The sequence below is a fragment of the Paraburkholderia oxyphila NBRC 105797 genome (assembly GCF_000685075.1).
Taxonomy (GTDB): domain Bacteria; phylum Pseudomonadota; class Gammaproteobacteria; order Burkholderiales; family Burkholderiaceae; genus Paraburkholderia; species Paraburkholderia oxyphila.
This window is the reverse complement of record NZ_BAYD01000032.1, coordinates 1-100,489: the sequence shown is the minus strand read 5'-3', so window position 1 is coordinate 100,489 and position 100,489 is coordinate 1. Positions and strand designations below refer to the sequence as shown.

General features: G+C 62.6%; 93 protein-coding genes, 1 other RNA gene and 1 pseudogene. 34 read left to right on the top strand and 61 right to left on the bottom strand.

The features are described from left to right. Positions 1 to 432: 432 nt before the first annotated feature. The 21 genes from BO1_RS20955 to BO1_RS52000 form a co-directional block, all read right to left on the bottom strand. Positions 433 to 1,407 carry an IS5 family transposase gene (locus tag BO1_RS20955; protein WP_028219232.1) on the bottom strand — a complete coding sequence of 325 codons (975 nt, stop codon included), beginning with the start codon at positions 1,405 to 1,407 and terminating at the stop codon, positions 433 to 435. A 220-nt stretch (positions 1,408 to 1,627) separates the two neighbouring features. Beyond that, positions 1,628 to 2,209 (bottom strand): hypothetical protein, encoded by a 582-nt coding sequence (locus BO1_RS59350; protein ID WP_156992345.1) that lies wholly within the window; start codon positions 2,207 to 2,209, stop codon positions 1,628 to 1,630. Next, complete coding sequence (locus tag BO1_RS20950) at positions 2,209 to 3,405, bottom strand: tail fiber domain-containing protein (protein WP_028219231.1); 1,197 nt, start codon at positions 3,403 to 3,405, stop codon at positions 2,209 to 2,211. The genes BO1_RS59350 and BO1_RS20950 overlap by 1 nt, the downstream gene beginning before the upstream one ends. Before the next feature lie 50 nt (positions 3,406 to 3,455). Continuing rightward, on the bottom strand, positions 3,456 to 3,875 hold the full coding sequence (locus tag BO1_RS20945) for a hypothetical protein (protein WP_028219230.1): 420 nt from the start codon (positions 3,873 to 3,875) through the stop codon (positions 3,456 to 3,458). Then, the gene (locus BO1_RS20940; protein ID WP_028219229.1) at positions 3,872 to 4,093 is read right to left on the bottom strand and encodes a hypothetical protein; all 222 of its coding nucleotides are present in this window, start codon (positions 4,091 to 4,093) and stop codon (positions 3,872 to 3,874) included. The genes BO1_RS20945 and BO1_RS20940 overlap by 4 nt, the downstream gene beginning before the upstream one ends. Further along, complete coding sequence (locus BO1_RS20935) at positions 4,093 to 5,595, bottom strand: hypothetical protein (protein ID WP_156992344.1); 1,503 nt, start codon at positions 5,593 to 5,595, stop codon at positions 4,093 to 4,095. Before BO1_RS20935 ends, BO1_RS20940 begins: the two co-directional genes overlap by 1 nt. A 234-nt stretch (positions 5,596 to 5,829) precedes the next feature. Then, positions 5,830 to 6,141, bottom strand: a complete 312-nt coding sequence (locus BO1_RS20925; RefSeq protein ID WP_028219226.1) for a hypothetical protein — start codon at positions 6,139 to 6,141, stop codon at positions 5,830 to 5,832. A 55-nt stretch (positions 6,142 to 6,196) separates the two neighbouring features. Beyond that, positions 6,197 to 9,280 carry a glycosyl hydrolase family 28-related protein gene (locus BO1_RS56465; protein ID WP_084688078.1) on the bottom strand — a complete coding sequence of 1,028 codons (3,084 nt, stop codon included), beginning with the start codon at positions 9,278 to 9,280 and terminating at the stop codon, positions 6,197 to 6,199. Between the two features lie 44 nt (positions 9,281 to 9,324). Further along, a complete protein-coding gene (locus BO1_RS60255; RefSeq protein WP_043285649.1) occupies positions 9,325 to 11,076 on the bottom strand; it encodes a glycosyl hydrolase family 28-related protein in 1,752 nt (583 codons plus the stop codon). An 11-nt stretch (positions 11,077 to 11,087) separates the two neighbouring features. Next, entirely contained in the window at positions 11,088 to 11,792 is a 705-nt protein-coding gene (locus BO1_RS20910) for a hypothetical protein (RefSeq protein WP_156992343.1), read from the bottom strand. Between the two features lie 9 nt (positions 11,793 to 11,801). Next, the gene (locus BO1_RS52020) at positions 11,802 to 12,266 is read right to left on the bottom strand and encodes a tail fiber assembly protein (RefSeq protein ID WP_043285646.1); all 465 of its coding nucleotides are present in this window, start codon (positions 12,264 to 12,266) and stop codon (positions 11,802 to 11,804) included. Between the two features lie 8 nt (positions 12,267 to 12,274). Further along, the gene (locus BO1_RS20900) at positions 12,275 to 13,090 is read right to left on the bottom strand and encodes a hypothetical protein (protein WP_028219224.1); all 816 of its coding nucleotides are present in this window, start codon (positions 13,088 to 13,090) and stop codon (positions 12,275 to 12,277) included. A gap of 515 nt (positions 13,091 to 13,605) precedes the next feature. Continuing rightward, positions 13,606 to 14,001, bottom strand: coding sequence for a phage tail fiber protein (locus BO1_RS52015; protein WP_052409536.1), 396 nt, complete (start codon positions 13,999 to 14,001; stop codon positions 13,606 to 13,608). Positions 14,002 to 14,024: 23 nt separating this feature from the next. Beyond that, complete coding sequence (locus tag BO1_RS52010) at positions 14,025 to 14,684, bottom strand: phage adaptor protein (RefSeq protein ID WP_052409535.1); 660 nt, start codon at positions 14,682 to 14,684, stop codon at positions 14,025 to 14,027. A gap of 2 nt (positions 14,685 to 14,686) precedes the next feature. After that, positions 14,687 to 15,001: a hypothetical protein gene (locus BO1_RS52005; RefSeq protein ID WP_043285644.1), complete on the bottom strand. Its 315-nt coding sequence runs from the start codon at positions 14,999 to 15,001 to the stop codon at positions 14,687 to 14,689. A 65-nt stretch (positions 15,002 to 15,066) separates the two neighbouring features. After that, the gene (locus BO1_RS20880; protein WP_028219223.1) at positions 15,067 to 16,044 is read right to left on the bottom strand and encodes a DUF5309 domain-containing protein; all 978 of its coding nucleotides are present in this window, start codon (positions 16,042 to 16,044) and stop codon (positions 15,067 to 15,069) included. A 12-nt stretch (positions 16,045 to 16,056) separates the two neighbouring features. After that, positions 16,057 to 17,139 carry a hypothetical protein gene (locus tag BO1_RS20875; RefSeq protein WP_028219222.1) on the bottom strand — a complete coding sequence of 361 codons (1,083 nt, stop codon included), beginning with the start codon at positions 17,137 to 17,139 and terminating at the stop codon, positions 16,057 to 16,059. A gap of 62 nt (positions 17,140 to 17,201) precedes the next feature. Beyond that, on the bottom strand, positions 17,202 to 17,477 hold the full coding sequence (locus BO1_RS20870) for a hypothetical protein (protein WP_028219221.1): 276 nt from the start codon (positions 17,475 to 17,477) through the stop codon (positions 17,202 to 17,204). 2 nt (positions 17,478 to 17,479) lie between these two features. Then, positions 17,480 to 19,936, bottom strand: a complete 2,457-nt coding sequence (locus tag BO1_RS20865; RefSeq protein ID WP_028219220.1) for a portal protein — start codon at positions 19,934 to 19,936, stop codon at positions 17,480 to 17,482. A 69-nt stretch (positions 19,937 to 20,005) separates the two neighbouring features. Beyond that, positions 20,006 to 20,284, bottom strand: coding sequence for a hypothetical protein (locus tag BO1_RS59345; protein WP_156992342.1), 279 nt, complete (start codon positions 20,282 to 20,284; stop codon positions 20,006 to 20,008). Positions 20,285 to 20,450: 166 nt separating this feature from the next. Further along, a complete protein-coding gene (locus BO1_RS52000) occupies positions 20,451 to 21,863 on the bottom strand; it encodes a DEAD/DEAH box helicase family protein (RefSeq protein WP_052409534.1) in 1,413 nt (470 codons plus the stop codon). Positions 21,864 to 22,161: 298 nt separating this feature from the next. Here BO1_RS52000 and BO1_RS20855 point away from each other — a divergent pair, with 298 nt between their 5' ends. Continuing rightward, positions 22,162 to 22,428, top strand: coding sequence for a hypothetical protein (locus tag BO1_RS20855; protein ID WP_028219219.1), 267 nt, complete (start codon positions 22,162 to 22,164; stop codon positions 22,426 to 22,428). Between the two features lie 764 nt (positions 22,429 to 23,192). On the opposite strand, the gene BO1_RS59340 is transcribed toward BO1_RS20855, so the two are convergent. The 6 genes from BO1_RS59340 to BO1_RS20825 form a co-directional block, all read right to left on the bottom strand. Continuing rightward, positions 23,193 to 23,816 carry a terminase small subunit-like protein gene (locus BO1_RS59340; RefSeq protein WP_156992341.1) on the bottom strand — a complete coding sequence of 208 codons (624 nt, stop codon included), beginning with the start codon at positions 23,814 to 23,816 and terminating at the stop codon, positions 23,193 to 23,195. 99 nt (positions 23,817 to 23,915) lie between these two features. Next, the gene (locus tag BO1_RS56460; protein ID WP_052409533.1) at positions 23,916 to 24,773 is read right to left on the bottom strand and encodes an HNH endonuclease; all 858 of its coding nucleotides are present in this window, start codon (positions 24,771 to 24,773) and stop codon (positions 23,916 to 23,918) included. Further along, the gene (locus tag BO1_RS20840; protein ID WP_028219218.1) at positions 24,770 to 25,336 is read right to left on the bottom strand and encodes a helix-turn-helix domain-containing protein; all 567 of its coding nucleotides are present in this window, start codon (positions 25,334 to 25,336) and stop codon (positions 24,770 to 24,772) included. The genes BO1_RS56460 and BO1_RS20840 overlap by 4 nt, the downstream gene beginning before the upstream one ends. 380 nt (positions 25,337 to 25,716) lie before the next feature. Continuing rightward, the gene (locus BO1_RS60755) at positions 25,717 to 26,616 is read right to left on the bottom strand and encodes a phage antirepressor KilAC domain-containing protein (protein WP_052409532.1); all 900 of its coding nucleotides are present in this window, start codon (positions 26,614 to 26,616) and stop codon (positions 25,717 to 25,719) included. A gap of 98 nt (positions 26,617 to 26,714) precedes the next feature. Beyond that, a complete protein-coding gene (locus BO1_RS20830; protein WP_028219217.1) occupies positions 26,715 to 27,158 on the bottom strand; it encodes a hypothetical protein in 444 nt (147 codons plus the stop codon). A gap of 23 nt (positions 27,159 to 27,181) precedes the next feature. Beyond that, complete coding sequence (locus BO1_RS20825; RefSeq protein ID WP_028219216.1) at positions 27,182 to 27,373, bottom strand: hypothetical protein; 192 nt, start codon at positions 27,371 to 27,373, stop codon at positions 27,182 to 27,184. Between the two features lie 1,197 nt (positions 27,374 to 28,570). On the opposite strand from BO1_RS20825, the gene BO1_RS59325 reads away from it, so the two are divergent. After that, a complete protein-coding gene (locus BO1_RS59325) occupies positions 28,571 to 29,203 on the top strand; it encodes a hypothetical protein (RefSeq protein WP_156992340.1) in 633 nt (210 codons plus the stop codon). 90 nt (positions 29,204 to 29,293) lie between these two features. Here BO1_RS59325 and BO1_RS20815 read toward each other — a convergent pair whose 3' ends face one another. Next, entirely contained in the window at positions 29,294 to 29,671 is a 378-nt protein-coding gene (locus tag BO1_RS20815) for a hypothetical protein (protein ID WP_028219215.1), read from the bottom strand. Between the two features lie 70 nt (positions 29,672 to 29,741). Between BO1_RS20815 and BO1_RS51980 the strand changes: the two genes are divergently transcribed. Continuing rightward, positions 29,742 to 30,773 (top strand): IS1595 family transposase, encoded by a 1,032-nt coding sequence (locus BO1_RS51980; RefSeq protein WP_043285638.1) that lies wholly within the window; start codon positions 29,742 to 29,744, stop codon positions 30,771 to 30,773. Positions 30,774 to 30,860: 87 nt separating this feature from the next. Here BO1_RS51980 and BO1_RS20805 read toward each other — a convergent pair whose 3' ends face one another. The 3 genes from BO1_RS20805 to BO1_RS20795 all read right to left on the bottom strand — a co-directional run bounded on the left by BO1_RS20805 (position 30,861) and on the right by BO1_RS20795 (position 32,404). After that, positions 30,861 to 31,124: an H-NS histone family protein gene (locus BO1_RS20805; protein WP_028219214.1), complete on the bottom strand. Its 264-nt coding sequence runs from the start codon at positions 31,122 to 31,124 to the stop codon at positions 30,861 to 30,863. 151 nt (positions 31,125 to 31,275) lie between these two features. Further along, positions 31,276 to 32,010, bottom strand: a complete 735-nt coding sequence (gene stbB, locus BO1_RS20800; protein ID WP_028219213.1) for a StbB family protein — start codon at positions 32,008 to 32,010, stop codon at positions 31,276 to 31,278. A gap of 7 nt (positions 32,011 to 32,017) precedes the next feature. Further along, positions 32,018 to 32,404: a hypothetical protein gene (locus BO1_RS20795; RefSeq protein WP_028219212.1), complete on the bottom strand. Its 387-nt coding sequence runs from the start codon at positions 32,402 to 32,404 to the stop codon at positions 32,018 to 32,020. A gap of 381 nt (positions 32,405 to 32,785) precedes the next feature. Between BO1_RS20795 and BO1_RS20790 the strand changes: the two genes are divergently transcribed. The 3 genes from BO1_RS20790 to BO1_RS20780 all read left to right on the top strand — a co-directional run bounded on the left by BO1_RS20790 (position 32,786) and on the right by BO1_RS20780 (position 35,008). Next, positions 32,786 to 33,241: a hypothetical protein gene (locus tag BO1_RS20790; RefSeq protein ID WP_028219211.1), complete on the top strand. Its 456-nt coding sequence runs from the start codon at positions 32,786 to 32,788 to the stop codon at positions 33,239 to 33,241. Between the two features lie 113 nt (positions 33,242 to 33,354). Continuing rightward, the gene (locus BO1_RS20785) at positions 33,355 to 33,987 is read left to right on the top strand and encodes a DUF47 domain-containing protein (protein ID WP_028219210.1); all 633 of its coding nucleotides are present in this window, start codon (positions 33,355 to 33,357) and stop codon (positions 33,985 to 33,987) included. A gap of 10 nt (positions 33,988 to 33,997) precedes the next feature. Then, a complete protein-coding gene (locus tag BO1_RS20780; protein WP_028219209.1) occupies positions 33,998 to 35,008 on the top strand; it encodes an inorganic phosphate transporter in 1,011 nt (336 codons plus the stop codon). Positions 35,009 to 35,087: 79 nt separating this feature from the next. On the opposite strand, the gene BO1_RS20775 is transcribed toward BO1_RS20780, so the two are convergent. The 13 genes from BO1_RS20775 to BO1_RS20720 all read right to left on the bottom strand — a co-directional run bounded on the left by BO1_RS20775 (position 35,088) and on the right by BO1_RS20720 (position 48,760). Continuing rightward, a complete protein-coding gene (locus BO1_RS20775) occupies positions 35,088 to 35,894 on the bottom strand; it encodes an SDR family oxidoreductase (RefSeq protein ID WP_028219208.1) in 807 nt (268 codons plus the stop codon). Between the two features lie 163 nt (positions 35,895 to 36,057). Further along, positions 36,058 to 37,230 (bottom strand): NlpC/P60 family protein, encoded by a 1,173-nt coding sequence (locus tag BO1_RS20770; protein WP_028219207.1) that lies wholly within the window; start codon positions 37,228 to 37,230, stop codon positions 36,058 to 36,060. A gap of 253 nt (positions 37,231 to 37,483) precedes the next feature. Further along, on the bottom strand, positions 37,484 to 39,334 hold the full coding sequence (locus tag BO1_RS20765; RefSeq protein ID WP_028219206.1) for a PhoH family protein: 1,851 nt from the start codon (positions 39,332 to 39,334) through the stop codon (positions 37,484 to 37,486). A gap of 115 nt (positions 39,335 to 39,449) precedes the next feature. Then, entirely contained in the window at positions 39,450 to 39,647 is a 198-nt protein-coding gene (locus tag BO1_RS59320) for a hypothetical protein (RefSeq protein ID WP_134748438.1), read from the bottom strand. 90 nt (positions 39,648 to 39,737) lie between these two features. Next, entirely contained in the window at positions 39,738 to 40,199 is a 462-nt protein-coding gene (locus BO1_RS20760; RefSeq protein ID WP_028219205.1) for a peroxiredoxin, read from the bottom strand. Positions 40,200 to 40,311: 112 nt separating this feature from the next. Then, complete coding sequence (locus BO1_RS20755; protein WP_028219204.1) at positions 40,312 to 41,208, bottom strand: polysaccharide deacetylase family protein; 897 nt, start codon at positions 41,206 to 41,208, stop codon at positions 40,312 to 40,314. Between the two features lie 19 nt (positions 41,209 to 41,227). Next, entirely contained in the window at positions 41,228 to 42,292 is a 1,065-nt protein-coding gene (locus BO1_RS20750) for a bifunctional UDP-4-keto-pentose/UDP-xylose synthase (RefSeq protein WP_028219203.1), read from the bottom strand. Then, the gene (locus BO1_RS20745) at positions 42,289 to 43,233 is read right to left on the bottom strand and encodes a formyltransferase (protein WP_028219202.1); all 945 of its coding nucleotides are present in this window, start codon (positions 43,231 to 43,233) and stop codon (positions 42,289 to 42,291) included. Before BO1_RS20745 ends, BO1_RS20750 begins: the two co-directional genes overlap by 4 nt. Next, positions 43,230 to 44,315 carry a glycosyltransferase gene (locus BO1_RS20740; protein WP_028219201.1) on the bottom strand — a complete coding sequence of 362 codons (1,086 nt, stop codon included), beginning with the start codon at positions 44,313 to 44,315 and terminating at the stop codon, positions 43,230 to 43,232. The genes BO1_RS20745 and BO1_RS20740 overlap by 4 nt, the downstream gene beginning before the upstream one ends. Positions 44,316 to 44,438: 123 nt before the next feature. Next, on the bottom strand, positions 44,439 to 45,614 hold the full coding sequence (locus BO1_RS20735) for a DegT/DnrJ/EryC1/StrS family aminotransferase (protein WP_028219200.1): 1,176 nt from the start codon (positions 45,612 to 45,614) through the stop codon (positions 44,439 to 44,441). Between the two features lie 116 nt (positions 45,615 to 45,730). Then, positions 45,731 to 46,102 carry an SMR family transporter gene (locus BO1_RS20730; RefSeq protein WP_028219199.1) on the bottom strand — a complete coding sequence of 124 codons (372 nt, stop codon included), beginning with the start codon at positions 46,100 to 46,102 and terminating at the stop codon, positions 45,731 to 45,733. A 406-nt stretch (positions 46,103 to 46,508) separates the two neighbouring features. Next, positions 46,509 to 48,200 (bottom strand): glycosyltransferase family 39 protein, encoded by a 1,692-nt coding sequence (locus BO1_RS51975; protein ID WP_043285635.1) that lies wholly within the window; start codon positions 48,198 to 48,200, stop codon positions 46,509 to 46,511. 185 nt (positions 48,201 to 48,385) lie between these two features. Next, a complete protein-coding gene (locus BO1_RS20720; RefSeq protein ID WP_028219198.1) occupies positions 48,386 to 48,760 on the bottom strand; it encodes an Mth938-like domain-containing protein in 375 nt (124 codons plus the stop codon). Between the two features lie 562 nt (positions 48,761 to 49,322). On the opposite strand from BO1_RS20720, the gene BO1_RS20715 reads away from it, so the two are divergent. The 6 genes from BO1_RS20715 to BO1_RS20690 all read left to right on the top strand — a co-directional run bounded on the left by BO1_RS20715 (position 49,323) and on the right by BO1_RS20690 (position 55,856). Further along, positions 49,323 to 50,561, top strand: coding sequence for a pyridoxal phosphate-dependent aminotransferase (locus tag BO1_RS20715; RefSeq protein WP_028219197.1), 1,239 nt, complete (start codon positions 49,323 to 49,325; stop codon positions 50,559 to 50,561). Positions 50,562 to 50,659: 98 nt separating this feature from the next. Then, positions 50,660 to 51,991, top strand: a complete 1,332-nt coding sequence (locus BO1_RS20710) for a homoserine dehydrogenase (protein ID WP_028219196.1) — start codon at positions 50,660 to 50,662, stop codon at positions 51,989 to 51,991. A gap of 16 nt (positions 51,992 to 52,007) precedes the next feature. Further along, complete coding sequence (thrC, locus tag BO1_RS20705) at positions 52,008 to 53,459, top strand: threonine synthase (RefSeq protein WP_028219195.1); 1,452 nt, start codon at positions 52,008 to 52,010, stop codon at positions 53,457 to 53,459. 344 nt (positions 53,460 to 53,803) lie between these two features. Further along, complete coding sequence (locus BO1_RS20700; RefSeq protein ID WP_028219194.1) at positions 53,804 to 55,072, top strand: molybdopterin molybdotransferase MoeA; 1,269 nt, start codon at positions 53,804 to 53,806, stop codon at positions 55,070 to 55,072. Positions 55,073 to 55,082: 10 nt separating this feature from the next. Next, positions 55,083 to 55,340, top strand: coding sequence for a molybdopterin converting factor subunit 1 (moaD, locus tag BO1_RS20695; RefSeq protein ID WP_028219193.1), 258 nt, complete (start codon positions 55,083 to 55,085; stop codon positions 55,338 to 55,340). 36 nt (positions 55,341 to 55,376) lie between these two features. Beyond that, entirely contained in the window at positions 55,377 to 55,856 is a 480-nt protein-coding gene (locus tag BO1_RS20690) for a molybdenum cofactor biosynthesis protein MoaE (RefSeq protein WP_028219192.1), read from the top strand. Positions 55,857 to 56,025: 169 nt separating this feature from the next. On the opposite strand, the gene BO1_RS20685 is transcribed toward BO1_RS20690, so the two are convergent. Further along, positions 56,026 to 56,586 (bottom strand): group III truncated hemoglobin, encoded by a 561-nt coding sequence (locus tag BO1_RS20685; protein WP_028219191.1) that lies wholly within the window; start codon positions 56,584 to 56,586, stop codon positions 56,026 to 56,028. A 196-nt stretch (positions 56,587 to 56,782) separates the two neighbouring features. On the opposite strand from BO1_RS20685, the gene BO1_RS20680 reads away from it, so the two are divergent. Together BO1_RS20680 and clpB are read left to right on the top strand one after the other, a co-directional pair. After that, entirely contained in the window at positions 56,783 to 57,283 is a 501-nt protein-coding gene (locus BO1_RS20680; RefSeq protein ID WP_028219190.1) for an Rrf2 family transcriptional regulator, read from the top strand. Positions 57,284 to 57,542: 259 nt separating this feature from the next. Then, positions 57,543 to 60,140 (top strand): ATP-dependent chaperone ClpB, encoded by a 2,598-nt coding sequence (clpB, locus tag BO1_RS20675; protein WP_028219189.1) that lies wholly within the window; start codon positions 57,543 to 57,545, stop codon positions 60,138 to 60,140. Between the two features lie 137 nt (positions 60,141 to 60,277). On the opposite strand, the gene BO1_RS20670 is transcribed toward clpB, so the two are convergent. The 3 genes from BO1_RS20670 to BO1_RS20660 all read right to left on the bottom strand — a co-directional run bounded on the left by BO1_RS20670 (position 60,278) and on the right by BO1_RS20660 (position 63,791). Further along, positions 60,278 to 60,718 carry a YidB family protein gene (locus BO1_RS20670; protein ID WP_028219188.1) on the bottom strand — a complete coding sequence of 147 codons (441 nt, stop codon included), beginning with the start codon at positions 60,716 to 60,718 and terminating at the stop codon, positions 60,278 to 60,280. A gap of 205 nt (positions 60,719 to 60,923) precedes the next feature. Continuing rightward, a complete protein-coding gene (locus BO1_RS20665; protein WP_028219187.1) occupies positions 60,924 to 61,532 on the bottom strand; it encodes a ComEA family DNA-binding protein in 609 nt (202 codons plus the stop codon). 246 nt (positions 61,533 to 61,778) lie between these two features. After that, positions 61,779 to 63,791, bottom strand: a complete 2,013-nt coding sequence (locus tag BO1_RS20660) for a sigma-54-dependent Fis family transcriptional regulator (RefSeq protein WP_028219186.1) — start codon at positions 63,789 to 63,791, stop codon at positions 61,779 to 61,781. Positions 63,792 to 64,255: 464 nt separating this feature from the next. Here BO1_RS20660 and BO1_RS20655 point away from each other — a divergent pair, with 464 nt between their 5' ends. From BO1_RS20655 to lipA, 5 genes are all read left to right on the top strand, one after another. Next, a complete protein-coding gene (locus BO1_RS20655; protein ID WP_028219185.1) occupies positions 64,256 to 65,332 on the top strand; it encodes an ATP-NAD kinase family protein in 1,077 nt (358 codons plus the stop codon). 110 nt (positions 65,333 to 65,442) lie between these two features. Continuing rightward, the gene (locus tag BO1_RS20650) at positions 65,443 to 66,420 is read left to right on the top strand and encodes a thiamine pyrophosphate-dependent dehydrogenase E1 component subunit alpha (protein ID WP_028219184.1); all 978 of its coding nucleotides are present in this window, start codon (positions 65,443 to 65,445) and stop codon (positions 66,418 to 66,420) included. A gap of 46 nt (positions 66,421 to 66,466) precedes the next feature. Next, positions 66,467 to 67,471, top strand: a complete 1,005-nt coding sequence (locus BO1_RS20645; RefSeq protein WP_028219183.1) for an alpha-ketoacid dehydrogenase subunit beta — start codon at positions 66,467 to 66,469, stop codon at positions 67,469 to 67,471. A gap of 4 nt (positions 67,472 to 67,475) precedes the next feature. Then, the gene (locus BO1_RS20640) at positions 67,476 to 68,597 is read left to right on the top strand and encodes an acetoin dehydrogenase dihydrolipoyllysine-residue acetyltransferase subunit (protein WP_028219182.1); all 1,122 of its coding nucleotides are present in this window, start codon (positions 67,476 to 67,478) and stop codon (positions 68,595 to 68,597) included. A 2-nt stretch (positions 68,598 to 68,599) separates the two neighbouring features. Further along, the gene (gene lipA / locus BO1_RS51970; RefSeq protein ID WP_084688077.1) at positions 68,600 to 69,628 is read left to right on the top strand and encodes a lipoyl synthase; all 1,029 of its coding nucleotides are present in this window, start codon (positions 68,600 to 68,602) and stop codon (positions 69,626 to 69,628) included. A 70-nt stretch (positions 69,629 to 69,698) separates the two neighbouring features. Here lipA and BO1_RS20630 read toward each other — a convergent pair whose 3' ends face one another. From BO1_RS20630 to trxA, 8 genes and pseudogenes are all read right to left on the bottom strand, one after another. After that, on the bottom strand, positions 69,699 to 71,066 hold the full coding sequence (locus BO1_RS20630) for an MATE family efflux transporter (protein ID WP_028219181.1): 1,368 nt from the start codon (positions 71,064 to 71,066) through the stop codon (positions 69,699 to 69,701). A 7-nt stretch (positions 71,067 to 71,073) separates the two neighbouring features. Further along, on the bottom strand, positions 71,074 to 72,828 hold the full coding sequence (locus BO1_RS20625; protein ID WP_028219180.1) for an ArnT family glycosyltransferase: 1,755 nt from the start codon (positions 72,826 to 72,828) through the stop codon (positions 71,074 to 71,076). 358 nt (positions 72,829 to 73,186) lie between these two features. Further along, on the bottom strand, positions 73,187 to 73,450 hold the full coding sequence (locus tag BO1_RS20620) for a type B 50S ribosomal protein L31 (RefSeq protein WP_028219179.1): 264 nt from the start codon (positions 73,448 to 73,450) through the stop codon (positions 73,187 to 73,189). A gap of 155 nt (positions 73,451 to 73,605) precedes the next feature. Further along, on the bottom strand, positions 73,606 to 74,451 hold the full coding sequence (locus BO1_RS20615) for a M90 family metallopeptidase (RefSeq protein WP_028219178.1): 846 nt from the start codon (positions 74,449 to 74,451) through the stop codon (positions 73,606 to 73,608). 65 nt (positions 74,452 to 74,516) lie between these two features. Then, complete coding sequence (locus BO1_RS20610; RefSeq protein WP_028219177.1) at positions 74,517 to 76,073, bottom strand: MFS transporter; 1,557 nt, start codon at positions 76,071 to 76,073, stop codon at positions 74,517 to 74,519. A gap of 173 nt (positions 76,074 to 76,246) precedes the next feature. Further along, positions 76,247 to 76,726: pseudogene (locus BO1_RS51965) on the bottom strand (MerR family transcriptional regulator); the annotation flags it as partial. Positions 76,727 to 76,925: 199 nt separating this feature from the next. Continuing rightward, the gene (rho, locus tag BO1_RS20600) at positions 76,926 to 78,188 is read right to left on the bottom strand and encodes a transcription termination factor Rho (RefSeq protein WP_028219176.1); all 1,263 of its coding nucleotides are present in this window, start codon (positions 78,186 to 78,188) and stop codon (positions 76,926 to 76,928) included. A gap of 293 nt (positions 78,189 to 78,481) precedes the next feature. Then, positions 78,482 to 78,808 carry a thioredoxin TrxA gene (gene trxA / locus BO1_RS20595; protein WP_027818380.1) on the bottom strand — a complete coding sequence of 109 codons (327 nt, stop codon included), beginning with the start codon at positions 78,806 to 78,808 and terminating at the stop codon, positions 78,482 to 78,484. A 522-nt stretch (positions 78,809 to 79,330) separates the two neighbouring features. Here trxA and ffs point away from each other — a divergent pair. The 5 genes from ffs to BO1_RS20575 all read left to right on the top strand — a co-directional run bounded on the left by ffs (position 79,331) and on the right by BO1_RS20575 (position 84,792). Continuing rightward, an RNA gene (ffs, locus tag BO1_RS56835) (signal recognition particle sRNA small type) lies at positions 79,331 to 79,429 on the top strand. Positions 79,430 to 79,724: 295 nt separating this feature from the next. Beyond that, positions 79,725 to 82,223 carry a DNA polymerase III subunit gamma/tau gene (locus BO1_RS20590; protein ID WP_028219175.1) on the top strand — a complete coding sequence of 833 codons (2,499 nt, stop codon included), beginning with the start codon at positions 79,725 to 79,727 and terminating at the stop codon, positions 82,221 to 82,223. A gap of 81 nt (positions 82,224 to 82,304) precedes the next feature. Next, positions 82,305 to 82,631 carry a YbaB/EbfC family nucleoid-associated protein gene (locus BO1_RS20585; RefSeq protein ID WP_028204938.1) on the top strand — a complete coding sequence of 109 codons (327 nt, stop codon included), beginning with the start codon at positions 82,305 to 82,307 and terminating at the stop codon, positions 82,629 to 82,631. Positions 82,632 to 82,830: 199 nt separating this feature from the next. Next, positions 82,831 to 83,427, top strand: coding sequence for a recombination mediator RecR (gene recR, locus BO1_RS20580; protein ID WP_028219174.1), 597 nt, complete (start codon positions 82,831 to 82,833; stop codon positions 83,425 to 83,427). Between the two features lie 105 nt (positions 83,428 to 83,532). Next, positions 83,533 to 84,792 carry a CaiB/BaiF CoA transferase family protein gene (locus tag BO1_RS20575; protein ID WP_028219173.1) on the top strand — a complete coding sequence of 420 codons (1,260 nt, stop codon included), beginning with the start codon at positions 83,533 to 83,535 and terminating at the stop codon, positions 84,790 to 84,792. A gap of 93 nt (positions 84,793 to 84,885) precedes the next feature. On the opposite strand, the gene BO1_RS20570 is transcribed toward BO1_RS20575, so the two are convergent. Then, on the bottom strand, positions 84,886 to 85,857 hold the full coding sequence (locus BO1_RS20570) for an NADPH:quinone oxidoreductase family protein (protein WP_028219172.1): 972 nt from the start codon (positions 85,855 to 85,857) through the stop codon (positions 84,886 to 84,888). 340 nt (positions 85,858 to 86,197) lie between these two features. Here BO1_RS20570 and surE point away from each other — a divergent pair, with 340 nt between their 5' ends. From surE to BO1_RS20545, 5 genes are read left to right on the top strand one after another with little or no spacing between them, the layout of a single operon-like run. Further along, complete coding sequence (surE, locus tag BO1_RS20565) at positions 86,198 to 86,959, top strand: 5'/3'-nucleotidase SurE (protein WP_028219171.1); 762 nt, start codon at positions 86,198 to 86,200, stop codon at positions 86,957 to 86,959. Further along, a complete protein-coding gene (locus BO1_RS20560; protein ID WP_028219170.1) occupies positions 86,956 to 88,086 on the top strand; it encodes a protein-L-isoaspartate(D-aspartate) O-methyltransferase in 1,131 nt (376 codons plus the stop codon). Before surE ends, BO1_RS20560 begins: the two co-directional genes overlap by 4 nt. A gap of 5 nt (positions 88,087 to 88,091) precedes the next feature. Continuing rightward, positions 88,092 to 88,988 carry a peptidoglycan DD-metalloendopeptidase family protein gene (locus BO1_RS20555; protein ID WP_043285623.1) on the top strand — a complete coding sequence of 299 codons (897 nt, stop codon included), beginning with the start codon at positions 88,092 to 88,094 and terminating at the stop codon, positions 88,986 to 88,988. A gap of 12 nt (positions 88,989 to 89,000) precedes the next feature. Further along, complete coding sequence (gene rpoS / locus BO1_RS20550; protein WP_028219168.1) at positions 89,001 to 90,077, top strand: RNA polymerase sigma factor RpoS; 1,077 nt, start codon at positions 89,001 to 89,003, stop codon at positions 90,075 to 90,077. Between the two features lie 32 nt (positions 90,078 to 90,109). After that, positions 90,110 to 90,889, top strand: coding sequence for a 3'-5' exonuclease (locus BO1_RS20545; RefSeq protein WP_028219167.1), 780 nt, complete (start codon positions 90,110 to 90,112; stop codon positions 90,887 to 90,889). Positions 90,890 to 90,935: 46 nt separating this feature from the next. Here BO1_RS20545 and BO1_RS20540 read toward each other — a convergent pair whose 3' ends face one another. The 3 genes from BO1_RS20540 to BO1_RS20530 all read right to left on the bottom strand — a co-directional run bounded on the left by BO1_RS20540 (position 90,936) and on the right by BO1_RS20530 (position 92,647). Beyond that, the gene (locus tag BO1_RS20540; RefSeq protein ID WP_028219166.1) at positions 90,936 to 91,853 is read right to left on the bottom strand and encodes an endonuclease/exonuclease/phosphatase family protein; all 918 of its coding nucleotides are present in this window, start codon (positions 91,851 to 91,853) and stop codon (positions 90,936 to 90,938) included. Positions 91,854 to 91,935: 82 nt separating this feature from the next. Continuing rightward, on the bottom strand, positions 91,936 to 92,283 hold the full coding sequence (locus tag BO1_RS20535; protein ID WP_156992339.1) for a hypothetical protein: 348 nt from the start codon (positions 92,281 to 92,283) through the stop codon (positions 91,936 to 91,938). Positions 92,284 to 92,440: 157 nt separating this feature from the next. Beyond that, a complete protein-coding gene (locus BO1_RS20530; RefSeq protein ID WP_028219164.1) occupies positions 92,441 to 92,647 on the bottom strand; it encodes a hypothetical protein in 207 nt (68 codons plus the stop codon). Between the two features lie 384 nt (positions 92,648 to 93,031). On the opposite strand from BO1_RS20530, the gene rlmD reads away from it, so the two are divergent. Continuing rightward, positions 93,032 to 94,387 (top strand): 23S rRNA (uracil(1939)-C(5))-methyltransferase RlmD, encoded by a 1,356-nt coding sequence (gene rlmD / locus BO1_RS20525; protein WP_028219163.1) that lies wholly within the window; start codon positions 93,032 to 93,034, stop codon positions 94,385 to 94,387. Positions 94,388 to 94,506: 119 nt separating this feature from the next. Here the strand turns inward: rlmD and BO1_RS20520 are convergent, their stop codons facing one another. Further along, positions 94,507 to 95,346 carry an outer membrane protein assembly factor BamD gene (locus BO1_RS20520; RefSeq protein WP_156992338.1) on the bottom strand — a complete coding sequence of 280 codons (840 nt, stop codon included), beginning with the start codon at positions 95,344 to 95,346 and terminating at the stop codon, positions 94,507 to 94,509. 98 nt (positions 95,347 to 95,444) lie between these two features. Between BO1_RS20520 and BO1_RS20515 the strand changes: the two genes are divergently transcribed. From BO1_RS20515 to BO1_RS20495, 4 genes are all read left to right on the top strand, one after another. After that, positions 95,445 to 96,719 carry an RluA family pseudouridine synthase gene (locus BO1_RS20515; protein WP_028219161.1) on the top strand — a complete coding sequence of 425 codons (1,275 nt, stop codon included), beginning with the start codon at positions 95,445 to 95,447 and terminating at the stop codon, positions 96,717 to 96,719. After that, the gene (pgeF, locus tag BO1_RS20510) at positions 96,716 to 97,597 is read left to right on the top strand and encodes a peptidoglycan editing factor PgeF (RefSeq protein ID WP_028219160.1); all 882 of its coding nucleotides are present in this window, start codon (positions 96,716 to 96,718) and stop codon (positions 97,595 to 97,597) included. The genes BO1_RS20515 and pgeF overlap by 4 nt, the downstream gene beginning before the upstream one ends. Positions 97,598 to 98,014: 417 nt before the next feature. After that, positions 98,015 to 99,952, top strand: coding sequence for a class I poly(R)-hydroxyalkanoic acid synthase (gene phaC, locus BO1_RS20500; RefSeq protein WP_167338367.1), 1,938 nt, complete (start codon positions 98,015 to 98,017; stop codon positions 99,950 to 99,952). Positions 99,953 to 100,070: 118 nt separating this feature from the next. Beyond that, a partial coding sequence (locus BO1_RS20495) for a thiolase family protein (RefSeq protein WP_028219158.1) occupies positions 100,071 to 100,489 on the top strand: 419 nt, incomplete at its 3' end.

The window sequence follows — 100,489 nt, the reverse complement described above, 5'->3', positions numbered from 1 at the left end:
CGGCACCTACTTTTCTTTGCAGCCGCAAAGAAAAGTAGGCAAAAGAAAGCGGCTCAAACCGCCAGTGTGACGCCGTCCCCCACTGCCCTGCCCATCGGAGCGGCTCCGGAGCATCCGTCTCCTCGCACACTCCGCCTTAGTGACAAGGGGCTCATTCTTCCCGCCACGCGCTACGCGCGGGCGGAAGGGTCTGCAACGAAAACCGGGCGGGGTGGACGGCGCACGCGTTGGGGTGCCGCCCGGTAAATGCATAGGGATTCTGAATTGTTGATGCGCTGGCGTGCTAGGGCAACGCTGATCAAGCCGTGTAAACGCGTCTGATCGCGATGGCGCTTGCGTAAACTTTTTGAATGACCCATGAAGATGGCCATTCCGGTTCGTTTTGTCGCGCCTCAGGCGCTTTGTACGGGCTTTTCGCCCGTCTTTCGCCCACTACGGGCGCACCTCCGCTGTAAATCGACGTCGCGACATGTAAAGGTTCGCCAGCGCGAGAGAAACGAAGGCGCGATTGGCGTTCTTCGCCAGACCTCGATAGCGCACCTTCGTGAAACCCCACAACCGTTTGACCACGGCGAACACATGCTCGACGCGGGCGCGGATCTTCGATTTGTTGCGGTTCTTGCGGCGCGCCACTTCATCGACGCTGCCCTTGCGTCGCGTGCGTTTGTTCGTGAAGTCGCGGGCCTTCGGGGCCTTGCCATGGATCAGCGCTTTCTGGCTCGCATACGCGCTGTCGCCATAGACCCGCTGCTCCTGCCCATGCAGAAGCTGTGGCAGCGGGTGCTTATCGTGCACGTTGGCTGCCGTGACGACCGCGCTATGCGCCAGTCCGCTCTGGCTATCCACGCCGATGTGCAACTTCAGCCCGAAATGCCACTGCTGGCCCTTGCGCGTCTGATGCATTTCAGGGTCCCGTGCTTTCTCCCTGTTCTTCGTCGAAGAGGGTGCGCCGATCAGCGTGGCGTCTACAATCGTGCCACTATTGAGCTTTGCTCCGCGTGCCTGCAACACCCGACCCACCTCCGCGAAGATTCGCTCGCCCAGCTTGTGCTCTTCAAGCAGGTGCCGGAATTTGAGCAGCGTCGTCGCGTCTGGAACGGTTTCGCTGCCCAGGTCAATGCCCACAAAGCGGCGCAGGCTGAGGCTGTCGTACAGCGCCTCTTCGCACGCAAGGTCGGCAAGGTTGAACCAGTGCTGCACAAAATGAATCCGCAACATGCGCTCCAGCGCGATCGGCGGGCGACCGTTGCCGCGTTTCGGGTAGTACGGCTCGACCACCACGCACAGTTCCGCCCACGGCACGAGCCTGTTCATCTCATCGAGAAACGCCTCGCGTCGCGTAGGTTTGCGCTGCTCGCCGAATCCCGCGCATTGATCGACCGCCATCGCCAGTGTCAGTTGTTTCATCGTTTTTGCTTCTACCGTTGCATGTCTACGCTATAACGCCTGACAGCCACGAGTGGTGGACTTGTTCAGCATTGCCCTAGGCCGGATGCGCCGTTTTGCGCTGCGCCGCCCAGTGTTCCTGCGAGACCGCCAACACCACCGCTTGAACCCGCGCCGTTCCATAGGTTTTGAACGGTGCTGGGTAGGCTGCTGAAAAAACTAGAGATATCGTCAAACATAATTACTGTCCTTTACCCAGGAGTCCTGCCACCGCCCCTGGTGTTCCTGCGAATAGCGACGGTGCCGAACCGTTAGGCGCAGCAGCCGTTAGCGAGCCACCGGCGAGTAGGGAAGGGCTAGCACCGTTAGGAGCACTAGCGAATAGAGACGGATTGGCGCTCATTCCGCCCATACCAATCCCACCGCTAGGAATCGAACCAAGTCCCGCTTGCTGCGCCTGATACGACACGTTAGGCATCGAATACTGGGGCGCTTGCGGTGCTGCGGCCTGTTGCTGGAATTGCGACAGAACCGGGTTCATACCGGTAAGCGAGCCGTTGGCGTAGTTGATCGCCTGTTGTGCGTTTGGGCTGAGTCCGCCACCCAGACCCGACGCCATATAACTGAACGTCGGATTCTGTCCGTTCTGGATACTCGCCTGTACATTGCCGTATGGCGTGGTGTATTGCATGCCATCGGTAATGGTTTGCGAAGCGGGCGTTTGAGCACCAAAGGCACCGGCCAGATTCTGAACACCCGCGCTAGATTGCGGTGTCGTCCACGTTGCGGGGGCTGCTGCGGCCCCGCCAAGCATTCCGGCCATTATTTGCGCCCCCGACGTTCTAGTTTTTCTACCTTCTGGGCGAGTCCCTTGATTGCCGCAGCTTGCGAACCAATCGCGTCAACCACAGGGATTTGGTGACCGTCACCGCCAAACGCCTTGGCGAAGTCTTGCGCCATCGGGCCGATATGACGCTGGGTCCCCATGCCAATGCCTGGCTTGTATTGCCAGGTCGAGATAGGCATGGCCTTGTATTTCATAACTGCTGACTCAGGGTCGATATCCTTGATACCTTCCTTGGCGTTCTTATCCGACAGCAGAGAGAGCAGGGCGAGTGCGCCGCCACCCATACCAGACGCCATGCCACTAGCACCCATTGCAGACAACATGCCCGCCGTGGCTAGACCCGTACCGATTGCACTGGTAGCGTTGTTTCCGCCGCCTGCGGTCTGGGTAGTCGTGCCGCCTGCGCTTCCGCCGTAAGTACCCGCCATCAAATCTTGCAACTGGCGTTCGCCTGCACCTTGTGCCTGGCTATAGAGGTTCTGGTTGTAGTTATCGACGTTCTGTTGCTGGTTCTGCGCCATCGAACCGGCCATGTACATATTGTTCGCGTTCTGCGAGCCGATAGTTTGTTGGCCTTGACCGAGCGCGCCCAGGTCCACACCCGCCTGCAACGTTTGCTGATTGCCGGTAAGTCCTGCGCTTTGGTTCGCCAACGCAGCTTGGTATGCACCTTGCGCGTTCGTGTTCGCCTGCTGCTGCGCGTTCGTATACGACTGGTTGTATAGCGCCGCATCAGTATTCGCCATGTTCTGATTGGCATACTTCTGATTTAACGCTTGCTGGACTGCTTCACGCGAACCACCGAAAGCACCGGCACCAGTCGCGCTACCCGCTTCCTGTTGCTGCTGAATCTGCAACTGCTGCTGCATTTGCTGGTTCGTCGCGTCCACGACCTGTTGCGTGTACGGGTTTTGCTGCGCTTGAATCTGAGCCGCTGTAGGCGCGTTATACGAAACCTGTTGCGGGCTATATGAACCCGCCTGGTTCGCGTAGTTGACGCCCTGGTTGACTGCGCCCATACCGATGCCGGATGCGCCCTGGTTATACATGGCATTCATCCCAGACGTTTCCATATCGTTCATTGGCGCGACGCCTTCGCCTTGATATGGGGTATAGGGATTCGATGCTACCTGCTGTGCTTTCGAGTAGTTGTCCTGCACATAATTTTGCATCCAGCTAGGAATTTCCTGAGTCGTCGTATTAGTTCCACCGCCACCACTGCTCATGTGCTTCCCCCGAGTTCTTTTGTTAGTAGAATGTGGCGCGATCCATAACCGGCATCCGCCAATAGCTTTAGCCAACCGGGACGCGCGCAGATTTCAACCGCGCCGCAATCCGAGTGCTCAGCGAATTTTTCGATAAGGGCGATAATTGCTATCGCCCATTCCTTCGCGTTGTAGCCTGTACCGAACTTGATAAAGCAGACTTTGCGGCGGGGGTATTGCACGACTTGACTAACGACAATGCCTAAAGCCGTTTCCGACTCGTAAACCCAAAGCTGGGAATGGCTTTCATCAATTGACCGTTTGACATCATCGATAGAATCATTGCCGCGCATCAGGCGCGCTCCGTTGTCCTGGAGCCACTTCTCAACGCGCGGCCAAATTTGCTGGACATTGCGTCCGTCATAACAGGTGATCATAGAGTTACTTTCGTAGTACTTAGAGCGCCGGTCGTGGAGACCGTGATTTGCCAGGCCCCGCCTGACGAATCCATGAGGATCAGGCGGGGCTGACGTGCATTCGAGGGCAGGCCGCCGATAATCACATCGGCGTTTGCCTTCAGGTTTTGTTTATCGGCCTGTTCAAGCTGTTGCTTCCACGTGTTGCCGACAAGCGGTATGGGTAGATTGAGCGCCATTAGCGTTTGCCTCCTGGCTTGCCGTCGAGTCGCACGGTTCCGACTTGGAAGAGTCCGTCCTGTGTGCAGGTGACTTGCATTTGGATTTCGCGGCCCGTGATGCGGCAATCTGTGTAGCCGTCTTCGGTGCGAATCTCATAGGGTCCCCACGTGTAGAAGGGACCGCGAGGTGTCTGCTTGGTGAAGAACGTCAGGTCGTATGCGCCCGTGCCGTTGCTCGTGTCCTGAAGGATTTGATTGATCGTCAGAACCTGGTCACCCTGAAGAACATCAATGGGGCCAGTCTTCGCATACACTGCATTCAGACGAGGTGCACCGGCTGCGGTCCATCCGTTCTCATGCTCGTAAAGCTGCATATCTGAACCAGCGCCGATGGGGTAGGGCCACACCTCACGATCACTCCACGCCGTGCGACCGAGCGCGCCGAGTCCAAATCCCCAGTGGTTATCCTTGTAGTTCCAGTAACAGTAGGAATCGTTTTCTGTGCTGTTCGTGGACGGAAAGAACCACCACACCTCACTAAACGTGCTGTTGATGCCCGCGCAAATCTTGGACTTCTGCACGACGTTCAAATTGCTAAAGACAGCCTCTGACACGTCGGACGGCATGGGTTGAGTCACGCCGTTGTAGATGAAAAAGTTTTGATTCCCCATCCACACGGCAAAATTCGTTGTGGACGCTATGGCCTTGGGTGCGATGAGTCCGCAGTTGCTTGATAGCAGTTGAGTTCCGTAGATGTACGGGTAACCGACATACGACAGGGAATGAACGTCAGTGTCTGTAAAAATCAAATTGACACCTGGCATGCGAACGCCCGCCATTGGGATGCCGTTCGAGTGCAATTGAAGGTCACCGGCTGTTGTCGTTTCGTCAACAGTCCAGTTGGTGTAGTCGTTCTGATTGCACCACTGGATTTCACGCTGATTCGCACCCACACCGAGCATTACGACCATGCGTTCTGGCGTCACGAACATCGCGTTAGCACCGGTAGGCGCGTTCGTTACGAGGGTCATCGTGGGCGTTTGCGTGGTCGGACTCCACGAAAACAGCCGTCCGTCTTCGGCCTGGAGCGCCAACAGGTCTTCACCGAAGTTATCGATACTCCAGGTGGTTGCCGCTACGACCGTGGTGTTACCCGTGCGCGCGGTGCCGTATGCCTCGTCGTTATATGCGCCCGTGCCGTAGCCAACACCGATATACGCGTCAACGTATCCCTGCGCGAGTCCAGCGGGCGTCAGGTCTGTGAATACCCCGCCGTTGGTCGTATAGATATGATTGGCGGTCGCAGCCACCGCAAACGGGTTACCTGCGTTACTGCGCCAGGTGAGAAGGGCGCGCGCTGGTTCGGATAGGGGTTGCTGTGTGAAACGTTGCCAGCCGCCGATAGGGCGTAGTTTGCCGTTGTACCAGCGCATTTGCGGGGCTTCGCGCCAGCGTCCTTTTGATTCGTATTCCGAACCATTCGCCATAATTCCTGGCGGAAGTGCCACGGGGAAAAGCATAGAGCCTCCTTTATTCTTTAGGTTCTGCGAGGGCTTTTCCCGCAATGCCTACTGATGCTGCGACCAGGAATTCGCACCAAGCGCGAGCGGTGGAGGCGAAATCTAGGGCTTGGCCCAGAAACAGGGCCTTGATGCAAAGGAATAGGAGCGTCAGGAAGACCACGCCCCACATGACGCGCACGACACAGGGAGCGCCGTTGCGCGCCAGGAATAGCAGCGCAAGGCGTCTCATATCTATGCCCTGAAGTGGGCAAGCATGAAACCGGCTGCTGTAACCAATGCGCTACCGAGCGCGGCTAGCGCCGCAGTCTTTGACGGGATAGAGTCGTGCGCTTGTTTGAGTTGGTCGAAAAACTGTCTGTTGACGGCGTTTCGTAGCTCCGCAACATCGTCCCTAGTGGCAACTTTCGCCATCCCCTCGCGCAAGGAAATAATTGCCTCGTCGTGCTTAGTCAGTCGTTCGTCATGGCGCTGTAGGGTATCGGCGTGGCCGTCTACGCGCGTCTTTAGTTCCGCAATGTCGATTGCGTTATCTTGGTTGGTCATAATATGGATACCTAAGAGAGTGGGGCAGGTGCCAAAGCACGAACCCCACCTTTGATTAGCCCATCAGCGTAATCGTGTAGCGCGGAGTTGCAGACCCAGAAGTTGCCGAATACACAGACTGGATATACAGTTCTTGACCTGCGGTCACGTAGTAAGGCGTGCTCGGTGTCAGGTGGACCGAGTAATTGCCGTTCGTGATCTGGCCCGTGGCAATCTGCGTTCCATTTACCATCAGGTTGAGCGTGAATGTCTGTCCCGAGGCCGGTTGGTTATCGACCGCGACAAGCGCCGCCGTTATGTAGCTGTTGAACGGGACAGTGAAAGCCGTATAACCACTCGTGGCGTTCAGTCCGTTGCAACCGAGATACATCGTGGTGTTCTGCGATTGCGGACCTGTAGCGCAGCCAGACATACCGTAGATCGTTCCCAACGGCGTATAGCCAGGGAATCCTATTGCGTAGCTTCCGGAACCAGTGAGGCCGAACGGCGTGCTAAACGACGTAACATTGAGGACCTGACCACCCCGGAAGCAGTTGCTACTTGACCCGTCGATTTCACGCATGGCGCTAATCGATGGCGAACCGCTCGTGCCGCTAGACGAAAACGACGTAACCGAGAACATGCAGTTATTGGAGTTATCCAACACGATACCGCTGTATCCCGTGGGGATTGCTTCGAAATAGCAGTTGGTGAAACGATGGCGCGCGCTGTTCAGGAGATAGAACAAATCCTGGTTAGCGTTGTCGATCGTACAGGCGTCCCAGCCGAAGTCATTGTTATTCCCGTTGCACTTCACGACGTTGACCAGCGCGTTGTATGGGTGCGAATTCGAAATAACGGTCGTTTGCGCGTTCGAATCTGCCAACAGACAGTAATTGACCACGAAATTACCGTTCATGATGAAACGGTCAATGGTCGAGTCTGAGCAATACGAACCTAGCTCGATCCCTGCGTTACCCGCTGTATTTGAGTAAATCTTGACATCGGATACGCGCATGTCGTGCATGTACACGGCTGCGGTCGGGTTTCCGTCCAGCTTGATCGAAGCGAACCCAACAGGGACATTGTTAAACGAGAGCGCGCGTAGGTCTGAGTTAGACACGGTTGTCGTGTCGATTGTGTGCCCCGTGCCGTTCGTGCCGTCGAATTGAAGGTCGCGAATCGTATGGAAGTAGGGCGCTGTCCCCGTGCCGTTCGCCGGCCATTTGATGCCCGTTCCATGCTGCACCAGGAGACTACCCCGACCCTCACCGTAGATCGTGATACCCGCACTGCTTGGCATCGTCAGCGCCGTGAAATAGTAGGTGCCCGCAGGCACGTACACATTGAGCGCGCCCGAATTAATCGCCGCCTGGATTGCTGCGGTGTCGTCGGTCGTGCCGTTACCTGTTGCGCCGAAGTCTCGGATGCTTACCGTCCAGCCGTTCTGCTTCGCCCACACGCTACCTGTCCACGCCCAAATACACTTGTTCGTGGTGTCGAATACGACGGGTGCCCAACCAGTCGCCATTGAAGGCGTTCCTGTGGGTTGGGCCGTCACCGTCGGGAGCCCCGCGAAGCCGTTGCTAGTGCCCGTGGTGAGCAATCCACCACCCAGCATTACGTCACCGCCGCTAGGATTCAGTCCGAGCGGCTTTTTCGAGTTGCCCGCGTACACTGACTGAATAACGCTCAGGTCGTTTACCGGGTCATAGCCCATAGCCAGGCGCTTGTTAGGCGTCGCGTTATCCTCAACGAACAGCGTCCCGTTGTTACCGAAGTCCCCGAAAACTGCTGTCTTATAGCTGCTGTTCGGAACAGACGCGGTCGAGCGCACACGGCCATACACGTCAAACTCGAAACTGGGACTGGTGCGGTTCACTCCGATCATGTTCGAGTTTTGCGAACCTGTGATACTCGCTACGTTGGCGTTTGTCTTCGAAGAAATCAGGCCGTTCGTGCCGTTGAAGTTACAGCCCATGACCGTAAGCGTCGCGGTGTTGGTCGGGGTGTTGAAGTCGATACCGAACGCGTGTGTCGTGCCGTCCGTGTAGCAGCCAATCAGCGAGATATTCGAGAGCGCCTGAATGGTCGAGTCAAACAGCCACGCTGACGTGACACCGGCACCGCGCGTGCTCGCATTCTTCACACGGCAGTTCGTGAACGACAGTTGGTCACCCTTCACGAAAAAGCCCATGTCGTAGGACGTTTCTACGGCGCAGTTCGTGAAGCTAGTGTTGTACGCGTAGGAGTCAATCCACCACCCACGATAGGCTGAACTGTAAACGGCACAATTCACGAACTGGCTATCACCCGCGCCAACGTAAAAGCCATATCCCGAACCGTTAGTCGGATAGGTGTTGTCGAGTTGTGGGAACCACGAAATACAGTTCGAGAAGTTGGCGTTGGCTCCAGCGCCGATATCAAGGATGAACCCGATATAGCTGTTGAAGTCGGTACAGTTGCTTACGTTACATGCTGCGCCGGATGCAACGTCGATACCTGCACCAATCTTGCCGCCGTTGCTTGGGTGCTGGCCGACACCGCAGCCATAGGTGCGAATGTCGGAGAGCGTGACGTAATGGGGGCTTCCTGCTACGGCAACGTTCGTGCTCGTGTTGATCTGCACCACGGCAATACCGTTATCCCACGCATTCTTAACCGAAACGCCTGAGAGTCGCGAGCTATCGCCCTGAACCAGGATGGCCGAACCGGCGATAATGTTTGTCCCGTACAGGGTAGGCGCACCGTAGTTACCTACGTTCGCCTGCGCGTCCACCGTGAATGAACCCGTCATAGTCGCGGTTGCCACGAAGTTGATAACAGGCGCAGCGGCAGAACCGCTTGCAGCCTTGTTAAAGATGGTCACGGGACCTTCAGCGAACCAGGCTTGCGCAACGTTACCTGTGATAGTCGCGGACACGTTGTATGTGCCCGTAGGCCAGTAGAGCGCGAGTCCACTATTCACTGCAGCCTGAATAGCTGCGGTGTCATCGGTCACGCCGTCACCCTTTGCCCCGAAGTCCATAACCGAGACAGATTCGCCCAGCTTTGCAGCGATAGTGCGTGCGACCGCTCCAGTTCCGCTCGCCTGAAAATTGATAGAAGGGTTAGGACTATTAACCGTTAGCCCGTCGAAAATCGGTGTTGGATAAGCCATCTTTTAATTCTCTTTTTGAGGGGGCATTGCACCCCCGTGTGCTGTTATGCAGCCTCGAATAGCTCGTAAGCCACTACGCCACTATCAGAGCCGTTACTTGACGTGATCGTGAATGACGCCCCAGCAGTACGCGCGGATACGCGGAGCGCGCCCGTAGAGTTGTTATCCTGTGCCGTAAGGAAAATACGGCTGTTTGCAGTTACGGACGTATTGCCTACAATTGCCGTCCCGCCTGAAAGCGTCGCGATACCTTGCTTTGCGTTCGAACCTTCCTTCACGTTCAAACCGATTGACGAGACCGCCCCTGTTGCACCTACGCCCCCAGTTACCAGGAGAGTTCCGGTAGTGGTTGAGGTGCTCGCAATGTTGCCCGGTAACTGAAGCTGTCCAGCATCGGTCAGGGTTAGAATGTTTGCGCTATATGCGTTATTGAGAACCTGAAACTGGCCGTTCCAAACGCGAATGGTCTTGTTCGGGGTGGTAGCCCCGTTACCGTTTAGCTTGAGGTTCGCGCCATTGCTCGCCGTGTTGGTGATCTGGACGGTGCTTGTGCCGTTGGACGGTTCGGTAAAGTTACCGTAGGCCGCCGCTACCGTTCCGGTTGCTGTGAGGTTGGCTACTGTGACCGTTGCGCCTGACACCTTGAACGTATTAACGATGTTTCCGTTAATGTCGCCGGAAGGGTTTCCGCCAAAGTAGCATGGAGCCACTACCGGAGTATTGGCGAAATCGGCTTCAATCCCGTAAGTGCCGTTATTGACGATGTTTGTATGGGTCGCGATAAGCACCTGCGCGGATGCGTCTTCAATGAAGATGCCCGACTTATGGTTACCTGTAATCTGCGGGCTTGCGACGTTCACATAGCAGTTTGGCCACGTCTTAACATGAATACCGTAGCCAGCATGCGCACCCGTGACCGGACCATAGATGTTGATTTGGCCGTAGTTAGTTGTGTTCGCAAGCGTGTCATTGATGTAGTAGTTATCTCCGGTTAGCGCCTGATCGGTCACGAACTGCGGACCAAAGCCAATTTCCTGATTCTTGAAATTCTGAATGGCGTTATCGATAAGGACGTTGGTTCCATTGCTGGTTACCATCATCTTGTCGAAATAGCAGTTATCCCAACCCCCGCCAATGTGAATGCCGTTCGTGCAGGATGCTACCTTGCCATCGTGTACCCAAAGGTCATATTGGGGTCCAGGATTTCCCGCACCGCCTCCCGACACGCGGATACCATCGTTGATGGTCTGGACTTCAAAGTCGTACAGAATCTGAAAGTCCGTTGAGTAATACTCGATACCGTTCCACAGGTTGTGGTTTGGATCGTATTGGGCACCCGCTGCAATGTCTGACGTGGTGATGTGTCCGGCCCATTGAATGAGTAGGGCGCTGCCACCTGTCATCACTGTGTTACTGCGGATACCAAACCCACGAAGGACGCCGGGACCGAGTATGGAAGAGTTTGAAGAACCTACGACTGAAACAAGGTTAGCTGTTGTATTCGTGCCCCCATACATGAGCACGGTAGCGTATTTGCCGTCACCCTTGAGAGAACAAAACTTAACCGGAATGGTGAGAGGTGACGTGAACAGATAGCGACCGCCCGGAATATAACCTGCTGTATGCGGCCCCAGCGCATTCAAAAACGCCTGAAGAGCCGCTGTATCGTCAGTAACCCCATCACCCTTGGCTCCAAAGTCTTTAACGCTGACTGTGTCGCCAAGTCTGCTTTGTACATTGCGATATGTAGTACTGCTTACCTGATAGTCGATAAGCGCCGCGCTTGAATTTGACATCTTGTTATCCTTTACGCTTGCGCAAGCGTCTTGCCGTTATTCCAGAAAGTGCCCGCCGCGCCTGGCGTCGTAGGCAATTGGTTGAACCAGACACCGAACGAGAGCGCGAAATCGCTAGGCGAAATAGTGTTGGTTCCGGTTGCCGAAGTAGCGCCGATAATCGTGACCGTGCGAACGCCGACAGGAACGCCATTCGGAATCGAAAGGGTGTAGCCGGACATTACGAGGTCCGCTTGCATTTCCCCATCGAAGAAAACCAGGGTTCCGGGGTCGCTCAGAAACTCCACGCCAAGCGTCAGAGTGAGCGCGATTCCGGGCGCAAACTGCGTTGCGTTAGCGGATGCGATAGCTTCCACGGCAACCGCTTGCGACTGGCTCACGGTCCACGTGCCAACGCCCGTTGAATCGGTCGAGATAGCACCCGTGAGCGTCGTTCCACCGGCCACGCCTGCGCCGTAGAGGGTTTGCCCCACAGCCGGAAGTCCGGAATTAACCTGCGTGATAGTGAGCGTCGTTCCGCTGATTGAACCTACGAAGCTAGCGCCCTGAGTGAAGGAAATGCGGTTGGCAACATAGGGTTGAACGGAGTTCTGAACTGCATTAAGCGCGCTATCGATGGCGTTAAGGTCGGCATTGAGGATATTCCCCCACACGTCCTGATCGCCCCCGACAGTCGGAAGGGTGAAGCCATAATTAGGTGTTGTCGGATCTGCCATGACACCCCCTTAGAATGGCGCTTTGGGCCACACGATGTTGTGTGGGAAACCAATCTGCAATGGGAGGTCACGCAAGTTCTGGCGGTAGGCCGTCACATTGCGTTGCTTCGCGGTGTCGCCTTCCTCCATCGCGCGCGTGGCGTGACCGTCCGATTCCTTCAGGAGGTGATCACGTTCAGCGCGGGCATATCGCGCCTTCACCGCTGTTCGTGCGGTTGCGGCGTGGGGCTTCACTTGGGCGTGCAGTGCTTCAGGAGTCGGTTCCGGGTCCGGGAGATTCCACTTAACGATTAGCGCGCTCGTGGTCTGATGCCCCCGATCTGGACAAAGCATCATGCCAACGGTGTAATCCTTGCCGTGCTGAGTACCCGGATAGAGCCGCTGTAGCGCTTCGATCATTTCATCGTGCGTGAGCCAATCCGCGTTAGGAATGAGCGCGGATGCGTCCAGCTTCTGTTTTAGTTTTGCATCCATAGATATCCTTAGTTATTTCGCAGATAGACGACACGCATGTAAATCCATCCGTAGGTCTGAACCGTGCGCAAACCTTCGAGAACCCAGGGGGAACCGGCGTCAATCGTTCCGACACCACCAGGGCCAATCGCGCCGATTTCCATAATTCCGGAATTCCACGGGCACGTAGCGCCGATGTTGGCGTACGCGCCGGGGTTGAGATTCGCAGTCGTCCAAAGCTGGCCTTGGTCGGTGCCATCGACATAGCCGTGCAGGCGCGAACCATCCCAATTGATCTTTACGGCGTTATTCGAGTCCGTATAGACGAAGCCGCTATTTGGGTTATTGTTTCGCTTCGCTACTACGTAGGAATTGAGCCAGCCATTGCCGATGCCGTTATTCCACGCGGACCCGTAGACGTTGCCGTCACCCTGGAACACGGTCCCCACGTTGTTACGTAGGCTGTTGTCGCCAGTGTTGATATACATGTTGCTGGCTTGCCAGCGACCGTAATTCGTCAACGTACCGTTGACGGTAAGGTTATTTGTGATCGTGCCGCCTGCTACCGGGAGGTAGTTACCGGGCGTGAAGTTGCCTGTGTGCCAGATGGTGCCAACGTCCGTACTGTCGATAGTCACGTCAACCGAGTTACCGTTAGCCGTGAGCTTGAGCGCATGCGTTCCGTTCGATGCGTTGACAACCGCTGCGTTGGCGGTCGTCTGAGCCGTGTTAACGCCCGCGTCGATAGCGTCCATATTGCCATTCAGCAACGTGCCCCACGTGTTAACATCGCCCCCGATATCGGGCTTTACGAGGTTCAGATTGGCTGTGTATGTATCTGCCATTTTTTATCCTTGTTTATGGTCCTACGACCGTTGGCGTGATCACAGTCCAAATGTCGCCCGGTTCCGGTTGCGGGTTCCATAAGCTGCCCCCGTTGGCGGTCGAATTCCATGTCCACGCAGTGGCCATGTTGGCTTGCAGGATGTGCGTTCCCTGTGCCGTGCTGGACCAATTCCAGTTAGCACTACGAACCGCATGCGCCGCGCGATAGTTGCCCCGGATGCTGCTGCTTGAACTCCACGCTGAATTCATGACCGGCATAAATTCATGCCCACCCGTCGCGAGACTCGACCAAACGCCATTGCTGCGCACCGCGCCGCCGCGTGTGTATAGGCCCGTCTTAGAGGAAGTCCAGACCCATGCACTACGGTTGTTTGACGCGTATTCGTAGCGCGCACCGCGTATCGTGCTGGAAGCGGTCCACGTGGAAGTAACCGCGTTATTCGTGTCTGCTTGCTGGCCGTATACGCTACTGCCATACAGCGAACCACCATAGCCAGTAGCCATACTTCACCTCTTACATTTGCGATACGGTGTAGGTCGCCGGTTGGAATGCGAAAACGTCACCTGTACCGATAACCTTGGAGACCTGGAGCGGGCCGCCGTCAATCAGATTGCCGCCTGTCGCCGCGTCGTAAATGCCCGCGCCCGTCACCGTGCCCCACGATGCCGTAGCAGTCGGGAACTGCACCAGTGCCGTGTTCGATGCGACAGCGGGGCCGCTACCCGATACCGTCCAGGTGATCGGCTGACGCACGTATGAGCCGCCCGTCACCTCAACGCCACCCGTACCAGCGGGCATCGTCGGGTTAGTCGTGAACAGCGCGACATACACCGTGGTTGGCATCGTCCACGGCGCAACGCCCAGGAAATGCTTCAAAATTGCTTGTTCGATGGTTGTCGAAAGAGCCATGATTTATCCTTGTGCCTTAGCACTTATCGATAGCTGCGACGCACGCGGATTTTCATCGTTGAACCGCTGAATTGGGCGCGCCCGTCAGCTTCAGTGATCTTTTCAGCGAGGTCGTTATAAAGTGAATTCCAGACCTGAATTCGTTCGTCATCCTTCAGATACGGCGCAGAATGAAGCAACGCCCCGTAGAGGTAGACATTCGGATTCATGTTCAGAAGCCAGTTACTTTGCTGGGTTGCTGACAGGGGAGGGAGCTTGCCGAAATACACCATCTGAAGCGTGTATTGCGTACCCGTTGGGGGAGGGGGCAAGATTTCCATCGTTCCGCCCGCCACGGCGTAATAGCGCGGAACACCGCACTGTGTGATCTGCCGGTAATCATCCATCTGGGTCTGAGTCAGCATCTCCAGGCGCGATGGGGGAGGTAGCTCCATTACGCGCAGGTTCTGCATGCTGATGTAGTCTCGTGGAACCGGCACAAAATATTGGCCCCATTGGTCCGTCTGGCTTCCGTCGATAGTCGCCTGACTGCGCACTATGCCCTGCTGAATCCTGAATCGGTCATCCGCATTAATCGATGCTTCTGCAAGCTGAATAAAAGTGGGAATTTGGTCCGTCAAGTCTTGACGGTTCAGGAAATCGGCAACAGTCGCGCATAGGTCGTTATATGTCGCGATTGTCATAGTTAGACCTTGCCAGGGCGGGTGCGGAAAAATCGGTTTTCCGGATCATTCAGCCACTTCTTGAACGCCACAGGGTCATCAATGATTCCCTTCATCTTTAGCTCTTGATAAATGATGATCGGGATGGACGCTACCTTGTGCATACCATCGCCCCAGCGTGCGCGCTCATCGACGGCGTTGTATTGGCCTTTCGTGTGCTCTAGCAGGGGGTCGTGATTCTGGCGGTTCTCGATGGTTGCCGTATCGTTGGTCTCGTCGTAATGCCAAATGCGTTCAATACCGAACTCCGGCACCGATTCAAAGTGTTTCGTAATCATTCGTACTCCATACGAAAAAGGGGGCTCGTGCAAGCGCACTGCCCCCTTTCCTAGCGACCTACGGATTAATGCGTAAGGTCTGCGATGATGCCGTGTGCCAGCGGGTTTTGAACCTTGAGGCCGTATTCCACGACGAGTTGGCGCTTCTCGCTGTCACCAGTCTTGGCAAGCTGGTTCATCTGGAAGTTGCGCAGATATGCGACCGCCGCGTATTCCACATCGATACCCAGTGCCGTTTGCGGGCGCATGAATCGGTTCGGAACAATCGAAACCGTGCCGAAGTCCGACACGTACACGTCAGCAGCGCCGATGATTTCGGCTTGCTGGCCTGCTTCCACGTCGCGAAAGCGGGTAGCGATACCCGTGAAACCGGAGATGGTCTGCTTGTTCGTCGCGCCCACCATGACCATGTCAGCACGGCCGCCGTTGGTCCATTGTTGCGACAGCATTTCCTTAAGCATGGGTTCCGTGAGCGGAACCTGTGTGCCGTCAACCGGAGCCGTATTGACGAAGCCAGACGGCAGACCGTTCGCGCCAATGCCACCGCTGTAGACCGATGCCGAACCGCCTGCACCGCGTTGCGAGTTGGCAGCAACCATGAACGACTCGAAACCAGCCGTTGTGCGCGCCGTGCTATCCGATCCCGGCGTAGCGGCCTGGTTACTCGTCAGGATGGCTTCGAGGTCGCGCTTCAGTTCGCCACCGCGCTTGGCAAGCTGGTATGCAAGTTCCGATTTGCGACCGGCCTTGTCCACGCTTTCGAGCGAACCCGAAACCTGCACGACCTTGGTCGAGATCTGCGTGTAGTTGCCGATACGACTGGTCGGCGTGCTCGTGTCGCTACCGGCGTCAGCACCTTCGAGTGCGGCGTTGGCCGTATTCGGAGCGGCCAGGCTATCCGCCTGCCATTCGAAATAGGTGTTGCTCGCGGTCGTTTTGCCGATGTTCGAGATAAAGGGCGTGTCCGTCGGGCTGATATTGACGATAATGTCTGCGAGATCCTCGCGAATGCCCCGGGCATCGTATGTATTGTAAGTTGCCATGTTGAAACCTAATTAGAGAAGCTTTTCGAGCAATGACGCCGCGTCCTGAACCTTTCCGGTTTGTCGTAGCGTCTTGCGCGCGTCTGTTACCGCTGCGCGGCGCGTATTTGGGACTTGGCCCGCGTTTCCAGGTCGGACGACCTTTGTTTTGTTTTGCGGTTGCTGCGGTTGTGGTTTGCCCTTGGCAACCATGCGGTCGTACATCATGGCTTTATGGGCCAGTACGAAAATGCGGTGGTCTGCGGTGGTGTCCACTTCTTCAGGCGAATAACCCAGGCTATACGCGTAGTCGCGAATCGCCTGCTTGCCAGCTTGCGCTTTAGCCTTGTCTTTCCATTCGGGGAAAGCGGCTGCGAGCTTTTCACCTTCTGCTGCCATATGCGCCGTTAGTTGGCGCTGTTGGTCCGCGTTCTGGCGCTGCGTGAGTGCCTGATATTCCGCTTGAATGGCGCTCATCTTGTCTTTATGTTCGCGCCATTGTTCCTTCTGCTGAAGGTATGCAACCGGGTCGTATTGCTGGAGCGCTTGCCACTGTTCCGGAGTCGGTTCCTGGGGTTGCAGTTGTGCAATTGCCTGTTGAACCTGCGCCAGCCCAGCGCGGTACTTTTCGCGCTCACCTTGCGCTGTTGCTACGTCCTGCGTGAGCGTCTTTCGCTCATCGGCAAGGGTTTGCATCTTGCGCGTGTAATCAGCCTGGCGCGTGTAACCCTTTTTCAGTTCCGCCAACGTCACATTCACATCTTTATCGCCGTCGCGAATTGAGAACGTTGTGTCGTCAGCTACCGAATCGTGGTCATGCTCTTCCGGGCTGTTTGACTCGTCTTCCTCGTGCTCTTCCTCGTGGTGACCGTCGTCACTTTCGGGGTTGTGCTCGTGCTCGGATTCGTCGGGGTGCTCGGTTTCTTCCTCATGTTCGGGGGAATCCGTTTCCGGGTGTTCCTCATGGGTTTCAACTTCGCGGGCCTTGGGGCCTTCCTGCTTTTTGCTTCCACGCGGGGTATTGGCGATCAATAGATCGTCAGTCAGCATGTTAGCGATTGAACTTGCGGCTGAATTGACATCAGTTCCCTGTGCGGGAGTGTTGATAATAGTCATATGCCTATGCCATAAAAATAGAGAATTCGTGAATAAGTGGGGCTATTGGTAGCCCCACCGAATTAGCGTGCTTTGCCTTTCGCAGCAGCCATTGCGGAATTGGAGATTTGCCCGTCACCGAGAATGGCGTTAAGGCAACTGAACCAGGAGCGTTGAACCTGAACGTGTGCGTAAAGGCGTTCGCGCGTTTCCACGTCTTCCGGCGCAGTCCTGCACCATTCCTCGTAGAATTTTTGATTCAGCTTGCGGAGGGCTTCCTGGACAGCGGGGTTTTCGATAATCAGCTTTGCCTGATTTCCGAGCGCGATTTGCTCGCTAGGGGTTGGTTTTTCGGACATACTTATTCACCGCTTGCACCCGGTTGTGGGGGCTGCATTTGCGCTAGCTGCTGTTGCTGCTGCGCGTTGTAGATATTCGCTTGGGCGTTCGCGATATGGCCCATTTGAGCCTGGGTCATCGCGTTATCCTGTTCGCGTTGGTGTTGCGCATCGGAGAGAAGCGCATCGACGGCGTTTGAATGGAAATTCTGCTGATACTTCAATTCCAATTCGCGCGCTTGTAGGGCCACCTGGGCCGCATCCTTATCCCTCAGGCGTTGGTTTTCCTGGGTCGCTTTCGATTGCTCTAGCTGGAAGCGTTGCACGTCCAGCTGGTGACGCTGTTGCGCCATCTGCGCATCGTTGGTTGCCTTGATAAGTTCTGGGTCCGGCTTCGGTGGTTGAGGGGGCGGGGGAGCCTGGTTGGCCGGAAGTTGGTTAAAGAATTGCGAGGTATTCTTGAACCCGGCCAGTTCCACAATCTTTGACAAACAGTTGGAATACTGGGACAGGCTAACCAGTGGATTCGACGGCCCAAGGGTCATCAGAATGTCTTTCTGCTCCTGGAGAATCTGGGTTAGCTTGCCGATCTTGTCGGCGTTCGTGCCCGAACCCAGACCCACGTTCACTTCGACGTGCATGTCCGCATTCCAGTAACGCGGATCGATTTCCACCCATTGCCCGCGTAGCTTCAGCGTGCGGGGCTTATCCTGGTTCTGCACCGACAGATTTAGAATCAGCTTGAACACCTCGCGCAGGCCGGCTGACAGCATCCGCGCAATCAGTTCGGTGCGACCTTGCGACGCCGAAACCTGCTGTTGGACGGCTAGCGCGGTCGTGGATTGGAGCGTGTCAGCAGACAGCCCCATAGACTGCATAGAAACGCCTGTACGCTTGTCGAGCACCGAATCGGTGTATTCGATCATTCCGAAGGCGTCTTCGCCTACAAACGGCGTTACAAGCGGCGCGACCATCCCAGGTTCGCGCATCCGGATCACACCGCCCAATTCATCGTTTAGCAAGTCATCGTAGTTAACGTGACCTTCCACGACTGCCATTCGGGGGCGAACGGCCTGCGCCAGCGAGTCCAGCGAGTCACGCCAAACCTGGGTTTTTATGCGCTGAATGTCCGCCGTAACGTCCGTAATAGACTGTCCAAAGAACGTATGCGGTTCCTTGTCACAGTGGAACACCGCGAACGGAATGAAGTCCACGGGTTCACGGGAAACCAGCTTGAACGACGGCCCCATTGTGCAGACCTTGTGCAGTTCTGCGATTCCATCGTTATCCGCGTCAATCCAGACGTATGCTTCGCAGTACAAAACACGCTGAAGCGCAGAATTGATGCCTTCGAAGCCCCCAACGGTTCTCGCCCACGGTTGGCGGGCGATGCGCTCGACGTTGAAATCGAGTTCATTGTTGGTGACGTGCTGACGTACCAAATCTTCGTCATATCCCAGCGCGACTAGCTCAGATGTGGTCATCATGGAGCGGTGCGCAACCAGGTTAAAGCCACGGCTGGTTGGCGTATCGCACTCCAGCGAGCGGGCGCGCCGGTCGATCAGGAATTCTTCAGGTGGAACCGACTCAACGCGGATACGGCCTTTCTTGGTGCGACGCTTTACGCGCGCATCGATCACTGGAAGGGGAACGCCTACGGTCGCATGCGTGAATTGGTACTCTTTGATGACTTCGATTTGCTCTACATCGTCATCGTCTTCGAGCGTTTGCAGCGCCATCGGGTCAAGCTGCGTGTAATGCTCGGTGCGAACGATTGTTGCGTCGTCATACCAGACCTTGACGATGCCCGTCTTGTGCGTCAGCGCATCCTTAATGGTGTCGTGCAGGATTTCAAAGCCAGGATTGTCTTTCATGAAGACAAAGTTGGCGTAGTCGGTCGCCTGTTCGGCAAACGGCACTTCTTGCGGGGTGTTCGGAATGAATTCCACCACGTCATTTGACGACGTGAACATGCGCATTAGGTCGGGCATCATGCCGGAAATGGTGTCCCGCACGTCACGCGAGGTGATTTGCGTACGTCCTGCCGGGGCTAGCGCCTGGTCTAGATACCCCGTGTCACCCATGCCGGGTTCTTCATCGAAGTTCGCATAGTCCATGCGGCCCCGGTACGCTTCAGTCGCCTGGGCGCGCATTGGCGAAACTTGCTCATCGATGAAAGTACGAGCATCATTCAATTGTTGCTGAATGATCGCGCCGATTTCCTCGTCAGATAGCGGGACCGTGCCACGGTCGCTATCGACCTTGCCCGATGCCATCGAGCTTTGTTGTGTTTTGTCCGCGCCTGCAAAGTAGTCTTGACCCGAACGCACCGCGCTTGCGCCGTGCTGTTCCTCGTCATCGTCCGGTAGTTCGATACCGCGTTGCGTGAAAGGCTGCGCTCCGTTCATCATTGCCGTGGTTGGCGTCAGAAACTGATCCTTTCCGCCTTGCATAGGCGCTTTGATGCGGCTTTTCGCCATTTGTTATTCTCCAAAAATCCGCATGAAAGCGGGGGAGGGGAAAACTCCAAAACTCCCCCAGAAAGCTGCTTAGTAGCTGCCGCGCTTTTGGTTGGCCTTTACCGAACCGTCCATCAAGCCCTTTGCCTGCTTGGTTTTGCTGTCCTTGGGGCCTGCGCCGTTCGAGATAGACGACTTGCCGCCGCCTGACGAATTGCCGAACGGGGTGGGCTTTTCGGCCTTGGCGGGAGCGGCCTTGGCTTTGGTGTCAGGGGCGGGGCTTCCCTTGGTTGCCTTGGGTGCGGAAGATTTAGAGGTCGAATCACCGAAACGTGCATATGAGTTATCGAGCCAGTTTTTAATAGCCATGTTGAAAATCCAATGTGTTGCAACAAAATGAAATTGCACCCAGGCTGATTTACTGAATGAGTGCGGAGAATTTGGGTTGAATGCTCCGATTGGGTCGGACGAATTCACCCATGAGGGGGATTGAGACGGTTGAGATATGGACTACTAAGGGTGAAGCGCAAAGGTTTTAGCAAACCCGTGAAATATTGCGCCGGAGCGGTTTCCGGCTGTTCCACATATACGACGCGGCATTACCCGCCGTCGCGGCGTCACTGGCGAACGTCAGAATGAAGGCGTCAGCCAGGTCGGGGGACCGCACGCCACGGCGTTTCATCTCGTCTTTTGACTCAATCTTGATCTTTCCGGACGACTGGTAGGTGTAGCGAACCCCGGCCAGTTCAGATTTAAGCGCCTTGTCGTCTGGCAGCTTGCAGCCGCGTTCCTCGAACCATTCCTTTGCCTTGAACCACAGTTCGGCGCGCAGGTTGACGTATTTGTCACCCATCGCGGGGGATTCACTGACGTTGATTCCGCGTATCGGCAAGCCCATTTCGCGCCCACGGTCCACCACGCCACCGCCCACGCCAATAACGTCCACCAGGATTTCAACCGGGCGCTGTTCAAACGTACACTTGTCGTATAGCGCCTTGATCCGGCCAACGGTTTGCATGGTGTCGAGTCCCGCCCACCAGGTGATCTCTTCGCGCACCTCGTTCCCATGCCGGATACACAGTGCAGTGCGGTCGCTACCGAACCGGGCCACGTCAACCCCCCAAACCGGCTTGGTGTCCGGGGGTGACTCAATGTCCCGGTACATGGCGGATTCAATCAGATGCATCGGAATGACCGTGTCGTCATCCGCAAGCGGGAATTCCCCCAGGACGCGAATCCGGTATTCGTTGCTGTCTTCGCCATGTCGGGCCGCAACTTCACGCGCGAACTCTTTCGACACCCGGATACTGTCCAGGCACGACACCCGCAACGTGAACCACTCATGCGCCAGAATCGTATGACTGTCGTAAAAATAGCCCGTCGAGCGCGTTGGGTTCCCAAGTAGGATGGTGGTTGCGTGCTCACCCGACATGGAACCCTGCGCCGCCAGATATACGGCCTCGTCAACCCCGGACGCCTCGTCAGCGATCAGTAGCACGTGCTCGGAGTGAATCCCTTGGAGTGCTTCCGGCGATTCCTTCCGGCTGGTACGCAGTGAAACGAAACTTTCGTCGGGGGCAGGGCGGAACTCGATACGGTCGTTCTTGATTTCCGCCATCTGCAACAGCACGTCAGGCAGCTTTTTCATCCACGACTTCAATTCGGAGTAGAGCGCGTCAAAAAGCTGTGCGCTTGTCGGCGCGGTAATGACGGTTTTCTGAGGGAACCGCGTGAGGAAATGCCAGATAGCGACCCAGGACGTGCTGGTTGACTTACCCACGCCGTGACCGCTTCGAATGCTGATCTTCCGTTCACCTCGTGCGACCGCACGCAGAAACTGTTTCTGCCAGTCGTCGGGTTCAGCCTGGAAAACTTCCTGCACGAATAGCACGGGGTCGTGATAGTAGCGGTCTCGAAAGTCTGAGAAAAATTGTTCTGCGTTGTTCATGTGCTGTCGCACTCCGTTTTTATGCCGTCGTGCTCCTGCACGTGCTCGCGCACCAGGTGAGCGCGTATCTGTTCCCTGGTAGGCCAGGGTGTGGTTCGTTGTGGGGGGCTTTGCGCCATCAATTCCGGGGGGATATCCGGTAGCGTCTTGTCTGTGGCGGGGGGTATACTTGTGAGCGTTTGCATAGGTGCTCCGGCACGTGACACCGCACGCGATAACTGTTAGTAATCCTGGAAGTTGCAGTTGCAACCGATCCCGTGCGAGCACAGGCACCCATTCACGCAATCAGGGAGGTTTCATGACGAATAAGGAACTGCGCGAGTTTCTGGAAAATCTCGACAGGGATACGCACCCTGGGCTTCCGTACCATCCGGGCGATGACGCGGCCTATCGGGCTGCTACGTCATCCGCGCGAAGGGCACCCGCCAAAAAGGACGACAACAGCGCCCTGTACTTCGTGGGGGGCGCGCTGCTGTTCGGTGGGGGTTTCGTCCTGCCGCACATCTGGGCAGGTCTGTTAATCTGGCTGGTGTTCGGGCTGTTGAGCTGGAGCGCCAAACCCTAGAATTTTTCAGACCTTATGGGAAATTTTTTGGCGTCCGGGAAATTTTTGGGCGGGGTGCCGTAGGTCTGTGGTGTACTCCGGAATCGCGCCCCCCGACCATCTTTAAGGGGGGACCCCGGCGGCCAGCAAATGCGACTCGTTCGCGTTTGTATTGATATATCACACACCAAACACCAGGAGACGCGAATGATTCGCGTTCGCATGATATATCAGGCGGCACGGCTGGCGCTTTCGATGTGTAAGCTAGCGCGCCGTTTCGGGCCGTATTTACCATAATGTGGAACATAAGGCGTCATACACGACATTACACTTATAATGTCGCGTGTCAAGATGGCCCCGAACCGGTGTAATCAGGGCGTGTCCGGAGCAGGGCAGATGCGAACGATTCGCAGCATCGAGCGTGAATGATAGCTGTTCGCATCCAGTGATATATCACATTGCCAATACCAGACCGAGCGGTCGGTTAATTTTCACGCGCGCAGGCGCATGTGCGTGATTGGGAAACAGTCACTTTCCCGCCCCCGACAGACGGCCCCAGCTTGGCGCAGCTAATCAGACCATGACTCATCGTTGATCCCCCGCCACGGACGGCAGTCCCGCGACAGACGGCCCCAGATTGGTTCACATAATCAGACCATGATTCATCGTATTCAGACTATGACTCATCGTTGATTCCCACCACGGACGGCATTCCCACCACGGACGGCCCCAGATTGGTCCACGTAATCAGACCATGCGCCCGCATTATTCCCCGTCGTGATTCATCACTCATCGAACAGGGTGAAGTCCGAATGGCGCACCAACACGGGTTGTTTGTCGTCATCCACGGGCGCAGCCACATCCAATACATCGATCACGTCAGGTTCGCTGTACGCAACCATCTTTGGTTCGTGCCTTGGTTCGTCACGCGGACCGATATCCTCAACGCGTGGAACATGGGCGCTCGATTCACTCTGTACGCTTGGCGCGCCGCGCCGCATGACAGACAGGAATGAACTGCCCAGGTCTATGTTTACTGCAACGTTGGCTTTGTTCTCTGAATACTTGCCGTTCCACACGCCAGCTAGCCAACGCTTGGTATCGCCTGCGAGTTTTGCGGCTGCGACTTCAGTTTTGCTAGCCTTGCCTTCAATGGCACGTTTGAGTGTGTTTGCTGCGTCTGATTGGATATCGTCAGCCAGTGCGTGTGCGGCTGTCTCTCGTGCTTTGTCGTAGCGCTGTGAGCGTTCGGGCGTTCGTTGCAACCATTTCGCCAGGAATGGTCTGGAGCATCCGGACTCGAATGCTATGTCTTGCAATGAACGACCGTCTTCGAGTTTCGCGAAGATCGTTTCCTCAAGGCTATCTAGTTGCTCGATGCGAGCACGTTTGACGGGTGATCCGGCCATAGTAGCCTCCTGGTGTGAATGTTCGGTAAAACGACAGCACGCGCCATCTTGCCCAATGACTGATGTTCGGGAGCAGTGGCGCTTGCGTGCTGTCATACCTTAAATTGCATGTGGGGCGAATTCCCCAAAGTATTGAATTTCCTTTGCGTGACGCCAAGCGGTTGCTGCTTGCAGGCTGTCAAAGGATTTGGATTCAGAGACCTTGAGGTCTTTTCGCTTGATACGAATCCACGCCTGGAATGTTCCGTTCTCGTGTTCGGTCACACCGCGTACGCCAGACCTGCCGATTGGTCGAATCGCGTTCAACATATCTTCCCCTCGTGTTGCCAGGCGTAGGTTAGCGATACGGTTGTCGTCAGGCACACGGTTCTTAAAGTCGATCACCAGCCCGTCTGGTACGTCAGAGCGGGTGAACAGCACCCACGCGACCGACGAGGCGTATACGTGCAGGTTGGTTTTCCCCTTGATGTAGATTTGGAGGCGTCCGTTTTTGGCTTGTGGAGTGCCAGCGGGTTTGCCCTTGTGTCGTGTATTCCACGCTTTGGCGTCTTGTGGGCGTTTGAAGTGGTGGTCTGGGCGTTCTTTCCACGTTAGCTGGCCCGTGTCAGGGTTGTAGTGGAAACAGGATTGAAGAAACTCTAGATGGTCGAGCAAGGGCTTACGTGGTGTGAATGGTGCGCGCTTGCGTTTGGCGTATGTGGACAGTTCGATGTTCGCCCATTGTGTGTTTTTCGAATTGTTATCTCGATACTTGATAATGCCTGACGCTGGAATGTCTTTTCCTGTGTTCAGGAGGTACGCCAGACGGCCCCGCGTTGCCTTGAATGCTTTACCGTCGATATGCACCAGCGTTTGATACGATTGGATCACGCGGTTACCGCGTTTGATTGCGCCCGTGCTGGGGCAATACGAGAATTCTTGCTGGAGTGCTTCGATTTGTGTTGGACTGAGTTTCATTGGAGTATTTCCCGTGCGTGTTTGACGAGGTTCTGAATCTCTTCTGACGCGTGGTCGATCGATGACGGGTCGTCCGGGATTTCCTGGTAGATATCCCGCGCCCGTATCTTGTACAGACCTGACATGGAGAGATTGAACAGCCTGCAGATTTCGCCTTTGTTGATCGGAAGGGTGACCATTTCGCGAACCTGCTGAATCTGAATGGGTGAGAGTTTGCGCCGATGGGATATCAGGGGTTTGCCGGGTAGTGGTGCTTTGCGCCGGGTTTTGATACCGAGCATGCGCTTCAGCCTGGCGACCGTGAGAACTTCCCCGTATATCTCGATTTGATCCTTTGCCGCCAGTTCAAACAGGGTTAGATGGCGTGTAGGGGCTTCAAACTCGATTACCAGGCCCCTGATGCGGATATCGTGCAGGTTCTGACTGGTGAGCTTTTCCGGGATGCTTTCGATGAGTTCGATCGGTAGGTGCCAGGCTGACGCGACTTCGGATGGTGGTGCTCTGTCGAGATGCAGAATGATGGCGTGCAGGTCGTCAAAGGTGAAATGTCGTTTCTGGAGCATGGATAGGAAAAAGCCCGCGCTGGGCGGGCTGTCCGTTTTAGATGTGGAGCACGCATAGCACCAATTCAATAACTACCGCACCGGCCAACAAAGCGAGAGCAAAATTGCCGACTGGGTTTTCAATGAGTTTCTTCATGTGAGTTTTGGTAGATGGTGGAGTTAGCGGTTGACGACAAGCGACCGATCAAACGTGATACGTGGCCTTCCTGGGCTTTGTCGCCCACGGTATGAGCGACTAGCAGTAGGTCACCCAGGCGTATAACATAGTAGGTATATTCCTCGTGTAGCTGTTCGCCTGAGTGCATGCGATCTTGTAGGCGGTGGACGACGGGCGCAATCTCGGTCACGCACTCGATTAGATGCTCTTTCAGACTCATGGCTTAGGCTCCCACTTTGTTGAACAGTCCGTGTGAGCGGATCATTGCTCGTGCGCGTTGTGTGGCTACGCGTTGCTTTTCTTCGCCTTCCCATAGCTCGCTAATCCAAAGAAAGCCCTTACGCGTGAACTTCCATTCTTTGTCACCGAAGCTGTTCACGGTCGGGCGGAATAGGCCACGTGCATTGCTGTCGTATGGCTCTTTCGGTACATACTTCCCGGCCAGCTTGTATTGAAAGCCGCTCTTGACCAGGAATTCACGGAACGATGTTTCCGTGATCGTGGAGAACTTGCCCTTTAGCATCTTCACGACTTCGCGAAAGCCCATATCCTCGTCACGTTCGACAAACGTCTGGGTGAACTGTTTAGCGGGTTCCAGCGCCTTGATTGTGCGGTCCTGCTGGGTTAGTTCTTTCTCGTACTCGACCGCTTGCGCCTTGTATTGTTGAATGTAGCCCCTGCGACGGTCTGCGAGCGCCTGAGCCTCGTCAGCCTGTGCGATTGCCAGTGTCTTCGCGCGGTACTGTTCAGCCCAAGCCATTGCCGCTTCTGCGGGGTCTTCGAAGTTGGGCAATGGGGGAGATTTGGTTTTCAACCCTTCTTCAAGTTCAAGCCAGCGCTCCACGATGGCGGCTGTGAATTCGGGGCAAAGCTGCGCCACGACCGTATAAGTATCGTTGCGCCCTTTCTTGCCACTGAACACATACACTTGGGTGTCGCGTGGACGGCCCATAGCGTCTGTTCCGGCTTCATCCACCATTGGTGGTTGGACAATTGCGCCCCGTTCTGCCAAGCGTTCGATGGCTCGCTTGACGCTATCGTGTCGCACCTTGAGTATGTCCGCAATTTCGCGGCTGTTCATCGTGACCGTAGCGAGCGGATCAAAGTTCATGAGATTGGACATGGTAGTTACTCCGAGTAATAACGACGGGTTGTCGCCTGAGGGTGTCCAGCTTTTGGCCGGCATAGGTTTTCCCCCGTTTTGGGGGAAACCTCACGTTGTTAGGTGCGGCGTGACGGGCGCTTTCTAACGGGCGCTGCGTCGCAATGGGCTTTGACCGCTGGTAGCACGTCATACAGCGCGTGGCGGTATGCAGCGCACTTTTCGAAGACTGCGTTGTAGTGTTTGTGGTTACGGCGATCATTCGCCTTATCCACGTGATACGCGATGCTGTAGGCTAGCGACTCGTCATAGTGAATATCCTCTGTGGTGCCGTGGTCGCGAACCTGTTCGTATGCGCGGTGCTTGGCGTACTGTTCATAAAGCGCCTCACCGTTTTCGCGGATGAACTTGATACGCGACGGCCTACGGTCGGGAACGACTCCAGGAGGTGCGTACATTTCCGCGAGCACCATACGGGCGCGGCGTTGGATTTCGTCATAGCTGAATCCCGTAATTGCAGAGAGTTCGCCAATGCTGATTTGAACGTCGAATGAAAGGTTCATAGTTGAATTCTTGTGAGAGTGAGTTAGAGGAATTCGGAAATGCGCTCAATGCGGGCGCGTTCGATATCTGCCGCGTAACCTACACGCAGGTAATGGCGGGCAAGTTTCGACAGCGTAGTGTCCCGATCCTTTGCCATTGCCTTTAGCACTGCGTGCAAGTCGTCTGGTAGTTCAATAGCCACCCGCGTAAACGGGCGCTTGCGTTCGGTAGTCATTTGATTTCCTAGAAGGGTTGGGATTACTTCTGCACTTTATTTACTATCAAATTGAGCTTTTCTTGGTCGTTCGGTGGAACATCGGCCCCGAAACCCTCTTTTTCTTATAATGATTTTTCATATGCCTTAGCAGAAAATCTTGTATAGCGCCAAGCCATTGACTGGAAAAGAAAAAAGCCCCAGACCTTTCGGAATGGGGCTTTCGAGTGCGAAAAACTCAGAATCAGGAGTAAATGCGCCGCATCGGTCCTATAGATATCAGATTGATTCCGGACGGGTGCATTGTGGGCAATCGGACACTCGCTGCGCTCGCGCCCGTGGATCGCCCCAAGGGGCGAGACAAAAATTTCAGTTAGAAACAGGATGGAGCAGGGGCGGCGCTCAGTATGTATAAGTTAAAGACAAAAAAACAATCTAAAACCGTCTGTCTGCCAAGGTGGTGAGCGGAAAGGCAAAACATCCCCCATACCCAAGACCTTTAAGTCCTGAGCTTCGAGGGGCACCTTCCGCTTACCACCTTGAAGACTATATGTCTGCCAAGTATGGAGCCGCGTATAAGGGTTACAGTCGTCGCACAAGACTCTGTAACAAGGCAGACTATCAGGGCTTATATGCTTACCCCCACAATGCGCTCTACCTCACCAGCACATACCTATTAGCTACTGTCGATCTGAGGGCCAGACTAGTCTAATAGGCGTTACTCGCCACATCCCACGCTTGACCTCTATTGTTCCGGTAGGTCATTTTCACTAACACGCCCCGCCGGTTGTCCCTGCAACGTGTAGCTAGTCCGATTTAATTTCCGAACACCTTCTATTAACTGCGCGAAATCAGGTTTCGTGCAGCTACACCATCAAATTGCAAGTTTCGGCACCGCTTTTTGTTGCGGAAACGACAAAACACTGTTGCTAATTTGTATATAGTCTGAGAAAGATGGAAGACGCCATGGTGCTCACCGCGATCAACACGATTTACCACTGACATTTTTACAGACTTTATCACTGACCCCTGTGCTGTATATCAGACTAAATCCGAGTTCCGTATATCAGACTAAAATCCGGGTGCATAAAATCAGACTAAATAGTTGTTGCATTCTTCTTTTGTGTCGATATACTTCGTCCCGTCATCGCAATTACTAAGGGGAAAAAAATTACTGCCGTTAAACGACTCCAAATTAAGAACCGATTAATCCAACGCGTGAGGAACTCCGACCGTGAGGAAATCGAGGAAATCGAGCGTGCCTTTGCTGGCGACGCGGAGGCCGGGGTAGCCCTGGCATGTGGCATACATGACGAAGTGGCAGCGCTTGCGGTAGAACTGTTCCGCGCAAAGATGCCACGCACCGCGTACGGCCCTTTCCTAAATACTATATGGTCATTTGGACACCTAAATGTAATTAAAGCCGCAAAGTCCGAAAGGACACTAACCGCCATGTTCAGGTACGCTTCATACGGCTTGGAAAAGCTACCTGAAGGAGACACGATACGTATCTATCGCGGTACGTCTGGAGTGGACGAAAGGCGTGCAGCGTGTGGGTATAGCTGGACAACAGACAGGGGCGTAGCTGCATTCTTCGCTGTCGTCCGCTGTGGTAGCGGCAAGCCCATAGTAATCGCTGCTGACGTGCCACGCGAGAGCGTATTAATGTACGGCGGAGGAAGGGGTGACGGAGAAAGGGGTGAACATGAAGTGTTCATTAGAGGGGTGCCGTGGAAAATATCTGTAACCGGGACGCCCGAGGATTGGTGCGACTGGGTCAGAGAATACCGACCTGGCATAAGCGTTGATTTAGAGGAAATCCTTAAAAAACGCCTACCGGAGTACGCCTGAATAACAAGAACCCGGCCCGCAAGCTAGTCACTTGCGGGCGTTTTCATTTGGGGCGGGCGGAAATCTGCCCGACGCGCTCTATCTCCTTCCTCAGTCGGGAGCGAAGGCGCGCGAACGCGTGGCGCGCATCTTCCAGGTTGGCGCGGGGCTTGGTGACGTCCCAATACGCCTCCCAGCGAGTGCCGCCAACTCGGAGAAGGCATACCGCGCGCATTGAATCTCCAGGATCAAGCGCCGCACATCGGGGTCGTGCCGCCGTTCGCGGTACAGCCGCCGCAACTCGTCGTAGGTCGGCGTTTCGAAGGGCGGAAGCCCGTACATGAAGAGATCCGCCCGCTTGCGCCGCTCCCTGGCCCATTCCTCTTTGGTCCGCTCTTCCTCAGGCTCGGTGATCGTGGGCGCGTTGCTCCCCGTGCCGTCCGTCGCTGGGTCGGGTTCCTCGTCGTAGATGGAAAAGGCATCTGGCACGATTTTATGTGGAAGGGCTGTATGGATATAAGGGCTATCCAGCTAGCTCCACTTGAGCCATGATGGCGGCATGAGCGAAGCCCAGCATACGCCAGTTGCCGGCCAGGACTATCCACAAACGTGGAGCCAGTTCGAAGACTGGTTCTCCAGTGAATTGGATTGCCTGCGCTACCTCGAACGATTGCGCTGGCGTGAAGGCTTTGTTTGTCCGCGCTGCGGATGCCGCGATGCGCCGTATCGGGCCGATCGAGCCCGACTGGTCTGCCGAGCATGCCGGTTTCAATGCACCGTGACGTCGGGCACGATCTTCGACAAAACCCGTACCCCACTGAAGGTGTGGCTGGCTGCGGCGTGGTACATCACGAGTCAGAAGTCAGGCGCCAGCGCGCTAGGGTTGCAACGGGTCCTCGGGCTGGGCAGCTACCAGACGGCATGGACCATGTTGCACCGTTTCCGCCGGGCGATGGTTCGTCCCGGACGCGAGCAACTCAAGGGCGTGGTCGAGGTCGATCAAAGCTATCTGGCTATCCGAGAACGTCGGGAAAGCGCTCGTGGTGCCGCCCAGAGTAAGCGCACAACCAAGGCAGTGATCGTTATCGCCGTAGAGATCCTGGAGCCCAAAGGCTTCGGACGCATCCGCTTGCGACGGATTGATGAGGAAAGTGCCGCTAACGTTCTACCTTTTGTGAAGGAGGTCGTAGTGCCGGGCTCCGTGATTCGGACCGACGGTGCACCGATCTACTTCCCCTTGGGCGAGATCTATGGGCACGAGCGAACTATCGTGAGAACGGTCACGCCGGGTTCGCTTGCGCCGGCACATGTGGTGCTGCCAGGCGTACACCGGGTCGCCTCGCTGCTCAAGCGGTGGCTGCTCGGTACGCATCAAGGCGCAGTCAAGCCTGATCAGCTTGACCATTATCTGGACGAATTCGTGTTTCGCTTCAACCGTCGCACCTCGCGCTCGCGCGGGCTACTCTTCTATCGCTTGCTTGAGCAGGCGGTCGTGACGGCTCCAATCACATACGACGACGTGGTGGCTCGGAAATCACGCCGCAAAGGCCAGCAACTTCCACAATGCGAAAATGTGGAGCTAAGTGGATAGCCCTTATGGATATACAGTATAGCCAGGGCGGCGCACGGTGGGGGCAATAAAAAACCCCGCACGCGGCGGGGTTCATGTTGGGGGCTGTCAGACTGCTAGGAACTCCGTCCGGTCTTTGCCCGCGATCCACCGGGGCGGCTTGCCGCGCCCGCTCCACGTTTGCCCGGTCACGGGGTCGCGATACTTGGGGGGGATCGGGCCACGCGGGCCACCCGGACGCGGGCGCGTGAACTGGATTTCCGAATGCAAATCGTAGTCCTCGACCAATTGCCGGATCTGTTCGAGCGCATGCGCAACCTCACGTGCACGGACTTCCTCAATCTGTGCCGTGAGGGCGTCCCGTTGCGCCAACAATGCGCGGTAACCAGATGCGGGCGCTTCCTCAGGTTGCGCCGCCGTGGGCGTGTCGAAAAGCGCATCAGCCGGTTTTACTTTCGTTTTCGTGGTTGCCATCATTTTTCCCGTTGCGTGGAACTCAAAAACCTTGACTGTTAATTGTCGTTCATGCGGTTGCAGTGGTGAACATATCGGCAAACATCGCCTTGAATACTTCGTCCATATGCGCGCGAACCGGCGCGGCTTCTCTGCGACGGCGATACATTTTCGCGTACTCTGCCGCTTTCGTCATGTCCGATTCGGTTACCGCCAGATTCTGATAGTCCACGTCACCAGACAGCAAGTCCTCAAAGGACATTTTCCGGGAACCGAGCCACTCGTAAATGGGCGATTCATACAGGTACATGTCCGGGTTAATCGTGGCGCGCTTGTGCTTCTTGACGTACGAGAAAATCGCGGGCATTTCCTCGACGGGGTCGCCTTCCTCAATACGGTTAGGCAACAGTAAGATACGATCCGCGCTAACGCCCAGGCTGCTAATCGCATCTATCGTCTGGGCGCTTTCTTTCATCGCCTTACGATCAGGCGTTACCGGAACGATGTAACGATCAAACTCGCTTGCGCTGTCGTCAAACTTCGACATTGCCAATAAAAAAGATTCGATATTCGACGCGCCAATATCGACAATGGCGTGACGCGTGAGCGTGATCTTTTCCAGAAGGTCACCAAACTTTTTCCCCTGGATTTGCTCAACGCCGTTCGCGCCTAAATCTTCGGCAGATTCGTTTACGGTTTCAATCGAAGTGAAAGCCGTTCCTACGGGCATACGTGGGGCCAGGAAGTAATGCGACACCAGGGTTTTGCCAACACTGCCCGAATAGTTCAACACTGCGATTTTCATATCGTTCCTATGAGTCGTCTGTCTTTTCAAAGTCCGCAGCCGATTTCGCGCGCTGCGCCTTAAGGTCCTTCCTGTTACGAGCGACCTTTACAGGTGTTTCTTCCGCCTGTTGCGACGTAACAACGTCGGTATCAATCGGCGATTGCGACGTTACGCCGTCGTCCTGCGGTGCTGGATTTGCCTGCGTTGTCTCTTTGCGTTTCGCTCCCCGTGCACGCTTGAGCGTCGTTTTGAAGGCTTCGAGCGTGAGGGTAAGACCGTTCGAGGCGCACATTTCCGCGTGAATCGCCTTGATCGGCACTCGCCGTTCTATTGCCGCTTCTATTTCCTCCAGATGTTTACGCACGCGGTACGCGTTCGCCTTCTCACCAGATTCCAAATCGTTCAGGGCCATAACTCACAACCTCCACTAACGGGAATTTGACTCTAGCTGTCCCCAGCTTGATCCGTCAATGTCCCTCACGTGTCCTGAAGTCGTGCCTCATGTGTTCCCAGAACGTCCCCAAGTAATTCGCGCCGCTATTGTCCCCTGGTTGACCCTGATATGTACCCAGGGTGTACCCTGGATGTCCCCAAGTGGCCCCGCGATGTTAACTTTGTGTCCCGGATATGTCCCCAGGTTGTTCCGATACCAGGAGAACAAATGATTCGACGGGCAATAGAAGGGCTGTTCTGCGCGGAATGCGTGGGCGGGGTGGTGTGTGGGGCGTTGTTCGCAGCAGTGGTTTTCTACTCGCTGTGAACATTTTTTAGACTATTTGATCGGGGAATTGCTGTGACGAAGAAAAAGATTGTTTGGGAGCATCATCAAGTGATCGCGGTGGCGAAGCGTTCATACATCATCCGCAACCGTCCGTCGTGGGCGGGAACCGATGTAGAAGCCGTGCGCCAGGCGCAGAAGGAGGTTTTGCCCGCTGACCGGCGTAGGCCCATCCGATCAATGCAGGAGGTGCCAAGGGTCATCCACCTTTGGAAGGCACTCAGGGAGCAGGGCTACACAGAGGAAATGGACGCGGTCCAGCCGATCCAGCCGCCCGTGTCGCGTTCGGGGACCGGGGAGATATCGACAGCGGACCTTATGAGCGAGCTATTGGCGCGCCTTGGTGAGGTGCTGGACGAAGAAAGGCTAAGGCGTATGGTTCGCGAGGAAGCGAACCGAGTGTTGGAATCGCGCGTGCCCGCAACGATCCTGGAACCCCTTGAGGAAGATGCACTAAGCCGCGCGGGGTAGTGTCTGTACAATGACGGCTGTGTGACAAAGCGAAAGTACGTAAGTTGGTGCGTAAGGCGCTTTTTCTCAGACCATCAGACACTCTAAGTAGTTGAAAACGCTACGAAAACTAAATGTTTAACCTGGCCAAGCTTAAGCCCACCGAGGGCAAGTTCTTCGAAATCTTCGACGCGCACGCGAAGTGCATCGTATCCGCAAGCCGTGAGCTCGAGCTCCTGATCGACAATCTGGCTGACGCGGAAATCCACAAGCAGAACGTGCAGGCCGCCGAAAAGGCCGCCGACAAGCTGACGCACGAAGCCATCGACCTGCTGCACAAGACCTTTATCACGCCGCTGGATCGCGACGAGATCCACAAGCTGATCACGACGATGGACGATTGCCTCGACCTCATGGAGGACGTCGCCACGGCCATCTCGCTTTACGACGTGCAGTCGGTGACCTCGGAGGCCAGCCAGCTCGCGCACGTGGTCACGGCCACGTCCGAGCGTGTGCAGGCGGCCGTCGCGATGCTTTCCGACATGAAGCAGGCGCGCGAGATCCTGAAGGCGTGCGAGGACATCGACCGCCTCGAATCGGACGCGGACCGCCTGCTGCGCGGCGCCATCTCCAAGCTCTTCCGCGAGGAAGACAACGTCAAGACGCTGATCAAGCTGAAGGCGATTTACGAACTGCTCGAAGCGATCACGGACAAGTGCGAGGATGTCGCGAACATCATCGAAGGCATCGTGCTAGAGAACGCCTGAGCGGACCACGATGCATTCGATACAACTCGCCCTCTGGGTGGTCGTCGGGCTGGTGGCCATCTCCCTTGTCTTCGACTTCATGAACGGCTTTCACGACGCGGCGAATTCCATCGCCACCGTCGTGTCCACGGGCGTGCTCAAGCCGCAGCAGGCCGTGGCGTTCGCCGCGATGTTCAACGTGATCGCCTACTTCGTCTTCCACCTGAAGGTGGCGCAGACGGTGGGCAAGGGCACCATCGACCCCGATATCGTCGACCACTATGTGGTGTTCGGCGCGCTCATGGGCGCGATCGGCTGGAACGTGCTCACGTGGTACTACGGCATTCCGTCGAGCTCGTCGCACGCGCTGATCGGCGGTCTCGTGGGCGCGGCGCTCGCCAAGTCGGGCTGGCACTCGCTGAACTTCGACGGCCTCATGAAGACGGTTGCCTTCATCTTCATCTCGCCGCTGCTCGGCTTCGTCCTGGGCTCGTTCTTCATGCTCACGGTGTCGTGGCTCTACTTCCGCACGCCACCCAGCAAGGTGGACCGGCGCTTCCGGCGCCTGCAGCTGATCTCCGCGGGCCTCTATAGCCTCGGTCACGGCGGCAACGATGCGCAAAAGACCATCGGCATCATCTGGATGCTGCTGATCGCGACGGGCTACGCGTCGGCCACGGCCGACGCGCCGCCGATCTGGGTGATCGGCGGCTGTTATCTCTCGATGGGCATCGGTACGCTCTTCGGCGGCTGGCGGATCGTGCGCACCATGGGTCAGAAGATCACCAAGCTCAAGCCCGTGGGCGGCTTCTGCGCGGAGTCGGGCGGGGCGCTGACGCTCTTCACGGCTTCGGCGCTGGGCATTCCGGTGTCCACGACGCATACGATCACCGGCGCGATCGTGGGCGTGGGCGCGACGCAGAAGCTCAGCGCGGTGCGCTGGGGTGTCGCGGGCAACATCGTCTGGGCCTGGATTCTGACGATTCCGGCTTCGGCCATCCTTGCAGGGGCGGCCTGGTGGCTCGGTCACCGGTTCCTGTAAAGCAGGCCAGGTAAAAAAACGGCGCCTTCGGGCGCCGTTTTTTTTGGGGCAACGCCGGGTGTGGGCCGCTGGCGGCGGCTCAGATCACCGGCGTCGTGCAGCCATCCATTGGCACGATGGCGCCCGTCACATAGCTTGCGCGGCGGCTCGCCAGAAACAGGGCGACGTCGGCGATTTCGTCGGGCTTCGCGTAGCGCCCGAGCGGCACCCTGGCCTCGCTGCGCGCACGCGCGTCTTCAGCACTGATGCCTTCGCGTTCCGCCTCCAGCTGCAAGGCATCCTCCACGCGCTCGGTGAGTGTCGAACCCGGGTTGATCGCGTTGATGCGGATGCCGTAGCGCGCGTGATAGTGCGCAAGCCCTACCGTGGCGAGCATGAGCGCCGCATTCGCCGCGCCGCCCGCAATATGGATGTCACTGGCGTACTTCCCGCCCATGCCGATGATGTTGACGATCGTGCCCGGCTCCGTGGCGGCGCCTGCCTTGATGCGCTCCACCATGCGGCGCAGCACTTCCTGCTGCGGATAGATGTAAGGGAAGTACTTGGCTTCCATGGTCGCCTTGAACGCCTCGGCGTCGAGCAATTCCGGGTCGTAGCGGCGGGCGGCGCCCGCACTGTTGATGAGGATGTCGATGGCGCCGACGGCCGTGGTGACTTCCTCGACCACATCGGCGGCGCTATGCGGCTCGTGCAGGTCGGCGCGCGTGAGATGGATGTGGAACCCTTCGCTCGCCAGTTGCTCGCGCGCACGCGCCAGATTGGCGGGGTCGCGCGAGACGATCGCGACCTTCGCGCCTTCCTTCGCGAACGCACGGGCGCAGGCCAGACCGATTCCCTTGCTGCCGCCCGTGACCAGAACCACCTTGTTGCCGAGTCCGAGATCCATCGCTGCCTCGCTGCGCGAAAGTATGAAAAACAGTCCCAAAACGATAGCAGACAGAGCGGGCGCGCGAAACCGTATCCGCCTTTCGATTGGCGTTTCGCCCAGGGGCTGGCGGGCGCAGGGCGCCGTGGCGGCGCCTATGGAAGGCGCGGCCCGGACGGTGTGCTCAGTTCGAGCCGTTGGCGAAGCGGGCGATCGGATCGTCGCTGGATTGCGTCGGCGCGGGCGTGCTCCCGCCCGCGGTCGAGGCGCGCATGATCTGCACGGGTGCGCCTGAGGACGGCGCGGCAACGACAGGCGTCGATCCGGCCTGCGCGGCCTGCCGCTCCGCGGCGCGCACGCCGGGAGGCGGCGGCTCGAAGGCATCGGCGGCGGCATTGATGGCGTCGCGCGGCGCGTCCACAGGTGCAACTGCGGAAGCGGTTGGCGCAACGGGAGGTGTGACCGCACCGGCTTCGCGAGCCTGCACCTGCGCCGCGCTGAGCGCTGCGGGCGGCGGTTCGAAGGCGTCGGCTGGCGCCGCGGAAGTCGCGCCCGAAGTGGGCGCGGCGCCCGCATAGGCGGGCTGAGGCGTCGACGTCAGGCGGTTCTGGTCCGGTGTGGCCATGCGCGGGGCAGCCGGCACCGAAGCGGCAGGCAAGGCTGCCACTGAGGTGTTGGCCGATGCGGCCGAAGGCGTCACTGTTGCCGCGGCAGGAGCAACAGCAGGAGCCACTACGGGAGCCACAGCCGCAACAGCCGGCGCGCCCGGCGCAGGCGTGGAGGCTTCCCATGTCGGCGTATCGAACGGCGTGGTCGGTGCACGCTTGGGCGGCGCCATGCGGCGAATGCCGTCGAAATGCTTCGCCCAGTACGGATTGGTCAGATAGTCGAGCCGCACGGTGCCGCCTGTCGACGGCGCATTGACGAAGCGCAGCTTGCCCACATAGATGCCTACGTGAGAGTGCGGCCGGCCGGTCGTATTGAAGAACACAAGGTCGCCTGCCGCGATTTCATCGGGGTCGATGGTCTCGCCGCGCTGGCTCATGTCGAGGGTGGTGCGCGGCAGGTCCACCTGGGCGGCCCGCGCGAACACGTACTTCACCAGACCGCTGCAATCGAAGCCGCTATCGGGCGTATTACCGCCCCAACGGTATGGAATACCCACGAGGCCCATGGCCTGAATGGAGATTTCCTCGCGTCCGATGCTGTGATCGACGAAATTGGGGAAGCCCGACGGCCGCGTGCGCCACGCGTCGGCGCTAGAACCCGAGCCGCCGCTGCGCGAGGTCTTCTGCGGCGCGCTGGAACACGCCGCAAGAAAGATCACGATCAGTAATGGAAGCCAGAGTCGCCGCATGAAATGCAGAAGGCAAACGTCGTGCGTTCGCCATTGGGGAAAACCGGTAATGAGCGGATGGTAGCCCGCCGAACATGGCTTCGGCAAGAATTCTTCACAACTTACTTGAAGTTCGCGCGCGATCCGTTGCGGGCCTGGTACGTTGGAGAGCCGCGCGGAGCATGAAAAAAGGACCGTATCCGGTTGCCCGGATACGGTCCTTCGGGGTGCGGCCGGCGCTTCGAAAGCGCCGCAAACACGGGGCCGCGAGGCCTTAGAGAATGTCCGACGCGTAATCCGCGAGGCGCGAGCGCTCGCCGCGCGCGAGCGTCACGTGGCCGCTATGCGCCCAGCCCTTGAAGCGGTCCACCACGTAGGTGAGGCCGGAGCTGCCTTCGGTCAGGTACGGCGTGTCGATCTGCGCGATGTTGCCCAGACACACGATCTTGGTGCCGGGACCCGCGCGCGTGACGAGCGTCTTCATCTGCTTCGGCGTGAGGTTCTGCGCCTCGTCGATGATCAGATACTTGTCCACGAACGTGCGGCCGCGCATGAAGTTCATGCTCTTGACCTTCAGGCGCGAGCGGATCAGCTCCTGGGTCGCGGCGCGGCCCCATTCGCCGGCGGCGTCGTCGGTCTTCTGGAGCACCTCGAGGTTGTCGTCGAAGGCGCCCATCCACGGCTGCATCTTTTCCTCTTCGGTGCCGGGCAGGAAGCCGATGTCTTCGCCCACCGGCACCGTCGCGCGCGTCACGATGATCTCGTTGTAGCGTTTGTCGTCGAGCACCTGGGCGAGGCCCGCGGCGAGCGCCACGAGCGTCTTGCCCGTGCCGGCCTGGCCGAGCAGCGTGACGAAGTCGATCTCGGGATTCATGAGCAGGTTCAGCGCGAAGTTCTGCTCTCGGTTGCGCGCCGTGATGCCCCACACGTTGTTCTTGTGGTGGCCGTAGTCGCGCAGCGTCTGCAGCAGCGCCGTCTTGCCGTTGAGCTCGCGCACGATCGCGTGGAAGGTCGGCTCGCCGTTCTGCGGCTCCAGATAGACGAATTCGTTGACGAGCATCGACGCGCACTCCGGACCCGTAACGCGGTAATACGTCGTGCCGGTCTTGGTGTCCTGCCAGGACTCCATGCCCTTGGCGTGCCTGGTCCAGAAGTCCTGCGACAGCGCGCGGATGCCCGAGTAGAGCAGGTCCTTGTCTTCGAGGACCTGGTCGTTGAAGTAGTCTTCCGCGGGCAGGCCGAGCGCGTGCGCCTTGATGCGCATGTTGATGTCTTTCGACACCAGCACGACGAGGCTGTCCGGCCGGTCGCGCTGCAACGCGCGCACGACGCCGAGGATCTGGTTGTCGGCCTTGCCTTCGGGCAGCCCGTCGACCGGATCGATATGCGTGAGCGTGGTCTGGAAGTACAGCCGGCCGAGCGCCTCGCGGCTGCCGAGGCGGTCGAGCGAGATACCTTCCGAGATCGGCCCGGCGTTCGCCACGAGCCGATCGAGCGTGCGGCTCACCTGGCGAGCATTGCGCGCCACTTCCGACATGCCCTTCTTGTGGTTGTCGAGCTCTTCCAGCGTCATCATCGGCAGGAAGACGTCGTGTTCCTCGAAGCGGAACAGGCAGGTCGGATCGTGCATCAGCACGTTCGTATCGAGCACGAAGAGCTTCTGGACCTCGATGGTTTCCTCGGGGTGCACGCGTTTCTTCGTGCCGGCACGCGGGGCGGGTGCGGCTGTGCCGCCCGCCGTTTTGGCCGTAGGCGACTTGTCGCCGCGCGCAACCGGTGCCGAGGGCGCGCCAGGCACTTCGGTCTGCGGTTCGGCATGCGCCTGCACCGGCTGCAGCAGTGCAGCGGTTTGCTGCTTGCGTTTTCGCGCCGGAGCCGGCGCGACGGGTTCGAGCGCGGCCAGTTCGGCGCTGGCGGTGTACATGGGTACGGTGCGCAGCGTGGTCGACGCGTTGGCGGCGGGCGTCATCGGATCGGCGACGCTCTCCGCGCCATATTCGGCGACATCGGCGGCGTCGTTCTCGCTCGCCGCTTTGCGCGTGCTGCGCGTCGTGCGCGCACGGGCCTTGTATTCATCGGGCGGCAGCAGGTTGCCGAGCTTGCTGGGGGGAGTAGGCAAAGGCATGGTGTCCCTCGAAAAATTCGGGTCGAGTGGTCGCGGTGTTAACCGTACGGTGCGCTTTCGGGCGGGGCGTGCGGGTGCCGGGTAGGCGCCCGCCGTGACCGCGCTGGGTGCGCGCTCAGGTCTGAAAATGCCGGTTCGCCTGTTTTTCGATCTGCTCCTTGACGTTGACGCGCACCGGGTCGCTAATCCGGCGCGACGTGGAGGGAGTAACTACAAACGAAAAAACCAACAAAAAAGCCGCCGCCCCGGGTGACGAGGCAAGCGGCTTGACTGCTTTAATGGCGCGTTGCCCCGGATGCGCTGGACCGGCCATCTTGTGACCGTTGTCGAGACCGCGCGGGTGTGGCAAATGCGACAAAAAAAGGGGTGGACAGGCACTCATTGCAGCCCAATATAACGCGCCTCACAGCGCTTGTACAGCCTCCAGGACCTCCTCGACATGGCCCGGCACCTTGAGCCCGCGCCACTCCTGGCGCAGTACGCCGTCGGCGTCGATGAGGAACGTGGAGCGCTCGATTCCCCGTACTTCTTTGCCATACATTTTCTTCATTTTGATGACGTTGAAGAGCGAGCAGAGCGCTTCGTCGCCATCCGATACCAGCGTAAACGGCAATTCGAGCTTGGTCTTGAAGTTCTCATGCGAGCGCACGCTGTCGCGCGAGACGCCCACGATCGTGGCGCCCGCCTTCTTGAACTTCGCAAAGAGGTCGCGAAACTCCATGCCTTCGCGCGTGCAGCCAGGCGTGTTGTCTTTCGGGTAGAAGTACAGCACGACCTTCTTGCCCTTGAGGCTCGAGAGCGTGAAGTCGCCGCCGGTGGCGGGCGCGGTGAAATCGGGAACGGGTTGGTCGACTGCGATGGTCACGTCAGGCACGTGGCTCTCCTGTTGTTATGGGCTGCACGGCGGCGATGATCAGGACTGGCGGCGCAGCGTGGTCTCGTGCGCGCGGCGCTCTCGCATGGCCTTGCAGCGGAATTCAGTCGGGCTGGACGATCAGCTCGCCCGAACGGCCAGCGATCTCGCCCCAGGTGACAGGGTACGATGGCAGCGAATCCGGGTCCAGCGTCGCATGGTAGTCGCCCATCGTGGCAAACGTATGGCCCTGCGCGCGCCAGCCCGCGAGCAGTTGCTCGAAGACCGGTGCGAGCTTCTGGCCTTCGAGCTCGGCGTGCAGCGTGAACACCTGATCGTGCGGATTGTGCTCAGTGCGCTTGAGCAGCCACGCGGCAACGTTACCGATGTCCACGCCATCCACGCCCAGCACTTCGTCGAGCGTGGGCAGCGTGGTGGGCATCTGCACGTGGTTCAGCGTGCGCCCGGCCACCACCGGACGATAGGGCGAATGCCCACGTCCGTCCGAAGCGTACTTCATGCCCCACGCGTCGATCTGCTCGAACGCGGCGTCGTTCATCTGCCAGCCCGCGGCGCCGTGCGTGACGGGCGGCGCGCCGAAGATCTGCGCGAAGCGCTCGTGGCTCTTCCTCATCTCGCGCGCGGTCCAGTCGGGCTCGCGGCTGCGCACGTTGTCCTGCCAGTAGACGTGATCCCACGTGTGAATGCCGCATTCGAAGCCGGCTTCGTGGATCGCGCGCATTTCGGCCGCCGCGCGCACGCCAATGTCGGGGCCGGGCAGCAGCACGCCGTACATCAGCTGCTTCACGCCGTAGTGCTCCACCACGGACGTGCGCGAGACCTTCTTGAGAAAGCCCGGACGGAACACGCGGCGCAGCGCCCAGCCCGTATGGTCCGGGCCGAGGCTGAAGAGGAAGGTCGCGCGCGCCTTGTAGCGGTCGAAGATGCGCGCGAGATTCGGCACGCCTTCACGCGTGCCGCGCAGCGTGTCGACGTCGATTTTCAGGACGATGCGGGCCAAGTGGCGAGGTCCTTCGCGCTTATTGCTGCTCGACGAGGGCGCGCGCATCGGCCACATGGCCGCGGTACGCTTCGAAGATCTTGCGTAGCGCTTCGTCGAAGGTCGACTTCGGCGCCCAGTTGAGTTCCTGCATCGTGTTTTCGATCTTCGGCACACGGTTCTGCACGTCCTGATAGCCCGCACCGTAGTACGCGCCCGACGATGTCTCGACGAGCTGAACCTTCTTGGCCGTTTCGGCGTACTCGGGGAACTCGGCCGCGAGCGCCAGCATCTTGTGCGCGAGCTCGCGCACCGAGAAGTTGTTGGTCGGGTTGCCGATGTTGTAGATCTTGCCCGTGGCGACGCCGTCCTTGTTCTCGATGATCTTCATCAGCGCTTCGATGCCGTCGTCGATGTCGGTGAACGCGCGCTTTTGCGCGCCGCCATCGACGAGGCTGATGTTCTCGCCGCGCACGATGTGGCCGAGGAACTGCGTCACGACGCGCGACGAACCTTCCTTCGGCGTGTAGATCGAGTCGAGGCCCGGGCCGATCCAGTTGAACGGACGGAACAGCGTGAAGTTCAGGCCTTCCATGCCGTAGCCCCAGATCACGCGGTCCATGAGCTGCTTGGAGCACGCATAGATCCAGCGCGGCTTGTTGATCGGGCCGTAGGTGAGGGCGGATGCGTCCGGGTCGAACTGCTCGTCCGAGCACATGCCGTAGACCTCGGAGGTCGACGGGAAAACAAGGTGCTTGCGGTACTTCACGGCCGAACGCACGATGGGCAGGTTCGCCTCGAAGTCGAGCTCGAACACGCGCAGCGGCTGCTGCACGTAGGTCGCGGGCGTGGCGATCGCCACCAGCGGCAGGATCACGTCGCACTTCTTGACGTGGTATTCCACCCACTCCTTGTTGATCGTGATGTCGCCTTCGAAGAAGTGCATCCGCTCATGCTTGACGAGGTCGCCGAGGCGGTCCGTCTGCATGTCCATCCCGAACACTTCCCAGTTCGTGGTTTCGAGGATGCGCTTGGAGAGGTGATGGCCAATAAAGCCATTGACACCCAGGATCAGAACTTTTTTGGCGTAGCCTTCGGTTTTCATGGACGGGGGACAGATGAAATGAATTCGGAGAACGCGGCGGGGGTGATGACGGTCTCTTGACCGCTATGCGCATGCCGCAGCTCGTGGATCGCGATGGCGCGGCCGTCGCCGCAGACGGCGAAAAGCGCATTATCGCTTACGTGGAGTCCGGGGGGCAATCCGGCCAGTTTCGACAGATCCGTGCCGGGGCGCGCCAGGCGCGCGCGGGCGACCACGAAACGCTCGCTGCCGATGTCGGTGAACGCGCCGGGATAGGGCGGCGCGACCGCGCGGATCAGGTTGTAGACGTCCTGGGCGCTTTGGGTGAAATCGAGGCGGCCGTCCTCGGGCTTGCGCCCGCCGTAGTAGCTGCCGTGCGCGAGATCGTTCGGCAGATGCGGCGCCTCGCCCGCGATCAGCGCGGGCAGCACGCGCCAGAGCGTCTGCTCGGCAGCCACCGTCACCTTGTCGAAGACCATCGCGGCCGTGTCGTCGGGCAGGATCGGCACCGGCGTCTGCGCGATGATTGCGCCCGCATCGGGCTTGGCGGCCATCTCGTGCAGCGTCGCGCCGGTCTCGGTCTCGCCCTTGAGCACGGCCCAGTTCGTGGGCACGCGGCCGCGGTACTTCGGCAAGAGCGACCCATGCACGTTGTACGCGCCGCGGGCCGCGATCGCGAGCAGGTCCACCGGCAGCATATGGCGGTAGTAGAACGAGAAGATGAAGTCGGGCCGTGCGGCGGAAACGGCCGCGCGTAGTTCGGCGCTCTTCGGATCGGCGGGCGTGATGACGTCGATGCCGTGCTCCTCGGCCACCGACTTCACGCTGCCGAACCAGATGTTCTCGGTCGGGCTGTCCTCGTGCGTGACGACGAGCGCCACGTCCACGCCGCGCGCGAGCAGCACTTGCAGGCAGCGCACCCCCACATTGTGATACGCGAAGACGACGGCACGCGGCTTCATGACTGGGCTCCTCGCTGTGTTCCCTGGCTGCTCTGATTCGCGGCGCCCGAGACATTGAGCGACGCCTGCACGCCTTGCACGACGTCCTGGCGCGGCACGCCGACCACTTCGCGGCCGTTGCGCTCCTCGAGGATCGTCTGCACGAGATAGCGCGGACGCGCGCGCACCTGCTGATAGATGCGGCCGATGTATTCGCCGAGCAGGCCGAGCGCGAAGATGATCACGCCGAGCAGGAAGAACGTGATGGCGAAGAGCGTGAACACGCCTTGCACTTCTGCGCCGATGATGAAGCGGCGAATCAGGAGCAGGACGAACAGTCCCGCGGAGCCGAGCGAGAGAATCACGCCGATGAATGAGAGCCACTGCAGCGGCACGACCGAGAAACCGGTCACGAGGTCGAAGTTCAGGCGGATCAGGCTATAGAGCGAGTACTTCGATTCGCCCGCGAAGCGCTCCTCGTGCGCGACGTCGACCTCGACCGGGTTCTGCGCGAACGTGTAGGCGAGCGCCGGAATGAAGGTGTTGATCTCGCCGCAGCGGTTGATCGTGTCGATGATGTGGCGGCTATAGGCGCGCAGCATGCAGCCCTGGTCCGTCATCTTGATGCGCGTGATGCGCTCGCGCAGACGGTTCATCGCGTGCGAGGCCTTGCGGCGCCACAGGCTGTCCTGCCGCTGCATGCGGATGGTGCCCACGTAGTCGTAGCCTTCGCGCATCTTCGCGACGAGCTTGCCGATTTCCTCGGGCGGGTTCTGCAGGTCGGCGTCCAGCGTGATGACGATCTCGCCGCGCGCCTGCTCGAAGCCCGCGAGGATCGCCATGTGCTGGCCGTAGTTGCCGTTGAGCAGGATCGCGCGCGTGGTGTCGGGGCGCGCGCGGAACTGCTCGGCGAGCATCGCGGCCGAGCGGTCGCGGCTGCCGTCGTTGATGAAGATGATTTCGTACGAGGTGCCGAGCTTGTCGAGCGCCGGGTACAGGCGCGCGAACAGCGCGGCCAGTCCCGCTTCCTCGTTGTAGACCGGAATGATGACCGAGACTTCCGGCGTTTCCGGGGTCAAGGTGCGTTGTTCCGCTTGGGTCATGAGTGCGTCTTTTCCGTTCTGGTAATGCGTGTAATTGGCGTCGATAGTGCCGCTATCAAGCGGGTGCGCCCCCCTGGGCTGCCGCACCCGCTCATCGCCTGAATCCCCGTGTGAAGCGGTGGATCAGGCCGCGGCGCCGACTGCGTACTGCTTGCAGATCTCGTCGACGGCGTGGCACACGCGGGCCACGTCGGCGACGCTCATCTGCGTGAAGAGCGGCAGCGTGACCGTGGTCGCGCCGAACCGCTCGGCGTGCGGGAACATGCCCGCACGGAAACCGCGCTCGCGATAGAGCGTGAAGAGGTGGATGGCCGGGTAGTGCACGCCCGAGCCGATGCCGCGCTCCTTGAGTTGCTCCATGAAGCCCGCGCGATCGAGCGTGAGCTTCTCGAGCGGCAGCGTGATCTGGAACATGTGCCAGTTGCTGTTGGCGAAGTCGGCCACCGGCAGGCCCACGCCGAGCTCCACCGCGGCGCTGCCCTCGAAGCCCGTGAAATAGGCCTGCGCGAGCTTGCGGCGCTGTGCGGTGAAGCGCTCGATGTGCTTCAACTGGCCGAGGCCCACGCGCGCCGCCACATCGGTGAGATTGTACTTGCCGCCGAGCACGTCGCAGTCCATGCCGTCGAAGCCCGTGCGCGTGATGCCCTGCAGGCGGTACTTGCGGGCGAGCTCGGCTTCATCCTCGTTATTGAGCACGAGCGCGCCGCCTTCGATCGACGTGAGGTTCTTGTTGGGGTGGAAGCTGAACGAGACGATGTCGCCGATCGCGCCGATGCGCTTGCCGTTCCACGTCGAGCCGAACGCCTGCGCGGCGTCTTCGATCACGCGCAGCTTGTGCTCGCGGGCGATCGCGTAGAGGCGGTCCATGTCGACGGGCAGGCCGGCGAGGTAGACGGGGATGATCGCCTTCGTGCGCGACGTGATGGCGGCCTCGAGCTTGTCGAGGTCGATGTTGCGCGTGACGGGGTCGATGTCGGCGAACACCGGCGTCGCGCCCACTTCGTAGATCACGTTGCTCGTGGAGACCCACGAGGCGGGCGTGGTGATGACCTCGTCGCCGGGGCCCACACCCGCAATGCGCAGGCCGATCTCGAGCGTTGCGGTGCCGGAGTTGAAGGTGCGCACCGGCCGGCCGCCGCAGTATTCGGAGAGCGCGGCCTCGAACGCCTGGTTCTGCGGACCGGTCGTGATCCAGCCCGAGCGCAGCACGTCGGCGACGCCCGCGATGGTTTCTTCGTCGATCTCGGGCTTGACGAATGGCAGGAACGGAACGGAGGACTGCGCGGATGACTGGGTCATGAGTGCTTTGCTCGTGAGAACGTCAGAAAAGGTCAGAATTCGGCTGCCGTGCAAGGATGCCAGAGGTGCGAAAACGCGCGCCTCGATGCGTGCGCTGATGGGCGCCGCTGCGTCACTCAGCTGCGCGCAAGTACGAACACGCCGATCAGAATGATGCCGATGCCAACGAGGCGCTGCACGCTCAATACCTCGCCGAACAGATACCAGGCCGCGAACGCGTTGACCACGTAGCCGAGCGAGAGCATCGGGTAGGCGATCGAGACGTCCACGCGCGAGAGGCCCACGATCCACACGACCACGCTGAACACATAGCAGGTGAGCCCGCCGATGATCGGCAGTTGCGTCGCGAGCTTCCAGCCGATGGGCAGGATGTTCGCACGGGTGAATTCGAAGTGTCCAACGGCATTGACACCGGCTTTCAGCAACAGTTGCGCGCAGGCATTCAGGCTGACGCCGGCGAGGATGCAGATGAGGGAAATCGGATTCATCGTGTCGGAGGGTGAATGGGGTGGCTAAAGTGAGTTTGGGGCGGGATTGCTGCGTGCGCCTGGGCGCTTACGGGGCGGGTGTCCGGCTGGCGGGCTTACTCCGGCTGGCAGGGCGGCCCGGGGTTTGTCCACGGGTTGGGCGGCCCTGATCCGGTACCGGGTCACGGCACACTCGCCGGGCCCGCGCAACGGGGATTCCATTGCGCCCTTGCAGCCGTCTGGCCGGCCGCGCCGTCGCTTGCCGCCCACGCCGGTCGCCCACGCCGGTTGCCCACGAAGGCGACCTGTGCAGCCGGTGCTGCCCGACCGGGCCAGCAGTCCTGCGCTTCGGCACGCGGGCTCGCACCATCGGCGCCCAGCATTATCGCTCATGCGCGGAACATGGCCGCCGTCAACCCGGGAAACGTCAGGATTGCGGCTTCTCGACGATCACGCGGCGCGTGTCGCGCGCGATCACCTGCATCGGGAAACCCTTTGCAGCCAGTTCGTCGTAGCGATCCACCGGCAGCAGCGCGAGTGCGTAACGCTCGTTCTTCCAGCGCTGCTCCCAATCCGCGATGGTCGGCACCCATTTTTGCGGCTCTTCGGAGATGCCGAAGGCCAGCTCGTCGGTGACCTGCACCATCGTCATCGTGTGGCGCACGTAGAAGGGCAACGTGTGGTCGAGCACGCCCACCGAATAGAACGGCGTGTCGGGCGGCAGCTTCGCGATCGCGGCGCGCACCGCTGGGGCGAGCGGCGCGCCCGAGCTGAGCGTGCCGAACACGTCGTGCCCCGTGCCGGCGATGGTCGCGAGCAGCAGCCACGCGGTACCGAGCGCCACGGCCGGCGCGCTCGCGCCCGTCTCGGGCGTGCGCTTCGCGCGGGTGAGGCGCAGTCCGATCATGGTGACGACGAAGGCGACCGCGGCGGCGGCGAACACCCAGACCTGGAACTCGCGATAGAGCGCGTTGGGATTGCGCGAATCGCCGAGGCGCGTGAGCACGAAGGAGCCGGCCATCAGCGCGACGGCGAGCACGGCATAGCCCGTCAGATGGCGACTCCACTGCTTGCGCGTCATGAGGGGCAGATACAGGCCGATGATCAGCGCGAGCGGCGGCGCGATCGGCAGCGTGTATGAAATCAGCTTCGAGTGCGACGCGCTGAAGAACAGGAAGATGAACACGCTCCAGACGAGCATCATCGTGACGGGCGCGAAACCGTTGGGCTGGTTCGGCGCGCGCAGCGCGTGGCGCACGCTCTGGACGCTCACCGAGAGCCACGGCAGGAAGCCCACGAGCATTACCGGCACGAAGTAGTAGAACGGGCCGGGACGGTTCTGCGCGGGCGTGAGATAGCGCTGGAACTGCTGGACGATGAAGAAGAAGTTGAAGAATTCCGGATTGCGCTGCTGCACCAGCACGAACCACGGCGAGACGATCGCGAAGAAGACGATCAGGCCGCTCACGAGGTAAAGGCGCTTCCAGATCGCCCAGTCGCGCGAGATCACCGTGTAGAGCACCAGCACGGCGCCCGGCAGGATCAGGCCGATCAGGCCCTTCGAGAGCACGGCGAGCGCCATCGCCCCCCAGCAGACCCACATCCACAGGCGCGCGGTGCGCGTGGGCAGATTCGGGCGCTGGGCGAGCAGCAGGGCGCACAGCGTGAGCTCCATCCAGAACGACAGGGCCATGTCGAGCGTGTTGAAGTGGCCCATCAGGTTCCAGTACGGCGCGCAGGCGAGCACGAGCGCGGCGAAGAAGCCCGTGGCGGCGTTGAAGACGCGCGCGCCGGTGAAGCCGATCAGCAGCACGCCGGCGAAGCCCGTGAGGGCCGTATAGAGGCGCGCCTGCCATTCGCCAAGGCCGAACCATGCGAACGTGAGCGCATTCATCCAGGTTTGCAGCGGCGGCTTCTCGAAATACTTGTAGCCGTTGTAGCGCGGGGTGATCCAGTCGCCGCTGGCGAGCATCTCGCGCGCCATTTCGGCGTAGCGGCCTTCGTCGCTCGGCAGCAGATGGCGCCAGCCGAGCGGCACGAACCAGATCACGGCGAGAGCGACGATCAGGAGCAGGATCGCGCTGCGGTTGAGCGGCAGCCTCGAGGGCGTATCGTTCATGGGTTCAAGCCTGTTCTTGTTGATGTTGCGGTCGATCAGGCGGCGCGCCGCCCGCGCCTTCGCGGGAAGCGCGCAACGCCTGCGCGGCGCGCAAGTGTACTACGGCACGCCGGGCGTACCTGAAGGCAGGCTTAAGGCGCAATTCGGGCGCACCCCGGGAGCGCTTCAGGTGGGCTTCGGGCGGATCAGTTTTCGATCAGGAGCGCGGCGGCCACGCGCCGGCCTTCGGCCATCAGGATGTTGTAGGTGCGGCAGGCGGCCTTGAAGTCCATCGCCTCGACGCCGATGCGCCTCGCGCTCAGTGCCGCGGTCAGGCGCGGATGGGGAAAGCGCAGCCGCTCGCCGCTGCCGAACACCACCACCTCGGGATTCAGCGGCAGCAGCATTTCGAAAAGTTCGGGGGTCAAGGCGTCATACGCGCTGACGGGCCACGGTACGACGGGCGAGTCGGGCATCACGAGGATGCTGCCGGTGTGGCGTTCGAGATTGATTTCGACGTAATCGGCGCCGTAAGCGGTGACGGTGTTCAGGGCGCCGCTGGAGTCCTGGTGTAGTTTCAAAACTTCGGTTCCGGAAGGTCTCGGTTCGGGAGGCGCGGGAAGGCGCGGCCAGCTTGCCTGGCGTGTCCTGGCGGCCGGGCCGCACGGCCTTGCGCGCATCGAGTCGGTCTCGCGGCAGTTGCGCCCCAATTTTGCTTCGTCCGCGATGGGACGGGCCCGCGCGGCTTATTGCGCATTGCGGAAGTTGGCCAAAATCCGCTAAATTATAGCTTTTCAGCGGCTGCGACGACGGACCTCGCTCAAAGGTGCCCGAACAGGCGCCCGAAGGTGCAACAAGCGTGCGACCCGCGCCGGACCCGGCCGTGAGCCCAATGTGCGCGCCTGCAGTATCCGCATTACGCCATCCGCCCGAGTCATCCATCGAAGGGCGAACGCAGTCACAAGCTGCAGGCAGGCTGCCAATCTGTGCAATCCGTGCAATGCGCGCAATCCGTGGGTGTATGCCGTGCTGCCCCTGCCCGGCTCGCGGCCCCGCGCGCCGTTCTACACCGATCAACCCCGTTGCAGCGCGTTTCAGGTTTTTAGACCGCTCTTAGACCCGCTTTTGGACCAACCGCCCGCCGTGAAACCGATCCTCAAATCCAACAAGCTGCAGAACGTTTGCTACGACATCCGCGGGCCGGTGCTCGAGCATGCCAAGCGCCTCGAAGAAGAAGGCCACCGCATCATCAAGCTGAACATCGGCAATCTCGCGCCGTTCGGTTTCGACGCGCCCGACGAAGTCATCCAGGACATGATCCTGAACCTGCCGGGCTCCTCGGGGTATTCGGACTCGAAGGGCGTGTTCGCGGCGCGCAAGGCGATCATGCATTACGCGCAGCAAAAGGGCGTCAAGGGCGTCGAGCTCGACGACATCTACATCGGCAACGGCGCGTCCGAGCTGATCGTGATGGCGATGCAGGCGCTCCTGAACGACGAGGACGAAGTGCTGCTCCCGGCGCCCGACTATCCGCTCTGGACGGCGGCGGTGAGCCTGTCGGGCGGCACGCCCGTGCACTACATCTGCGACGAGTCGAACGGCTGGATGCCGGATCTGGACGACATTCGCGCGAAGATCACGCCGAACACGCGTGCGCTCGTGGTCATCAACCCGAACAACCCCACGGGGGCGCTGTATTCGGACGAGCTGCTGCGCGGCCTCGTGGCCATCGCGCGCGAGCACGGGCTGATCATTTTCGCCGACGAGGTCTACGACAAGATCATCTACGACGGCAAGACCCACACGGCGCTCGGCTCGCTCTCCGAAGACGTCATCACGGTCACGCTCAACAGCCTGTCGAAGAGCTATCGCGCGTGTGGCTACCGCGCGGGCTGGATGTTCATCTCGGGCCTGACGGCCGAGAACCGCCGCCGCTCGAAGGACTACACCGAAGGCCTGGGCATTCTGGCCTCGATGCGCCTGTGCGCGAACGTGCCCGGCCAGTATGCGATCCAGACGGCGCTGGGCGGCTACCAGAGCATCAATGAGCTGATCCAGCCGGGCGGGCGCCTGTATCGCCAGCGCGAGCTCGCCTACAACATGCTAACGGCCATTCCCGGCGTGACCTGCGTGAAGCCCGAGGCCGCGCTCTACATGTTCCCGCGCCTCGACCCGAAGCTCTATCCGATTCAGGACGACCAGCAGTTCATCCTGGATCTGTTGCTCGCGGAGCGCGTTCTGCTGGTGCAGGGCACGGGCTTCAACTGGAAGCAGCCGGACCACTTCCGCGTGGTGTTCCTGCCGAACGTCGACGACCTGACCGATTCGATCAACCGCATCGCGCGCTTCCTCGACAGCTATCGCCAGAGGCACGGCACTTGAGCGGGCACTGAGGCACACGACATGCGCGCCGCCCGCTCGATGTTCAGGCGCGGCGCAACCGCTTTTCCTTTTTACACACTTAGACGAACACACGCTGCATGGAACCGATCAAAGTAGGTCTCTTGGGCTTCGGCACGGTAGGCAGCGGCACCTTCACGGTACTGCGCCGCAACCAGGAAGAAATCAAACGCCGCGCGGGCCGCGGCATCGAGGTTGCGCGCATCGCCGTGCGCAACCCGGCCAAAGCCACAGCGGCGCTCGGCACCGCGGCCGGCAGCGTCGAATTGACAACCGACTTCAATGCGGTCGTCGACGACCCGTCGATTTCGATCGTCGCCGAAATGATCGGCGGCACGAGCGTCGCGAAGGATCTCGTGCTGCGCGCCATCGCCAACGGCAAGCACGTGGTCACCGCGAACAAGGCCCTGCTGGCGGTCCACGGCACCGAGATCTTCGAAGCGGCGCGCGCCAAGGGCGTGATGGTCGCGTTCGAGGCGGCCGTCGCGGGCGGCATTCCCATCATCAAGGCGCTGCGCGAAGGCCTCACGGCCAACCGCATCGAGTACATCGCCGGCATCATCAACGGCACCACGAACTACATCCTCTCGGAGATGCGCGAGCGCGGCCTCGACTTCGCGACCGCACTGAAGGGCGCGCAGGAACTCGGCTACGCCGAAGCCGATCCGACCTTCGACATCGAAGGCGTGGATGCCGCGCACAAGGCCACGATCATGAGCGCGATCGCGTTCGGCGTGCCCGTGCAGTTCGACAAGGCCTATGTGGAAGGCATCAGCAAGCTCGACGCCATCGACATCAAGTACGCGGAAGCGCTCGGCTATCGGATCAAGCTGCTCGGCATCGCGCGCCGCACGGAGAAGGGCATCGAGCTGCGCACGCATCCGACGCTGATTCCGGCCAAGCGCCTGCTCGCGAACGTGGAAGGCGCGATGAACGCCGTGGTCGTGCACGGCGACGCCGTGGGCACGACGCTCTACTACGGCAAGGGCGCGGGCGCGGAGCCGACGGCTTCGGCCGTGGTGGCCGATCTCGTCGATGTCACGCGTCTGCATACGGCCGACCCCGAGCACCGCGTGCCGCATCTGGCGTTCCAGCCGGAGAGCCTTTCGAACACGCCGATCCTGCCGATCGACGAAGTCACTAGCGGCTACTACCTGCGCCTGCGCGTGGCCGACCAGACCGGTGTGATGGCCGACATCACGCGCATCCTCGCCGATAGCGGCATCTCGATCGACGCGCTGCTGCAAAAGGAGTCGGAGCAGATCGACGCGCAGGGCAAGGCGGAAACCGACATCATCCTGATCACGCACGAGACGCTCGAAAAGCGCGTCAACGCGGCGATCGCGCAGATCGAGGAGCTGGCGACCGTGAAGTCGTCGGTGACGAAGCTGCGCATGGAAGGACTGAACTAAGGGTTAGGGCAAGGTAATGAATTACGTATCCACGCGCGGCGCGGGCGCCGGCGAGCATCACTCGTTTTCCGACATCCTGCTGGGCGGCCTCGCGCGCGACGGCGGCCTGTATCTGCCGGCCGAGTATCCGCGCATCGCCGGGGAAGAGCTTGCGCGCTGGCGCGGCCTCTCGTACGCGGACCTCGCGTTCGAGATCCTCTCGAAGTTCAGCGACGACATTCCCGCCGCGGACCTGCGTGACCTGACGCGCCGCACCTACACGGCCGCCACGTATTGCAACGTGCGCCACGGCGAGGACGCGAGCAAGATCACGCCGCTCACCACGCTCGGCGAGGAAAACGGCGCAACGCTCTCGCTGCTCGAGCTCTCGAACGGCCCGACGCTCGCGTTCAAGGACATGGCGATGCAGCTGCTCGGCAACCTGTTCGAGTACGCGCTCGCGAAGGCGGGGCAGCAGCTGAACATCCTTGGCGCGACCTCCGGAGATACCGGCAGCGCCGCCGAATACGCGATGCGCGGCAAGAAGGGCGTGCGCGTGTTCATGCTCTCGCCGCACAAGAAGATGAGCGCGTTCCAGACGGCGCAGATGTTCAGCCTGCAGGACCCGAACATCTTCAACCTGGCCGTGGAAGGCGTGTTCGACGACTGCCAGGACATCGTCAAGGCCGTCTCGAACGATCACGCGTACAAGGCGCAGCAGAAGATCGGCACGGTCAACTCGATCAACTGGGCGCGCGTCGTGGCCCAGGTCGTCTACTACTTCGCGGGCTACTTCGCCGCGACGAAGAGCAACGACGAGCGCGTCTCGTTCACGGTGCCCTCGGGCAACTTCGGCAACGTCTGCGCGGGCCATATCGCCCGCATGATGGGTCTGCCGATCGAGAAGCTCGTGGTGGCCACGAACGAGAACGACGTGCTCGACGAGTTCTTCCGCACGGGCATCTATCGTGTGCGCGGCTCGGCCGAGACGTATCACACGACCAGCCCGAGCATGGACATCTCGAAGGCGTCGAATTTCGAACGCTTCGTCTACGACTTGCTCGGCCGCGATCCGGCCCGCGTCACGCAATTGTTCCGCGACGTCGAGGAAAAGGGCGGGTTCGATCTCGCGGCAAGCGGCGACTTCGTGCGGGTGCAGCAGTTCGGCTTCGTTTCGGGCCGCAGCAGCCACGAGGACCGCATCGCCACGATCCGCGACGTGCATACGCGCTACCAGACCATGATCGACACCCACACGGCCGACGGCGTGAAGGTCGCGCGCGAGCATCTGCAGCCGGGCGTGCCGATGATCGTGCTCGAAACCGCGCAGCCGGTGAAGTTCGGCGAGACGATCCGCGAAGCGCTCGACTGCGAGCCGGAGCGTCCGGCCGGGTTCGACGGCCTCGAGGCGCTGCCGCAGCGCTTCGAAGTGATGCCGGCGGATGCGCAGCGCGTGAAGGACTATATCGCGGCACATACGGGGCTTTGATGGCCCGGCTTGATGCCTGGCTTTGATGCACCGCTTTAATGCCCTTTCTAATGCCCTTTCTAATGCCCTTTCGAGGGCCGTATGAACCCCGGCCGCGGGCGTCGCCCGCCTGCGGCCGGGGCGCTGCACTTGCGTGACGCCGGGGTTCCGGCCGTCGCGCTCAGGTTGCCGCGAATGCAGGAGATAAGGCGGAGCGGCGCAACGCCGCGTCCCCGCCGCTACAATAACGACAGACCATCCCTGTCGAGTGCGCCGCAAGCGGCGCCCAGTCAAGCCCAATATCCCCGCCCATGTCCACGCCTCAATCTCCATCTTCCGCTGCCGCGCCCGCGCCGCGCACGCCGATGCTGTCGACCGCCGATGCGCTCGCCACGCTGCTTGCCGCCGCGAAGCCGCTGACCGGCGCAGACCACGCCAACGCAACCGAGACCCTTTCGACCTTCGATGCGCTCAATCGCGTGCTGGCGGTCGAGGTCGTCTCGCCGCTCGACGTGCCGCCGATGCACACGAGCGCGATGGACGGCTACGCGGTGCGCGTGGCCGATCTGACGCAAGGCAGCCGCCGGCTGCCGGTCTCGCAGCGCATTCCCGCCGGGCACGCACCGCAGCCGCTCGCGGCGGGTACCGCCGCGCGCATCTTCACGGGCGCGACCGTGCCCCCGGGCGCCGACGCCGTGGTGATGCAGGAGCAGACCGAGACCGAAGGCGGCGACGTGACGATCCTGCACACGCCGAAAGCGGGCGAGTGGATTACGGCACAGGGCGCCGACATCAAGAAGGGCTCGGTGATCCTGCCTGCGGGCACGCGGCTTTCGCCGGCGGCGCTCGGGCTGGCGGCGTCGGTGGGTTGCGCGACGCTCACGGTGACGCGGCGCGTCAAGGTGGCGGTGTTCTTCACTGGCGACGAGCTGACCATGCCGGGCGAGCCGCTCAAGCCGGGCGCGATCTACAACTCGAACCGCTTCACCTTGACTGGCCTCCTGCGCAATCTGGGCTGCGAGGTGACCGATTACGGCATCGTCCCGGATCGGCTCGAGGTCACGCGTGAGACGCTGCGCGAGGCCGCCGCGAAACACGACCTGATCCTGACCTCGGGCGGCGTTTCCGTCGGCGAGGAGGATCACGTCAGGCCAGCGGTGGAGGCCGAAGGGCGCATCAACATGTGGCAGATCGCGATGAAGCCGGGCAAGCCGCTCGCGTTCGGCGCGGTGCGGCGGCCGCAAGACGGGGCGCAGACTGCCGCAGGGACGGACGCCGGCAAGGACGCCGATGAAGCGTTCTTCATCGGCCTGCCCGGCAATCCCGTTTCGAGCTTCGTCACGTTCCTGCTGTTCGTGCGGCCTTTCCTGCTGCGCCTTGCCGGCGCGGCGCACGTGAGCCCGCGTGCACTCTCGCTGCGCGCCGACTTCACGCAGTCCAAGGCCGACCGCCGCAACGAATTCCTGCGCGCGCGCGTGAACCCGGCGGGCGGCCTCGAGCTGTTTGCGAACCAGAGCTCGGCGGTGCTGACATCGACCGTCTGGGGCGACGGCATCATCGACAACCCGCCGAATCATGCGATCAGCGCGGGCGAGACCGTGCGCTTCATTCCTTTCACCGAACTGTTGTATTGAGCGTCATCCGATGAAGATTCAGCTGAAGTTTTTTGCGAGCGTGCGTGAGGCGCTGGGCGTGGCCGACGAAACGGTCACGCTGCCCGAGGGCATCGTGACGGTGGGCGACGTGCGCGGCTGGCTGCGCGCACGCGGCGGCGTCTGGGCGGAAACGCTGGCGGAGGGGCGCGCGCTGCGCATGGCCTGCAACCACGTCATGACCGATCCAGCCACGCGCATCACCGAGGGCTGCGAAGTGGCGTTTTTCCCGCCCGTCACCGGCGGCTGACCCACCCATACGACCCAGACGACGAGGAGTGCGGTCATGCCAGTGCGTGTCCAGACCGAAGATTTCGACCTGACGACCGAGGTTGCGCAACTGCGCGCGGACAACCCGGCGATCGGCGCCGTGGCGTGCTTCGTCGGGACGGTGCGCGACCTCAACGACGGCAGCGCGGTGGCGGGCATGGAGCTCGAGCACTATCCGGGCATGACGGAGAAGGCGCTGGAGGGCATCGTGGCCGAGGCGCAGCGGCGCTGGCCCGGCATCGAAGTGCTGATCATCCACCGGGTGGGCAAGCTCGCGCCGCTCGACCAGATCGTGCTGGTCGCGACCACCTCGAAGCATCGTGGCGATGCGTTTGCGTCGTGCGAGTTCGTCATGGACTACCTGAAGTCCGAAGCGCCGTTCTGGAAGAAGGAAGAGACCGAGCACGGCGCGCGCTGGGTGGACGCGCGCGAGAGCGACGATGCGGCGCTGGCGCGCTGGGGCGTGACGTCGACGAATGCGGCGAAGGAAAGCTGAGCGAACAGCCGGTCACGGAATAATTCCGGCATTGCGGAACGATGGCGGCGAATGGCCTGCCGGTTGCCGTCATTCCTGAGATATCGGAACTGTGGTTTGCGGCGAGGGCCATCGGCCGCAAAATATGCAACTAACAGCCTATGCGTCCAACAAGCACAAGGCTGGGGGTTCAGTGCGGACGAGCGGCTTCGTCCTCGTCCATCGAGCGTCCGATGAATTTGGCCGGAAACGGTTCGCCAGTCGGGCGGGTGGGCAGATCGTGGCCTTGGCCCGCGGGGCGCCGCCGCGGCGCAACCGAGTCCAGCAACGCCTGCTGCTCAGGCGGAATCGCGTAATCCCAGCCGAAGCGGCTCAACTGCAGGCTTTGCGCGATGCGCAGCGCCGGCTCCATGAACTGCACCGCCGCCGCGGGCTCGTAACGCGCCTGAACCGTGTCGAGAAAGAGATAGAGCCAGTGGCTGAAATGCTGCGGCTCGACGCCCGGCACCGGATCGTGCGCCTGCTGCACATTGCCGCGATAGGTCTTCGTGCCGAGCACGAGACTCGACCAGAAACGGCACATCTTCGGCAGATGTTCGTCCCAACGGCCGGCCAGCACGCCGTCGAAAACCGGGCCGAGGAGGGCGTCCTCGCGCACGCGGTCGTAGAACGCGTAGACGAGCTCGCGGATGTTCTCTTCGGTGGGGGCGGGGTGCCGCACGGGAGCGGCGCTGGCGTCGGAATGCGTCATGTCGGAAGCCTGGGCGATGCGCTGAACCGCCATGCGGCGGTTCAAAGGTCATGCGAACTACGGTGAAGTGCGCCGCAAACCACGGCGAAATGCGAGTCGAAGCGCCCATCATACCCAGGCGATCAAAAACTTGCATGCGGCTTGCATGTTATCGTATGGACTCCGGCGCCTGTGCGCCCACCCACCTGCTGGCACCATGAGACTGACCGATTACACCGACTATTCGCTGCGCGTGATGCTTTACCTCGCACTGCGCCGCGATGGGCTCTCGACGATCCAGGAGATCTCGGACGCCTACGGCATATCGAAGAATCATCTGATGAAAGTGGTGCAGCGTCTGGGCGAGCTCGGCTGGGTCGATACGATCCGCGGGCGCAACGGCGGCCTGCGGCTCGGGCCGAAGTCGCTCGAATTGAGCGTCGGCACGGTGGTGCGGCAGACCGAGAGCGATTTCGCGCTCGTCGGATGCTTCCCCGACGAGCACGGCGAGCGCCGAAGCTGCGTCATCGAGCCGCAATGCCGGCTCAAGCACGCGCTGGCGGCGGCGCGCGATGCGTTCCTCGCCGAACTCGACCGGCACACCATCGGCGAGTTGGTGCAGCCCGCGGGTGAGCTGACCGGCCTGCTGGGCCTCGCGCCCATCGCGTTCGTGCCGCGCGCACGAGCCGCTCGGCACGCGCCGTCGCGCGGGCACTGAAGCGCGGCGCGACCGGCATCTGCTTGTTCCGGCGGCGCTCCCACGGTCTATTCTCATAGAACTACCCTGCTGCACCTGACCGGCCCGCCGTTTTGCGGCAGGCCGGGCGCGGTCGTGCGCCCCGATCGGTCGGTGCTGGCGGGCGGCCAATCCGGGCATCGAGCGCAATAATCGGAAAAAATGACGTGATCCCCGCTTGAAACCCGCGCAACACCCCTCAAATTTGGTGACAGTTAAGATATCGGAGGTCTCGTTTTAAATGAGAATCGACAAACTCACCACCAAGTTCCAGGAAGCACTCGCCGACGCACAAAGCCTTGCCGTCGGCCACGACAATCAATACATCGAACCGGTCCATTTGCTGGCGGCGCTCGTCGCGCAGCAGGACGGCTCGGCGCGCTCGCTCATGTCGCGCGCCGGCGTGCAGGTTCAGGCGCTGCAGAACTCGCTGAACGACGCCATCAACCGCTTGCCGCAGGTGCAGGGCACCGACGGCAACGTCCAGGTCGGCCGCGAGCTCACGGGCCTGTTGAACCAGGCCGACAAGGAAGCGCAGAAGCTCAACGACACCTATATCGCGAGCGAGATGTTCCTGCTGGCGGTCGCCGACGACAGAGGCGACGCGGGCCAGATCGCGCGCAAGAACGGCCTCACGCGCAAGGCGCTCGAAGCGGCGATCGTCGCGGTGCGCGGCGGCGCGCAGGTCCATAGCCAGGACGCCGAGAGCCAGCGCGAAGCGCTCAAGAAGTACACCGTCGACCTGACCGAGCGCGCGCGCTCGGGCAAGCTCGACCCCGTGATCGGCCGCGACGACGAAATTCGCCGCTCGATCCAGATCCTGCAACGCCGCACCAAGAACAACCCGGTGCTGATCGGCGAGCCGGGCGTGGGCAAGACGGCCATCGTCGAAGGCCTCGCGCAGCGCATCGTCAATGGTGAAGTGCCGGAAACGCTCAAGGGCAAGCGCGTGCTTTCGCTCGACATGGCGGCGCTGCTCGCCGGCGCGAAGTATCGCGGCGAGTTCGAAGAGCGCCTGAAGGCGGTGCTCCACGATATCGCGAAGGACGAAGGCCAGACCATCGTCTTCATCGACGAGATTCACACGATGGTGGGCGCTGGCAAGGCCGAAGGCGCGATGGATGCGGGCAACATGCTCAAGCCGGCGCTCTCGCGTGGCGAGCTGCACTGCATTGGCGCGACCACGCTCGACGAATATCGCAAGTACATCGAAAAGGATGCCGCGCTCGAGCGCCGCTTCCAGAAGGTGCTCGTGGATGAACCGTCGGTCGAGGCGACCATCGCGATCCTGCGCGGTCTGCAGGAGAAGTATGAGCTGCACCACGGCGTGGAGATCACCGACCCGGCGATCGTTGCGGCCGCGGAGCTCTCGCATCGCTATATCACCGACCGCTTCTTGCCGGACAAGGCCATCGACCTGATCGACGAAGCCGCTTCGAAGATCAAGATGGAAATCGACTCGAAGCCCGAGGAGATGGACAAGCTCGACCGTCGCCTGATCCAGCTGAAGATCGAGCGCGAAGCCGTCAAGAAGGAGAAGGACGAAGCGTCGCAAAAGCGTCTGCAGCTGATCGAGGAAGAGATCGACCGCCTGAGCCTCGAATATAAGGACCTCGAAGAAATCTGGACCGCCGAGAAGGCCGCGGTGCAGGGCAGCGCGCAGATCAAGGAAGAGATCGACCGCGTGCGCGCCGAGATCACGAAGTTCCAGCGCGAAGGCAAGCTCGAGAAGGTTGCCGAGCTGCAATACGGCAAGCTGCCGCAACTCGAAGCGCAGTTGAAGCAGGTGACGCAGGCTGAGGCGAACGAGCAGAACAACCCGTTGCGTCCGCGTTTGCTGCGCACGCAAGTGGGCGCCGAGGAAATCGCCGAAGTCGTGTCGCGTTCGACCGGCATTCCGGTCTCGCGCATGATGCAGGGCGAGCGCGAAAAGCTGCTGCTGATCGAAGACAAGCTGCACGAGCGCGTGATCGGCCAGGACGAGGCGATCAACGCCGTGGCCGATGCGATCCGCCGCTCGCGCGCCGGTCTCGCGGACCCGAACAAGCCCTACGGCTCGTTCCTGTTCCTCGGGCCGACGGGCGTGGGCAAGACCGAGCTCTGCAAGGCGCTTGCGGGCTTCCTGTTCGATTCGGAGGATCATCTCATCCGCATCGACATGAGCGAGTTCATGGAGAAGCACAGCGTCGCGCGTCTGATCGGCGCGCCGCCGGGATACGTGGGCTACGAGGAAGGCGGCTATCTGACCGAGGCCGTGCGCCGCAAGCCGTATAGCGTGATCCTGCTCGACGAAGTCGAGAAGGCGCACCCGGACGTGTTCAACGTGCTGCTGCAAGTGCTCGACGACGGCCGCATGACCGATGGCCAGGGGCGCACCGTCGACTTCAAGAACACGGTGATCGTGATGACGTCGAACCTCGGTTCGCACCTGATCCAGTCGATGGCGGGCGAGCCGCAGGAAGCGGTGAAGGAAGCTGTCTGGAGCGAAGTGAAGCAGCAGTTCCGGCCTGAGTTCCTGAACCGGATCGACGAAGTCGTGGTGTTCCATGCGCTCGACCGCTCGAATATCGAGTCGATCGCGAAGATCCAGCTGCAACGCTTGCGCGAGCGTCTGGAGAAGCTCGACATGGAGCTGATGGTGTCGGACGAAGCGCTCGGCCAGATCGCCAAGGTGGGCTACGATCCGCTGTTCGGTGCGCGGCCGCTCAAACGCGCGATCCAGCAGGAGATCGAGAATCCGGTCGCCAAGCTGATCCTCGCCGGCAAGTTCGGGCCTAAGGATGTGATTCCGGTCGACATCCATGACGGCAAGTTCGTGTTCGAACGCGTTGTGCACTGAAGCGCGATTCATGTGGCGAAGGCGCGTGCTGGAAGGTGCGCGCCGTAGCGGGAGCAGGAAGCGCAAACGAAAAGGGCAACGGAGTTTTTCCGTTGCCCTTTTTTCGTTTGCACCGCGCGCGCGGAGCGCGCGCCACCTTACGCCTGCTTGTTGCCGCCGCCCAGCAGCGAAGCGAGGCCGCCGAGCGTCCCAAGCACGCTCTCGGAATTGATCTGGCCGCCGTTGGGCACTTCGCCGTTCGGCGTGCCGGCGTTGACGACGTGCGGCAGCACCTGCGCGAGCAGGCCGCTCACCTGGTCGGGCTGCATGCCGACCTTCTGCGCGAGACCCGAAACCACGTCGGAGCCCAGCACGTTGTGGAGTTGATCCGCCGAAACCGCCTGGTTCTCGCCGTTGCCGACCCACGATTGCACGACATCGCCGAGGCCACCTTGCTGGAACTTCTGGATGAGGCCGTTCAGGCCACCCGGTTGATTGTTGATGAATTCCATCGCGACGGCGAGGAGTTGGGCTTGGCCGCCGCCTTGTTGCTGCGACGAGGAACCGAGCAGGGAACCGAGGGTATCTAGCAGGCTCATGACAATCTCACTGGATGATGGCCGCGACAGGGGACGCAGCCGGAAAATCGGACGGCGCACATGAGGTGCGCCGCGCAGGGTTGCCCGTGCAGTCCGGCGACGGGGCGGCCGAGGGCCGCACGCGCCGGAACGGGTCGAATCCGGGTGCCAGAATCAGGCGCCCGATTGGGGTGTTTGATTCGGTTGCCTGATTCCAGCACGTGAATCATGCACCCGATGCAGCCGCGTCGGAAGCGGCCTGGTTCTTCTTCGACTTTTTGGACTTCTTCGCCTTGGTGTCCGAAGCGGCGCCCGGCGCCGCGGCGGCGGATCCCGCCTCAGGCGCGCTTGCCGCTGCGGCTGTCTTGTCCTTCTTGCTCTTATGCTTCGACTTGCTCGTGCTCGTGCTCGCCGCCGACGCGGCCTGCGGCGCGGTCGTCGCGGCCGTAGTCGTGGCCGCAGGCGCCTGGGATGTCGTCATCGGGTTGGCGGTGGTGCCCGCGGCGGCGGGCGTGGTGCTCTTGCTGCTCTTCGACGATGCAGCGCTCCTGGCTGCAGGCGGTGCCGACGAGCCGTTGATCGTGAGGCCCGCAGCTTCGAGGTTCTGCACCGACTTCGGGCCGATGCCCTTGACGCGGCTCACGAGGTCGTCGGCATCCTTGAAGGGGCCATTCTTGCTGCGTTCGTCGATGATCGCCTTGGCATGGGCCGGGCCGATGCCCTTGACGGTTTCGAGCGCGGCTTCATCCGCGGTATTGACTTCGACGGCCGTCGCCAGCGCGGCGGACAGCGACAGACCCAGCGCGAGGAACAGCATCAGCAGCTTCTTGAGCATGGCAATCACTCCATTGAGGGCATTTCGGTTAGCCGGGAACGGACGACGCATCCAGTCGGTGGTGCTGCGCTTACAAGGATATGACAGTTGGCCTATCCGTGGACCGGAAGCGGTCGATTTATACCCACGCTTTCGTGGCAACACAATCACGCCGCACAATATTTAATACTTCTGTGCAATTCGATGGCGGCGGACGCAACCATGCGGCGCACGTCAGGTGCGCCTCAGGTGTGTTTCAGGTGCATTTCAGGCGCGGTGGGGCCCGACGATGCCAAGTTTCGCAATGCGCCGATAAAGCGTCGCGCGCGACATGCCAAGCGCCGCGGCAGCGGCGTTGGGGCGCCAGCGATTCGCGGTGAGCGCGGCAACGATGCGTGCGCGTTCGTCGCCGCAGTCGTAGGCGGACTCGCTGGCCATGGCGGCGCCCGCAGGTGCCCGAGCCAGGCCGGAGGTGCTGGCGGCGGGATTTTGCGCGGCTAGTTGCGCCGCGAGATCGGCGCTCAAATGCCGCGCCTCGACGCGCACCGTATCGCACACCGCGCATGCGTAGCGCATGGCGTTGCGCAACTGGCGCAGGTTGCCGGGCCAGGCGAATGCGGCCAGCCGCGCAGCCAAATCGGCGTCCAGCGTGAGCGGGCGGCCGGCCGCCTGTGCCTCTTCGGCGAAGACAGTTTCGATCAGTGTTGCGACATCGCGGCGCTCGCGCAGCGGCGGCAAGATGAGCACGGCGCCGCAGAGGCGGTAGTAGAGGTCTTCGCGGAACGTGCCCGCACAGGCCATTTGCGCGAGGTCGCGGTGCGTCGCGCAGATCACGTCCAGGTCCACGCGCGTGGGCGTTTCGCCGCCGAGTGGCAGTACCTCGCCTTCGGCGAGCACGCGCAAGAGGCGCGTTTGCAGCGCGAGCGGCATGTCGCCGATCTCATCGAGAAACAGCGTCCCGCCATCGGCCATGGCGATCTTGCCGCGTGCGCCATGGCGCCGCGCGCCTGTGAATGCGCCCGGTGCGTAGCCAAAGAGCTCGCTCTCGATCAGCGATTCGGGCAGCGCGCCGCAGTTCACGGCCACGAACGGCCGGTTGCGCCGCGGCCCCGCGTCGTGGATCGCGCGGGCGAACACTTCCTTGCCCGCGCCCGTTTCGCCGAGCAGCAGAACCGGCAGATGCTTGCCGGCCACGCGCTGCGCGATGCGCGCGTTTTCGGCCACGCGCGCATCTGCGCTGCGCAGGAACGGGCCCAGCGCGCTGCGATCGTAGGTGTCGCTGGCACGCGCATCGCGCAGCGGCGTCGCGCCGTGCACGGCGGGGGCCTGGCTGCGCGGCGCGCCGGGGAACCCCGTGCGGCCGAGCGGCGCGCGAATGCGCGCGTAAAGCATGCTGCCGTTCGCGCGCAGGCGCAGCGCCGCTATGGCTTCGATACGGCCGATATCGCGCAGCTGCACATGCGATGAATCGAAGATTTCGTCGATATGGCGCGGACCGTCGAGGCCCGGAATGCACTCGCGCGCGCGGCGGTTCGCTGCGGCCACGTTGCCGTTCTCGTCGAAGGCAATCAGCACTTCGGGCTGCGCCTCGACGTAGTTGCGGTTCTGGTGTCCGAAGAGGATCCAGCACGCGCCGGTGCGATGCAGGAAATAGCCGTCTTCGATGAGCGTCGCGCTCTGGCGCACGAGCTGGTTGACGATGCGCTGGCTGTCACGATTGTCGGGCGATTGCACGGCAGAGGCATCGAGCACGCCAATCAGCTCGCCATCGGGCGCGAAGATGGGCGCGGCGCTGCACGTGAGCGTCGTGAACGCGGCGCGAAAGTGATCGGTCTTGTGCACCGTGATGGGCGCGAGGTCGGTGAGCACGCTCGCGATCCCGCACGTGCCTTCCTCGCTCTCCGACCAGCACGAGCCCATAAAGAGGCCCGCATGCTTGAAGTCGTTGCGGCGCTCGCGGTCGATGCGGTAGTCGATGGTGACGCCGTGCGCGTCGGTGAGCATCACGCAATAGTCGGCGTCGCGCACGGTCTCGTGCAGGCGCGTGAGGCATTGGCCCGAGGCGCGCAGAAAAGCCTCTTCGCGATCGCGGATCTCGCGCAGCTCGGCGGCGCTCAGCACGCGCGGGCCGATCACCGAGCCGGGATCGAGCTGATAGCGCTCGAACGAGCGCTGCCACGACAGGGCGAGGCGCGGCGAGTCGTTCGGCGCGGGCAGCCGGCCTTCGACGGCGCCGCGAACGCGTTCGGCGTGGCGGGTGGGCGCGAGTGCGTAGGGCATGGACGTTTCCAGACGAGGGGCGTCGGCGCTTGGGGCGTTCGGCGTGAGTCTTTTTGTAGCACATCTGCCGTGCGCGATCACACCGCAGCGCAGCATGCGAGACGGTTGAGACGATCGTCTCAGCGCGATGCGAGACGCGCGTGAGACGTGGCACGAAGCCCGCACAGGCCCGCCACGTGGGGCTTGGCGGCTCCTGCTCAGGGGCGCGAAGCCGGCGGCGTCTCAGAAGCCGCGCGTGCAAGGCCGCCGCTGAGACGCTGTGCAGGTCATGAACGACCATGCGGGCGCGCCGCTCCGATCGACGCAAAGCCCGTAGATCAGGCGTTCTGCGGGCGCCTAGCTGCATTTCGAGTGCTTTGGCACAGCGCTTGCAGAGAGTGACGGCAAGAGCAGCGCACGCATGCGCCGCCATCAGAACGAGTCCTCGCGATCCCTCTGGATCGCCAAGGTTGGAGACAACGCCCGTGACAACGCCCGTGACTGTAGGCGTGATCGCGAACCCCGCATCGGGACGCGACATCCGCCGTCTTACCACGCACGCCTCCGTCTTTCCGACTGCGGAAAAGGCCAACATGGTCGTGCGCCTGCTTGCGGGTCTCGGCGCGCTGGGCGTGGCGCGCGTCCTCACGCTGCGTGACCGCACCGGCGTGGCCGCGCTCGTGCTGCGCGCGCTCGAAACCCATGCCGCCGTGGCACGCAACGAACGCTGGCCCGTGGTGGAGTTCGTCGATCTGCCGATCAGCGAAAGCGTGGCCGATACCCACGCGGGCGTCGCGCATATGGTCCGCGAGCAGGTCGCGCTGATCGCGGTGCTCGGCGGTGACGGCACGCATCGCGCAGTGGCCGCGCATTGCGGCGACACGCCGTTGCTCGCGCTGTCCACCGGCACCAACAACGCTTTTCCCGAGTTGCGCGAAGCCACGGTGGCGGGCCTCGCGGGCGCGCTCGTCGCGACCGGCGCGGTGCCGGCCGAAACGGCCCTCGTGCGCAACAAGCGTCTCGTCGCGCGCTGTGTCGAGGGACCGAGTCGTGGACGCGAGGAAATCGCGCTGGTCGACATCTGCGTGTCGCGTCAGCCGTTCATCGGCGCCCGGGCCATATCAGACAGTTCGGATATCGAATCGTTGTTTCTGGCCTTTGCGCCGCCCGACGGCATCGGGCTCGCGTCGATCGGCGGCGCGTGGGCGCCAGTCGGGCGCGACGCCGCGCACGGCCTGCACATGACGTTTGCGCAGGCGTCCACGCGAGGCGGGGAGGGCGAAGGCGTGCCACTCATCGCGCCCATCGCGCCGGGGCGCATCGAGCGCCTGACGATGCGCACCTGCCAGCGCCTCGAAGTGGGCGTGGCGATGCCGCTCGACGCCGATCACGGCACGCTCGCCTTCGACGGCGAGCGCGAGATCGAGCCGGCGCGCGGCGACCGCTACGAAATCGCGCTCGACTGGGGTGGGCCGCTGACCGTCGATGTCGCGCGCACGTTGCGCTACGCGGCCTCGCATCAGTTGTTGCGCGAGGCGGCGTATGCCGCGTCGCCTCGATAAGCCCGCTTCGCTGAATGCTGTCCAACTTCCCTCGAAAAAGGAGCCATTTCACCCACGCAGTCGTATCCACAGCAGCAGGCATCACCAGCGTCTATACACAGGAGACAACCATGTCTGTCACGTTGAACAAGGAGCAGTTGCTCGCGGCGTATCGCTCGATGCGCACGATCCGCGAGTTCGAGGAGCGCTTGCACGTCGAATTCGCGACCGGCGAGATTCCGGGCTTCGTGCATTTGTATGCGGGCGAGGAGGCATCCGCGGTCGGCACCATGAGCCATCTGAGCGACAACGATTACGTCGCCACCACGCACCGCGGCCACGGCCATTGCATTGCGAAGGGCGTGGACGTGCGCGAGATGATGGCCGAGATCTATGGCCGCGCCACGGGTTCGTGCCGCGGCAAGGGCGGCTCGATGCATATCGCCGATCTCGCGAAGGGGATGCTGGGCGCGAACGGCATCGTCGGCGCCGGCGGCCCGCTCACGTGCGGCGCGGCGCTCGCGGCCAAGCAAAAGAAGACCGGTGGCGTGGGCGTGTGCTTCTTCGGTGACGGCGCGTCGAACCAGGGCGTGATCTTCGAGTCGATGAATCTCGCCTCGGTGTGGCGCCTGCCCGTGATCTTCGTTGCGGAGAACAACGGCTACGCGGAAGCGACGTCGTCCACGTGGTCGGTCGCGGCCGACAACATCGCCGACCGCGCCAACGGCTTCGGCATGCCGGGCGTGATCGTCGACGGCTTCGACTTCTTCGCCGTGTACGAAGCGCTTGGCGAAGCGATTGCGCGCGCGCGCAACGGCGGCGGCCCGACGCTCGTGGAAATGAAGCTCTCGCGTTACTACGGCCACTTCGAGGGCGATGCGCAGACCTATCGCGCGCCCGGTGAGGTGCAGAAGCTGCGCGAGGAGAAGGATTGCCTCATGCGCTTCGAGGAGCGCGTGGTGCGCGCGGAGCTGGCGAGCATCGACGAATTGCGCAAGGTGGACGCTGAAGTGAAGGCGCTGATCGACGATGCGGTGGCGAAAGCGAAGGCCGCGCCGTTGCCCGCACCCGAGGCGCTGCTCACTGACGTATACGTGTCGTATCCCTGAGCGTCGCACGCTCAGGTCATCAGGATTCCAGATCAAGGAGACGGAAATGGCACGGAAAATTACCTATTCGCAGGCGATCAACGAAGCGCTCGCTCAGGAGATGGCGCGCGACGAGAGCGTGATCGTGATGGGCGAGGACAACGCGGGCGGCGCGGGCTCGCCCGGCGAGCAGGACGCCTGGGGCGGCGTGCTCGGCGTGACGAAGGGCCTCTATGGCAAGTTCCCGGGCCGCGTGCTCGATACGCCGCTCTCGGAGGGCGGTTTTATCGGCACGGCGGTGGGCGCGGCGGCGTGCGGTTTGCGGCCGGTCGCGGAGCTGATGTTCATCGACTTCATGGGCGTGTGCTTCGACCAGATCTTCAACCAGGCGGCGAAGTTCCGCTACATGTTCGGCGGCAAGGCGGTCACGCCGGTCGTGATCCGCACGATGTACGGCGCGGGCCTGCGCGCGGCGGCACAGCACTCGCAGATGCTCACGTCGCTCTTCACGCATATCCCTGGCCTCAAGGTCGTGTGCCCGGCCACGCCTTACGACGCGAAGGGCCTCATGATCGAGGCGATCCGCGACAACGACCCCGTGATCTTCTGCGAGCACAAGCTGCTCTACACGATGGAGGGCGACGTGCCCGAGGAGTCGTATTCGATTCCGTTCGGCGAGGCGAACATCGTGCGCGATGGCGACGACGTCACCCTCGTCACCTATGGGCGCATGGTCCATTACGCGCTCGAGGCGGCGCAGCAACTCGCGAAGGACGGCATCGAAGCCGATGTGATCGATCTGCGCACGACCTCGCCGCTCGACGAGGAGACCATTCTGGAAAGTGTGCGCCGCACGGGGCGCGTCGTCGTGGTGGACGAGGCGAATCCGCGTTGCTCGATGGCGACCGACATTGCGGCGCTCGTGGCGCAAAAGGCGTTTCGCGACCTCAAGGCGCCAGTCGGCATGGTGACCGCCCCGCATACGCCGGTGCCGTTCGCGGCCTCGCTCGAAGACCTCTACATCCCGTCGGCGCAGCAGATCGCCGATGCCGCGCGCGCAGCAAGGAGCTGAAGTCATGCCGATTCACATGATCACGATGCCCAAATGGGGCCTTTCGATGGAGCAGGGCCAAGTGAACGGCTGGCTCAAGTCGCTCGGCGAGAAGGTGTCCAAAGGGGAGGAATTGCTCGACGTCGAGTCCGACAAGATCGCGTCGGGCGTCGAGTGCGCGTTTGAGGGCGTGCTGCGGCGGCAGATCGCGCAGGAGGGCGATACGCTGCCGGTGGGCGCGCTGCTCGGCGTGGTTGCGGCCGCGGAAGAAACGGACGCCGAAATAGACGCAGCGGTGGCCGAATTCCAGCGCGATTTCGTGCCCGCGAAAGCCGGCGATGCCGACGCCGGCCCGCAGCCCGAGAAGGCGCAGATCGGCGGGCGCACGCTGCGCTATCTGAAGCTCGGCGAGGGCGATGGCACGCCCGTCGTGCTGATCCACGGCTTCGGCGGCGATCTCAACAACTGGCTCTTCAATCATGCCGATCTCGCTGCCGGGCGCACCGTCTGGGCGCTCGATCTGCCGGGGCACGGCGAATCGGGCAAGGCCGTGGAGAGTGGGGCACTCGATGAGCTCGCGCAGAGCGTGGTCGATTTTCTCGATGCGCAGCAGATCGAGCGCGCGCATCTCGTTGGGCATTCTCTGGGCGGCGCGGTCTCGATGGCGGTGGCCGAGCGCGCGCCCGCGCGCGTCGCCTCACTTGCGCTGATCGCGAGCGCGGGGCTCGGCGATGAAATCGACGGCGCGTATATCGAAGGCTTCGTCGCGGCCGCGAACCGCAACGCGCTCAAGCCGCATGTGACGAAGCTGTTCGCCGATCCCGCGCTCGTCACGCGTCAGCTCGTGGAGGACCTCGTGAAGTACAAGCGGCTTGAGGGGGTGCAGGACGCGCTGAGGAAGGTTTCGGCGCAGGCCTTCGAGGGCGGCACGCAGCGACGCGTGTTCCGCGACCGGCTTTCGACGCTGGCGCCGAAGGTGCTCGTGATCTGGGGCGAGTCCGACCAGATCATTCCGGTCAAGCATGCGCAAGGCTTGTCGCCAGCGGTGCGCGTCGAGGTGATTGCCGGCAAGGGGCACATGGTGCAGATGGAAGCCGCCGCCGAGGTCAATCGCCTGCTCAAGGCTTTCTTCGAATCGGGAGGCTGAACATGGCCGCCGTCACGGTTGAACCGGTGCCGCCGGGCGCACAAACGCGGGCCACGCCGGGTGCGCCCGGCGATACGGCGCTCGGCCAGCATGGCCTGCGCAGCCGCGAGAAGCTCGCGCGCATTCCCGTGAAGATCGTGCCGGCGGACGAGGGCGCGGCGCTGCCCAAGCCGCCCTGGCTGCGCGCGCGTCCGCTCATGAGCACGACCGTTGCCGGGGTGGCCGCCGTGCTGCGCGAACACCGCTTGCATTCGGTGTGCGAGGAGGCGATGTGCCCGAACATCGGCGAGTGCTTCGCGCAGCGCACGGCCACCTTCATGATCATGGGCGGGCTGTGCACGCGGCGCTGCCCGTTCTGCGACGTCGCGCACGGGCGGCCCGCGCCGCTCGACGAGGACGAGCCCGCTCACCTCGCGGCGGCGGTCGCGGCACTCGGCCTGCGCCATGTCGTGATCACCTCGGTCGATCGCGACGACCTGCGCGATGGCGGCGCGGCGCACTTCGCGCGCTGCATCGCCAGCGTGCGTGAGCACGTGCCCGGCATCGGCGTGGAGGTACTGACGCCGGACTTTCGCGGGCGTATCGACCGCGCGCTCGAGGCGCTCTCGGTGGCCTGGCCCGACGTGTTCAATCACAACGTGGAGACCGTGCCATCGTTCTACCGGGCGGCGCGGCCGGGCGCCGACTATCGCGGCTCGCTCGCGCTGCTCGCGCGAGCAAAGGCCGCGCATGGGGCGCTTGTCACGAAATCGGGGTTGATGGTGGGGCTGGGCGAGACCGATGCGCAATTGCTCGAGACGATGCGTGATCTGCGCGAGCACGACGTGCAGGTGCTGACGATCGGGCAATATCTCGCGCCGTCGCGCTATCACTTGCCGGTGCGCCGCTACATGCATCCGGACGAGTTCGCGGCGCTGCGCGAGGCGGGGCTCGCCATGGGGTTCAGTGAAGTGGTGGCCGGGCCGCTCGTGCGCTCCTCGTATCACGCGGCGCAGACCGTGGAGGCCGCGCGGCATCACGAGCCGGCATGAAGGCATCGGTCATTTTGCAACTAACTGCCAGCGCGTGCGGTCACCTCAAAGGCCGCACGGCGGCGCGCCTTCAGGCCTGCTCGCGCAGATATCGCTTGCTGACGCGCGACAGATAGATCGCGAGGCCGGCGCCGGCGATCGCCAGGCTCGTCGCATTGGCGATCCAGAAGCCGCGCGCACCGGTCGCCCAGACGGGCAGGGTGCCGAAGACGTCGAAGCCGAGCGCATAGCCGCCGCCGAGGCCCACGCCCCAGAGCGCGATGGCGTATATCACCGTGGGCACCACGGCAACCTTGTAGGCGCGCAGCGCGAATGCCGTGGTGACCTGCAGCGCATCGAACACGTGATAGAGCGTGACGATCGCCACGAGCGGCATCGCCGCCACCGCGACGGCCGGATCGGGTGTATAGCCCTTGATCAGTAGTGGCCGCAGCACGAACACGATCGCGCCGTAGCAGCAGGCGATCGCCACCGCGGTCATCACGCCGTGCCGCGCGAGCGTGCGCGCTTCGGCGGGGCGCGCGCCGCCCAGCGCCTGCGCCACCAGCGTCGAGGTCGCCACGCCGATCGAGAGCGGCGTCATGTAGAGCACCGCGCCCAGATTCCCGGCGATCTGGTGGCCCGCGAGCGTCGTTGTTCCGAGGCGCGCGATGAAGATCGCCATGAAGGTGTACGAGGTCACCTCGATGAGGTACGAGAGCCCCATCGGAATGCCGAGCTTGAGCAGCTCCGCCTGGCGCTTCCATTCGGGCCAGCAGAAGTGCTTGAAGATCTCGAACGGTGCGAACACTTCGACGCGCATGAACGCGATGGCGGCGCACAGGGCGAGCGCCCAGTTGATCGACGTGCTGGCGAGCGCGCAGCCCGGGCCGCCCAGTGCGGGCACGCCGAGTCCGCCGAAGATGAGCCAGGTGTTCAGCGGCACCTTGATCGCGAGCGCCGCAACCTGCAGGAACATGACGAGGCGCGGCCGGCTCACGGCATTGGCGAGCGAGCTGTAGATGCGGAACGCGAGGCTCGCGGGCAGCCCGAACGAGAGCAGCCGCAGATAGGCAATGGTGCGCTCGTGCAGCGCCTCGGGCGCGCGGGCGAGCTCGAGCAGCGGGCCGGGGAAATACAGGATCGTGAAGCCGATCACCATCAGCACGAGCGCGAGCCAGAAGGCCTGACGCACTTCGACGCCGATCTCTATATCCTTGCGTGCGCCGTAGAGCTGGGCCGCGACGGGCTGCAGCGCCGTAAGGATCCCGGTCAGGCCGATATAGACCGACACGTAGATCGAGGAGCCGAGCCCGAGCGCCGCGAGGTCGAGCGCCGAATAACGGCCGACCATCGCGGTGTCGATCACGCCGAACGCGATGGTCGCGAGCTGGCCGACCAGCACCGGCCAGGCGAGTGCGGCAATGCGCCGGATGTCGCCGAGGAAGGTCGTCGTCACCGGCGCCTCAGTCCGGGCGCTTGCGCCAGACGTGCCTTTTCAGCGGCGGCTGCGGTCGGTCGATGCGCACGTACAGGCGGAAGCGTTCGTCGCGGTCGGCGGCGCGACGGCCTTCCCAGACGAGCTTCCAGACGAAGTTCGACATCGAGCTCGGCTCGCCGTAGTCGTGCGTGTCCTGGCGCAGGATCACGTCGCAGTCGTCGTCGAACGAGAAGTGCATCTTGCCGAAATACGCGAAGGTGGCGATCTGCGCGTCGCCGAGGCGCACGGGCGAGATGCACTGGTAGTCGGCGGGCAGGTGCGCGGCGATTTGCTGTGCGACGTCCTTGTAGGTCCGGCTGTAGTTGACGACCGGCAGCCAGAGCGTCATCAGCAGCACCCACATGAGCGTGGTGCCGCCGCTCGAGAGCACGACGCTGCGCCAGAGCACCTTCGGGTGCCGTGCGATGCGCCACTGCGCGAGGACGATCCAGCACACGGTGACGGCCACCGCGCACACGAACGAGAGAATCTTGAATTGCGGCACGAAGCCGGGCGCGAGGCGCGCGAGATTGCGCGCGAGCGGCGCCGGGAAGCCGGTCATGCCCGCGAGCCAGACGAGCCAGACGAAGGTGCCCAGGATCGTGAAGCTCAGCACAGCGAACCAGTCGATCGCGTTGATCGCGCCGCGCTTGAGCGTGGGCAGTGCAAAGGTCGCGAGCACCGAGAGCGCGGGCAGCACGAGCATGAACAGCAGGTTCGTCTCATGGCTCTGCACGACCACGAGGATCAAGAGCGGCACGATGACCGAAAGCGGAATCGCAATGTGCGGCGCGCGGCGCAGTCCCGCCCAGCTCACCCATGCCCAGATCGCGAGCGGCCAGGCCGGCCAGGTGAAGAGCGGCAGGTTCTTCGCCGCATAGCGCAGCACCGCGCCCGGGGGGCCCGCGAACGCATCGACGCTGGTGTGCGCCCACTGGTTGAGGAACCACACGGCATCGGTGGGATAGAGGTGCAGCGCGTAGAGCGGCCAGGAGAACGCGACCACGAGCGCCACCGGCAGGCCGGCCACGAGCAGCCAGCGCGAGCGCGTCTCGGGCGCGACGCCGAGCATGACGAGCGTGCCGATGAGCAGCGCCCCCACCAGCACGGGCCCGCTCGAGAGCATCACGACGCCAAGCGCGAAACCCCACCAGAGCGCGCCCTGAATGGGCTTGTCGATGGCGCGCACGAGGCCATAGACGAGCATCGCGATACCGACGAACTGCATCAACTGCGGCGTGGTTTCGTGGCCGCGCTCGGCAAGGCCGAAACAGGCGAGCAGGACGAGCAGGGCGCCGTCGCCGAGCGTGCGGCCGTAGTCGCGCGGCTCGGGCTCGCCGCCAAAGGCGTATTTGAACGGCTGCACTTCGGGACGCCGGCCCAGCAGATAGGCGCTGTACCAGACGAACGCGCAGGCACAGCAGAACAGCACGCCGGTGGCGATGCGCGAGGCGTTGCTCGCATCCACCCAGGGTGCGAACAGGCGTATGCACAGGGCGCCGAGCCAGTAGCCGAGCGGGCCGTTCGCGGTCACGTATTTGCCGACGAGATTCGGCAGCAGCCAATCGTGCGTGGTCCCGCCCGCCATCGTCCACATCACGCCGAAGCCCGCTGCATCCTCGTTTTTCCACGGATCGCGGCCGAACAGGCCGAACGAAGCGAAGACGATACAGAGGGTCAGCAGCAGCCAGCGCGGCAAGGCGCTGGTGGCGGAGGCGGTCAGGCGAATAGCAGGCTTCATGCAGTGCGAAGGAATTCGGGTAAGCGGACCGGGACGCGGCCGTTGCCTCGGACAGTGGCGCGAGCGTTGCGGCACGATCGTCGTGCGCCGCCGGTCGGGAGCATCCGGCATTCTAGCTGGCTGCGCCGGCGCGCGTCACGGCGCAGGCTGGATGCCAATGCAAGGAAACGGATGAAACAACGTTGTCAAAATCGGGCGAGGACGAGGTCTCGCTGAGCTTGGCACACGCAAAAGCCTGGAGCCGACGATTCCGACCATAACCTGGACAACATTTCAGGCAACAAAAAAGGGCAGCCCAGGCTGCCCTTTTCGTGCGGGACCGGCCGCGAGGCCGGTGCGCGAAGTTCGCTCCGAAAGCTTACTTCGTGGCCTTGCCCGTGGCGCGCGCGCCGAACTTCTTGTTGAACTTCTCGACACGGCCTGCCGTGTCCATGATCTTTTGCGTGCCCGTGTAGAACGGATGCGATTCCGACGAGACTTCGATCTTCGCGAGCGGGTAGGTCTTGCCGTTGAATTCGGCGGTTTCGCGCGTCTGGATCGTCGAACGGGTCACGAACTTGAAGTCGTTCGAAACGTCGATGAACAGGACCTCGCGGTAATTCGGGTGAATGCCTTCTTTCATGGTGGTTCCTCAAATCTGGCGGTAGCCAACCCGCGTGCCCCCAGCATGATGCCAGAAGGTCAATTCGGCGCGAGCCACTTGCCCAAGGTCGAAAAATGGCGATTATGCCAGAAAATCAGCCGGTTGGCGAATTTTTGACGGTCCGCGCGACAGGCTTAGGCGCGGGGCTCGGCGAGCGCCTCCAACGCGCCCACCCTGGCCGGGTCCTGCCGGTAATAGCACGCGAGCAGCCGGTAGAGCTCGGGATATTCGGCCTCGAACGCCTTGGGCTTGACGAACAGCGCCTCGCTGCACACCGCGAAGAACTCCGACGGATGATCGGCGGCATAGGGATCGATCAGCGAATCGCGCTCGAAGCGCGCCCAGCGGCGCTCCGGCACGGCGTCCACCTTGTCGCAGAACTGGTCGTAGGCGTTGTCGAACACGTCGGCCCAGGCTTGCGCGTCGAGCGGCGCGTGCCAGCGGCGAAAAAGGGGCGGATGACCGTCGGCCTCGCCGGTGAGCATATCGATCTTGTGGGCGAATTCGTGGATCACGACGTTGTAGGCGTCGCTGCCGTCGGTCATCTGCGCGTCTTCCCACGAGAGGATCACGGGGCCGCCTTCCCATGCTTCGCCGCTCGCGTCGTGTTCGACTTCGTGCACCACCCCGTCCTCGTCCTCGACAGTCTTGCGGATCACGAATTCGCCGGGGTAGACGGTCACGCCGACCCAGCCCTTGTAGAGATCGAGGGACAGGTTGAGCACCGGCAGCGACGCCTGCGCGGCGATCGCCACCGCGATCTGGTCGGTGAGCTCGAGTTCGTGCGCCGTGGAAAACTCCTTTTGCGCAAGAAAAAGACTCGTAAGCTCGCGCAGGCGCACGAGATCGGCGCCATCGAGGTGGGCGAGGAACGGCAGGCCGGCGAGCGTCGCTTGCCAGAGCGCGTCGTCGATCGCATGGGTGCGCAGCGCCTTTTCACGGCGGCGGGCGTCGAACCAGTGGGTCAGTTTCGAAAGCATCGCTCAGTTGCGTCTTCGGTTGCGTCTTCAGGTGCGCCGCCGGGTGCGTTCAGGCGTCGTTCGGCTCAGTCGATCTGCTTTTGCCACGCGGCGAAAATCCCGCCGCACACGGCCACGCCGATCAGGAAATAGAACCCGTCGAGCGAGCTCAAAAAGCTCGCCTGCTGCGCGACCATGCGGCTCACCTGCACGAGCGCGAGCCCGTGCGCCTCGCCAGGCGAGCGGCCGAGCGCTTCGAAGGCATGCGTGAGCGTCGCGTACGTGTTCTGGAAAATCGGGTTGAGCGGGTTCACGAATTCCGCGAGCCGCGACTGGTGCAGCGCCAGCCGGTGCTGCTCGACGATGATGATCGTTGCGGTCGCGAACGATATCGTCAACTGACGGACGACATTTTTCAAGCGGTATCCGTGCGTGAACTCCTCGATCGCGAAGATGCGGAAGGTGAGGTTCGCCACCGGCAGCACGATGAAGAGCAGCAGGAGGCCGCGCAGCAGCAGCGGGAAAATGAGCCAGCTCTCGCTGGTGTCGGGCGTGAGGCGCGTCATCCAGAACGAGATGAACGCCGCGAGCACGAAGCCCGGCACGATGATCCACTTCTTGTGCGTGATGAACTTCGAGTAGCGGAAATAGAAGAACAGCGCCGAAGCGGAGATCAGCGAGGTGATGCCGGTGAGGCGCCCGGCATTTTCCACGGGATAGTTCAGGCCGCCTTCGAGAAAGCGCGAGACCAGGTAGCTGAGCGCCGTGCTCTGATAGTAATAGACCATGTAGAGCAGCAGCCCGACGCGAAACGGCTTTTCGCGTAGCGCGTGCAGGCGCATGAGCGGCTTCGGATGATGCCACTGCTGCCAGACGAACCACGCGAGCGCGGCCATGCCGGCCACGGTCAGCAACATGATGCCGGGCGAGGTGCTGAACAGCTCGAAGCGCACCTGCTGCATGGCGATCTGCAGCGCACCTTGCGCAAGCGCGAAGATGATGTAGGGCCAGAAATGGGAATCGCCGCGCTCCTCGGGCAGCACGTGGCCGGAGTTGGGCAGCGCGAGCAGGGAGAGCACCGCGTAGAGCACGCCTGCGGGAGCGGAAAACGCGAAGAGGGCGCGCCAGTCGAAATGCGAGACGAGAAAACCGCCCGCGAGCGGCGCGAGCGCGCTGGAGAGCACGATCAGGATCAGGAACGCGCGCGTCGCCACGGGGCGCTGCTGCGGTGTGAACGAAATCTGGATCAGGATGCGGCAGGTGCCCATCATCGGGCCAATGAAATAGCCCTGAAAACCACGCGCGAAGGCGAGCTCGATCGACGACTCGCAGAGGGCCGCCGCCACCGAGCCCGCCGCGTAGAGCAGCAGGCAGCCGCTCACGTAGCGCCGGTAGCCGATGCGCTCGACCCACCATTGCTGCTGCAGGATGCCGAGCACGGCGCACACGGCGTAAGCGCTGGACGCCCAGACGAGCTCGTCGGGCGAGGCGTTGATGCCGCCGGCAATGTAGCTCGTGAAGAACGAAAAGATGGCGTTGTCGTAGTAGTCGAGGCCGGTCGCGAGCGCGAGCACCCAGGGGAAAAAGTCTCCTCGCAGGCGCGTCGCGCTGAAGATCGGCTCGCGAGTGGGGACGCTGCTCATTCGCGAACGCTCCCGTGCTCGCGCTTGTCCGCGCTTTCGCTGTCGTCGCCTGTCCCGGCGGGGCCGGGATCAAGCGGGGTGCCGCTTTCATGGCCGCCGCGCTTGCCGGCTTTCGCTTCCGCGCGCGAGGAAGCGTCCGCGCGGGATGCGCTCGCTCCCGCGGCCTTTGCTGTCTCCTTGCGCCGGCGCGTGGCGGCCAGGCGCTCGCTGATCAGCGCTTCCGATGGCACGCCGGCCAGGCGCTGCCGCAGATAGTCGAGATCGTCGGCGAGTTCGGTGCGCACCGTCTGCGCCTCTTTGAGCTCTCGGCGCACGGCGGCGATACGCGCGTCGAGCGTGTCGATCTGCTGCGCGAGCGCGTCGGCGATCTGCTGCAGCGAGTCCTGCGAATAGCGCCGGCGGCCGTCGCCGACCGATTCGAGCGGGCGCTTGAGCATCTCGGTAATGCCGTGCAGCGAGAAGCCGAGCGCGCGCAGCCGCAGGATGCGGGCAAATTGCTCGAGGTCGTGTTCATCGTAGAGGCGGTAACGGCCTTCGCTGCGCGTGGGCGTAACGAGGCCGCGCTCCTCGTAGTATTTGAGCGTGCGCGGCGTGACGTTGAGCCGCTGGGCGGCGTCGCGCACCGTCAGCAGCGCGCTGGCATCTCTCGACATCGGTGGACAGCCGCGTGGGAGCGGCGGTGGAGACAACGACCGGATTATAGTCCAACGTGAACGTTCACGTACAGGTTGTACGCCTGCCCGGGCGCAAAGGGGCGGTGCCGGAAAGGCGCGCCGGCGGGGCGCGAGAAATGACAAACGCCCGCTTTCGCGGGCGTTTGCGATACATCAAAGAGCAGAGACGGGCGAGGCGTTAGCCGCCACGGCGCATCATCTCGAAGAACTCGGAATTGCTCTTCGTCTGGCGGATCTTGTCGAGCAGGAATTCCATGGCCTCGACTTCGTCCATGTCGTGGATGAACTTGCGCAGCACCCAGATCTTCTGGAGGATGTCCGGCTTGATCAGCAGCTCTTCGCGGCGCGTGCCCGACTTGTTCAGGTTGATCGACGGGTAGACGCGCTTTTCCGCGAGACGGCGCTCGAGGTGCACTTCCATGTTGCCGGTGCCCTTGAACTCTTCGTAGATCACGTCGTCCATGCGGCTGCCGGTTTCGATCAGCGCCGTGCCGATGATGGTGAGCGAGCCGCCTTCTTCGATATTGCGCGCGGCGCCGAAGAAGCGCTTCGGACGCTGCAGCGCGTTGGCGTCCACACCGCCCGTAAGCACCTTGCCCGATGCGGGGACAACGGTGTTGTACGCACGTGCGAGACGCGTGATGGAGTCGAGCAGAATCACGACGTCGTGCTTCATTTCGACGAGGCGCTTGGCCTTTTCGATGACCATTTCGGCCACTTGCACGTGGCGCGCGGCCGGTTCGTCGAAGGTCGAGGCGATCACTTCGCCTGCCACCGAGCGCTGCATTTCGGTCACTTCTTCAGGACGCTCGTCGATCAGCAGCACGAACAGGATCACGTCAGGATGGTTCTGCTTGATCGCGTGCGCGATGTGCTGAAGCATCACGGTCTTGCCCGACTTGGGCGAGGCGACCAGCAGGCCGCGCTGACCCTTGCCGATGGGCGCGATCATGTCGATGATGCGGCCCGTCACGTTCTCCTCACCGCGCATTTCGCGCTCGAGCAGCAGCACCTTGTTCGGGTGCAGCGGCGTGAGGTTCTCGAACATGATCTTGTGCTTCGAGGCCTCGGGCGCCTGGCCGTTGACCTTGTCCACCTTCACGAGCGCGAAGTAGCGCTCGCCGTCCTTCGGCGTACGCACTTCACCTTCGATCGTGTCGCCGGTGTGCAGGTTGAAGCGGCGGATCTGCGACGGGCTGATGTAGATATCGTCCGTGCTGGCGAGATACGAGGTTTCCGGCGAGCGCAGGAAGCCGAAGCCGTCCGGGAGCACTTCGAGCGTGCCGTCACCGAAGATCGTTTCGCCCGTCTTGGCGCGCTTTTTGAGAATCGCGAACATGAGTTCCTGCTTACGCAGGCGGTTCGCATTTTCGATCTCGAGGCCATTGGCCATCTCGATCAATTCGGACACGTGCTGAGACTTGAGCTCGGAAAGATGCATACGGAGAACCCGTCGGGGAGGATGCGACGAAAAGAAGTCTGGGGGAAAAGAAGCGAGCGGAACCGCTCAAGGACTTATATAAGGGCGCCGGGTAGACGCTTTATGAATTCTAGCATAACACACGCCGGAAGCCGCCAGTCGAGCCCGGCGGCAAGTTTCGGCATGTTTTTTCGGTGCGTGTTGTCGGTGGACAACACGCACCGTTGAGTCGCTGCCTGGTTGTTGCGCTTTACACCGCCCGATCCTGCTTCGAAGCAGGGATCAGTTGGCGTGGCAGGGCGGCGACGCGTGATTTACAGGTGGCTATCCAGGAACGCGGTGAGCTGCGACTTCGAAAGCGCGCCAACCTTCTGCGCCGCGACGGCGCCGTTCTTGAAGAGGATCAGCGTCGGGATGCCGCGCACGCCGAACTTCACCGGCGTCGACTGATGCTCGTCAACGTTGATCTTCGCGACTTGCAGGCGATCGCCATAGTCCTTCGCGACCTCGTCGAGAATCGGCGCGATCATTTTGCAGGGGCCGCACCATTCGGCCCAGAAGTCCAGCAGCACGGGCTTGTCGGATTTAACGACGTCCTGTTCGAACGATGCGTCGCTGATGTGCTTGATTTGTTCGCTCATTGTATGAATACCTCTTTCGGATCGAGGCTGACTGAATGAATTGCTCGCCACGATACACCAAAACTCAAAATATATCCGGGACCGCCCAAAGCCTTGCCAGGCGGCACCAGATCCAGTCGGCCAAGCTAGCCCGGCAACGGTCGACGCCAGTGTAGCCTAAATCCCTATGCGTTGCCGACGGTGATAGTACGCATGTGGGCGTCAGGGTTTCCCAATGTTTTTGATGAGAAACGCGCGCGTTTTTTGTGCCGGCGTGCACCGTTCCGGTTGCGCAGGGACCGCTTCCCAACCACTGGCAAACTATTGTCGACCGGCTTTGCCCCAGAACAGCGTGCGGCCGCACGCACTGCACGATGCTGATATTGTGGTGTGGCGCACGTTTGCAAGAGGGTACGCGCGCTTCGCTCGGGGGCGCGCTCAGCCCATCCGATGCGCTCCTTGTGTACGCCGTTTGGGGGCTAATCGAAGACTTTTGCGATGCGGCATTCGCAATGCGGCGCAACCGATGTTAGAATGCTTCGTGACGGGCCTCCTCGCATGGAGGGGCGGTCAACCTGGTCAGGTCGGGAACGAAGCAGCCACAGCCGTTTTCCGCCAGTGCCGAGGGTCGGGCTCGTCACCTTCCGCTTTTTTCTTCCGCAGTTCCTTCTCCCCCTCGCAGTCCCTATCTCTCGCTGAGTGCGTCGTTGCTGCGTCGCCGGTTCTCGCGTGCTCCGTGTTTGTCCCGTTGCACCCGTTTTCGGCATTCGTCATGGCTTTGCGCGCATGCGAATCGCGTGCAAGGAAGCCGTGCGCAGGGGGGCGCGCGAAATGTTCCAAAGCGATACGGCGGCGACGGCCCGGCGCGCCCGTCGACAGGGCGCCCGGCGCCTTTCGATTCATCGGAACGCGCGGGCGTTGCTGATACAATTTCCGGATGACCTATCAAGTTCTCGCACGCAAGTGGCGACCGAAGGATTTCGCTTCGCTCGTCGGACAGGAGCACGTGGTGCGCGCGCTCACGCATGCGCTCGACGGTGGGCGTCTCCATCACGCGTATCTCTTCACGGGCACGCGCGGCGTGGGCAAGACGACGCTCTCGCGCATCTTCGCCAAGGCGCTCAATTGTGAGACCGGCGTGACGTCCAAGCCGTGCGGCGTCTGTCGCGCGTGCCGGGAAATCGACGAAGGGCGCTTCGTCGACTATGTCGAGATGGACGCGGCGAGCAATCGCGGCGTCGACGAAATGGCCGCGCTGCTCGAACGCGCGGTCTATGCGCCGGTGGATGCGCGCTTCAAGGTCTACATGATCGACGAAGTGCACATGCTCACGAACCACGCGTTCAATGCGATGCTCAAGACGCTGGAGGAGCCGCCGCCGCACGTCAAGTTCATCCTCGCGACCACCGATCCGCAAAAAATTCCGGTCACGGTGCTGTCGCGCTGCCTGCAGTTCAATCTGAAGCAGATGCCGGCCGCCAACATCGTCGAGCATCTCACGCATATTCTCGGCGAAGAGAAGGTCGAGTTCGAGCCGCAGGCGCTGCGCCTGCTCGCGCGCGCCGCGGACGGCTCGATGCGCGACGCGCTCTCGCTCACCGACCAGGCCATCGCCTATTCGGCCAATCAGGTGACGGAAGAGGCCGTGCGCGGGATGCTCGGCGCGCTCGACCAGAGCTACTTGATTCGCCTGATCGACGCGCTGGTCGTCGGCGACGGCGCGCAAGTGCTCGCGATCGCCGATGAAATGTCGCTGCGCAGCCTGTCGTTCTCGACAGCGCTGCAGGATCTCGCGAGTCTGTTCCATCGCGTGGCGTGGGCGCAGTTCGCGCCGGCGTCGGTGCTCGACGAATGGCCCGAGGCCGACGATCTGCGCCGCTTCGCCGATGTGCTGAGCGCGGAGCAGGTGCAACTCTTCTATCAGATCGCGACGCTCGGGCGCAGCGAGCTCGGTCTCGCGCCCGACGAGTACGCGGGCTTTACCATGACGCTGCTGCGCATGCTGGCGTTCGAGCCTTCGGTGAGCGCTGGCAGTGCCGGCAGCGCGCCGGCTTCGAAGCCGGCGGCGGCAGGTGCCGGCGTGCGTGCGGCGGCACCGGCGGTAGCTTCGGCGGCGGGCGTTGCGCCCGCCGAGCGAGCTGTTGCGCGGCCGGTGGCCGCTGCGCCGCGCGCCGAACGCACGGAACAAACGCAGGCCGAAGCCACGATCACACCGTCACGCGCAGTGTTGGCGGAAGACGTGAAGCAGGGCGCCGCCAACTCATCGCCGAGTGCCGATGCGCAAGCCGTATCCGCGAGCGTTGAAGCAACCGCGGAACCGGTGGCGCAGAGCGCTGGGCAAGCCGCGCCTGCTGCGCAAGCGCGCGTCGTGCCGCCTTGGGAAGACGAGAGCACGGCCACATCGGGCGACGATGCGAAGCCTGAAGCGCAGGCCAAGGTGCAGGTTGCGCCGGCACCGTCTGCTGAGCCCGTTATCGAGACGCCAGCAGCACCACCTGCGCAGTCCGTGACGCAAGAGATGCATGAGACGCCTGCCATGGAGGCGCCTCCGGCTCGCGCCACCGGCGCCGGCGGCGCGAGTGCGGCGCTCGACGTGCTGCGCAGCAAGGGCATGCGCGTGTCCACAGAACGTGGCCCGCGCGGGACGGCCAGTGCGGCGTCGCCCGCGGCCACCGCGAAGCCCGCAGCTCCCCGCATGGAAGTGAAAGTGCCGACGCCCGATCCCGCGCGTCGAGCCGCCGCCGCGCAAGAAGCCCAGGCACGCCGGCCCGCGCGGGAGACGAACCCGCAGCAGGACGCATCGGGTGCGCCGCCGTGGGACGACATCCCGCCCGACGAGTACGTGCCGCTCGGCGCCGACGACGCTTATTTCTCATCCCCCGACGAAAGCTTCGCGCCCGCATACGAAGGCGAGTCCGCCGCGCCGCGCGCCGGTGCATCGTCGGCGCTGTCCGCACAATCGGCCCCCTCCGCCGCCGTGGTCGACGTGAGCAAGCTGCCGCCGGGCATCCCGCTCGACGCCATCGGCTTCGCGGGCGACTGGCCGGCGCTCGCCGCGACCCTGCCGCTCAAGGGCATCTCGTATCAGCTTGCGTTCAACAGCGAGTTGACCGCGCTCGAAAGCGGCGTGCTCAAGCTCAGCGTGCCGGTGCCGCAGTACGCGGAGACCTCGCAGGTCGCCAAGCTCAAGGCCGCGCTGGCCGAAAGCCTCGGCAAGCCCGTGGAAGTCGACGTCACGGTCGGTCCCGCGCGCCGCACGGCGGCGGCGCTCGACGCCGCCGCGCGCGCCGAGCGCCAGCGCGACGCCGAGCGCGAGATTGGCGCCGATCCTTTCGTGCAGCAACTGATTCGCGACTTCGGCGCGAGCATCGTGCCGGGTTCGATCCGGCCGATCGCGCCCGAGGCCGCGCAGGGCGGTAGCCAGACCGCCCATTGAATCGCGCCGCGCGGTGCTCCGGGCACAGCGGGTGCGATCGAATCATTTACGAATCACACATGATCCAGAAGGAGCAGTGAAATGTTGAAAGGTCAACTCGCCGGGCTCATGAAGCAAGCCCAGCAGATGCAGGAAAACATGAAGAAGATGCAGGAGCAGCTTGCCCAGATCGAAGTCGAGGGTCAGGCGGGCGCCGGTCTCGTCAAGGTGACGATGACGTGCCGCAACGACGTGCGCCGCGTGTCGATCGATCCGAGCCTGCTCGCCGACGACAAGGACATGCTCGAAGACCTCGTCGCCGCTGCGTTCAACGACGCCGTGCGCAAGGCCGAAGCCACGTCGCAGGAAAAGATGGGCGGCATGACTGCCGGTCTGCCGCTGCCGCCGGGCTTCAAGATGCCGTTCTAAGCGAGGCGCGCCGCGCGGCCCGATGGCTGCGCGCCGCCTCGTGCGCGGCGGTCCTCCAGTTTCTGCGAGGCTGCCGCGCAGGGTTCCGATGTCAGGCGCACCTGAGCGCGCGCGGTATCTGCGCGCGTGTTTTACTCTATCCGGCCATGTTCGGCCGCGCGCTGTCACGCTCGACTATGCATTGCCACGCTGAATTCGCATGAAACAACCTTCCGCCCTGGCGGCGCTCGTCGAGGCGCTGCGTGTGTTGCCCGGCGTCGGGCCGAAGTCGGCGCAGCGCATGGCCTATCACTTGATGCAGCACGACCGCGACGGCGCAGAAAAGCTCGGCCGCGCGCTCCTGTTCGCGACCGACCACCTGAAGCATTGCGAGAAGTGCAACACCTTCACCGAAGCTCAGGTCTGCGAAACATGTCTCGACGAAGAGCGCGATCCCACGCTGCTGTGCGTCGTGGAGACACCCGCCGACCAGATCATGCTCGAGCAGACCATGACCTGGCGCGGGCTGTATTTCGTGCTGATGGGCCATCTGAGTCCGCTCGACGGCATCGGCCCGAAAGAGATTCATTTCGACCGCCTCGTGAAGCGCGCCTCGGACGGCGTCGTCAAGGAAGTCGTGCTCGCAACCAACTTCACGAATGAAGGCGAGGCCACCGCGCATTACCTCGGCCAGGCGCTCAAGGCACGCGGCCTGGCCGTCACGCGCCTCGCGCGCGGCGTGCCGGTGGGCGGCGAGCTCGAATACGTCGACGCGGGCACCATCGCGCGCGCGATGCTCGACCGGCGCTCGATGTAGCGCCAGCCCCGCGCCGCATGGCGGCGGCGAGCGCGTGGCCGCTCGAGATCGACATGCAAGACGCGCGCCTGGTCGCGCAGCTTCGAAGAACATGAAAGGAGACCCATGAACGCAGCCCCTTTCCCTGAATCCGCCGCGAAAACCGCGACGGCCGGCCCGCTCGCCGGCGTGAAGGTGCTCGAGCTCGGCACGCTGATCGCGGGCCCGTTCGCGGCGCGCTTTCTCGGCGAGTTCGGCGCCGAGGTCATCAAGATCGAAGACCCCAAGGGCGGCGATCCGCTGCGCAAGTGGCGCAAGCTCTATCCCGAAGTGGGCGGCACCTCGCTCTGGTGGGCGGTGCAGGCGCGTAACAAGAAGTCGGTGACGGTCAATCTCAAGGCCGAAGAAGGCAAGGAGATCGTGCGGCGCCTCGCGAAAGAGGCCGACATCGTCATCGAGAATTTCCGGCCCGGCCTGCTCGAAAAGCTCGGACTCGGCTACGACGTGCTCTCGAAGGAGAACCCCGGGCTCGTGATGGTGCGGCTTTCGGGGTATGGCCAGACCGGCCCGTATCGCGATCGTCCGGGCTTTGGCGCCATTGCCGAGTCGATGGGCGGCCTGCGCCATATCACCGGCTATCCCGAGCTGCCGCCGCCGCGCATCGGCATCTCGATCGGCGATTCGATTGCGGCGCTGCATGGCGTGATCGGCGCGATGATGGCGCTCCATCATCGCAACATGAACGGCGGCAGCGGCCAGATCGTCGACGTCGCGCTCTACGAGGCCGTGTTCAACATGATGGAGAGCGTGGTGCCCGAGTACGGCGTGTACGGCATGGTGCGCGAGCGCACCGGCGCCTCGCTGCCGGGCATCGTGCCGTCGAACACCTATCCGTGCCGCGACGGCAGCATCGTGATCGGCGGCAACAGCGACCCGATCTTCAAGCGTCTCATGACGGCGATCGAGCGCGACGACCTCGCCAACGATCCCGGCCTCGCGCACAACGACGGCCGCGTGCCGCGCACCGCGGAGATCGACGGCGCCATCGCGGCGTGGCTTTCCACGCGCACCATCGACGAGGCGCTCGACGTGCTCAACGCCGCCGACGTCCCCGTGGGCCGCATCTACACGGTGGCCGACATGTTCGCCGATCCGCAGTTCGCCGCGCGCCAGATGATCCAGCAGTTCCGCTGGCAGAAGAAGGATGGGCAGGCGGGAGAGGGCGTCGATATCGCGCTACCCGCGGTCACGCCCAAGCTCTCGGCGACGCCCGGCGACACGCGCTGGCTCGGCCCCGAACTGGGCGAGCATACCGACGAAGTCTTGCAGGCGCTCGGCTATGATGCGGAGCGCATCGCACAGTTGCACGCGCAACAAATCGTCTAGCGGTGCGTGCATTGATCTAGCGGTGAAAACGTAAAAAGGCTCGCGTGCTGCGAGCCTTTTTCACGTCTACGAGCGGGCGATGCCGCGCGCCGCTCAGGGCTCGATGACGATCTTGCCCGTCACCTTGCGCGAGGCCATGTCCTTGAGCGCTTGCGCGGTATCGGCGAGCTTGTAGCGCTTCGAGACATAGGGCTTGAGCTTGCCTTCGCCGATCCAGCCCACCATCTCCGCGAACGCCGCCGCGTTGTGCTGCGGCTCGCGGCGCGCGAAATCGCCCCAGAACACGCCGACGATGCTCGCGCCCTTGAGCAGCGTGAGGTTCAACGGCAGCTTCGGAATTTCGCCATTGGCAAAGCCGACCACGAGATAGCGCCCGCGCCAGCCGATGCTGCGGAACGCCGGTTCGGCATAGATGCCGCCCACCGGATCGTAGATCACGTCGGGGCCCTTGCCGTCGGTGAGCGCCTTGATGCGCTCGCGCAGGTCCTCGGTGCTGTAGTTGATCGTGGCGTCGGCGCCGAAGCGGCGGCAGACCTCGAGCTTCTCGTCGCTCGATGCAGCCGCAATCACGCGCGCGCCGAGCACCTTGCCGATCTCCACGGCCGCCAGGCCCACGCCGCCCGCCGCGCCGAGCACGAGCATGGTCTCGCCGGCACGCAGCGCGGCACGGTCGACCACGGCGTGGTGCGAGGTGCCGTAAGCGAGCGTGAAGGCGGCCGCGGTGGCGAAGTCGGCGCCTTCGGGCAGCGGCACGCACGCGCCGGCCTCGGCAAGCGCCTGCTCCGCGAACCCGCCATTGCCCACATAGGCGACCACGCGCGTGCCGGGCTTGAGCTTCACGCCATCGCCGACGGCGCGCACGATGCCCGCGACTTCGGCGCCGGGCGTGAAGGGCAGCGGCGGCTTGACCTGATACTTGTTCTCGATGATCAGGACGTCAGGAAAATTGACCGCGGCCGCCTTCACGTCGATCACCACCTGGCCCGGGCCGGGCACGAGTTCGGGCAGATCTTCGAGGGTGAGCGTGTCAGGTGGGCCGTACTGGTTGCAGCGGATTGCGCGCATTGTGTCTCCTGTCTTCCTGGTGGGTCGGTCATGGGTTCGGCACAGCGTTACAGTGTACGGCAATCCGACGATATGCGAACGATCGTACGTTTATTTTCGTGGATTGCGTGGATCGCGTGGATCGCGTGGATCGATTACGCATCGGGCCAGCAGGGTACGGCAAGCGTACGTAAAGGGTGCGAAAACGAGGCCGGACACGCAACGAAAAGCGCTGCGAAAAGCGCTGTGCGGGAGATCCCCGGCATACGCCGGAATGCACCGCACATCGGCACGCGCGCGCCGGCGCGGCCCGCACCGGCCTGTCGTTCGCCTGCCTTCTTTCCTCGGTTACAATCGGCGAATGCGAATACTACTCAGCAACGACGACGGCTATCTCGCGCCCGGCCTTGCTGCGCTCTACGAAGCGCTCAAGCCGCTCGGCGAGGTCACGGTGATGGCGCCCGAGCAGAACTGCAGCGCCGCTTCGAACTCGCTCACGCTGTGGCGACCGCTCTCGGTGCTGCGCTCGGCGAGCACGGGGTTCTACTACGTCAACGGCACGCCTACCGACTCGGTGCATATCGCGCTCACGGGCATGCTCGATCAGAAGCCCGATCTCGTCGTGTCCGGCATCAACAACGGCCAGAACATGGGCGAGGACACGCTGTATTCGGGCACGGTCGCCGCGGCCACCGAAGGCATCATGTTCGGCGTGCCGGCCATTGCGTTTTCGCTCGTCGACAAAGACTGGGAGCATCTCGACTCCGCCGCGCGCGTGGCGGCCGAGATCGTCGCGCATTACCTCGCGCATCCGTTGCCGGGCAACCCGCTGCTCAACGTCAACATTCCGAATCTGCCGTACGACGAGTTCGGCGAATGGCGCGTCACGCGCCTCGGCAAACGCCATCCCTCGCAGCCCGTGATCCGCGACACCAATCCGCGCGGCGAGCCGATCTACTGGATCGGCCCCTCCGGCAGCGCGCGTGACGCGAGCGAGGGCACGGACTTTCATGCGGTGTCGAACGGCCACGTGTCGATTACGCCGCTGCAACTCGACCTGACGCATACGCAGATGTTGCCAGCGACGCACGAGTGGGTGCGTCAAGGCGGCAGCGCTTCATGACGGGCGAGCGCACGAAGCGTTTCCCGCTCGGCCTCGCCGATCTCGTGCGCGAGCCGCGACGCCACGACGGCCAGGATCGTCACGACACGCGCCTCGGCGAGGCGCGTGCGCCGCTTGCGCGTGCGGGCCAGCCCGGTGCATCGAAGCGCGCGCCCAACCCCGTAGCGAAAGCGGCGCCCGCGAAAAGCCCGGGCGTGAAAGGGACAACGGGCGCGGCCAGCCCCACGGCATCGGGTACGCATGTCGCGGGCAAGGCGGGCGGCATTCAAGCTGCAAAAGCGCCCGGCGCGCCGCACGCCGCGGCGGCGCCGCTGCGCAAGTCCGATGCGCGCCGCAGCGACCCGCCGCTGCGCTCCACCTCGTCTTTTTCCGCTGCTGCAATGCCTGCGCCCAAGGGCGCCCAGGCGCGGGGCGCCATCAATGCCCGCGTGGGAGCGGCACCGAGCGCCGGCGCGCCGGGCGTCGCGCTCAATGGCGCGCATGCACTGACTTCGGAACGGGTTCGCGAACGCATGGTCGAACGCCTGCGTGCAAACGGCATTGCCGATCCGCGCGTGCTCCAGGCGCTCGCGGGTGTGCCGCGCCACATGTTCGTCGATCCGGGCCTCGCGACCCAGGCCTACGAAGATGCGGCGTTGCCGATCGGTCATCACCAGACCATCTCGAAGCCATCGGTCGTCGCCCGCATGCTTGAACTCGCGGGCGCGGGCCGCAACCTCGAGCGCGTGCTCGAAATCGGCACGGGCTGCGGCTACCAGGCCGCCGTGCTGAGCCGGATTGCACGCGACGTGTATTCGATTGAACGCATCAAGCCGTTATACGAGCGCGCGAAGACGAACTTGCGCCCGCTGCGCATCCCGAACATCCGTTTGCACTACGGCGACGGACGGCTCGGCTTGCCGTCGGCGGCGCCGTTCGACGCGATCGTGATCGCCGCCGCCGGCTTCGAGGTGCCGCAGGCGCTGCTCGAGCAGCTCGCCATCGGCGGACGCCTCGTCGCGCCGGTCGCCGAGCAGGATGAAGCGACCCAGGTGCTCACGCTCGTCGAGCGCACGGGCCCTGCGCAGTGGCGGGAGTCGCGGCTTGATCGCGTTTTCTTTGTCCCCTTAAAATCCGGAGTGATTTGAAACCGATGAGTATGTTGCGCGCGATGCAAAGAAAACGTTTGAATATCGACCTGACCGCGGCCCGTAACGGCGCTTCGGTCATCGCGCTCTGTCTGCTGACGGCCTGCGCGACGCGCCTCGACAACGCGCCTGTCGTGGACCGCACCGCGCCGCTCGCGACCGCAGGCGCGGGTGCGCAGCCGCAGGTGCCGCTCGGCCCGCCGCCTCCGGGATACTACCGGGTGAAGCCGGGCGACACTCTCTATAGGATTGCGCTCGAAAACGGTCAGAATTTCCGCGATATCGCCGCGTGGAACAATCTCACCAACCCGAATCAGATCGAGGTGGATCAGTTGCTGCGCGTGGTGCCGCCGGGTGCGAGCAATGGCGTGAATCCGCCGGGTGTTGTCACCGCACCGGTGCCGGGCGTGGCAGCGCCGGCCGCGCAGGCCGCAGTGCCGCCGATGTACGGTTCGGGCGCGGGCGCGACGGCGGTGCCGCCGGTCGCAGCCGTGTCGCCACAGGCGAGCGGCGGCGACATGGCCGCGGCGCCCAGCAGCCTTGCGCTTGCATGGCCGGTGCGCGGCCCGGTGCTCAACAGCTTCGACGATTCGAAGAACAAGGGCATCAATATTGGCGGTGCGGCCGGTGATTCGGTCAAGGCCGCTGCTGATGGCCGGGTGGTTTATGCCGGAAATGGGCTGCGCGGTTACGGCAATCTCATTATCATCAAGCATGACGCCACGTTTTTGACAGCGTACGCACACAACCGGGCTTTGATGGTAAAAGAGGGAGATGCGGTCACGAAGGGTCAGAAAATCGCCGAGATGGGCAACACTGACTCGGATCGCGTGATGCTGCATTTCGAAGTACGCCGCCAGGGCAAGCCCGTCGACCCACTGAAGTACTTGCCGCCGCAATAATGCGAGCCGACCATGCCGAAATCGAAGCGCCGTCTGCAGCAGTCCGAGTCTGACAGTCAAGCCGCCCAGGTTTCGGTGGAGGACGGCGCTCGGCAGGGCGACGACGAAGAACTCGAGAACGCACGCGAGTTCGACGAGCGCGAGTCCGCGTCCGAAGAGGGCGGCCGTGATAGTGAAGAACCCGCGGAAGCGCCGTCCGACGCGGACGACTTCCGCGCGATCTTGCAGGCCGAGCTCACGGCCGACACCATCCAGCATTATCTGAACCGGATCAGCGTGAAGCCGCTGCTCACCGTCGAGGAGGAGCAGCGCTATTCGCGGCTTGCCAAGGCCGGCGAGTTCGAGGCGCGGCAAGTCATGATCGAGCGCAATCTGCGGCTCGTCGTCAGCATTGCGAAGGGCTATCTGAACCGTGGTGTGCCGCTGCTCGACCTGATCGAAGAAGGCAACCTCGGCCTGATGCATGCGATCGAGAAGTTCGATCCCACGCGCGGTTTCCGCTTTTCGACCTATGCCACCTGGTGGATCCGCCAGAGCATCGAGCGCGCGATCATGAACCAGGCGCGCACGGTGCGCCTGCCCGTGCACGTGATCCGCGAGCTCAACCAGGTGCTGCGCGCCAAGCGCCATCTGGAGAAGAATTCGCTCAATGCCGACTCGGCCTCCGACCGGCGCGACGCGAGCATCGACGACATCGCCTATCTCACGGGCAAGACGACCGAGGAAGTCACCGACATCCTCGCGCTCAACGAGCACACCGCGTCGCTCGATGCGCCGCTCGACCTCGATCCGGCGAGCAGCCTGCTCGATCTCCTGTCGGACGACCAGAGCCAGTCGCCCGATGCCGAAGTGCAGCACCGCGAGCTCGAGACGCTCACGCGCGCGTGGCTCGGCCGGCTTTCGGACAAGCATCGCCATGTCATCGAGCGGCGCTTCGGACTGAACCATATCGAGCCCGCCACGCTCGAAGAGCTGGCCGACGAAATGGGCCTCACCCGCGAGCGCGTGCGGCAGATCCAGCAGGAAGCGCTGGTGCGCCTCAAGCGCTTTTTCGCCTCGAACGGCGTGCGCAAGGACGCCGTTCTTTAAAACCTCGCTGCTCTTCTTTGCAGTTCACCTGAATGACAGTTCCTGTACTCGTATTCGACATCGAGACGATTCCCGATGTCGACGGCATTCGCCGTCTCGATGATCTACCCGCCTCGCTGACCGACGCCGAAGTGGCCGAGCACGCGTTCGCCGCACGCCGTGAGAAAACCGGCAGCGATTTCCTGCCGCATCACCTGCAGCGCGTGGCCGCGATTTCGTGCGTGTTCCGCGATGGCCAGGGTTTTCGCGTGCGCTCGCTCGGCACGCCCGAGGACGGCGAAGCAAAGCTGATCGATTCGTTCTACCGCACCATCGAGAAGTACACGCCGCAGCTGGTCTCGTGGAACGGCGGCGGCTTCGACCTGCCGGTGCTGCACTATCGGGCGCTGGTGCACGGCATTCGCGCCGTGCGCTACTGGGAGATGGGCGAAGAGGACCGCGACTTCAAGTGGAACAACTACATCAGCCGCTACCACTCGCGCCACACCGACCTGATGGACCTGCTCGCGATGTATCAGGCGCGCGCCAACGCGCCGCTCGACGCGCTCGCGAAGCTGTGCGGCTTTCCGGGCAAGCTCGGGATGGACGGCGGGCACGTGTGGACGGCGTTCCAGCAGGGCCGCATCGAGGAAATCCGCAACTACTGCGAAACCGATGTGGTCAACACGTATCTGCTCTATTGCCGTTTCCAGAAGATGCGCGGTGGCTTTACTGAACGCGAATACGACGATGAGATCGAGTTCGTGAAGCAGTCGCTCGCGGCCGAGCCGGCGTCGCACTGGAAGGAATATCTGGAAGCGTTCGGCAATTGAGCGTGTGGGTGGCGCGGCGGCTGCATGCGCGCCTGCGCGCGCGGCCTCAGTCCAGCTCCAGCACGATCGGCTGATGATCGGATGCCTGGGTGGCGCCGTCGATCTCGCAGCGCTTGAGCCGGCCGCGCAAGTCCTCGGTCACGAACACGAAGTCGCAGGCGAGCGGCCCGTCGGACCATTGCACCGTATCGTAGACACCCGCCGTGGGCGGCGGCGTCGCGCCGGGGTGCAGCGCCGTCCAGGCATCGATGAACGCGGGACTGCCGGCGAGCGGCTCGAGCATCCGGGCGTAAGCCGCGCTGCCGAACGCGCTGTTGAAATCTCCGCAGACGATTGCGCTCACCGGTCGCTCGGTGCGTGCGAACGGTCCTTCGGCATTTTCAGCGGGAGCCGGCTGCGCCGCGTGGGCGGCGGCTTCCTGTTGCAGTTGCCGCAGCGCATCGACTTGTGCGAGCCGCTGACGCTCGGAATAGAACTCCAGATGCGTCACGAGCACGCGCAATGCGCGGCCCGACGACGTCGCGCCGGACACGTCGAGCACCGCTTCGAGCGCGACGCGCTGCATCGACGGCGCGGCGGGGTCGGCGGGCCAGGGCAGCAGATGACGGAACACCTGGGCAACGGGCAGACGCGTGGCGATGGCATTGCCGAACTGGCGGCGCGGCGCGCGTCCCATGGCCGGCTTACCCGGCGCAGCGGCCGGATCAGCCGGATCGGCACACACGCTGACACCCAGATCGGCCCCGATGCCCTCGATCACCGTGAAGCCGGGCAGCAGCGCGGCCAGCTCGGCGAACTGATCGTCGCCGGGGCCGCCCGGCAGTGCGCGAAAGCCCCGGGTGATCTCCTGCAGGCACAGGACGTCGAAGTCGGCGAGGCGGCGTGCTTCGCGTACGGTGCGCGCGAGGTCCACGACACCCAAGGCGTCGCGCCCCCACTGCACGTTCCAGCTGACGAGTCTCATGACGTGCTCCGGCTCACGCAATATTGGGCGGGCGATGGCGCCGGCCTCCGGAGTGGCGCCGCGAGTGCGGGCCGCGAGCGGGTTATCGACGCATTACCGCGTAGTCGGATGAATGATAGGTCAGGGCCGGCCCGGCCGCGGCGCGCACCACCGCGAGGTCGCATTTCGCGCGCGTTGTCGCTGCTACGGCGCGCTGCCTGAAATACACGGCGAAGGGCACGTCGCCATATTTGCCGAGCGCATACTGGAAGCATTCGTTGCCGTTTTCGCCCAGCACGCGGTCGGGTGGGCCGATGCGCTTCATGACGTCGTTTTGCGTCATGCCCTCGGTGACGTAGGAAATCGTCACGTCCGGCGCGGGCGTCGGCGACGAGCAGGCGCTGACGCCGAGGACGGCTGCGACAAGCGTCGCGTAAAGCAGTTTGTTCATGTCGAATCTGAAGATCATGATGGGTGCGCTATCTGTACGTCCTCGGCGCGAAGCTTCCTATCGGACTCGTCCCAAATCAGCGTGCGAGGCAAATCAAAGCGTCCGGTGCGTTCGCGACGCGACGCACGGCGGACGGCATGACGTGTGGGCGTGCCGGTCAATCGAAGAGAAAACGCACGACAAGGTAGAGGAGGCCGATCATCAGCAAAGGGCTACCCAGCATCGCCGCGGCGACGAGATACGCGTCGCGTTGTGCGGCAGCGCGGCGAGGCAGCGCTTCCAGCAAGGGGGCGAGCAAAAGAACCGCCGCGCAAAGCATGGCGAGAGAAATCGCAAAACCGTAAGCGGAGAAGAGTGTGTCCATGATGTCGGGTCTCGGGCGCCGGCCTCATATGGCACGTCGCTGAAACCATCGTACGGACGAGGGCTCGCGTCGAATATCGGAAGAGTTTGAAAGTGCCGGGGTGCTAATTCCGCCGATTCGGTTCGCCGGCATCGCGAGGCACTCGAGCGCCTGCGTGGTGACCCGCACCACGGCTCACGTAGGGGAGCCGACGCCGAATCGACTACAATCTCGCCTTCGCCTGAAAAATTCACCCCACTGTCTGTCAGGAACCCGCTGGTGTCCCAAGCTGCCCCCGACCCTCAAACCGAAACCGCCCACGCCGCATCCGCCGCCGCTGCGCCCACGCCCGCGCCCGCGAAGAAGCTCAGCAAGCGCGAGCGCCGCGCCGAGAAGCGCGCCGCCGTGGAAGCCTCGGTTGCTCATGCCCCGATTCTGGAAATCGAGTCCCTCGACATGGAGGCGCGGGGCGTCGGCCGCACCGTCACCGAAACGGGCGAGCCCGGCAAAGTGATCTTCGTCGAGGGCGCACTGCCAGGCGAGCGCGTCACTTATTTGAGCTACCGCAAGAAGCCGAGCTTCGAGCAGGCCCAGGTCGTGAACGTGCTGCGCGAGAGCGCAATCCGCACGCGGCCGCAGTGCGCGTTTTTCGGCACCTGTGGCGGCTGCTCGATGCAGCATCTGGACGTGCGTGCCCAGATCGCCGTCAAGCAGCGCGTGCTCGAAGACAATCTCATGCATCTCTCGAAGGTGCGTGCGGAAACGATGTTCCGGCCTATCCATGGCCCGTCGTGGGGCTATCGCTATCGCGCGCGTCTGACCGTGCGCAATGTGCCGAAGAAGGGCGGCGTGCTGGTGGGCTTCCACGAGCGCAAGAGCAGCTATGTCGCCGACATGACGAGCTGCGAGGTCCTGCCGCCCGAGGTGTCGGCCATGCTCGTGCCGCTGCGCCGGCTGGTCGAGGCGCTGTCGATTTGCGACCGCATGCCGCAGATCGAGCTCGCCGTCGGATCGAGTGTGACGGCGCTCGTGCTGCGCATTCTCGAGCCGCTCACCGCCGCCGACGAAGACTTGCTGCGCACCTTTGCCGATGAGCACAACGTGCAGTTCTGGCTGCAGCCCAAGGGCCCGGACACGGTGTTCCCGTTCTATCCGCTCGACAAGGCGCTCGACTACACGCTGCCCGAGTTCAATATCCGCATGCCGTTCAAGCCGACGGATTTCACCCAGGTCAATCATCAGATCAACCGCGTGCTCGTGGGCCGCGCGCTGCGCCTGCTCGCGCCCGAGCCGGGCGACCGCGTGCTCGACCTGTTCTGCGGCATCGGCAACTTCACGCTGCCGCTCGCGCGGCTCGCGCGTGAGGTGGTGGGCATCGAGGGCAGCGACACGCTGACGGCGCGTGCGCTCGAGAATGCGCGCGCCAACGGCGTGGACGGCCATACGTCGTTTGCGTGCCGCAACCTGTTCGAAGTCACCGCCGACGACATCCGCGCGCTCGGCCACTTCGACAAGTTCCTCGTCGATCCGCCGCGCGAAGGCGCGCTCGCGGTGTCGCAGGCGCTGGCCGAGATCGCGAAGAGCGGGGACGGTCCGTTGCCCAGGCGCATCGTCTATGTGTCGTGCAGCCCGGCGACGCTCGCCCGCGACGCGGGCGTGCTCGTGAACGAAGCCGGCTACCGGCTCAAGGGCGCGGGTGTGGTCAACATGTTCCCGCACACCTCGCACGTCGAGTCGATCGCGCTGTTCGAGCGCGACTGAGCGAAGGCGGCGCGCCTCGCGCGCCGCGGTTTCCCCGGCCGCCTGGTGCTCGACGGCGGCAAAAAAAAAATCGCCACGGAGATCCGTGGCGATTTTTCTTTAACGGGCCGAAGCGGCGATCACCAGATCTGCCACCACGACTTGCTCTCCTTGCCGGGGCGTGCGTGGCCCGTGATGTACGGGCTGTCCGGGAAGGTGGCGGCGAGTACGCGGCGGGTATCGTCGGCCATCTGCGGCTGATTCAGCTTCTGATACGAAAGAATCATGATGTGCAGGGCGTCTTCGATCGCCGGCGCGCTCTTGTAGTCCTGAATCGCGAGCTGCGCACGGTTGATCGCAGCCACATAGGCGCCGCGGCGGTAGTAGTAGTCGGCGGCGTGCACTTCGTGCGAGGCGAGCGCGTTCACGATATAGCGCATGCGCTGCGCAGCGTCGGGCGCGTACTTGCTTTGCGGGTACTTGTCCACGACGACCTTGAACGCGTCATACGACTCGCGCAGCGACTTCGGATCGCGCTCGCTCATGTCCTGGCCGGAGAAGCGGCCGAACAGACCGAGGTCGTCGTTGAAGTGGATCATGCCCTTCAGGTAATACGCGTAGGCGATGTCCGGGTGATCCGGGTGCAGCTGGATGAAGCGGTTGATCGCCTGGTCGGCGGCGTCGTTCTCGTTATCCTTCCAGTTGCAGTAGGCGACGTTGATCTGCGCCTGCTGGGCGAAGTGGCCGAACGGGTCACGGCCTTCGAGCTGCTCGAAGTATTTCGCGCACTTGCCCCAGTCGCCGCCGGAGAGCGCGTCCTGGGCCTCCGTATATAATTTGTTGTTGTTCCATGCTGCCGTTTCGTCGGTCTTTTCCGGCAAGCCGTGGCAGGCCGCAACCGCCGCAAGTGCGGCGCCGCAAGCCGCAATGCGAATAATGTTGCCAATCTTGCCGAGTGTCAGCGCTTGTGCCGCGCGCATTGCGTTTCGGGCCACTGCATCTTGGGCCAGTTTCGTAATCGTGTTCAAGGCTCGCATTTATCCAGTCCAGCTACAGGTCCACAGGTGACCCAGACTCAATGACCCGTTCAGTTATTCCGGGGGCCGGCGCTCCCGGCGCCCAAAACAGCATCAGCGATTATAGCCTGGGCGAAGTGCCCGATGACGCAGCCGCCGGTGATGCGCTCGATGACGACCTCATTGGCGAGGCGAGCGCCGCTGCGCCGGGCAGTGCGCCGCGCACGCGCCGCGCCCAGCAAGAGCAGGAAGCCCGTCGTGCCGAGGTGCCCGACGAGCTGGCCGGCGAGCGCCTCGACAAGGTGCTCGCCAAAGTCTTTCCCGAATTTTCGCGTAACCGCCTGCAAGGCTGGATCGAGGCGCAGCGTGTGCATGTCGACGGCAAGCCCGCCAAGGTGCGCCAGCCGGTGCCGCTCGGCGCCGTGATCGAGCTCGTGCCCGACCTGCTGCCCGAGCAGCTTGCGTTCACACCCGAACCGGTGCCGCTCGACGTCATCTACGAAGACGACGCCATCGTCGTCATCAACAAGCCCGCCGGGCTAGTCGTGCATCCGGCCGCCGGCAACTGGAGCGGCACGATCCTGAACGGCCTGCTGCATCGCTACGGCGAGGCGGCGGCGGGCTTGCCGCGCGCGGGCATCGTGCACCGGCTCGACAAGGAGACCTCCGGGCTGATGGTGGTCGCGCGCACGCTCGAGGCGCAAACCGACCTCGTGCGGCAGTTGCAGGCGCGCACGGTGAAGCGCCGCTATCTCGCGCTCGTCTGGGGCAACATGCCCGATGACGGCACGATCGACGCGCCCATCGGCCGCGACCCGCGTGAGCGCACGCGCATGGCGGTCGTGGCGGGCGCCTCGGGCAAGCCCGCGCGCACCCATTTCCGGCGCGTCGACAAGACCCTTTGGCATAACCAGCCCGTGAGCGCGATCCATTGCGACCTGGAGACGGGGCGCACGCACCAGATCCGCGTCCATTGCGCGGCCATCGGCCATCCGCTGCTCGGCGACCCCGTCTATGGGCACGCGCGCGGCAAGCGCTCGGTCGCGGCGCTGCCCGACGGTTTCTCGCGTCAGGCGCTGCATGCCTGGCGCCTCGGCTTGATCCATCCGGTCACGGGCCGTGCGATGCAGTGGCGCGCCGAGGTTCCCAATGACATGGACGCGCTCATCGCCGCGCTCGGCTTCGGCCGCGAAGAAGAGGATGAGTACGGCTTCGACGACGAGGTCTTCGATAGCGCGTACACGGACGAGGGCTACGTCATCGGCAGCGACGAAGACGACTACGACGAAGACGAAGGCGAAGGCGAAGGCGAAGGCGAAGAGGACCCGCACGCATGACGACCTGCCCCGAACTGACCTCCGCCGATTTGCTGCACCCGGACTGGAATGTGTCGCCGCGCGTGCGCGCAATCATGACGACGCGCAACGGCGGCGTGAGCGCGCCGCCATTCGGCCGCTGGCAGACGGATGCGGCGCACCCGGCGCAAGACGGCGGCGTGGAGCTGCCGTGTGGCCTGAACCTCGGCCGTTCGTCCGGCGACGATCTCGAGCATGTCGAGGCCAATCGCGCGCGCTTGCTCGCCTACGCGGGCGTGCCCGCTGCGTGGCTGAAGCAGGTCCACGGGCCGGTGGTGGTGGACGCTGCCGCCGCGCTCGAGGCCGCACGCGCAGGCACGCTGCTCGAAGCCGACGCGAGCGTGACGGACCAGCCCGGCATCGCCTGCACGGTGATGGTCGCCGACTGCATGCCCGTGCTGCTCTGCGACAGCGCCGGCCGGGCGGTTGGCGCCGCGCACGCGGGATGGCGCGGCCTCGCTGCCGGTGTCATCGAGAAAACCGCGCAGCGCGTGGCCGAACTCGCGGGCTGCGCCGCGAGCGAGCTGCACGCGTACCTCGGACCGGCGATTGGCCCGCAGGCCTTCGAAGTGGGTGAGGACGTGCGAGAGGCGTTCATGGATCACGCGCAGCTAGCCGGCGGCGCGCAACGCGACGCGCGGCGCGCCGACACGGCTGCCGCGTTCGTGCCGCGCCCCGAAGCGCCGGGCAAATATCTCGCCGACCTCGGCCAGCTTGCGCGCCTGCGTCTCGCCGAAATTGGCGTGGCGCATGTGAGCGGCGGGGGACTGTGCACGTTCACGGATCGCGAGCGCTTCTACTCGTATCGCCGCGAGCGCGTGACGGGGCGCATGGCCGCGCTGATCTGGCTCGCGCCCTGAGTCGTCGGCTCGCGCCGTTTCGGCACTGCAAACCCTGATTTCAAGGCTGGATGCGCTGTTTTTTGCTGCGCTGCAGCGTCGGCGCAAGGCGCGGCGTTTCGTGCCATGCGAATCGAATCGGCGATTTGTGCATTGCACTGCAAGCACTTGCGGCCATGGCGCTTTTTCGCAAGCTGTCATGCGCCGCACATTGTGTCGACCAATTTAAGGTTGGCTTACATCGGGAAAACGATAATGAAAAAAATATCGCAGTGCGGCAAAATCGGGCACAAGCATTGACATGCTTTGCCGTGGGGAGCAAGAATGTCCCTCACCCACGGGACAGGACGCGACAAGGCACACGCCAGTAGCAGTGCGCCGCGCGCGGACCACCTGCCTCTCAACCAGTCCTTCGGGACACATCGGTCAAAAGCAGGCATGACGGCATCTCAACGTTCCTCGACAACCCCGGGCGCGGGCGCTTCAACCGGCGGTGCACAGTCTTTCATTCCGAAATTCACACCGGACGCCGCTGGCATGCAACAGATGCTCGATGCGTGGACACAGGCATGGCGCAACGCCATGAATGCTGCGCAGCAATCGGGCGTGCAACATTGGGGCCAGGCGGCGGGGCAACCCGGCGCGTTCTGGCCCGGCGCGGCAAACGGTGCCGCCAATGCTGCGGCCAATCCCGCTCAGGCGGCGTTCAATGCGGCGATGAATCCTGCCGCGATGAGCTCGGCTTTCGGCGCGCTGGAGGCGTTCAAGCTTCCAGCGGCATCGATCGAGCCTTCGCGGTTGCAGCACCTGCAGGCCGACTATTCGCGCGAGGCACTCGACCTGTTGCGCGAGGCGTCCGCCGCTTCGCCCAAGGCACCCGAGCTCAAGGACCGCCGCTTCAGCGCGGACGCATGGAAGGCGACGCCGGCCTATGCGTTCACGGCGGCGTGGTATCTGCTCAACGCGCGTTATCTGCACGAAATGGTCGACGCCATCGAGACCGATGCAAAAACGCGCGAGCGCATCCGCTTTGCGGTCCAGCAATGGACGGCGGCCGCGTCCCCGAGCAATTTCCTCGCCCTCAATCCCGAGGCCCAGCACGCGTTGCTCGAGAGCCATGGCGAGAGCCTGCGCCAGGGCGTGATGAATCTGCTCGGCGACATGTCGCGCGGCAAGATCTCGCAAACTGACGAGTCGCGCTTCGTGGTGGGCCACAACCTCGCGACCACCGAAGGCTCGGTGGTGTTCGAGAACGCGCTGTTCCAGCTCATCCAGTACAAGCCGACCACGGCAACCGTGCGCGAACGGCCGCTGCTGATCGTGCCGCCGTGCATCAACAAGTACTACATCCTCGACCTGCAGCCCGAGAATTCGCTTGTCGCGTACGCGCTGGAGCAAGGGCAGCAGGTGTTCCTCGTTTCCTGGCACAACGGCGACGCGTCGATTGCCCATAAGGGCTGGGACGACTACGTCGAGGAAGGCGTGCTGACCGCCATCGAGACGGTGCGCAGCATCAGCGAGCGCGAGCAGATCAACACGCTCGGCTTCTGCGTGGGCGGCACGCTGCTCGCTACGGCACTGGCCGTCGCGGCCGCGCGCGGCGAGCATCCCGCTTCGTCGATGACACTGCTCACGGCCATGCTCGACTTCTCCGACACGGGCGTGCTCGACGTGTTCGTCGACGAGGCGCACGTGCAGATGCGCGAGCAGACCATCGGCGGCAAGAACGGCGGGACGCCGGGCTTGATGCGCGGCGTCGAGTTCGCGAACACGTTTTCGTTCCTGCGCCCGAACGATCTGGTCTGGAACTACGTCGTCGACAATTATCTCAAGGGCCGCACGCCCGCGGCGTTCGATCTGCTTTACTGGAACAGCGACTCGACGAGCCTGCCGGGCCCGATGTATGCGTGGTACCTGCGCAATACCTATCTCGAGAACAAGCTGCGCGAGCCGGGCGCGCTCACCGTGTGCGGCGAGGAAGTCGACCTCTCGCGCATCGACGTGCCGACCTTCATCTACGGCTCGCGCGAGGACCATATCGTGCCGTGGCGCACTGCCTATGCCTCGGTGCCGCTGCTCTCGGGCCCGCTGAAGTTCGTGCTGGGCGCGTCGGGGCATATCGCCGGCGTGATCAATCCGGCTTCGAAGAACAAGCGCAGCTACTGGAGTGTCGAAGCCGATGCGAAGCATCTGCCCGAGGAGGCCGACGACTGGTTCGCAGAGGCTGCGGAAAAGCCGGGCAGCTGGTGGCCGACCTGGGCCGAGTGGCTCGACCAGTTCGGCGGCAAGAAGGTGAAGCCGCGCGCGCAGGCGGGCTCGGCGGAGTTTCCCGAGATCGAACCCGCACCTGGGCGCTACGTGCAGCAGCGCGACTGAAGCGGGTCGAATCGGGTTGAAGCGCACGCCGCGGATTGGGCGGCGATGCGGGGTGTAGGGTTTTTAACGTGACGGGAAGGGGAGTCTTGCAACTTCCCGCTGCCCGGAGGAACTGAAAATGACAGATATCGTGATCGTTTCGGCTGCGCGTACCGCGGTCGGCAAATTCGGCGGAACGCTTGCGAAGATTGCGGCGCCCGATCTGGGCGCGCTGGTCATCAAGGCCGCGCTGGAGCGTGCGGGCGTGAAACCCGAGCAGGTGAGCGACGTGATCATGGGGCAGGTGCTGACCGCGGGTTCGGGCCAGAACGTCGCCCGTCAGGCGTCGATCAAGGCGGGGCTGCCCACGGCGGTGCCCGCGATGACGATCAACAAGGTCTGCGGCTCGGGCCTGAAAGCCGTGATGCTCGCGGCCAACGCGATCATCGCGGGCGACTCGGAGATCGTCGTGGCCGGCGGCCAGGAGAACATGAGCGCGGCGCCGCACGTGCTGCCGGGCTCGCGCGACGGCTTCCGCATGGGCGATGCGAAGCTGAT

Excerpts from the sequence above, each read along its gene's own strand:
- BO1_RS20615 (WP_028219178.1), bottom strand. The coding sequence starts at position 74,451 with ATGCTTTCGAAACTGACCCACTGGTTCGACGCCCGCCGCCGTGAAAAG.
- moaD (WP_028219193.1), top strand. The coding sequence starts at position 55,083 with ATGAAGATTCAGCTGAAGTTTTTTGCGAGCGTGCGTGAGGCGCTGGGC.
- BO1_RS20765 (WP_028219206.1), bottom strand. The coding sequence starts at position 39,334 with ATGCCTTTGCCTACTCCCCCCAGCAAGCTCGGCAACCTGCTGCCGCCC.
- BO1_RS20560 (WP_028219170.1), top strand. The coding sequence starts at position 86,956 with ATGACGGGCGAGCGCACGAAGCGTTTCCCGCTCGGCCTCGCCGATCTC.
- BO1_RS20910 (WP_156992343.1), bottom strand. The coding sequence starts at position 11,792 with ATGGCAGATCCGACAACACCTAATTATGGCTTCACCCTTCCGACTGTC.
- pgeF (WP_028219160.1), top strand. The coding sequence starts at position 96,716 with ATGACGACCTGCCCCGAACTGACCTCCGCCGATTTGCTGCACCCGGAC.
- BO1_RS20785 (WP_028219210.1), top strand. The coding sequence starts at position 33,355 with ATGTTTAACCTGGCCAAGCTTAAGCCCACCGAGGGCAAGTTCTTCGAA.
- BO1_RS20940 (WP_028219229.1), bottom strand. The coding sequence starts at position 4,093 with ATGGCGCTCAATCTACCCATACCGCTTGTCGGCAACACGTGGAAGCAA.
- stbB (WP_028219213.1), bottom strand. The coding sequence starts at position 32,010 with ATGAAAATCGCAGTGTTGAACTATTCGGGCAGTGTTGGCAAAACCCTG.
- BO1_RS20585 (WP_028204938.1), top strand. The coding sequence starts at position 82,305 with ATGTTGAAAGGTCAACTCGCCGGGCTCATGAAGCAAGCCCAGCAGATG.
- BO1_RS60255 (WP_043285649.1), bottom strand. The coding sequence starts at position 11,076 with ATGTCAAATTCAAGCGCGGCGCTTATCGACTATCAGGTAAGCAGTACT.
- BO1_RS20535 (WP_156992339.1), bottom strand. The coding sequence starts at position 92,283 with ATGAACAAACTGCTTTACGCGACGCTTGTCGCAGCCGTCCTCGGCGTC.
- BO1_RS20870 (WP_028219221.1), bottom strand. The coding sequence starts at position 17,477 with ATGTCCGAAAAACCAACCCCTAGCGAGCAAATCGCGCTCGGAAATCAG.
- BO1_RS20840 (WP_028219218.1), bottom strand. The coding sequence starts at position 25,336 with ATGCTCCAGAAACGACATTTCACCTTTGACGACCTGCACGCCATCATT.
- BO1_RS52020 (WP_043285646.1), bottom strand. The coding sequence starts at position 12,266 with ATGGATGCAAAACTAAAACAGAAGCTGGACGCATCCGCGCTCATTCCT.
- BO1_RS20645 (WP_028219183.1), top strand. The coding sequence starts at position 66,467 with ATGGCACGGAAAATTACCTATTCGCAGGCGATCAACGAAGCGCTCGCT.
- BO1_RS20865 (WP_028219220.1), bottom strand. The coding sequence starts at position 19,936 with ATGGCGAAAAGCCGCATCAAAGCGCCTATGCAAGGCGGAAAGGATCAG.
- BO1_RS59320 (WP_134748438.1), bottom strand. The coding sequence starts at position 39,647 with ATGGCCGGTCCAGCGCATCCGGGGCAACGCGCCATTAAAGCAGTCAAG.
- BO1_RS20670 (WP_028219188.1), bottom strand. The coding sequence starts at position 60,718 with ATGAGCCTGCTAGATACCCTCGGTTCCCTGCTCGGTTCCTCGTCGCAG.
- BO1_RS20945 (WP_028219230.1), bottom strand. The coding sequence starts at position 3,875 with ATGATCACCTGTTATGACGGACGCAATGTCCAGCAAATTTGGCCGCGC.
- BO1_RS20690 (WP_028219192.1), top strand. The coding sequence starts at position 55,377 with ATGCCAGTGCGTGTCCAGACCGAAGATTTCGACCTGACGACCGAGGTT.
- BO1_RS20650 (WP_028219184.1), top strand. The coding sequence starts at position 65,443 with ATGTCTGTCACGTTGAACAAGGAGCAGTTGCTCGCGGCGTATCGCTCG.
- BO1_RS20555 (WP_043285623.1), top strand. The coding sequence starts at position 88,092 with ATGAGTATGTTGCGCGCGATGCAAAGAAAACGTTTGAATATCGACCTG.
- recR (WP_028219174.1), top strand. The coding sequence starts at position 82,831 with ATGAAACAACCTTCCGCCCTGGCGGCGCTCGTCGAGGCGCTGCGTGTG.
- BO1_RS56460 (WP_052409533.1), bottom strand. The coding sequence starts at position 24,773 with ATGAAACTCAGTCCAACACAAATCGAAGCACTCCAGCAAGAATTCTCG.
- trxA (WP_027818380.1), bottom strand. The coding sequence starts at position 78,808 with ATGAGCGAACAAATCAAGCACATCAGCGACGCATCGTTCGAACAGGAC.
- BO1_RS20855 (WP_028219219.1), top strand. The coding sequence starts at position 22,162 with ATGACGAATAAGGAACTGCGCGAGTTTCTGGAAAATCTCGACAGGGAT.
- surE (WP_028219171.1), top strand. The coding sequence starts at position 86,198 with ATGCGAATACTACTCAGCAACGACGACGGCTATCTCGCGCCCGGCCTT.
- rpoS (WP_028219168.1), top strand. The coding sequence starts at position 89,001 with ATGCCGAAATCGAAGCGCCGTCTGCAGCAGTCCGAGTCTGACAGTCAA.
- BO1_RS20515 (WP_028219161.1), top strand. The coding sequence starts at position 95,445 with ATGACCCGTTCAGTTATTCCGGGGGCCGGCGCTCCCGGCGCCCAAAAC.
- BO1_RS56465 (WP_084688078.1), bottom strand. The coding sequence starts at position 9,280 with ATGGCTTATCCAACACCGATTTTCGACGGGCTAACGGTTAATAGTCCT.
- BO1_RS20610 (WP_028219177.1), bottom strand. The coding sequence starts at position 76,073 with ATGAGCAGCGTCCCCACTCGCGAGCCGATCTTCAGCGCGACGCGCCTG.
- BO1_RS20950 (WP_028219231.1), bottom strand. The coding sequence starts at position 3,405 with ATGCAAAATTATGTGCAGGACAACTACTCGAAAGCACAGCAGGTAGCA.
- lipA (WP_084688077.1), top strand. The coding sequence starts at position 68,600 with ATGGCCGCCGTCACGGTTGAACCGGTGCCGCCGGGCGCACAAACGCGG.
- BO1_RS20540 (WP_028219166.1), bottom strand. The coding sequence starts at position 91,853 with ATGAGACTCGTCAGCTGGAACGTGCAGTGGGGGCGCGACGCCTTGGGT.
- BO1_RS59345 (WP_156992342.1), bottom strand. The coding sequence starts at position 20,284 with ATGGCTATTAAAAACTGGCTCGATAACTCATATGCACGTTTCGGTGAT.
- BO1_RS20575 (WP_028219173.1), top strand. The coding sequence starts at position 83,533 with ATGAACGCAGCCCCTTTCCCTGAATCCGCCGCGAAAACCGCGACGGCC.
- BO1_RS60755 (WP_052409532.1), bottom strand. The coding sequence starts at position 26,616 with ATGTCCAATCTCATGAACTTTGATCCGCTCGCTACGGTCACGATGAAC.
- BO1_RS20520 (WP_156992338.1), bottom strand. The coding sequence starts at position 95,346 with ATGCGCGCGGCACAAGCGCTGACACTCGGCAAGATTGGCAACATTATT.
- BO1_RS20570 (WP_028219172.1), bottom strand. The coding sequence starts at position 85,857 with ATGCGCGCAATCCGCTGCAACCAGTACGGCCCACCTGACACGCTCACC.
- BO1_RS20685 (WP_028219191.1), bottom strand. The coding sequence starts at position 56,586 with ATGACGCATTCCGACGCCAGCGCCGCTCCCGTGCGGCACCCCGCCCCC.
- BO1_RS59350 (WP_156992345.1), bottom strand. The coding sequence starts at position 2,209 with ATGGCCGGAATGCTTGGCGGGGCCGCAGCAGCCCCCGCAACGTGGACG.
- BO1_RS20880 (WP_028219223.1), bottom strand. The coding sequence starts at position 16,044 with ATGGCAACTTACAATACATACGATGCCCGGGGCATTCGCGAGGATCTC.
- BO1_RS20830 (WP_028219217.1), bottom strand. The coding sequence starts at position 27,158 with ATGAACCTTTCATTCGACGTTCAAATCAGCATTGGCGAACTCTCTGCA.
- BO1_RS20750 (WP_028219203.1), bottom strand. The coding sequence starts at position 42,292 with ATGAAAACCGAAGGCTACGCCAAAAAAGTTCTGATCCTGGGTGTCAAT.
- BO1_RS20780 (WP_028219209.1), top strand. The coding sequence starts at position 33,998 with ATGCATTCGATACAACTCGCCCTCTGGGTGGTCGTCGGGCTGGTGGCC.
- BO1_RS20680 (WP_028219190.1), top strand. The coding sequence starts at position 56,783 with ATGAGACTGACCGATTACACCGACTATTCGCTGCGCGTGATGCTTTAC.
- BO1_RS20730 (WP_028219199.1), bottom strand. The coding sequence starts at position 46,102 with ATGAATCCGATTTCCCTCATCTGCATCCTCGCCGGCGTCAGCCTGAAT.
- BO1_RS20955 (WP_028219232.1), bottom strand. The coding sequence starts at position 1,407 with ATGAAACAACTGACACTGGCGATGGCGGTCGATCAATGCGCGGGATTC.
- BO1_RS20710 (WP_028219196.1), top strand. The coding sequence starts at position 50,660 with ATGGAACCGATCAAAGTAGGTCTCTTGGGCTTCGGCACGGTAGGCAGC.
- BO1_RS20620 (WP_028219179.1), bottom strand. The coding sequence starts at position 73,450 with ATGAAAGAAGGCATTCACCCGAATTACCGCGAGGTCCTGTTCATCGAC.
- BO1_RS52000 (WP_052409534.1), bottom strand. The coding sequence starts at position 21,863 with ATGAACAACGCAGAACAATTTTTCTCAGACTTTCGAGACCGCTACTAT.
- BO1_RS20700 (WP_028219194.1), top strand. The coding sequence starts at position 53,804 with ATGCTGTCGACCGCCGATGCGCTCGCCACGCTGCTTGCCGCCGCGAAG.
- BO1_RS20775 (WP_028219208.1), bottom strand. The coding sequence starts at position 35,894 with ATGGATCTCGGACTCGGCAACAAGGTGGTTCTGGTCACGGGCGGCAGC.
- BO1_RS52015 (WP_052409536.1), bottom strand. The coding sequence starts at position 14,001 with ATGGCTCTTTCGACAACCATCGAACAAGCAATTTTGAAGCATTTCCTG.
- rho (WP_028219176.1), bottom strand. The coding sequence starts at position 78,188 with ATGCATCTTTCCGAGCTCAAGTCTCAGCACGTGTCCGAATTGATCGAG.
- BO1_RS20925 (WP_028219226.1), bottom strand. The coding sequence starts at position 6,141 with ATGACCAACCAAGATAACGCAATCGACATTGCGGAACTAAAGACGCGC.
- BO1_RS51975 (WP_043285635.1), bottom strand. The coding sequence starts at position 48,200 with ATGAACGATACGCCCTCGAGGCTGCCGCTCAACCGCAGCGCGATCCTG.
- thrC (WP_028219195.1), top strand. The coding sequence starts at position 52,008 with ATGAATTACGTATCCACGCGCGGCGCGGGCGCCGGCGAGCATCACTCG.
- BO1_RS20740 (WP_028219201.1), bottom strand. The coding sequence starts at position 44,315 with ATGACCCAAGCGGAACAACGCACCTTGACCCCGGAAACGCCGGAAGTC.
- BO1_RS20665 (WP_028219187.1), bottom strand. The coding sequence starts at position 61,532 with ATGCTCAAGAAGCTGCTGATGCTGTTCCTCGCGCTGGGTCTGTCGCTG.
- BO1_RS20900 (WP_028219224.1), bottom strand. The coding sequence starts at position 13,090 with ATGGCAGATACATACACAGCCAATCTGAACCTCGTAAAGCCCGATATC.
- BO1_RS52005 (WP_043285644.1), bottom strand. The coding sequence starts at position 15,001 with ATGATTACGAAACACTTTGAATCGGTGCCGGAGTTCGGTATTGAACGC.
- BO1_RS20875 (WP_028219222.1), bottom strand. The coding sequence starts at position 17,139 with ATGACTATTATCAACACTCCCGCACAGGGAACTGATGTCAATTCAGCC.
- BO1_RS20530 (WP_028219164.1), bottom strand. The coding sequence starts at position 92,647 with ATGGACACACTCTTCTCCGCTTACGGTTTTGCGATTTCTCTCGCCATG.
- phaC (WP_167338367.1), top strand. The coding sequence starts at position 98,015 with ATGACGGCATCTCAACGTTCCTCGACAACCCCGGGCGCGGGCGCTTCA.
- BO1_RS20640 (WP_028219182.1), top strand. The coding sequence starts at position 67,476 with ATGCCGATTCACATGATCACGATGCCCAAATGGGGCCTTTCGATGGAG.
- BO1_RS20590 (WP_028219175.1), top strand. The coding sequence starts at position 79,725 with ATGACCTATCAAGTTCTCGCACGCAAGTGGCGACCGAAGGATTTCGCT.
- BO1_RS20770 (WP_028219207.1), bottom strand. The coding sequence starts at position 37,230 with ATGCGGCGACTCTGGCTTCCATTACTGATCGTGATCTTTCTTGCGGCG.
- BO1_RS20545 (WP_028219167.1), top strand. The coding sequence starts at position 90,110 with ATGACAGTTCCTGTACTCGTATTCGACATCGAGACGATTCCCGATGTC.
- BO1_RS20745 (WP_028219202.1), bottom strand. The coding sequence starts at position 43,233 with ATGAAGCCGCGTGCCGTCGTCTTCGCGTATCACAATGTGGGGGTGCGC.
- BO1_RS20625 (WP_028219180.1), bottom strand. The coding sequence starts at position 72,828 with ATGAAGCCTGCTATTCGCCTGACCGCCTCCGCCACCAGCGCCTTGCCG.
- BO1_RS51980 (WP_043285638.1), top strand. The coding sequence starts at position 29,742 with ATGAGCGAAGCCCAGCATACGCCAGTTGCCGGCCAGGACTATCCACAA.
- BO1_RS20660 (WP_028219186.1), bottom strand. The coding sequence starts at position 63,791 with ATGCCCTACGCACTCGCGCCCACCCGCCACGCCGAACGCGTTCGCGGC.
- BO1_RS52010 (WP_052409535.1), bottom strand. The coding sequence starts at position 14,684 with ATGACAATCGCGACATATAACGACCTATGCGCGACTGTTGCCGATTTC.
- BO1_RS20935 (WP_156992344.1), bottom strand. The coding sequence starts at position 5,595 with ATGCTTTTCCCCGTGGCACTTCCGCCAGGAATTATGGCGAATGGTTCG.
- BO1_RS20825 (WP_028219216.1), bottom strand. The coding sequence starts at position 27,373 with ATGACTACCGAACGCAAGCGCCCGTTTACGCGGGTGGCTATTGAACTA.
- BO1_RS59340 (WP_156992341.1), bottom strand. The coding sequence starts at position 23,816 with ATGGCCGGATCACCCGTCAAACGTGCTCGCATCGAGCAACTAGATAGC.
- clpB (WP_028219189.1), top strand. The coding sequence starts at position 57,543 with ATGAGAATCGACAAACTCACCACCAAGTTCCAGGAAGCACTCGCCGAC.
- BO1_RS20735 (WP_028219200.1), bottom strand. The coding sequence starts at position 45,614 with ATGACCCAGTCATCCGCGCAGTCCTCCGTTCCGTTCCTGCCATTCGTC.
- BO1_RS20795 (WP_028219212.1), bottom strand. The coding sequence starts at position 32,404 with ATGGCCCTGAACGATTTGGAATCTGGTGAGAAGGCGAACGCGTACCGC.